This window comes from Nitrospirillum karajorum, from assembly GCF_036348415.1.
GTDB lineage: Bacteria > Pseudomonadota > Alphaproteobacteria > Azospirillales > Azospirillaceae > Nitrospirillum > Nitrospirillum amazonense_B.
Genome location: NZ_JAZBQB010000003.1, coordinates 1 through 111,988 on the forward strand (window position 1 = coordinate 1; position 111,988 = coordinate 111,988).

Sequence of the window (111,988 nt, forward strand, 5' to 3'; positions counted from 1 at the left end):
GTGTAGGCGCAAAGTTAAACTGTCAGACCAGAGCAAAGTAGAAGTGTCAGTCTCCTGGTTGGGTGGTGCCGGCTGGGAGGTTGGTGATGGGCTGGGTGGTGATGAGCGATCGGGAAGTTCGGCGGGTGGAGGTTCTTGGGGATGTGGTTGGCGGCCGTCTGACGGCGTCGTCCGCTGCGGTTGTTCTGGGCTTGAGCGAGCGGCAGGTATGGCGCTTGCTGCGGCGGTATCGGGATGGTGGCGGCGGCGCGTTGGTGCACCAGGCGCGCGGTCGCCCGTCGAACCATCGTCTGGATGGTGGGGTTCGGGAGCTGGCGCTGGAACTGGTGCAGCGGCATTACGGGGATTTTGGTCCGACGCTGGCGGCGGAGAAGCTGGCGGAGCGTCATGGGCTGGAGGTGTCGCGGGAGACGCTGCGGGGTTGGATGGCGTCGGCTGGGCTGTGGCGGTCACGAGCGCAGCGGCGGCAGTTCCACCGCCCTCGCCTGCGGCGGGAATGCCTGGGGGAGCTGATACAGATCGATGGCAGTGAGCACCGGTGGTTTGAGGACCGTGCTGGGCCGTGCAGCTTGCTTGTGTTCATCGATGACGCGACGGGTCGGCTGATGCAGTTGCGGTTTGTGGCGTCGGAGAGCGCGTTCAGCTACTTCGCGGCGTTGGAGGGGTACCTGGTTCGGCATGGTCGGCCGTTGGCGTTTTATTCCGACAAGCACACGGTTTTCCGGGTGGCGAAGACGGAGGCGCGGACAGGTCAGGGCCTGACGCAGTTCGGGCGGGCCATGGCGGAACTGGGGATTGAGGTTTTGTGCGCGAACTCCAGCCAGGCGAAGGGCCGGGTTGAGCGGGTGAACCGGACGCTGCAGGATCGGCTGGTGAAGGAGCTGCGGCTTGCCGGGATCAGCGATATGGCGGTTGGCAACGCTTTCCTGGAAGGGTTCATGGAACGCTTCAATGCCCAGTTTGCCGTGGTCCCTGCCCGGCCGGAGGATTTGCACCGGCCGCTGGGGGCTTTGGCTGAGCGGTTGGGGGACATCCTGTGCTGGCGGGAGCGGCGATATGTGGGGCGGCAGCTGACGCTGTCGTATGAGCGCCGGCGGGTGATGCTGGAAGAGACGGCGGTGACGCGGGGGTTGGTGGGGCAGTATGTGGACAGCTACGCCTTTGCCGACGGCCGGGTGGAGTTCCGCTGGCAGGGCGTTGCCCTGCCCTACACCGAGTTCGACAAGAGCCAGCGGGTGAGCCTGGGGGCGGTGGTTGAGAACAAGCGGCTGTCGGCGGTTCTGGCAGAGATTAAGACGATGCAGGACACCAGGCTTGCGCCCCAGGTGCAGACCCACAGCGAGCGCATCGGTTACGCCAAGACGGGGGGAAAGCCGGGTCGCAAGAGGGGCTCGACGTCGCTGCGTGTTGGGGGTGGCCGGTCCGCTGCGCCTTCGGCTCCGCTCCCCGCCCACCCCCAGCACTGACAGTTCTACTTTGCGGGACACCCTGACACTTCTATCCGGTTGAAACACTGTTTGTAGGCGGGTGGACTCAAAAACGAAGTGCGACTTTCCAACGTTCTCAGTGAGTTGGACAGGAGGTCGCAGATGGGGTCTCACTACTCTCACCTGGATTTGTCGGAACGTCGGCTGATTGAGGCCGGTCTTGCTGCCGGTCTCTCGGTTGCGGCCCTGGCCTCGACGCTGGGTCGGCACCGGTCGACGGTCTATCGGGAGATTGCGCGTCACTTCTACCACACGGCGGAGCGAGACCGCTGGGGCCATGGCTATCGTGGCTACTATTGCGTGGCGGCGCATCGGGCGGCGGGCCGTCGGCGGTATGGCTGTGCCAAGCTGGCCCGTAATCCGGCGCTTCTGGCCCACGTGCTGTCGAAGCTTCGTGCGGGCTGGTCGCCGGAACAGATCGCTGGGCGGCTGAAGGTGGAGCCGGAGGTTGTCGGCTGTGTTTCTCATGAGACCATCTACAGGTATGTTTACAGTGCCGAAGGCCGGCGCGACGGTCTGTTTGCCCTTCTAGCGATGGCCAGGCATCGCCGACGCCGACTGCGGGGCCGCAAGCCCCGCCAGGGTGCGATCCCGCCGGAACGTTGGATTACCGCCCGGCCTGCCAGCGTGGCGGATCGCAGTGAGTTCGGCCATTGGGAATGCGACCTGGTTCTGTTTGCCAGGGCATTCGGTGAAGCCAACGTGACCTCTTTGCAGGAGCGCCAGAGCCGCTATCTCATCCTGCAAGCCAATGAGGATCGCCGGGCTGGGCCGTTGGCGGCCAGTCTATCGGCTCTCCTGACGTCCCTGCCCGCGCCCGCCCGGCAAACCATCACCTTTGATCGCGGTACCGAGTTCATGGGCTATCGGGCTGTTCCTGCGGACTGTTACTTCTGCGATCCGCACAGTCCTTGGCAGAAGGGCGGCGTGGAGAACGCCAACGGCCGGGTCCGGCGACATCTGCCGCTCGACAGCGCGCCGGGGGATCGATCCCCCGGCGCGCTGTCGGCTCTGTGCGAGCGCCTCAATGCGACGCCTCGCCGATGCCTTAACTACCGAACGCCAGCGGAGGTCTTCCACGCCAAGCTCGCGGAACTTGGGGCGGTTGGTTAGGATGAAAAAGCCATGTCGCACTTCGACTTGAGCCCACCGCAAAGTTAAACTGTCAGTCCAGAGCAAAGTAGAAGTGTCAGTCTCCTGGTTGGGTGGTGCCGGCTGGGAGGTTGGTGATGGGCTGGATCGTGATGAGCGATCGGGACCTTCGTCCCGCCCACCCTTCGGTGGCCAACCTTCACGCGGCGCGGGCGGTCGGCATAGGGTGGACGATGAAGGCCCCACAGGCCCGCGCCCACATCAGCGGCGCCGGGTACCCGTCCCCGATGACGGGTGGTGTCGCGTCGCTGGGGCCATGCCCGGCCACCCCCGGATCTCCGGCGCCCAGCCATTGCAGGGACATGCGCCGCCACTGGTGGACGTCCCGCGACCAAGGTTTCCTGTCAGGCACTTCACCTAAATCCTTTTGCCAGGTTGCGCTATGATGGGGCGACAGAGGCTCAATGGCTGCTGACCGGGCGCGTATCCCAGGCGCTGCTGGTGCCCAAGCCGGTGGGCGTGCCCAAGCCGGTATCACCCGGGTCCATGCCCATGATGTCCGCCAGGCGGGCGCGACCGCGGTTGACGCGGCTTTTGATGGTGCCGAGCGCGCAGCCGCAAATTTCCGCCGCTTCCTCGTAGCTGGCGCCGGCGCCGCCCACCAGGACCAGCGCTTCCCGCTGTTCCACGGGCAGTTTCATCAGCGCCGCCTTCAACTCACGACTGGCGATGCCCCATTCTTGGGAGGGGCCTATGGTCAGACGCGCTGTATGCACGCCGTCCGGATCGCCCACCTCGCGCTGCTGGTGCTTGGCGACTGAATAATACCGATTCCGCAAAATGGTGAAGAGCCAGGCGCGCAGGTTGGTGCCCGGCGTGAACTGCTCGGCATGGGACCAAGCCCGGACGATTGCGTCCTGCACGAGATCGTCGGTGTCGGCGGCGTTGTTGGTCAATGACCGGGCGAAGGCCCGCATGGCGGGGATGAGTTTCACCAGGTCGTCACGGAAGGTGGGCGTCGTCTCAGCGGATGGCATGGATCACCCCTTTTTGTGAAAGCCCGCTGCGTTTCTGACGTCATCAAGAAATCGCAGGTGATTGTGGGCGATGTCGAGGTTCGTTACCCCCAAAATTCGTCCGTATCGTTGAGAGACTATAGGCAAACGCCGTCGATCGCGTCCCTCCGTATTTCGGGAAAAACGCTATGTTTATCGCTGTATTTATTCGGTCTATTTGGCGGATGATCTATTACGATCCGGTTATGCGGCAAACTGTCCAGCGCACCCTGGGCTGGTCTGTTCAAAGGAGAGGAATGGCAATTTTGCGGTAATGTGCCGCCCCTTCCCTACACCCAACGCCCCATCGCCTGCCCTGACCGGCCTAAACGGAAGGGGCATCATCCGCTCAGCCGCGTGGAACAAAGCCGCCGCTGGAGACTTTAAGGACGGTACGAAGGGCATAGGCCCGATGTCACAGGAAGGATGCCATGACTAAGCGGTTGAAGAGCATAGAATTTCAGCGTTATCCGGTCCTGGCCCCCGCCATGGCGACGCTTGGTCAGCGACCGGTGGCCTATGCCAACCGCTATGATGCCGCCCGCAATGACGTGGATGATCAGGTTCGGGAAATGTTCTGCGACATGGTGGCCGAGCCCCTGCCCGCTGACATCCAGGCCCTGCTGGCGCGATTGCAGGGGAAAGATAGACTGAACTGAGGCGCCTCTCGTGGCATCCCCATGGCCGCGCGCCCGTGCAGACGGCATCCCTTGGATGAAAAGGCCGGCGCCTGATCAGGCCCGGCCTTTTCACGTCGTCCCGATTACGTCTTCCGAAGGTTACGCGGCCTGTGCCCGGATCAGATAGTCTTCCAACTGAGTCAACGTCCCACTCCAGCCTTGGTGCAAGCTGTCCATGCCGGCGGCGAAGGTCGTTTGTTCCTCCGGTGTGGCGTCGATGGGGACCGCGGTGCAATCCAACCGGGTGCCGCCCGCGTCAACGACGAAGGTGGTGGTGCTGAGCAACGCCAGCGGCCACGTTGGGCTCATGGGATGGCGTATCGCTTGGCCATCCGGATCGGTGAAGGAGACGCTGAAGGACAGCACACCGGATGCCGCCACCGTGGGCGCCACGATGTCCCTGAAGGTCCACTTGCCCCACATGATGGCGCCCCCGGCTTCCTCCGGTGCTTTCATCCCGTAGAAAAAGGTCCCGTGCGGCCGCAGGTCCAGATCGCCGCGCACCCAGCGGAAGCCCCTGGGCCCCCACCACAGGCGCAAGCGCTCCGGTTCCGTATAAGCCGACCACAGCAGGCGGGGCGGCGCCGCGAAACGGCGGGACAGGCGGAATATGGGCGTCTCGGGCATGGTGCGCATCCCTGTTGGTCATGGGTGGATTTATAGCGGGTCGGGTTTGCCAGGCGCCGCTTGTCCTGGCGGAATGCTCAGCCGGCCTCGCCAGCGGTGGCCAAGGGGCATGCCTCGCCCGGCGCGCCCAAAGGATGGGCGAAGCTCCATATATGGCCATAAGGATCACGGATCTGGCCATAACGGGCGCCCCAGAAGGCGTCCATGGCCGGCATGGCCACGGCGGCGCCGGCGGTCACCGCCCTGTCCATGGCGGCATCGCAATTGGCGACCTCCAGGTGCAGGAACACGCTGGTGCCTTTCAGCGTCGTGGGTGGGGCGCCGGTCCCGCCCATCTCCGCCCGGTATTCCGGAAAATCGTCGCAGAGGAAGACACGGGCGCCATTCACGCGGATCTCCGCGTGCAGCAGGCGGTCACCGTCCTTTTCCGGCATGCGGAAGACCTCCTCCGCGCCCAGGCCCTGCACGTAAAACGCCAGCGCCGCCTTGGCGTCGCCGACCACCAGATGGGGAATGACGCCCTGCTGCGTGGGTTGGATGCTGTCTGACATGATCACCTGCTCCCGTTTCCTTGGGTCCCAATGGGGACGAGTGGCGGCCGCCATGGGCGGGCCATCCCAAGGACGATGATCCCCGGGTGATTCCGACAGGGGCCCGCGATTTTTCGCGATTTATTTTTGAACGGGCGCCGCCTCGCCCATTAGACGATCCAGATGCTGGCGGATGTGGGCGGCTTCGGCCGGGGTATGGGCCAGCGCGATGGCGCGGTCGAAGGCCACCCGCGCCTCCGCCGTCCGTCCCAATTGGCTCAGATAGGCGCCCTTGGCCCCGAAGAAGTGGAAATAGCCCCCCAGCCGATCGCCCAGCGGTTCGATCATGGCCAGCGCCGCCGCCGGCCCCCGCAGTTTGGCCGTGGCGACGGAACGGTTCAGCGTCACCACCGGCGACGGCTGGATATGCTCCAGCGTGGCGTACAGCAGGTCGATCTGCGACCAGTCCGTCTCGGCGGCGCTGGACGCGCGGGCATGCAGGGCGGCGATCGCGGCCTGCACCAGGTACGGGGTCGGCTGGCCGTGGCGCATGGCCTTGTCGATCAGGGCCAGGCCTTCCGCGATCATCGGGGCGCTCCAGCGGCGACGGTCCTGATCGTCCAGCAGGATGGCGTTACCCTGGGCGTCGAAACGGGCGGCGGCGCGGGACTGCTGCAACAGCATCAGCGCCAGCAGGCCCATGATCTCCGGCTCCGCCGGGAACAGGCGCAGCAGCAGGCGCGCCAGGCGGATCGCCTCATGCGCCAGGGGCGCGCGTCGTTCCGCCGTGTCACCGCCAGCGGAATAGCCCTCGTTGAACAGCAGGTAGAGCATGGCGGCAACGGTTCCCAGCCGCCGCGCCCGTTCCGGCGCGCCCGGCGTCTCGAACGGCACGCCCGACCGCGCGATGCGCGCCTTGGCCCGGGTGATGCGCTGTTCCATGGCGCTCTCCCCGACCAGGAAAGCGCGGGCGATGTCCGCCACGCTGAGGCCGGAGACGATGCGCAAGGCCACCGCGATCTGCTGGGTGGTCGGCAGGTCCGGCGCGCAGCAGATGAACAGCAGGCGCAGGATGTCGTCACGATAGCCGGCGTCGTCCAGGCGTTCGGCCAGGGCAGCTTCCGCATCCCCCGCGCCGTCGGCGGCGGTCATGACATCTTCCGCCGGCAAGGGCTGCTGGCGTGCCTGGCGACGGACACCGTCCAGCGCGGCGTTTCGGCCGACGAAGATCAGCCAGGCGGCGGGATCGCGGGGGGGCCGTTGCGTGGCCAAGCGGTCAGCGCCCGCAGCGAGGCCTCCTGAAACGCTTCCTCGGCCGTGTCCAGGTCACGGAAATAGCGCAGCAAGGCGCCCATGGCCTGGGGACGGGCCGCCGCCAGGGCTGTGTCGATCCAGGCCATGTCGAGGGGCCCGGTCATGACTCAGGCCCCAGCGGACGGCGCGGGATGATAAAGGCCGACGGGGCGGATTTCGTAGCAGCCGCCGGGGTTTGCGCGGCCCAGTTCACGCGCCGTGTCCAGGACCTGTTCCAGCGTCTCCCCCTCGACCAGGTAGAAGCCCAGCAGTTGTTCCTTGGTCTCGGCGAAGGGGCCGTCGATCACCAGCGGCGGGTCGCTGTCCTTGCGCAGCGTGGTGGCGGCCGTGGTGGGCAGCAGCCGGGCCACCGGGCCCAGCCGCCCTTCCCGCGCCAGCTTCTCGTGCACCAGTGCCAGCTTGGCCATCACGGCGTCATCCTCCTCCTTGGTCCAGGAGCCGACGACATCTTCGCGGTGGTAACACAGGATGGCATACAGCATGGGACGTTCCTCCGGCGAATGGGATGGGCCGGCTTGGCGCCGGTTCTTCCCAGGACGGTCCAGTAAGGCCGCTTCCGACAGAGCCGCCGGAAAAAACCTGGCGACTGTCGTGTGCTATTGGGCCCCTATTTGGCGAAGATGAGAGACTCGTCGCGGAAGGCTTTGAATTCCAAGGCATTCCTGCTCGGGTCATACAGGAACATGGTACCCTGTTCCCCCACTTGGCCCTTGAAGCGGATGTACGGTTCAATCACGAACGCCTGGCCGGCGTTCCGCAGGCGGTCGGCCAGCGCCGTCCAGTCATCCCAGGCCAGGATCAGGCCAAAATGCGGCACCGGTACGTCGTACCCATCGACCGGGTTTTGGTTCCGGTCGGCGCCCCGGTCGTGAACCAAATGCGCCACGATCTGATGGCCGTACAAGTCGAAATCCACCCAATCCGGTGAACTGCGCCCCTCGGGGCATCCCAACAGGTCGCCGTAAAAGGCACGGGCGGCCGTCAGATCGTGGACGGGGAAAGCCAGGTGAAAACGCGGGCGTTGTGTCATCCTCATCCGCTTTCTCAGGATATATTTTGTTTTATATCAGGCAATTGACTGAATTTCCTAAGGTAAGATATCACCTTAGAATAGTCCGCGCCACAGGCGCCATAGCCTTCGGCCCGCTAGGGCTACTGCAAATCTTATCACTGGCCGCCCAGCCTTCGCCACGCCCCGGTGGTGTAACCGCCTGGCAGGTCGTATACGACAGCGGCCTGGAAAACCGTTAGAACCTATCCCGTTCCCCGCCATGTTCCCGATCCCTCCGACCTTGGCCACCATGTCCGACGCCCCGCGCCCAACCTTGCTTTTTGTCGTGACGGAGGACTGGTACTTCCGCTCCCATCGGCTGCCCACCGCGCGGGCGGCGCGGGATGCCGGGTTCGACGTCGCGGTGGCCTGCCGCGTGGGCAAGGATGCCGCCGCCATCGCGGCGGAAGGGTTCCGCGTCATTCCCCTGCCCTGGCGGCGGGGCAGCTTCAATCCCCTACGCGCCCTGGGCGACATCCGCCGGCTGGCGCGGCTATACCGGCGGGAAAGGCCGACCATCATTCACCACATCGCGGTGAAGCCCACGGTGCTGGGTGGTTTCGCCCTTTTCCTGGGAGGGTTCCCCGACGACCTGCGGGACACCCGCGTGGTCGCCACGCTGGCGGGCCTGGGCCTGGGCCTTTCCGGCGCCGGTACCAAGGCGGCCCTGGGCCGGGGGCTGCTGCGCCTGGCCCTGAACGCCGCCGGCTGGCGGCGGCGCCATGCGCTGGTCGTGCAGAACGGCGACGATGCCGCCCTGCTGGCCGCTGGCTGGCCCCGCCCGCCATCCCCGCGCCTCATCCGCGGCTCCGGCGTCGATCTCACCCATTATGAGGAACTGGCCGAGCCGATCGGGCCGGTGACCTGCGCCCAGGTCTCACGCATGCTGACCTTGAAAGGCGTGGAGGACCTGGTGGCGGCCGTGCGCCAGGTCAGGGCCCAAGGGGTCGATTTGCGCCTGCTGCTGGCCGGTGCGCCTGATGCCGACAGTCCCGCCGCCATTCCCGAGGCCACGCTGCGGGCCTGGGGGGCGGAGCCCGGCATCGAATGGCTGGGCGCCGTCAGCGACGTGCGGACCGTCTGGGCTCGTGCCCATATCGCCGTTCTCGCCTCCCGCGGGGGGAAGGCGTGCCTAAGAGCCTGCTGGAGGCGGCGGCCTGTGGCCGCGCCATCGTGGCCACCGACGTGCCGGGCAGCCGTGAGGTGGCGGTGGAGAGCCGCAACGCCCTGCTGGCCCCGCCGCGCGATCCAGCGGCCCTGGCGGCCGCGTTGTCGCGCCTGGCGCAGGATGCGGCCCTGCGCCGCCGGCTTAGCCTGGTCAGCCGCGCCGTGGTGGACCCGGAATTTGGCGAGGCCGAGGTGGGGCGGCGCATGCGGGATCTCTATTTGGGCCTGGTGGCGCCGTTTCCGGCATCCGCCCCAGGCGGTGCGTGACGGAGGGCGGGCGATGCGGCCAGGACATTGGGGATGGGCTTTGGCGCTGGCGCTGCTGATCGCCAGCGGGCCGGCCCGCGCCGTCGAGCAGGAGGTGGCCATCAACGGTGGCCCCGGCCCGTTGGCGGGCACATTGGAACTGCCGGACATGGCGCCGCCGGGCCCCATTCCGGCGGTGCTGATGCTCCCCGGGTCCGGCCCCGTCGACCGCAACGGCAACGGCCCGTCATTGCGGACCGACGCCTTGCGCCAGTTGGCGCAAACCCTGGCTCTGAAGGGCATCGCCAGCCTGCGGATCGACAAGCGCGGCGTGGGCGCCAGCAAGGGCGCCCTGGTCCGGGAAGAGGATTTGCGGCTGGACACCTATGTGCAGGATGCCGGCCAATGGTTGGCTTTCCTGCGCGCCCAGCCGGGCATCGGCCCTGTCTTCCTGCTGGGGCACAGCGAGGGCGGGCTGACCGTCACCTTGCTGGCGCAGCGGGTGCCCGTGGCCGGATTGATCCTGGTGGCCACCCCCGGCCGTACGTTCGGTGATCTGCTGCGCCAGCAGTTGCCGCGTACGGACCTGCCGCTGGAGGTACAGAAAGCCGCGCTGGAGGCCATCACCCTGCTGGAACAGGGCCGGCCGGTGACCAAGGTACCGCCGCCGCTGATGAGCCTGTTCCGTCCCAGCGTTCAGCCCTACCTGATCTCCGAACTGACCCGCGACCCGGCCGCCGAGTTGGCCCGCACCACGGCGCCCGTACTGGTGCTGCAAGGGACCAACGACGTGCAGGTCGATATGTCCGACGCCGTCCGCCTGTCCCAAGCGCGCCAGGGCGTGCGTCTGGAACGGCTGGAGGCCGTGAACCACGTCCTGAAGAACGCCCCCTTGAACGACCGCGCCGGCAACCTGGCCACCTACACCGACCCTGGCCTGGCCATCAACCCCGGCATCACCGCCGCCATCGTCCGCTTCGTGCGGGAGAATGAGGCCGGCGGCGGGTGACTGGAATTAGGGACACCATCCCGCCTTGGCACAACGGCAGGACAAAAAGCCGCAGGCCTTGACAGCTTGTGCATCACTGCTACTTCGCCTTGGACATTGCGCCCTGGCCTCTCATCCGTGCCCGGGCTGTGAAACAAGCGCCATTTTCAAGGGAGGATGGTGATGGCCACTGTTACTTCATCTGAGCGCATTTTCGTATTTGATGAAAAAAACACATTGCGCATCTGGTTGGAAGAAAAGGTTGTTGGTCATGAGCTGTCTATGAGTGAAGCTGATAATTTATTGAGGGAATATGAGAATCAAGGAAAGCTGTGGACTGGACCATTTAAGGATTCTTTTGGCAGTGCTAAATTGATTTATAAATTAGCAAATGATGTAAAGTCCTGGAAGGGTGCGCGTGTTTTATTTATGCATGGTAAAAATGGAGATCTTGTCGTTATTAAGGGTTGGCCAGAAGGTCGAAGAATACTGACGGGAACTAGATAGCGTGTTGACAACCCAAAAATTGTTGAAATGCAGCTTGGAAAGCCGGGTATTCGGGCGGCGGCAAAAGAATCCGCGCGCTTTGGGATTTATCTCGTCGTCGCTGTTGATATAGCAGATTACATTATACGGGATAATGCCACTTTAGGGCAGCTATTGGGAAGTTTGACAGTTGATATCCCGTCTGTGTTGCTTGCAACAGCTGTCGGTACCGCAATAGCCACCTCAACTATTGGCGGTGCAACGGGGGCGGCAACAGGAGTGGCAGTATTTGTTACAAGTTTCGCTTGCGGTCCAATTCTCGTAGCGCTGGCAGTAGGGGTGATAGTGGCTGCTGCGCTTTTTGAAATTGACCAGTATTTTGGCATAAGTGATAAATTGGGAGATTTATATGATAGCGGGTTGCAGAAATTAAAGCTTGCCTATGAAGAATTGGGAGCAGAGGCTGAGCTGCGTTTCCATCAGCTATCTAACAGCCATATCGTTCAGGACCTATTTCAGGATGTGGACCAAATCGCCGCCAAACTTGGTCGCAAAGCGGACTGGGTGCGGTGGGAACTGGCGCACTGGTGATGTGGAAGTCGATTTTGCGAAGGCCTTGGGTTCAACGCGCCATATTTTTTCTTGGTTTCGCGCTACCTGGTGCTTGCATGTTATGGCTTGGGTTGTCGGCTTTGATTCCCCTGGTCCGTGATATAAGCAATAATGAGCGATTGATTGAATTACAGCTCATGCACATCAAGGAACTGTCGATATCTGTAACATGCCTCGCGTTTGCAGCACTTGCACTCTGCCCTACCCCAGATTTTGGGCCGCGTAGACGGGGACAGCCCCGGGTGACGAAGCAGGCAAAGCGCATTGACGCCGCGACGCTATGCATGGGATTGGCGATGCTGGGAATTATTTTAACCTTCACCTCGCCTCTCATCACCGCGATCACTGTGGAAGAAATCGTGACCAACCGCGGTTACGTCGCCTGTCCCGCTGTGCCGGGAGAACGTCATCCACCTATGCGCTGGACCCGAGGTCCGGTCGATAGCTGCCCCTCGCTGGACAAGAAGGCTGCGTCCAAGAACTGACGCATAAGCGCTTGTCAGCCCTCCAGCAGATCCGCCTTGAAGCGTCGGCTGGCGGTTACGGTCAGGCCGGTGGTCAGCGTGATGTCCAGGTCGCCGGAGGGGCGGCTGTCCATGCGCTGGATGGCCGCTCGGTTCAGTAGGCGGGAGCGGTGGACGCGCACGAACAGCTGGGGCGGCAACTCGGCCTGGATGTCGGCCAGGGACCGGCGCACCAGATGCACCCGCTCCGCCGTCATGACCTCCACATATTTGCCGGCGGCGCTGACCTGGAGGATCTCCTGCGGCGCCACGAACACCCGCCGGGTGCCGACCTTCAGTTCCAGGCGCGGCGGCGGCTCCACGGGCGGTGTGGGTGCCGGGAGGGGCGCCGCCCCCGCCGCCTGCTGTGCCTCCACCAAGGCGACCACCCGCGACAGGCGCACCAATTGGCGCCCCATGGTCAGGATGGCGGTGGCGACCAGGTAGGTTATGGTGTCCTTGCGGAGTTCATAGGGAAATTCGCGGGTCAGCGGCCCCACATGATAGGTCCAGCCCACGAGCCCATAGAGAATGGATCGAAGCCCCATCATGATGGTGACATGCACGGTGCTGTAGCCCAGCATCGTGACGATGTGCAGCCCTACGGTACGCCAGGGTGCACGGGCCCAAGCGGACCGATTGACGGCCAGATAGACCAGCGGCAGGGCGGCGAAGCCGCCGATGGCGCTGGAATACTCCCAACTGATCGGTTCCCAGACCGCGATGGGGTTGGCGCCGCCGCGCTCGTGCTCCGTGAGCACCGAGAAAATGTTCACCGTGGTGGGCAGGAGGTAGAAGGCCAGCCACACCAGCGCCCAGGTGCCCCGCGCCGACAGCCGCCACCCTGGTAGCATCACCGCTTGCGCCGCTGGTCCCACCGTTGGTGCCGTGGACATCGCCGTTCAATCCCCATCCGCGCCTTTTGTCCCGCCGCCGGTGCCCACCGGCCTTGGGGCGGGCTGCCGGGTGGATGCAGCGTAGCGCCAACGCTGGTCGCACGGCCAGCTTGATCATGAGGATGCGCCGCCGATGTCCGTTTCCGCCCCTGCCTCCCCCTCGACGCGCCGGTATGACCTGGACTGGATCCGGGTCATCACCTTCTTCCTGCTGATCCTCTATCACGTCGGCATGTTCTACGTGCCCTGGGATTGGCATGTGAAAAGCCCGCATCCGGTGCCCGCGCTGGAACCCGTCATGATGCTGACCAGCCCGTGGCGGCTGACCTTGTTGTTCCTGGTTTCAGGCGCCGCCACGCGTTTCTTGGCTGGCAAAATGGCTATCGCCGGCACGACGGACGTGCGGGCGCTGACCCGGGCCCGGGTGGCGCGGCTGCTGCCACCGCTGCTTCTGGCCATCTTTGTGATCGTCCCGCCGCAGAGCTTTTTCGAGATCGTGGAGAAGGTGCCGGACCAGGCCCTGCCCTACGCCGACTTTTACCTGAGGTACGTCACCGGCAGCGGCCATTGGTGCCGGGGGACCGACTGCCTGATGACGCCCACCTACAACCACATGTGGTTCGTGGCCTATCTTCTGGCCTACACCCTGGTGCTGTGCGCCCTGCTGGCCGTGGCGGGGCCGGCGCTGAAACGGCTGGAGCGCGGCGTTGAATGGGCCTTGGGCGGTTGGCGCCTGCTGGTGCTACCCATCCTGTTCCTGGGAGTGATCCGCTTTGCCCTGTTGAGCCGGTTCCCCATGACGCATTGGATCGTCAACGACTGGTACGACCATGCCTTGTCGTTCAGCGCCTTCCTGTTCGGCTTCCTCACGGCCCCCGTCGAAAGCCTGCGCCAGGGGTTCATGCGCCTGCGCTGGCCCGCGCTGGCAGTGGCGCTGCCGGCTTATGCCGCCTTCGCGACCTATGCCTGGATCTACCGCGCCGACGATGCCGTCCCGCCGGAGGCGTTGCGCGCCGTCATGCGCTTCGTCTATGCCACCGACCAGTGGGCGGCCATCGCCGCCGTGCTGGGCTTCGGCGCCCGCCACCTCACCCGGGACAGCGCCGCCCTGCGCTATCTGGTTCCGGCGGTCTTTCCCTTCTACCTGGTCCACCAGACGGTGACCGTCGTCCTGGGCCATTACGTGGCCAAGGCCGCGCTGCCCCACGGCGTGGAGGCGCCGCTGCTGATCCTGGGCACCTTCGCAGCCTGCTTCTGCGTCTATGAGGCGGTGCGGCGCGTGAACCCGTTGCGGCCCTGGTTCGGGCTGAAACCCCGACCGGCCGGGCAATTGGCGGAAAGGCCCCAACTGGCCTGATCGCCCCACGGCGCGGGCGTCAGGCCGTCAGGTTGGCGCGCGGCAGGCTGATGCCCAGGGCCAGGCCACCGTCCTGCCAGTCGAAGTTCAGGCGCCCGCCCAACTGCCCCGCCAAAAGCAACTGGCAGACCGTGAGGCCGAAGCCCTTACGCAGGGGCGGGCGGACATCGCGCAACCCCCATTCGCGCCAACTGAGGGACAGGGCTTCGTCATCGCTGTGCCAGGACAGGTCGATGTGGCCATCCGGATGGTTCAGGGCGCCGAAGCGGGCGGCGTTGCCGGCCAGTTCGTACAGCGCCAAGCCCATGGCCTGAGACGCCTGGGGCCCCAGCACCATTTGGGGACCGCTGCAGGTGACGCGGGAACCGCCCGGATCGAAAGGATCGAACGAAATATGGGTCAGGCTGTCCAGGTCGGTGCCCACCCACTGGCGGCTGGCCACCTGGCTGTGGATGGCGGCCAGCGCGGAAATGCGGCCCTCCACCAGGGCCACGAAATCATCGACCGTGTCGGCCCGCGTCAGGCGCAGGATGGACTGGACCACCGCCAGCGCGTTCTTGGCGCGGTGGTCGACCTCCTGCATCAGGAAGGAAATCTGCCGTTCCGAACGGCGGTGCTGGGAAATGTCGCGGGCGATCTTGGACGCCCCGATCAGGTTCCCCTCGTTGTCATGCAGGGGTGACACGCTCAGAGAGATCTCCAGCGTATGGCCATCCTTGTGGCGGCGCAGCGTCTCGAAATGACTGATCCGCTCCCCCTGCTTCAGCCGGGCCAGGATGCTGGGCATTTCCGCCTCCCGTCCGGGGGGCGCTAGCACGGTGACGCTGCGGCCGATCATCTCTTCGGCGGTGTAGCCGAACATCCGCTCCGCCGCCGCGTTCCAGCTTGTGACGATGCCGTCCAGCGTCTTGCTGATGATGGCGTCATCCGACGAGTCAACGATCGCTGCCAGAATGGCGTGCGAAGACAAGGCGTCCATCGGTCGGCAGTGCCTCCAAGCCAACACACAAACAAGGTTAACGCCGACCAATGCCGGTTGGGCCGGACTTGGGGCACCCATCTCCGCGGGCACTTCGTCTCAAGGTGTGAAACCTTGTAGAACAGCGCACCCCATCGACCATCGCAGTTTGGCCCAATGCACGGTCCCACTTCAAACGGACCTTAGACCTATACCTCCGGCGATTCATGGTGCGTGCCCGATAATCGCTTGGGCATACATCTATTCTAGAACAACTCTGATTTGTAACGCCGGCTGGCGGGAATGACGGCCCCGTTGCGCAGCGTGAGGTCCATGTCGCCGGAGGGGCGGCTGTCGATGCGCAGGATGGCGCCGCGGTTCACCAGATGGGAACGATGGACCCGCACGAACTCTGCAACGGGCAGGTCCGCCTGGAAATCCGCCAGGGTGCGACGGACCAGATGGACGGCCTCGGCGGTCACGACCTCGATGTAATTGCCGGCGGACCGGACCAGCAGGATTTCCGCCGGCGCCAGGTAGACCCGCCGTGACCCGACCTTCAATTCCACGCGCGCCGGTTCAGTCCCGGGAGGGCGTCCAGGCTCCGCCGCGTGGGCTGGCGGCGCCCCCGTCCCGGGGGAGCCAGCGGCGTTCGCCGCCGCCTCCAACAGGGCCAGGGAGCGCGACAGGCGGATCAGGTGGCGGACTCCGACCACGACCAGCACGATCAGCAAATAGGTCAGCAGAACCCGGCGAATCTCATAGGGCAGGTCGTCCCGCAGATCGTCCAGGCCGTACCCCTGGCCCAAGGCGCCATAGGCGGCCATGCGCACCACGGTCACGGCGGCCAGGTGCAGGGTACCGAAGGCCAGCGCCGTCGCCAGGAACTGGGCCACCCAGCGCACGGGCGCCTCCGTCCAGGCGGGGGCATGGTTGATGGACCAGCGGACCAGGGGCAGCACCAGTAGCAGCGCGATGCCGCTGGAGTATTCGCGCAGGAAGGGCTCCCATCCCGGGATGTCCTGGTTGGTACGTTCGTATTCCGTGAGCAAGGTGAAGGCGTTGATGGTCGTGGGAAGAAAGGCGAAACCCAGCCACACCAGCGCCCAGGCCTTCAGATTCGGCGTACTCCAGAAGGCCAGGAAACGATCCACCGCCCGTCTCATATTCTCAACCGTTCACCGTTCTCGCGCCACCATCCGTCCCCGCCAGCCCCTTAAAACCAGCCGTTCGTGTCAGGGAAATGGCCCGCCCTTTTTCCAAAGATCAGCGTAGGGCAGCGGTACAGGCGACCGCCACACGTCTTACGACCAGGGGCCGAAAGAACATGATGCCTTCCCGTGCGACGCCCACCGTCACCCGCCGTCCAGACCTGGACTGGATCCGGGTACTGGCGTTCTTCACGTTGATCGTGTTCCACGTCGGCATGTTCTACGGGCCTTGGGAATGGCATGTGAAAAGCCCGCGCGAGGTTCCGGGCATGGCATCGGTGCTGATGGCCACCAGTCCTTGGCGCCTCACCCTGCTCTTCCTCGTCTCCGGCGCCGCCACCCGCTTCATGGCCGACAAGATGACGGTGGCCGCCCTGACCAAGGCGAGGTTGGCCCGCCTGGTCCCTCCCCTGGTGTTCGCCGTCCTGGTCCTGGTGCCGCCACAGACCTACTACCAGGTGATCGAACAGGCGGTGACGCCGGTGGAGACCTACTATCCCGCCTTCTATCTGAAATACCTCAGTGGCACCGGCCACTGGTGCCGGGTCAATGACTGCCTGACGACGCCGACCTACAACCACATGTGGTTCGTCTCTTACCTGCTGGCCTACAGCCTGGCGCTCTCGGTCTTGCTGGCCATGGCGGGACAGCGCCTGCGCGCGGTGGGGGATATCCTGGAGGCCCGGTTGACCGGCTGGCGGCTGGTGGTCCTACCGTTCCTGGCGCTGTGCGCGCTGGACATGTTGCAACTGCGCTTTCCCGTCACCCATTGGCTGCTGCACGACTGGTACAACCACATCCTGTCGTTCACGGCCTTCCTGTTCGGTTTCCTCATCGCCAAATCCCTTCCCCTGCGGGATGGGTTCGTTCGCTGGCGCTGGTGGGGCCTGGCCCTGGCCCTTCCCGCCTATGCCGCCGTCGCCTATTACACCTGGGCCTATCCCTTCGGCGCGCCGCCGGCCCCCTGGGGCATCCGCGTGCCCATGCGTGTCGTGTACGCCGCGCAGCAGTGGGGGGCCATCGTCGCCGCGCTGGGCTTCGGCGCCCGTCACCTGAACCGGGATAGTCCTGTACTGCGGTATCTGGTCCAGGCGGTCTTCCCCTTCTACCTGGTCCACCAGACCATCACCGTGGTGGCGGGCCACAACCTGGCGCTCCTGGGCCTGAACCAGGGCTTGGAAGCCACGCTTCTGGTGGTCATCACCTTCGCGGGTTGCTTCGCCACGTATGAGATCGTCCGGCGCATCAACGTCCTGCGTCCCTGGTTCGGGCTCAAGCGGTTGACGCCGCGCCCTGAAACCACTGCGCAACCGCAAGAGCAGGCGCAGACGCAGGCTGCCGGGGCCTGAGCGGCGGCTGAGTACGTCTTTGGATATCCTATACCGAAGATGCATTGCATTTTCGGTAATTTTAGGAGTGTGTCACAAAGTATAAATCCAAATTTAACATGGCTGTGATTATCCGGCGGCCGCCGCGGTTTGTAAGGTGGCATGGCTCCGGGTGGCCCGTCCCCCGGGGTTCCCTTGCCTCTGTCAGGATGGCCGCCCCCCATGCGCCAGACGTCCCCCGCCCGCCTCGCCGCCGTCACTGCCCGCCTGCCCGCCCTCAAGACCGCCGTTGCCGCCCGTCTGGCGCCGCTGTTCAACAGCCCCGCCGGGGCCGGTGTCGCGCGCGTGGCCAGCCGCCTGGGGGGCCTATTGGCGCGCCTGGTGCCGCACCCCACGCGCTTGCGCTCCAAATTCATGGCCGTGGGCGGCACGCTGCTGTTCCTGGTCCTGCTGCAAAGCGCCATCGGCATCGGCATCGCCCGGCAGTCGCGCGCCATCCTGGAGGGAACGACGGCGCAGACGGACGGGGCCATGGCGGACCTGGGCCTGGCCGCCACCCTGAAGAACATGCAGGTGCAGGTGCTGCTGACGCAGACGCTGATGGGCACCCTGTCGGTGGCCGAGCCGGCGGAACTGAACAACTCCCTGCGGGCCATCGCCAGCACCTACGCCGCCGGCCTGGAAGAGGTGCGCCGCGTCGCCGCGCGGGAGCGCGCGAACGGCACCGCTGAGAACAACCCGCTGGGCGACGTGGCCACCAAGGTGCAGATGGCCAAAACGCAGTTCGATGGCCTGCAGGAAACCGCCATGGCCTTGAAGCCGCTGGCGGGCAAAAGCTCCGCCCCGGCGGATCAGTTGCTGAAGCTGTCCGCCCAGGTGGATGGCCTGAACGACCATCTGGACCGCATGGCGGAGGCCATGAAGCTGGTGGCCAAGGGCGACCAGGCCCAGGTGCGCGCAGGCAACCAGGCGGCGCTGGGGGTGATCGATGACCTGAACCACGGCATCCAGGCCAGCACAGCGCTGGGCTTGGTCCTGTGCGGGGTGGCGGTCCTGTTCCTGATGCGGGGCGTGCTGTCGCCGCTGCTGGCCGTGGCCGGTGCCACCCGCGAGCTGGCGGGCGGGCGTCTGGACGTGGTCCTGCCCACCGCCCGCAAGGACGAAATCGGGGAGATGGTGGACAGCCTGTCCGTCTTCCGTGACAACGCCCGCGCGGTGGAGCGCCTTAACGTGGAACGCGACCAGGAACGGGTGCGGGCCGAGGAAATGCGCCGTCGCGCCCTGGAAGACACCGCCCAGTCCTTCGAGACCAAGGCGGGCCGCATCCTGGGTTCGGTCACCGAGGCAGCCCACGGCCTGGTGGAAACGGCGCGCGCCGTGTCGCGGACCGCCGCCGGCGCCTCCACCGCCGCGAGCGCCGCGGAGACTGCTGCCCAGTCCGCCAACGGCACCATCCAGGGCGCCGTCAGCGCGGCGGAACAATTGCGCGCCACGACGGCCGACGTGTTGGAAAGCGTGGCCGAAGCCGCCAAGCTGGCCCGCACCACCGCCGACAGCACCAAAGGCACCAGCGAACTGATCGAGCGCCTGACCGTGGCCTCCCGCCGCATCACCGACGTGGTCGCCTTGATCCAGACCATCGCCGGCCAGACGAACCTGTTGGCGCTGAACGCCACCATCGAGGCGGCCCGCGCCGGTGAGGCCGGCCGCGGCTTCGCCGTGGTCGCCAGCGAGGTGAAGGGTTTGGCCGGCCAGACCGCTCAGGCCACCCAGGACATCCAGCAGGAAATCGCCGCCATGCAGGCCGCCATCGCCCAGGCGGTTGAGGCCTTCCGCGAGATTGTCGGGGCGGTGATGCGGATCGACCAGGTGAATGACGGGATCGCCCGCACCATCACCGAGCAGGCGCGCGCCACCCAGGCCATCGCCGCCACCATGACCGACGCCGCCCAGGGCGTCACCCGCGTCGGCGGCGATATCGGCACCGTGGCCCGTGCCGCCAATGACACGGGCCTGGCGACCAGCCAGGTGTTCACCGCCAGCAGCGACTTGTCCGTGCAGGCCAAGGAACTGCAGCGCGCCGTGGCCGATTTCCTCTCCGCCATCGTCGCCGCCTGATGAGGGCTGCTTGACCTGTGCGCTTGTCCGGGCGGCCGTCTTGGGTCGCCTGGACGGACGTCAATGAGGCGAGTCGCGACGGGGCGGGCCGAGGGTACCGCCCCGTTGTTCTTTTGGGGTGCATCGTTCTTTAAGGCCCGACGTTCTTTTTAGGCATGGCGCCGCGTCGATAAGGCGGACCTGCGCCCTTAAGCCGCGTGTCCGTGGCGCCATGATGCACCTTTATGGTGGCCCGGGCGTAAATAAGCCCGCAGCCAGCGCACAAGGGGATACCACTGCAGGACAGGGGTGTCGTCGAGGCTTCTATCCCCTACTTTGTAGTCTACCAGGGATAAAGGAATTCTCTTATTTACCGTATGTAAACTTGTTTACGATGTCATTATACAGACCGCTTCGGAACGGTATCCCTCGGGTGCTCGCGCGTCGCCTCCCCAACGGCTGACAGCGGAGCCTCGGTGGCGCCGTCCCGGATAACGGCAAAGGAGACGATCCCGTGCAGGGGGTGCCGTGTATCGGCCCTTGATGACGGTGGTCAATGAGGACAAGTCCCCGGATTGGCGATGGTTGCCATGACGCTGTCCGGGAAGGCGCCTCGCCCCCACGTGCGACAGGATTTTAGGAAATGACGACAGACAAGCCGAACACCGGCCGTAGCAAGACCCGCAAGCGCACCATGCTGGCTGCCGAAGAAGAGACGGGCACGAGCGTGGACAGTTATGTCGGTGGCCGGGTGCGCCTTCGCCGGACCCTGATCGGCATGAGCCAGGAAAAGCTGGGCGAGGCCATTGGCCTGACCTTCCAGCAGGTGCAGAAGTATGAGCGCGGCGCCAACCGCATCTCCGCTTCCATGCTGCACAAGATCGCCCAGGTCCTGGACGTTCCCATCAGCTTCTTCTTCGACGGCCTGGGTCCGCAGGGCGAGATCCCGGCACCGGCCATCGAGGCGGCGGTGGAGGGCGGCCGGCCGCCCAGCGAGCGGCGTGAAACCCTGGAACTGGTGCGTGCCTATTCCCGCATCACCGAAAGCTCGGTGCGTGACAGCATCATGGCCTTGGCCAAGTCCCTGGCCAACCATAACGGCTGACGCCCCCAAGGCCGTTAAGCCTATCCGTTTTGCGCTGCGGCATGGATGGGAACCATCCATATCGTGGTTTGATTAAAAGCCGGGCGTCGACGATCATTGTCGCCGTCCGGCTTTTTGTTTGGAGTCGCCCGCCATTTGGGTGCCTTTGCCCCGTAAGGGCGATCCGGGCACAAGGTCAGCCGGCTTTGTCCGTCCTGCAACGGATGCGTGGCGGACATGCGGGCATTAATCATCAATACTGCCTGTGCCTGTCGTTACAGGCGGCCCTTGTAAAACTTTCCTTAACCGCTGGGTCTGATAGTGATGACCATGGGGCACGACGATGCCGAACAGGGTCGCCACCAACCGCCTTTCAGCCAATACTCGTTCCGCCTGCGGTTTCATTAACGTTTTCATGTACCCGTTAATACGATGGGCTTGGAGATGACCGCACAGGGACGCCTTGGCACGCGAAGGCTCGGGGCATGCACGCTGGTTAAATCAAGGCTGCATCAAACGAGGGCGTGGAACCGACTTTCTGGTTGCGGCACCGCAGCAAAAAACTGGTATCGTTGCCTTGAGCCGGGATGGATGCCATGACAACTTTATCTCTCAAGAAGCCGCTGGGCTTTGAAACTAAACTGACTCTCGACGCGGCACAGCGCGGCACCGTTGGTGACCGCGGCGCAACAAAGCGTGTCGTCGTCCTGGAACGGACCCCGACGCCGGTGCGCAGCCGCCAAGGCGGCGGCGCCGATCGTGACACCGGTCGCTTTGATCGGGGGGACCGCCAGGCGGAACCCGATTTTGGTGAGCGCCGGCAGTCCCGTGGTGACGGTCCCTACCGCCCCGCCCATTACGATTATGAACGGCCGGACTCCGACTTCCGCCCCAATTACCGGGCGCTGGAAAGCCGGCACCAGGATAACCGGGACAGCCGCCCCCACGGGGGTGAGCAGCGCGGCCGTCCTGGCGGACGCCCCGTCCATGGTGGCGGGCGTGGCCGTGAGGACGACGCCAGCGATCGGCCCCACGTGTTGTGGCCGCCCCGCGTGGTGGTGAACGATTTCGATGGCGCCGCCATCACCCTGCCCCGTGTTGCCGGCACGCCGCTGGAACTGCCGGAGGACATGGCCCGGGTGCACGCCCAGCTGAGCCGCCGCTTCCCCGAGGCTTTCCCCGAGGATCCGGTGCCGCTGAGCCTGACCGTGGAAAAGGAAATGGCCCGCGCGTTGGGCGATGCCGACTTGGTGGCCACCGCCGAGTCCTTCCTGTTCGTCTACCGCGCCCACCCGGCCTACCTGGCGTCCGTGGTGCGCAACACCCGGCGGGTGACCCTGGACGGCGCCCGTGCGGAGCGTATCGAGCCGGAGGAACGTGAGCAGGCGCTTTGGACCCTGCGCGCCCTGGACACCACGTTCCAGTAAACGTCTTAACAGCATCCCGGCTCATCCAAAACGGCCGCCCCAAACTCCGGGGGCGGCCGTTTTTATTTATGCGATCGGAGGGCCGGGCCTACGGGGTCGGCGGTGGCGTGTCCTCCACGTCGGACAGGAAGCGTTCGCGCAGCAGTTCCCAATCCTGGCGGCCGAACTCCACCGCCGATTGGGCGACGGCCACCGCGCGGTCCAGGTCGGCCGCGACACACGCCTCATGCAGGGCCATGGCCAGATCCTGCAATCGGATCAGCCCGCAGGTGCCCGCGGTGGCCATCAGATCGTGCGATTCGGCCCTCAAAGCCTTCAGATCCCGGTTCCGCGCCGCCTCGGCCAAGGTTTCCACCCGTTGTTTGCCCAAGGCGAGGAAGCCGCTGACGATGCGGATGAAATCCGGCCGGGCCGCCATCGTGGCCAGTTCTCCCAGCCTATCCTCCGCCAGGATGCCGAACAGCGGTGGCACACTGGCCACCGGCTCCACCGGGGCCTCCTGCTGGGCGGGCTGGCCGCAGGCCCAATGCACCACCTTGCCGATGAAATGGCCTCGGTCGAAAGGCTTGGCGACATAGTCGTCCATCCCGGCGGCCAGGTATTCCTCGCGCATGCCTGCCATGGCGTTCGCGGTGATGGCGATGATGGGCATGCGGGCGCCCATGGCGCGCATGCGACGCGTGGCCTCGATGCCGTCCATGCGCGGCATCTGGATGTCCATCAGCACTAGGTCGAAGCGGCGGCAACGCACCGCCTCCAGCGCGTCGACACCGTCCTGGACAAGCACCGCCTCGAACCCCTCCTTGGCCAGCATCAGGCTGGCCACCTCCTGGTTCACCGGATTGTCCTCCACCAGTAGGACGCACCGCCCCACGCCCCGCCCCTGGGCGGGCACGGGCGGCGCGCTGCTGCCGCCCCAAACGGCCGGCGATGGCCGACGGGTGGGGAGAGGTGCGGTAAAACCCTCCTGAAAGGGTTGCTCGGCCGGTTCCAGGGGAACCGAGAACCAGAAGGTGCTGCCCACGCCCGGTTCGCTGGACACGCCGATGGTGCCGCCCATGAGCTGTACCAACTGCCGGCAAATGGCGAGGCCCAGGCCCGTGCCACCGAAGCGCCGGGTGATGGAGGTGTCGGCCTGGCTAAAGCTTTCAAACAGGCGGGACGCCTGCTCGGCGTTGATGCCTATGCCCGTGTCCTTGACCTCGCCCCGTAAGATCAGGGTTGGCCTGCCCCCGCCGGGGCGGGGCACGGGTGTCAGCACCAGGCTGACGGCCACCTCGCCGCTCAAGGTGAACTTGATGGCGTTGCCGATGAGGTTGACCAGGATCTGACGCAGGCGCGTGGGATCGCCCCGCACCAGCACCTGGCGGTCGCCCTCGTCGCGGTTGCCGTTGGCGATGCCGGGGTGGGTATCAGCCGTCTCCCCGCCCTCCACCAGCCCGGTTTTGAAGGCCAGGCCCTTTTCCCGGGCCCGGGGGGCCAGGATGGTGGCGACACCGTCCAGCAGGCCGCCCAGAGAGAAGTCGACGATCTCCAGTTCGACCTTTCCCGCCTCCAGCTTCGAGATGTCCAGAATGTCGTCGATGACGCCCAGCAGCGCCTCAGCGCTTTCGCGGATGGCCTGGGCGAAACCCCGCTGCTCCTCGTTCAGGGGGGTATCAAGCAGCAATTGCACCATGCCCATGACGCCGTTCATGGGGGTTCGGATCTCATGGCTCATGTTGGCCAGGAATTCCGATTTGCTCTGGCTGGCAGCCTGGGCCTGCACGCGGGCGCGGTCCAGGTCGCGGGCCAGCACCGCCAGGTCATGGGCTTGCCGTTCCAGCCGCTCCTGCTTCTCGGTCAGCATGGCGTTGGTGGCCTTCAGGTCCCGCGTGCGGCGGGCCACGTCACCCTCCAGCCCCTCCAGCAGGCTGACATTGTCGAAGCCCGCGGGGATCTTGGTGGCGAACAGCTCCAGCAGGTGCCGGTCCATGGCAGAAGGCGGTTCCTGCGCCTTGATCAGGACCACCGTCCGGCCGACTTCACGGCTGGGGATATGCAAGACGCTGATATCATCGACGAACAGCGACTGCTGTGTGTTGAGCGCCCGCTCGATCAGGCCCGCGCCGGGAATAGCCTCGTCGGGCGTGCCCGTAGTGGTATGGCCGCCCAGGTGGGCATAGATGCCGCTGGCCGCCAGTACGCTGAGGGCTTGCCCCTCGGGCGCGTGAACGCAGATCACGCCCTGGGGCCCGCAGCTGAGGAAGCTGCCCACCTGGGTCAGGACGCCGGTGGCGAAGTCGCGCATGGACCGGATTTGGAACAAGGTCGCGGCGCTGTCGATGATGCGCTCCAGCCCGCGCTTGTTCTCCTCCAGCGCCACGATGTGCCCGTAGGAGCGCAATGCCGTGATGATGGTGGTGGTGAGGCGCGCGGCGCTCAGGTCCGCCTTGGGGCGGTAGTCGTCGATGTCATAGTCGACGATGACCTGCTCCTCCGGTGCGACGCCCGGCTGGCCGGTACGCAGAATGATGCGCGTGGCCTCGTTGCCCAATTCGCGGCGAATACGGCGGGCCAGCACCAGGCCGGCATCGTCGGTTTCCATCACGACATCCAGCAGGACGACGGCGATGTCCGTCCCCTCGGCCAGGATCTTGAACCCATCCGCCGCCGAATGGGCCGACACGATTTCCACCCTGCGGTCGCGGAAGCGCAACCTGTTCAGGACCATGCGGGTCAGGGCGTGAACCTCGGCATCGTCATCGACAACCAGGATTTTCCAGGGCGGGAGGTTGGTGGGCTTTTGGAGCGCGGTCGCCCCCTCCCCCTCATCCCGCCAGATGGCCTCCTCGTCCATTCCCTGCATCGACCACGGTCCCCCTGGGGAGTAGGCCCATCTGCCGGCGGCTCCCCTATCCGCCGCCCCTGTATCGGTGGGGCGGGCTGTTGTTTCAGACTATCCCAGATACCCGGGTAGTGACACGCTTCTTAAGGTTTCATCAGCGTCGGGCGACAGTTTCCCCAAGTTGGGCCGTATATCTGCTTAGCCGGTTCTAGAACGGCGAAGATGAACCTGACGAGGCTTGTAAATCCATGTCCCGCTTCCGTACTCAACTCCTTTCGACCTTGGCGGTCGGCGTCTTTGCCGTCGGTGTCGCGGCTGGCGCTTTCGCCCAGGATTCTTCCCATCCGGTCCCGCCGCCCATGGCGCGTGAGCACCATCGCGGTGGTCCGTGGGAACATGTGGATGGCCGCCTGGCCTTCTTGAAGGCCGAACTGAAAATCACTGCCGCCCAGGAAGGGCAGTGGAAGAAGTTCGAAACCCTGGTCCGTGCCGATGCCGAGGAAATGAAGCAAAAGGCTGAGAAATTCGAGGCCGAGCACAAGGCGCGCTGGGAAAAGGTCGAGGCCGCCCGCAAGGCCGGCCAGCCGGTCGAGCCGCCCGCCCCGCCCTCGCTGACTGAGCGGCTGGACCGTGCCGACAAGATGGCGGCCGAGCATGCCAAGCACATCAGCGAGCTTAAGGCCGTGCTGACCCCGCTGTACGCCAGCTTCACGCCGGAACAGAAGGAAAAGGCCGACACCATGCTGGCCCGTGTGATCGGCCCGCACGGCCATCACCCCGGTGGCGGCCATCACGGCTTCGGCGGCGGCCGTTTCGGCGGCCCCGGACCCGGCTTTGGCGGTGACCAAGGCATGCATGGCGGCCCCGGCCGTCCCGGCCCGGATGGCGATGACGACGGCGACATGCCGCCGCCGCCCGCCCCGCAGGACGCCGACTGATCCTGTCCGGGATTAGGGACGCCTGAAAAGACGGCGGCGGATCGTTGGGGATCCGCCGCCGTTTCATTTTTCACGCTCCGTAGGCGCCGTGCGCGGCGTCCTGGGATTTACCGCCCGCTCCGGCACCAGCGATACAAGGAAGGCGACGGCGCCGGGCGCGGCCATCAGCAGGAACAGCCAATGGGCGGCCGCCTGGGCACCGGCCAAGCCGCCCGGATCGACCAGGCCGGCGCCGTTGGCGATGACGCCCGACAAGGCGGCGCCCAAAGCGCCCCCCAGCGATTGCACGGTGGCGATGGCGGCGGAGGCCTTGTCCTGCTCCGCATCCCCCGCCCACCTCAGCACGCCGGCCACCAGATGGGCCCAGCACAGCCCGACGCCACCCCCCATGGCCAGCATGGCCAGGACCGCCGGCGCCATGGCCATCCATCCGCCCCAGGCCGTCCGGTCGCCGAGAAGCGGGGCCAGCGCCAGCGTCGCGCCCGCCTCCAACGCGCACCCGGCACTGATGGCCAGGACCGCCCCCCGTCCCCGGAGCGTGCCGGTGAAAAAGGCCGTCAGCGTCCAACCCAGGGCCACCAGGGCGACCAGATATCCCGAGGTCAGCGGCGCCACGCCGTGGAGGGTCTGCAGGAAATATGGGATGTAGACATCGCTGGAGACGGTGATGATCAGCCCGAACATCACCAGGTACAGCCGGGCGATGGGCTGCCCCAGCCGGGTCGCGCCCTGCGGCAACAGGCGTGTGGCCGCACGCCGCTCCAGGCCCAGCATGGCGGCGAATAGCGCCAGCGAGCCCGCCAGCATCCCCGTCTTGAGGTCAGCGCGTCCGTCCGTCCCGGCCGCGCTGACCAGCAGCACAGCGGCCAGCAACAGGCTGATCTGGGCCAAGGGCGGGCGGGCATCCTGCCGCTCATCCGCCACCCGGGGCAGCAACCGCCCCGCACTGGCCGCCATCAGCAGGGCCGGCGGCACCAGGATGGAAAACGCGTAGCGCCAGTTCGCCCCGCCGGCGAAAAGGCCCCCCGCCGTGGGGCCCAGGAAGGTGGCGACGCCCCAGATGGCGGCATAGAGGGTGGACGCCTTGCGCCACAGCGGCTCCGGATAGACATGGCGAATGAAGGCATAGGCCAGGCCGGACAACATGCCGGCGCCCAGGCCCTGCACCGCCCGCCCCAGCAACACCACGGGCATCGCCGGGGCCGCCGCGCAGACCAGGCTGCCGGCGCTGAACACCAAGGCCCCCACGGTGTAGACGCCGCGCAGGCCCAGGGTCCGGGGACGTAGGGCGACGAATTGCGCGCCCAGGACCGCCGCCGCGACATACAGGGTGGTGAGCCAGGCGAACAGGTCCAGTCCGCCGATGTCCCGGACGATGGAAGGCGCCACCGTCGCGGTGACATAGGTTTCCACCGCGAACAGGGTGACACCACCACCCAGCATCAGGGTGGCCGGCAGCAAGCCGGGTGAGAAAAGCCGCCAGACGGAACCGGCGGTATCGCGGGACGATGCGGCCGGCGCGGGATCGGGGCGGGGAGTAGGCTCTGGGGCGGAAGACATGGCGGCGGCGTTCCTTGCGGGCTTGTCCTTGACCCGGCGGTGATTTTTTTCCAAGTTCATTATTGGAAAATACGCGCCGTGCCGATTAAAGCAAGTTTAAACTTGGAAATATCATGCCCCACGCTCCCCTCAACCGTGTCCTGCTGATGTTGAAGACGGAAGGGCCGCAGCCCACGGCCACCCTGGCCACCGCGCTGGGGATCACGGGTGAGGCGGCGCGCCAGCAACTGGCGCGTTTGGCGCAGGAGGGCGTGGTGGAAAGCGCCGGCGAGCCGGCGGTCGGCCGTGGTCGTCCCCGCCAGCGCTGGCACCTGACGGCGGCCGGGCACGCCCATTTCCCCGATGGCCATGCGGCATTGGCCACAGCGCTGCTGTCCACGCTGGTGGCACAGCTGGGACCGGCCGCGCTGGATACCGTCATTGCCGCGCGTGAGGCGGAAACCCTAGCCCGTTACAAGAACGAAATGATCGGCGCGCCGGACTTGGCCGACCGGATCCGGCGCCTGGCCGCCATCCGCACGGCGGAAGGCTACATGGCCGATAACTGGCGGGAGCCGGATGGCAGCTGGATGTTGGTGGAAAACCATTGCCCCATCTGCGCCGCGGCCAGCGCCTGCGCCGGCTTCTGCCGCTCAGAACTGGAAACCTTCCGCGCCGTGCTGGGCGCCCGGGTGGAACGGGTGGACCACATTCCCCAGGGCGCCCGCCGTTGCGCCTACCGCATCACCGGCGACTGACGCCGTCAGTGGCTCCCGGAGTTGTGGGTGCCGGGTTCACGGAAGGTGCCGCTGGCCTGCATGGCCAGCCACAGCACGCTGGCGTAGGCCGCCGTGGACTGGTCGATGGTGGCGCGATCCACCCGATCCAGCGTGTCGTCCGCCGTGTGGTGGATGTCGAAGTAGGTGGTCGCGTCCAGCGACAGTTCCGCCACCGGCATGCCGGCCTTGGCCATGGGGCCCAGGTCGGAGCTTTCGCCCTCCTCATCATCGCGCCCCTTGACGATGCGCAGGGGTTGCAGCGCCGTGGCGATGGTGGCCAGGGCGGTGGCGTTGTTCGCATTGGCCTTCATCTTGAATTGCCATACCGGACCGATGCCCAGGTCCGCCTCCGTTCCCAGGACATAGCGGTCGGCCTCGGCCGCATGCGCCTTGCCATAAGCGATGGCGCCGTAGGTGCCCTCCTCCTCCGCCGCGAACAGCACGACGCGCAGGGTGCGCTTGGGCTTTTCCGGCAGGCCCTTGATCAGCTTGGCCGACGCCAGCGCGATGGCGACACCGGCGCCATCGTCGATGGCGCCCGTGCCCAGGTCCCAGCTGTCCAGGTGTGCGCCGACCAGCACGATCTCGTCCGGCTTCTCCGTCCCCTTGAGGTCGCCCACCACGCTGTAGGTGGTGATGGGGTCCAGCGGCGCCACGTCCAGCACCAGCTTCATCTTCACCGACCCCTTGTTGTCGGATCCAGGGGCCAGCAGCCGGTCCAACTGGGCGGCATCGACGGTGGAGATGGCGCCGGCCGGGATCTTGGGTACGCCGTCCTCATACCGGGTCATGCCGGTGTGGGGCAAGCGGTGGGCATCGGTGCCGACGGAGCGGATGAGCACCGCCACGGCCCCCTTCTTGGCCGCCGCCGCCGGGCCCGCGATGCGCATGGCCACGGCCTCGCCATAGCCGCTGCCGTCCTGGGTGCGGGTCATGGGCAGGGCGATGTAGGCGATCTTGCCTGCCAGCGACCCGGCCGGCGCCGCCTGCAGCTCCGCCAGGTTGGCGAAGCGCACCACCTCGGCCTCGATGCCCTCCGGCCCCGTGCCCACGCTGGCGCCCAGCGCCGCCACGGCGATCGGCTGCGGCATGGGCGACAGGAGGCTGGCCCGTTCCAGGCCGCGCCGCCAGCCGGGCATGGGCACGGCCTCGGTATGGACGTTCTGCAGGCCCAGATCCTTCATGGCCTTGACCGCCCAGGCCACGGCCGCCGCGTCATTGGGCGTGCCGGGCAGACGCGGCCCCACCTGCGTGGTCAGCGACTCCACCACCTCATAGGCGCCACTGCCGGCCAAGGCCCGCTTCTGCAATTCCTTGACGCTGGAGAGCGCCGAGTCCGGAATGGCGGCCGGGCTTTCGACGGCCCACGCCGCCGGGGCCATCAATCCGGTGGCCATGCCCAGAGCCATCCCTGCCCCAACGGCCCTGTTCCTCATTCGCGTCACGCCCTTACCCATCACGCCCTGTCTCCCATCCATTGGACCGGCCTGGACGGCCCCCGCCATCGTTCCAAGGCCTTGCTGGGTGTGGAAACTGCCACGAGGAAGGGGCACCGCGCCATGGCGGAGTTGAGGGCTGGAACGGTTCCGGCAAGGGGCTCGCAGAAGGCGGAGGTCGTTACCCCGTGGGTTCCAGAACCGGTGGCGCCTCATTGGTCTGGAAGCTGCCCAGCGCGATGTGCACGCGCGTGCCCTCGCCCGGCAGGCTGTCCAGGCTCAGTTCGCCCCGCAGCGGGCCCGTCACCAGGTTATGGACGATGTGCAGGCCCAGGCCGGAGCCGCCCGACCCCTGCTTGGTGGTGAAGAAGGGTTCGAACGCCTGCGCCGCCAACTCCGCCGTCATGCCGCGCCCGTTGTCGGACACCGTCACGGTGGCGGTCCCCGCGGGGCCCACTCCGACCTGGATATGGATGGCCGGATGCGCCACCCCGTCAAAGGCATGGACCACGGCGTTCTGCACCAGGTTGGTCAGAACCTGGGCCAACTGGCCCGGCCGCGTGGGCACGATCAGGCCCTCCGGCCCGTCCACCGTCGCGGCGACGCCGTGTGCCTTCAACAGCGGCTCCAGGCTGAGCAGCGTTTCGCGCAGGTATTCCGTGAGGGGAACGGCGCGCACGCGCTCACTGGTCTGGTCCACCGACAGTTGCTTGAAGCTCTGCACCAGATCGGCGGCACGGCGCAGGTTGCGGTTCAGGATTTCGCACTCGGCGCGTGTTTGCACCAGGAAGTCGTCCAGGTCCCCCCGGCGCAGACGCTTGTCCGCCATGGCGCCGGCCAGGGCTTCGACCTCGCTCTGGAGCTGGGAGCCCAGCGTGACGGAGACGCCCAGCGGCGTGTTGATCTCATGCGCCACCACCGCGACCAGATTGCCCAGCGATGCCAGCTTTTCCTGCTGGACCAGGCGGGTCAGGGCGCTTTCCAGGTTGGCCAGGGTTTGGGCCGTCTCTTCCCGCGCCCGTTCCACATCGCGGAAGGCGGCGGCGTTGGTGATGGCCACCGCGGCGAAGGCGGCCATGGAGCGCAGGGCCTCCGCGTGCCGGGGCAATGCGGCGTCCGGCCGGCTGATGCGCACCTCCACCACGCCCAGACGCCGGTTGCCGACGCGCAAGGGCGCATGCATCAGCGTGTCGGCCGGCCCGCTGGAGGTGGAGGCCCCTTCCGCCGCCCGCTGGTAAAGCGCATCGTCCGGCGCCAGCGGTCCCAGGGGCGTCTCGGCCGTGCCGCCGGCGTAGACCAACGACAGGCGGGTCGCGTCCGGATCGTCGAACAACGCCACGCGCAGGGCGGCGGCGGGCATCAGCTCGTTCACATGGGCATGCAGGGCGCGGCAAATGGCCTCCCGCTCCAACGATGCCGACAGGTCCCGGCCGGCATCGCCCACCCGGCGCAGCGTCGCGGCGGAGGCGGCCAAGTCGGCCGTGCGGGCGTCCACCAATTCCTCCAGTTCCCGCTGGCGGCGGCGATGCCAGGCCAAGCGGGCCCAGAAGGCCATCGCCACGGCCCCCACCACGCTGGCCGCCGCCAGGATGCGGAACCACCATGTCTGATACCAGGCCGGCAGCACCGTGACCGGCAGGGACAGGGTTTCCGGGTTCCACCGGCCATCCTTGTTGCTGCCCCTGACCAGCAGCCGATAGTGGCCGGGCGACAGGTTGGTGTAGACGGCGCGGCGGCGCTGCGCGTCCTTTTCCAGCCAGGCGGTGTCGAAGCCCTCCAGCATGACGGCGTAGCGGTTACGGTCGGGGGCGGAAAAGTCCAGCGCGGTGAACTCCACCTCAAATCCCCTGTCACCGGGGCGCAGGACCAGGGGCACGCCCTCGATGGCGGCGGGCGGCACGCTCTGGGTTCCCACCCGCACATCGGTGACAGCCAGCGGCGGGGCGAACCGCCAGTCGGCGATGGCGTCCGGGGACACCACGGTCATGCCGCCGTCGCCGGCGAACAGCAGCTTGCCATCCGGCGTGACGGCGGAAGCATTTTCCCAATAGCGGCGGATCAAGGCGTTCTCGGCCGGCCCCAGCACACGGACGGCCAGGCTGCCGACGTCGATGCTGACCAGTTCGTCCGCCGTGGTGGCCCACACATGGTCGTGGCCGTCGTAGGTCAGGTTGTTGATCCGCAGGCCGGGCAAGCCGTTTTGCCGATCCAGGACGCGGAAGCGCGGCCGGCCGGCGGCGTCGCGCCCTTCCAGGATGGCGATGCCGCCTTGGGCGGTGCCCACCCACAGCCGACCCTGGCCATCCTCCGCCAGGCTGTTGATGTAGTCATGCGGCAGCGATCCGGGGTCGGTCGCGTCATGCGCCAGCCGTTCCACCGCGCCGGTGGCAGGATCCAGGCGATTGAGGCCATGTTCCGTGCCCGCCCAGACGGCGCCGGTATGGTCCACGGCCAAGGCGATGATGCGGTCATCCACCAGCGTGGCCGGGTTGGCGGGATCGCGGCGGTACAGGGTCTTCGCGCCGTCGGCGCTGATGCGCACCAAGCCCGCGAAGGTGCCGACCCAGGTCGTCGGGCCAGCCGTCACCACGCGGGAGATATAGGGATAGGGATTGATGGTGGGTAACGCCTCGCGCTCCACCGTTCCCGACGCTTCCGCCACGCGGTACAGCCCCCGGGGCGTGCCGGCCCACACGGTGGCGGGGGCGCTGGCGTCCGCATTCGCCAGGCGTGCCATGGCCAGGACGTCCAGTTGCGGCAGCGTGTGATCGGGGTTCGCGTTGGGACCCCCGGCCAGGATGCGGCGCGCCTGGCGCGTGGCGGGGTCGAACAGCAGGATGGCGCCATCGCCGCCCAGCCACAGCGTGCCCTGGGGCGTCACCGCCACGCTTTTGATGGTGGGCAGGTCGCCCAGGGGCGGCCGGCCGTTACCCGTGAACAGGGTGACCAGGGCGGCGTTGGTGGGGTTGTGCACATCCAGGCCCGAATCCCCACCCGTCCAGATCAGGCCGGACCGGTCCTTGAGGATGGCGCGCAGGGCGTTGCTGGACAGGGTGGCGGGGATGTCGGGCTCATGCCGGATGGTGTGGTAGACCCCTTGGGCCACGTCCACCTCGGCGATGCCATTGCCCAGCGTGGCCACCCACAGCACGCCCGGCCGCACCTCCACCGACCCGCGCATGGTCACGGCCGCCAGCGGCGGCTCGCTCTCACTCCGCGGGTGGATGACCGTCAAGGTCTGGTCATGGGTATCGTAAACGCCCAGGCCGCTGCGGTCGCCCCCCAGCCAAAGGCGGCCGTCCGCCCCCTCCTCGATCTGCCAGACACTGTCGGCCAGCAGGGCCTCGGCGGCCGGGGATGGGGTCGCCAGCGGCGGCGGAGCGAAGCGGTCGCCTCCGGCGGGCCGCATCACCAAGCCCCTGGCCGTGCCGGCCCACAGGTTTCCGGCGCGGTCCTGGTGGACGGTGAACACCGTGTTATGGGGTAATGCGTCGTCGCCGGGGGCCTTTTCCTTGGCGGCATCCCTGGCGGGGTCCTTGTCGGCGTGGCGGAACCGTGCCACCACCCGGCCATCGCTGGTGAGGTGGTCCATGCCGCCCCGCGTGGCCACCCAGATGCCGCCGCCGCCGTCGTCGCTGATGTCATAAACGGTGGCGGCGCTGACCCCGTTGGGGCCGGGCCCGATGGTGCGGAACCGCTCCGTCACCGGGTCGTAGAGGGCGAGGCCGCCGACATGGGTTCCAACCCAGAGCCGGCCCGCCGGGTCCACATGCAGGGCGCGGATGACACCGTCGGGCAGAGACCCCGGCACATCGGGATCCGGCTGGAAGACCCGCATGTGATAGCCGTCGAAACGGGCAAGGCCGTTGGTGGTGCCGATCCAGATGAAGCCGCGCTGATCCTGTGCCAAGGAAAAGATGGTGTCGCTGGGCAACCCGCGCGAGCGGTCGATGTGCTCAAACGCCGTCTGCCCCAGCGCTTGCCATTGGCCCGGCTCCGCCCACGCCTGGTCCCAGGGCAACCCCAAAGCACCCAGGGCGGCCAGCCATACCATGACGAAGAGGGACACTGCGCGCATCAGCACAACCACCTGGGTGACGGCAAACGCCGGAGTCACCGAGAGGGGTGGCCCGAACAATCCTGGATTTTATACAATCGATGCCGCTGCGCCACAAAATCAGTATCGCCCGGCGTCGTTCCCCCTGCGGCAAAGGGGCTGGGCGGCGTGGGGAATCCCGCCTATTGTGGCGTCAACAGTGGGCGCCCCCAGGGCGTCCCTTAAAAGCCGCGCGCCGCGACATGCGTCCCGACTCCGCCAAAGGCATACGCGATGAGTATAGAAAATACGGCCGTTAGCGCCGCCCCCGCCGCGACGCGGGTGTTGGTGGCGGAGGATAACCGGGTGAATCGGGAGCTGATTCTGGCCGTCCTGCGGCGCCTGGGATACGACGCGACGGGCGCCGCCGACGGGGCGGAGGCCATCGCCCTGTTCGACTCCGCCGTGCCCCCGTTCGAGCTGGTGCTGTTGGATTTGCATATGCCCGGCGTCGGCGGGGCAGAAGCGGCGCGCGAGCTGCACGGCCGCCCTGCCCCGGCGGGCCGCAGCCGGCCGGTCCCCCTGGTGCTGATGACGGCGGAAACCGACGTCATCGACCATCTGACCACGGGGCTGTTTGCGGGCTACGTCGCCAAGCCGCTGGTGTGGAACGATCTGGACACGCTGATCCGGCGCCTGGTGGCGATGGAGTAGTGAACAGGACCTCGACAGTGGTCCTGTCAGGGGAGGAAACCACGTTCCCGCAGCCATTGCTGGAACAGGTCAGGCCACGCCGACTCCCCCGGCACCCCTGTGGCCAAGCCCGCGCCATGTGGACCATGGTCAAACCAATAAACCGCCGCCGGAACCCCGGCCGCCTGTAAAGATCGTGCCAGCAGCCGGCTGTTTTCCGGGCTGACGCGCTGATCATCCAGGCCATCGAAGAGGAAGACGGGCGGCGCATGGGGGCCGACCAGATTTTGCGCTGAAAGCCGCCGCTCCAGGGCGGCGCGTTCCGCCCCCCGATATCCCGACAATAGATGACGGGCGCTGGCCGAGGCCGGAGCGTCCCCCGCATCCATGGTTATAACGGGATATCCAAGCCCAAGGACGGCAACGCCATCGTCCACGTCGTCGGTCGCATCCCGCCTGGACAACCCGAAATCGTCGCCGGGGCGGAAGGCGATCACGCTTGCCAAATGGCCGCCGGCGGAAAATCCGAAGATCCCGATGCGGCGCGGATCGATGCCGTAATGGGGGGCCCGCGCCCGCACCAGCCTCACGGCCCGACGTCCATCCCATAAGGGTACGGGATAGCGGTAGGTGCCATCGGCCTGAACCAGGCGATAGGACAAAACGAAGGTGGTGATATGCAGATGCCGGGCGAAATAGGCGGCGACGGGCTCCTGCTCGCGCGCGTTCGAGAGGCGGTCGTAACCACCCCCCGGAATCAAAACCAGGGCGGGCCCGATGTCCTGTCCAGGCGCCCGAAAGACCTTGAGGAACGGGATATCCCGACAAGCGTCATCCCCGCTCGCACCTGGAGCCGGCCCAGGCCATAAGCGAATGTCGTCCGGGTCGGCTGGGTCGAAACAGGGAGCCGCGCCAGCGGCAGAGCTACCCCCGATGGCGAAGCCCAGAACCAGCAGCGTGACCAACCGGATTCTGGTCCGTCCGATGTGCCGTGCCCTGCATGACAACGCTGTTTGCTCCGCCTGGTGATGCCCCGCCGCCGACAGGCGCTGCCGAGGGGCGGGACAAGATCATTAGAAAAATGGGCCCCGGAATGCTCCGGGGCCCAACCTCGCAAGTACCTCGATACCGGGAGCAACCGCGGCCGGCCTCAGGTCACCAGTTCCGGCACCTTTTCCTCCGGCTTTTCCCGCTGCGACGGGCGGCTTCCGCCGGCGGCGTAGTCGAAGGACAGGGCGTCGTCCTTGACGGTGACGCGGACGGCGCCACCCTTCACCAGCTTGCCGAACAGCAGTTCTTCCGCCAGCGGCTTCTTGATGTACTCCTGGATGGTCCGGCCCAAGGGGCGCGCGCCGTACAGCGGGTCGTACCCCTTCTTCGACAGCCAGTCGCGGGCCTCGTCCGTCAGTTCGATGGTGACGCCGCGGTCGCTCAGCTGCGCCTCCAGTTCCATGACGAACTTGTCCACCACCCGGCCGATGATTTCCGGCGACAGGCCGGAGAACGGGATGATGGCGTCCAGGCGGTTGCGGAATTCCGGGGTGAACAGGCGGTTGATCGCCTCCTCATCCTCGCCCAGCCGCTGCTCCCGGCCGAAGCCGAAGGCGGGCTTGGCCAGATCGGCCGCACCGGCGTTGGTGGTCATGATCAGGATGACGTTGCGGAAGTCGACCGTCTTGCCGTTGTGGTCGGTCAGCTTGCCGTGGTCCATCACCTGCAACAGGATGTTGTAGAGATCGGGGTGCGCCTTCTCGATCTCGTCCAGCAGCAACACGCAGTGCGGATGCTGGTCGATGGCGTCGGTCAGCAGGCCGCCCTGGTCGAAGCCGACATATCCCGGGGGCGCGCCGATCAGGCGGCTGACCGTGTGCCGCTCCATATATTCCGACATGTCGAAGCGGGTCAGCTCGATGCCCAGGGTGCGCGACAACTGACGCGCCACCTCGGTCTTGCCCACGCCGGTCGGGCCGGAGAACAGATAGTTGCCGATGGGCTTTTCCGGGTCGCGCAGGCCGGCGCGCGCCAGCTTGATGGCGCTGACCAGAGTGTCGATGGCCTTGTCCTGGCCGAACACCATGGTCTTCAGGTCCCGCTCCAGGTTCAGCAGCACCTCGCGGTCATCGCGGCTGACGCTCTTCGGCGGGATGCGGGCGATCTTGGCGACCACCGCCTCCACGTCCTTGACCTGGATGGTTTTCTTGCGCTTGGCCACGGGCAGCAGCATCTGCGCCGCCCCGACCTCGTCGATGATGTCGATGGCCTTGTCCGGCAGCTTGCGGTCGCCGATGTACTTGGCCGACAGCTCCACCGCCGAGCGGATGGCCTCACGCGTGTAGCGGACGTTGTGGTGCTTCTCGTAGTAGCTCTTGATCCCTTCCAGGATCTTCACGGCATCGTCCAGCGAGGGCTCGTTGACGTCGATCTTCTGGAAGCGGCGGACCAGGGCGCGGTCCTTCTCGAAGTAGCTGCGGTATTCCTTGTAGGTGGTCGAGCCGATGCAGCGCAGGGCGCCGCTGGCCAGGGCGGGCTTCAGCAGGTTGCTGGCGTCCATGGCCCCGCCCGAGGTGGCGCCGGCGCCGATCACCGTATGGATCTCATCGATGAACAGGACGGAGCCCTCGACTGCCTCCAACTCCGACAGCACGGACTTCAGCCGTTCCTCGAAGTCGCCGCGATAGCGGGTGCCCGCCAGCAGCGCGCCCATGTCCAGGGCGAAGATGGTGGCGTTCAGCAACACCTCCGGCACCTCGCCATGGACGATGCGGCGGGCCAAGCCCTCGGCGATGGCGGTCTTGCCCACGCCGGGGTCACCCACGTACAGCGGGTTGTTCTTGGAGCGGCGGCAGAGGATCTGGATGGTGCGGTCAACCTCCTGCCCGCGGCCGATCAAGGGATCGATCTTGCCGCTGAGCGCCTTCTTGTTGAGGTTGACGCAGTACGCTTCCAGTGCCTCGGTGCCCTTCTTGGGCGCCTTCTCGCCGGCGGTGGTCTCCTCCTCGGCGCCGCTGACGCGCTTGGCCTCGGAGCGGCCGGGCGACTTGGCGATGCCGTGGGAGATGTAGTTGACGGCGTCGAAGCGCGTCATCTCCTGCTCCTGCAGGAAATAGACGGCGTGGCTCTCCCGTTCGGAGAACAGGGCCACCAGCACATTGGCGCCCGTCACCTCTTCCCGGCCGGAGCTTTGGACGTGGATGGCGGCGCGCTGCAGCACCCGCTGGAAACCGGCGGTGGGCTTGGCGTCCTCCGACCGGCTGGAGATGAGGTTGCTCAGTTCGTTGTCCAGGTATTCACCCAGCTCGACCCGCAACTTTTCCACGGTCACGCCGCAGGCGCGCAGCACCGCCAGGGCATCCTGGTCCTCGGTGAGCGCCAGCAGAAGGTGTTCCAGGGTCGCGTACTCGTGCCGACGCTCATTGGCGTAAGCTAGGGCCCGGTGCAGCGTCTGCTCGAGATTACGCGAGAGCATGCCTACTAATCCTTCTCCAAGGTGCATTGCAGGGGATGCTGGTTCTGGCGCGCGAAATCCATCACCTGGGTTACTTTCGTTTCCGCCACCTCGTAGGTGAACACACCGCACACGCCCACGCCACGGCGATGGACATGCAGCATGATCCGCGTCGCCTCCTCCCGGTTCTTGGAGAAGAAACGCTCCAGGATGTGGACGACGAACTCCATCGGCGTGTAGTCGTCGTTCAGCATCAAGACCTTGTACATGGAGGGCTTTTTGGTCTTAGGCTTGGCCTTGACCACGACGCCGGTGTTGGTGCCGTCGCCGCCAGTGCCGCCCTCGCTTCCGTGACTGTCGAACTCCGTCATGGCCTTCCAGGTACGTGTCTCTCGGGGTGGTCATCCCAGGGATAATATGAGATCGCGGCGGGCCGTTGGAAGACCCCAGGTGACCTTAATCATGCCTGGCGTGCGATGAGCGCACGGGAATCATCCAAGCGCGTTGGGCGGCCGGACGCAAGGCGCGCCATCACACCAAAAAAATAAAACCCGGTGGGCGCGTGCCCACCGGGTTCATCAGCATCGGCTGGAACGGCCGGCCGCATGGCGCGGCCCAACCGCGATCACGCCGCCAGGCGCGGCTTGCCGAACTTGGTCACGACCGCGTTGACGCGGGCGGAGATGGGCTCGATCGCCTCGTTGGCCAGCTTCACCGACAGCTCGGAGGTCTTGGTGGCCTCGCTCACCAGGGTGTCGAAGCTGGTCTTGGCGAATTCGGACTGCAGGTCCACCGCCTCGCGCAGGGTCTTCACGGCCAGCAGCGCCTTGGTGGCCGCCACGCTGCTCTCCAGCGAGGACTGGGCGTAGGCGACGAAGGACTTGGACAGGTTTTCCAGGCCCTTGGCCAGGACGGTGGAGGACTGCACCAGGGCGTCCACCGTTTCCTTGTTGAAGCTGGTCAGCTCCTCATAGGCCTCGAAAGCCTTCTTGCTGGCCTTCTCCACCTGCTCCTTGGTGAGGGCGACGGCCTGCTCGTAATTCTTGGTCACGGCGTCCTGCGCGGCGGCCACGGTGGTCTCGGCGGCCTGCTTGGTGGCGGCGCCGGTTTCCACGGCGGCGTCGGCGACGACCTTCTTGGCCCGCGACGCGGTGGTGGTGACGGGGGTGGCAGTATTCGGGGTGGTCATGACAATGCTCCTTCCAATGATCGCGTATGATCCATCGGCCGCCCGATGCGGCCCGTGCCCGGGTCAGGCAAACCGGCGTCGGCCGGGCGGCGTGCCGCCGGCGAACGGCCCACCAGAGGCACCGTCATGTTGCGTCGCAGCACGATCCCATACCTGGACCCCGATACGCGCTTTGTCAACCAGTTTTTGTGCGGCGCAAAATTTCCGTAACACGACCGCTGGGCGACAACATGCCGGAGTAAGGTCCAGCAAAGGCTTGGATAAAGTATGCTTAATAAGCCAAGCAGTCCATGTGCGCTGCCTCGCACGGGGCTGTTATGCTGCGCTGCAGCACGACTTTCGGCGAAGCACATCCTCCATCCGGGGTAGCGCTGGGCCCGGAAGCGCGCGACGCGCATGTAAAGGCGGGCAATGATGCTCGGGGCCTTCTTTGCCCTTAACGATATTTTCAATACTGGACAGGGAATCATCATGCCTTTACTTTTGTCGTCATCATCGACATGGCATGGCGGAAGGGGCAGTTCACCGTGACCCATTGGAATCACTCGGTTCGGGGGAATCGCTCGTCCCTGACCCACCTTGCCTGGCGCTTGGCCGTCCTGGCCTTCGTGGCTTGCCTCGCCTTCGCCCCGGCACGCGCTTTCGCCAAGTACGCCGCCATTGTCGTGGATGCTGAAACCGGCCAGGTGCTGCACGCCGCCGGCGCGGATACCCAGAACTACCCGGCGTCCCTGACCAAGATGATGACGCTGTATCTGCTGTTCGACGCGCTGGATGCCGGCCGCGTCACGCTGGACACGCCGTTCAAGGTTTCCGCGCACGCCGCCGCCCAGGCGCCCAGCAAGCTGGGCCTGGACGCGGGCGACACCATCCGCGTGCGCGACGCCATCCTGGCCCTGGTGACCAAGTCGGCCAACGACGTGGCGGTGACGGTGGGGGAAAACCTGGGCGGCAGCGAGCCGCGCTTCGCCCAGATGATGACGGCCAAGGCCCGCGCCCTGGGCATGAGCCGCACCACCTTCCGCAACGCCTCCGGCCTGCCCAACACCGGCCAGGTGACGACGGCCCGCGACCTGGCCCGCCTGGCCCAAGCCCTGATCCACGACCACGCCAAGCAGTACACCTATTTTAAGACGGCCAGCTTCACCTACAACGGTGAAACCATGGCCAACCATAACCACCTCATGGCGCGCTATCCCGGTATGGACGGCATCAAGACCGGGTTCATCAACGCCTCCGGCTTCAACCTCGTGGGCTCCGCTGTGCAGGACGGCCGCCGGTTGATCGCCGTGGTCATGGGCGGCAGCAGCGCCGTGTGGCGGGACAACCGCATGGCCGACCTGCTGGATGAAGGCTTCGCCACCAAGCCCGGCCAGGTGCTGACGGCGGAGGCGCCCATCCGCGCGCCGCGTGATCGCGGGGCGTCGCAGGCGGGGGCGGTGCAATTGGCGAGTGCTGAAAGCCAGGACAGCGCCACATCCGAAGGCGATGAGGATGAGGCAGACGAGGCGCCCGCGCCCAAGGCCACCAAGGCCGTGCGTCTGGCCAGTGCCGCCGGCAAGGCCGCCAAGGCCGTGGGCAAGGCGGCGGAAAGCGTGGCCGACCACACCCTGTTGGCGGCCCCGGCGGAGGCGGCCCCCGCCGTCGCCACCGGCACCAAGGGCAAGAACATCCCGGCGGGCTGGAGCATCCAGGTGGGCGCCTATAACGACCGCGCCGCCACCCAGGCCGCCATCGCCCGCGCCACGCAGAAGTCGCGGGGCCTGCTGAACGCCGCCGTGCCCAACGTGGTGGAGGTGTCATCCGCCAAGTCCACCCTGTACCGCGCCCGTCTGGCAGGCTTGAGCGAGAAGACCGCGCGCGCCGCCTGTGCCCAGTTGAGCCGCCAGGGCCAGGGCTGCATCACCATCGCCCCCGGCGCCAACTGATCCCCGCTTCCATGGCGCCCCCCGGCCCGGCGGCGGGCGATGGCCCCGCCCCGCCCTCTCTTTTGGCTTTGGCTCGGCAGCGGCGGGAGCCGTGGTGGGCCTTCCTGGCCGGCATGGTGATCGTCGTCATCGGCAGCGTCCTGATCGCTGTGGTGCTGCTGAAACTGCCGCACTGGTCGCATGTGGACCGGGCGATGGAGCGCAGCGAGGGACTGCGCGCCATTGTCGAATTGCTGATGCTGCTGGGCAGCGTCGCCGCCGCGCTGCTGCCCCTTACCCTGGCGGTGCGCTGGCTGCACGGACGGCCCTTGCGCAGCCTGGTGTCGCCCGTCGCCGGCCTGGATGTGGGATTGGCGCTGCGCTCCGCCCTGCTGTGGGGCGGGCTGGTGCTGCTGACGGTCGTGGCCAGCGGCCTGATCGACGTCTGGAACGGCGAGCCGTTCGCCCCTGGCGGGCAGCCCTGGCCCCAGGTGCTGGCCTTCGCCGCCGCCACGGCGTGGATGGTGGTGCTGCAGGTCACAGCCGAGGAGGCGGTGTTCCGCGGCTATATCAGCCAGGGGCTCTACGCCGCCACGGGCAGCGCCTGGGTGACCGCCCTGCCCGTGGCGCTGCTGTTCGCTGCCCTACATACCCAGTCCTGGAGCAACGGGGTGTGGGACCAGCGCGCGCTCTATTTCATCATCTCGCTGCTGCTGTCGGCGATCACCGCCAAGGCCGGCCGGCTGGAGGCCGCCATCGGCATCCATCTGGGCCAGAACCTGGCCGCCATCTATGTCATGGGCGTCCTGGGCCCGCCCTTCCCCTCCCTGCTAGGCGTGGGCGCGCCGGAGGGCAAGCCGGCGGGCCTGGCGGAGGTGGGCACGGTACTGCTGACCATGGCCGTCGTTGTGGGCCTGTACTGGTATTTGGGCGTGCGTCGCGGCTGGGTGGTGCGACAGCCAGCGGCAGGATAATCCCTCCCTTTTCCGCCAAGGGCGACGCGACGGTTACCATATGGGTTCCTATCGAATGGCCGTCTCCACCTGGCCATCCCCCTCAACGTCTCTGCGGATACGCTCATCTTCGATGAGCACGAACGCGCTCCCAAGGACGAGGGCGTCAGGCTGATCCTGCAAGCGCTCGACGAGTTCACGCCCGAGGAACTCGCCACGGTCAAGAACGTCCTCCAGGGCCTCGTCCTTCAGCACCTGGCGCGCCGCTGGGGCCAACGCCTCTTAGCGGCGGACAAGGCCGGCGGCGGGAGGGCAGCATCTGGTTCTGCGGGGGGATCGGGGATGGCGGGGCGCATCACGCGGCGAGCAACTCAGCCGCTAAGGTAAGCTGCTGTTCTAAAACAGAGAATCCACATCGGTGTAGACTGGTGTGGATCGGTGTGGATTTAGCGGCGGTCGATAGGCGCGAGAACTCAGGCTAAGCGGCTGATTCTCAATGTAGAATGCGCGTTTTTAGGCCAGCGGCCGCAATCGGCCGCGCCAGGCGCCAAAACGCCGGCAAGAGCGCTAAAACGGCCGCAACCCCACTCCGCAGCGTCAAAAATGACAGGATTTAGGATTACACCTGTGCATCACTTATGCACGAAGGTTCAACGATGGGTGGATAAGTGGCTGATCTTTCTAGACTATTCGAGCATACTATGAAGCTCAGCCACGTCCCCACGATGCACATACCAAACCCTACAAGTCACGTTTAAGATTATCAGTAACAATGTCTGGATATGAGACCCTCAACCCTTCAGAGAATTCTGTCAAATTATAAATACAGTGACCAATATAAGGTATGTACTTTGAGAAATCTTCATCCGTCATATTATTCTTCATGAATTCAGAAATTAGCTCAAGATTACCAATCGCATTCACTAGAAATGCGTCCACTCTGGTAGCGACTACATCCTCCATTACGGCTTTCCTTTCAGAATCCGAGGTAGATTGGGTTCCCCGGGAATGGGACCAATAAGAGAACCCACCACGGCGGAGGCTGGCTGGGTGGAGGCGAATAGTTGTTCTGTGGTGAGAAAAATACGCCTTCCCATTCAGGATAGCTATTTTTACCCATGCATTGATTAACACAACTTTGAAATCTGACACCATAGTCACGAGTCGGCAATGCTAGCCGGCTGCATTGTTCAAGACACCAATTTATGTTCCCAGGGCCGTCGTCTCCCAAAGAGATAAGATGTGGCTTTGGCTTATAGTCACTTACAGTTATCTCAATAGGCGTGTTTTCATTTTTCTGTTCATTACTTTGCGCCTGCGCACTTTGTGGCGGGTCGTTATGGATGTAGGCATACCGGTTGAGCCCATCCTTGATCCCGGCGGGATCCATCTGCAGCCACCTGCCGATGCCGGGCACGTAGGTGCGGTTGGGCGTCACATACAGCCCGATCTCGTCATACCGCATGCCGGCGTAGCGGTAGGGCGAGCCCGTCTGCCCATCCTGGGCACTCTGGCCAGAGTACGCAGTGACGGCATGTTACATCCGGCTCAACCGTCGTAGCCGCACCTCCCCCTGGCTGGCACTAAAAAAAGCCGCGACCCCAGCGGATCGCGGCCCTTTCCCTACTCTATCATCAATCGGCTCAGAAGCCTTCGGGCGCCTGGATGCCGCTCTGGCTCAGCTGGTCGCGGATGCTGCCCTTCAGGCGTTCAAGGCCGGCTTCGCTGAAGGCCTCGGCGCGGGCCACCAGCACGTCCTGGGTGTTGGAGGCGCGCAGCAGCCACCAGCCGTCCTCGGTCTTCACGCGGACGCCGTCGATGTCGTTGACCTCGACACCCTTGCCCGCCAGGGCCTTGGCGCGGGCCACGATTTCCTCCACCGCCTTGAACTTGCGCTCCTCATCCACCTGGAAGCGCACTTCCGGGGTGTTGAACACGGGCGGCAGCACCGACTTCAGCTTGGCCAGGCTGCCTTCGCGGCTGACCAGGCCGGCCAGGCGCACACCGCAATAGGGCGCGTCGTCGAAGCCGTAGTACTTGTCGGCGAAGAAGATGTGGCCGCTCATCTCACCGGCCAGGGGCGAGCCCGTCTCGGCCATCTTGGCCTTCAGCAGGCTGTGGCCGGTCTTCCACATCAGCGGCTTGCCACCGTTCTTGGCGATGTCGTCGTACAGCGTCTGGCTGGACTTGACGTCGGCGATGATGGTGGCACCCGGGTGACTCTTCAGCACGTCGGCGGCGTAGATGGCCAACAGCTGGTCACCCCAGATGATGTCGCCATGCTCGTCCACGGCGCCGATGCGGTCGCCGTCACCGTCGAAGCCGATACCGATGTCCGCCTTGTGGGTGTGGACGGCGTGGATCAGGTCTTCTAGGTTCTCCGGCACGGTCGGGTCGGGGTGGTGGTTGGGGAAATTGCCGTCCACCTCCTCGAACAACAGGATGTGCTTGCCCGGCAGCTTGTCCGTCAGGCGGCGCAGGACGTGGCCCACCGCGCCGTTGCCGGCGTCCCACACGATGGTCAGGTCGCGGGTGCCGTCATAATCGGCCGCCAGGCGGTTGATGTAATCCTCGCTGACGTCCAGCTTGCGGGAGGAGCCGGCGCCGGTCACCAGGTCCTGGCCGTGGACCAGGCGGCCGATCTCCTGGATCTGCTCGCCATAGACCGGGCCCTTGCCCAGCATCATCTTGAAGCCGTTGTAGTCCGGCGGGTTGTGCGAGCCGGTGATCATCACGCCGGCGTCCAGTTCCAGGTGCCGCACGGTGAAGTATAGCATGGGCGTGGGGCCCAGGCCGATGCGGATGACCTCCAGGCCGGTGGACATCAGCCCCTCGACGCAAGCCTGCTCCAACTCCGGCGAGGACAGGCGGCCGTCGTAGCCGATGGCCACGCGGGTGCCGCCGGCGCGCACCACCAGGGTGCCAAAGCCCTGGCCGATGGCGCGGGCGTCGTCCGGGCCCAGGGTCTTGCCGATGACGCCGCGGATGTCGTACTCGCGCAGCACCGTGGGGTGGAACCGATGATTAGCGGTCATGACGTGCACCTGCTTCCTTGCTGCATTTGACCTTAGCGGCGCGCCGGCCGGCCAATGGACTGGTAGGTAAAACCGGCGGCCTTCATATCGTCAGGATTGTAGATATTGCGGAGATCGACAAGCACCGGCGCTTTCATCGACCGGCGCACCCGGTCGAAATCCAGCGCGCGGAACTCGTTCCATTCCGTCAGGATGGCCAGGATGTCGGAATCCTGGATGGCGGCATAGGCGTCGGCGCACCAGGCGACCCCCGGCAACAGGCGCTCGGCCTCATGCATGCCGGCCGGATCGTAGGCCTGCACGACGGCGCCCAGGCGTTGCAGTTCCGGAATGATGTCCAGGGACGGCGCGTCTCGCATGTCGTCCGTGTTGGGCTTGAAGGTGACGCCCAGGATGCCGACCCGCTTGCCCTCCACGCTGCCGCCGGCGGCGGCCACGATGCGGGCGGCCATGGCCTTCTTGCGCTTGTCGTTGATGTCGATGACCGTCTCGACGATGCGCAGGGGCGATCCCACGTCGGCGGCGGTACGGGCCAGGGCCAGCGTGTCCTTGGGGAAGCAGGAGCCGCCATAGCCGGGACCGGCGTGCAGGAACTTGCGGCCGATGCGGCCGTCCAGCCCGATGCCCTTGGCCACGTCGTGGACGTTGGCGCCCACCTTCTCGCACAGGTCGGCGACCTCGTTGATGAAGGTGATCTTGGTGGCGAGGAAGGTGTTGGCCGCGTACTTGATCAGCTCGGATGTCTCCAGGCTGGTCATGACGATGGGCGTCTCGATGAGGTATAGCGGCCGGTACAGGGCCTTCATCACCGCCTGGGCACGCTCCGACTCGGCGCCGATGACCACCCGGTCCGGACGCATGAAGTCGCCGATGGCCGCACCTTCGCGCAGGAACTCGGGGTTGGAGCAGACATCGAAGTCCAGACCCGGCCGCGCTTCGCCGATGATGCGCGCCACCTCGCGGCCCGTCCCCACCGGCACGGTCGACTTGGTGACGATGACCGTGTAGCGCGCGGGATCCAGGGCCAGGGCCACTTCCTTCGCCGCGGCATAGACATAGGACAGGTCCGCATGACCATCGCCCCGGCGCGAAGGCGTCCCGACGGCGATGAACACGGCGTCGACGTCCCTGACGGCGCTGGCGAGGTCGGTGGTGAAGCTGAGCCGGCCGGCCTTGGCGTTCTTGGCCACCAGGTCATCGAGGCCGGGTTCGAAGATGGGGATCTCGCCGCGGTTCAAGCGCTCGATCTTGCTGGCGTCCTTGTCGACGCAGACCGTGGTCACGCCGAACTCGGAAAAACAGGCGCCAGAGACCAAGCCGACATAGCCCGTTCCGATCACCGCGATGCGCATACCGATCCCCTATCGTCACGTCGTCCCGTTTCCCGGCACCCCGCTTGGGCCCCCATCGGGTGCCCTGTCAGCGAGGTTTCGGGAACTGGGGTGGCGCCAGCGTTCATCTGACGACCACCCCGTCATTTAAGGCGACACGCCTGTGCCGCGCATGTGACCTTTTAGGGTCTTTCACCGCCTATTTAAAGCGCGTGGACATGCCCTGGGCGTGCGCTCAGAGCATTTCCTTCAAGGCGGCGCGCACCTTGTCGGCCATGTCGGGTCGGGCCAGGGCGTAGGCGGCGTTGGCCAGGACGAAGCCCAGCTTGTCGCCGCAGTCGAAGCGTTTGCCCTCGAAGCGGAAGCCGTGGAAAGGCTGGTTGCCGATCAGCTTGGCCATGGCGTCGGTCAGTTGGATCTCGCCGCCGGCCCCCTTCTCGAAGCGCTCCAGGTGATGGAAGATTTCCGGCTGCAGGATATAGCGGCCCTGAATTGACAGGGTGGACGGGGCCTGCGCCGGCTCCGGCTTTTCCACCAGCCCCTTGACCTCGGCCAGACGGCCGTCGTCCCTGCCGATGTCCAGGATGCCGTATTTGTTGGTCTGCTCGCGCGGGACCTCGAACACGGACAGCAGATTGCCGCCGACCTGGTTGTAGGCGTCCATCATCTGGACCAGGCAGGGACGGTTGCCCAGTACCTGCTCATCGGGCAGCAGCACGGCGAAAGGCTCGTCACCGATGAACTCACGGGCGCACCAGACGGCATGGCCCAGGCCCAGCGGCTCCGACTGGCGGACATAGGCGATCTTGCCGCTGTCGATCTGGATGCTCTCGACCACCTTCAGCAGGTCGAGCTTGCCGCGGTTCTTGAGCGTCTGGTTCAGTTCGTAGTTCAGGTCGAAATGATCTTCCAGCGGGGTCTTGCCCCGGCTGGTGACGAAGCAGAACATTTCGATGCCGGCGGCCTTCGCCTCATCAACCGCGTGCTGGATCAACGGCTTGTCGGCCAGCGGCAGCATTTCCTTCGGGATCGCCTTGGTCGCGGGAAGAAACCGCGTGCCCAGACCCGCGACCGGAAACACCGCTTTGCGTATGCGCTTGACCATAACCGACCCCTGGAGTTCAAGCCCCGGATTATCGGGGATTATTGGAATTGGTGGGTGGGCCGCCCGATTCCGGATCGGCCCGTCCGTGCCGCCCTTCTGCCATACCGGCAAGCGGGCGTGCAATCAAGCTGACGAGACTTTCTGACGCTTTCGTGGCAAGAAAAACCGCCATCACGGGCGGCGGCGGCCTATGCCGATGCCTATATCCATGGTCAGGCACGGCGCCCGTTCGTTGGATGACATCCTGTCCAAACGGTAACTTTTGCCTCAATCGCGCCTAATTCCGTTGCTTAAATCAGGTGACGCAAGTCAAATCAGCGTGACAGCCCCGGCCGGAATTTGTAGTAGTTTAGCCTAAAGTTGGCCCTCCAATATTCCCGAACCGGGTCTGTTCATCCCAAGGCGGCTGTTTCTGCCCAACAGGCATGGGCTAACGCCGCCGAAGGCATGCTTAACGCACGCAGACACGATATTCGTCTAGGACACCATATTCGTCTGGGTTCGCTGGCAACCTTGGTTCCCTACTACCTCTGAACGAGAGTCGGACATGAACATCCTGATCGGTGATGACCACCTGCTGTTTCGCGAAGGCCTTTGCCGGCTGCTGACCCAGCTCAGCGCCGATGCCACCTTCACCGAGGCTGGCACATTCAACGAGGCGCTGGAATACGCCCAGGGCGAGCAGGAATTCGATCTCATCCTTCTGGACCTGCAGATGCCTAACTGGCCGGGCTTCGCCGGCATCCAGGAGATTTGCGAGATCCAGGCCGGCACGCCGGTGGTCATCGTCTCCGCCTCGGAAAGCCAGGCCGACGTGCGCGCGGCGCTGGACGCCGGCGCCTCGGGCTACATTCCCAAGTCCTCCAGCGTGAAGATCATGTTGAGCGCGCTGAACCTGGTGTTCTCCGGCGGCATCTACGTCCCGCCGGCGGCCATCCATGGGGAAAGCGCCAGCTCGTCCAACAGCGGTGGCTCCTCCTCCACCGGCGGCGCCTCGGGCGGCAACACCCCGGCGCTGACCCAGCGCCAGCGCGATGTGCTGCGTTGCCTGCGCGAGGGCAAGTCCAACAAGCAGATCGCCTATGAGCTGGGCCTGTCGGAAGGCACGGTGAAGATCCACGTCACCGCCGTGATGCGCTCCCTGGGCGTGCGCAACCGCACCCAGGCCGTCATTGCGTCCGCCGACATTCTGCCCTAAGACCCCGGCGGGATCACGGTCCCGCCTTTCGACCTGTTCAGAAGTACCGAAGCGACATGACCGGTCATCCGGATGAAACCAACGCCCCGGCGAGCACGGCTCCCGGGGCGCCTTCTTTTGACGGCGCGGCGCCCCCCGCCGACATCGGCGCCGCCTATCTGGCGGCCGAGGGCTTTCTGGAGCCCCTGCTGGAAGAACTGGACAATTCGTCGGCCATCGTGCACGGCCGCCTGGTGATCACCCAGGCGCCGCCGCGCTCGGCCGCCTGGTCGCTCAACACCTGGTTGAGCCCCCGGCGCATCGCCATTTCCTCGATCAAGGACGGCGCCCGCGCCCTGCGCGCCATTCAGCGCAACTGGGCGGTGTATGAACATGGCCACCACCGGCGGTCGCGGCTGATCCAGGAGCAGCTGCCCCACGTTTCGGCCAAGCCGCTGGTCTTTCCCTCGCCGGCCCCCACCGCGCCCCTGGGCGCTTGGACCCTGCTGGACGAACACACCGTCCTGGCCTCGCCCACCTGCAGCAGCGCCTTCGCCAATGGCGAGGTGGCGTTCGTGGAGGACAAGGCCACCCCACCCAACCGCGCCTACCTCAAACTGTGGGAGGCGCTGACGCTGGCGGGGCGCATGCCGGGCCCGGGGGATCGCTGCCTGGACCTGGGCGCCTGCCCCGGCGGCTGGACCTGGGTGCTGCAATCTTTGGGGGCGGAGGTCACGGCCATCGACAAGGCGCCGCTGGATCCGCGCATCGCCAGCCTGCCCCGCGTCACCGTGCGGCGGGAGAGCGCCTTCGGCCTGGAACCGGCCACGATAGGGCCGGTCGATTGGCTGTGCAGCGATGTCATTTGCTATCCGGAACGACTGCTGCGCCTGGTCCGGCAGTGGAAGGATGGCGGACATGCGCGCAACTTCATCTGCACGCTGAAGTTTCAGGGCGAGACGGACCATGCCAGCGCCCGCGCCTTCGCCGCCATCCCCGGATCCCGCCTACTGCATCTCTCGCACAACAAGCATGAGTTGACCTGGATTTACCTGGCGCCAGAGGCATCAGCGTCTTAGTGGCTTTGGCTGTGACGCAGCCCCTTGCGCCGGCCCGGCTCTAAGCGCAAAAACGACGCGGGGCGGTCCTGTCGCATGGGGGATCGGTCTTATCTGGATCACGCCAGAGGCTGGTTTTCGCCAGGCCCCGCCACCGCGTCGCGTCCTGAACACCGGGGCGCTCTAAGATGGGTGACGAATGCGCCGGGTGTTCTCTTGGATCGCGTGGCCAGGGCTCCTCGCCCTGTGCATTGCCGGATATGCCTATGGGAACGCGCTGGGTCATCCCATCCTCGCTTACAATATCACCTATTTCGGCATGGCCGGCGTCCTGCTCGTCCTGGAACGGCTGATGCCTTACGAGACGGTCTGGTCCCAAAGCGACGGCCAGATGCGGCAGGATCTCAGCCACACCGCGCTGAACAAGGGTATCGGCCAATTCCTGGCCAGCATCGCCGCCGTGCTGGGGGCCAGCCAGGTGGCGCCAGCCGCGGCGGGGGGCCTGTGGCCGGCCCATTGGCCGCTGGCGGCGCAGGTGGTGCTGGGCCTGGTGGTGGCGGAATTCGGCCTCTATTGGGCGCATCGGCTGTGCCATGAGATCCCGTGGCTGTGGCCCTACCATGCCGTCCATCACAGCGTCACCCGCCTGTGGGTGGTGAACACCGGCCGATTCCACTTCGTGGACAGCCTGCTCAGCAGCGGATTCGCCCTGGCGCTGGGCATGCTGGTGGGCGCGCCCAAGGACGTCATCGTCTGGGTGCTGGTCATCACCACCTATATCGGCTTCCTGACCCACTGCAACGTGGACATGGACTGTCGCGGGCTGAACTGGCTGTTCAACACGCCGGACCTGCACCGCTGGCATCACAGCCGCATCCCGGCCGAAGGCAACACCAATTACGGCGAAAACCTGCTGCTGTGGGACGTGATCTTCCGCACCCGGTATCTGCCGCGGGACCGCCGTCCCCCGTGGACATCGGCACCGCCGATTCCGTCCCCCGACCTTCCTGGGCCAGTTGGCCTATCCGTTCCGCCGTCGCTTGTCGCCGGTGCAAGCCGTATCGCCCGTGCTCGACGTGCCGGCGGAAGCTGGCGGGGACTGACGTCAGACGGCCTGTCCGGCGACCCAGCCGGACGACCAGGCCCATTGGAAGTTATAACCGCCCAGCCAGCCGGTGACGTCCACCGCCTCCCCCACGAAGTACAGGCCCGGTACGGCCTTGGCCTCCATGGTCTTGGACGACAGGTCGTTGGTGTCGACGCCCCCCACCGTCACCTCCGCCGTGCGGTATCCTTCCGTGCCGGCGGGAACCACACTCCACCGCTTCAGTCGGGCCGCCACCTCCACCAGGGCCTTGTCGGCCAGGTCGCGCAAGGGGCGGCTTTCGACCTCGCCGGTCCCGCCATCGCCGCACAGCCGTTCGGCGAAACGGCGCGGCAGCACATCGCCCAGGATGGTCTTCAGCTCGGCATTGGGGCGCGCGCGCTTGGCTGCCTTCAGATGTTCCGCCAAATCCAGGTCGGGCGTCAGGTCCACGGTGATGGGCTGGCCCGGTTGCCAATAGCTGGACACCTGCAGGATGCTGGGGCCGGACAGGCCGCGATGGGTGATCAGCAGCGCCTCCCGGAACGCCGCCGCCTTGGCGCCGCCGGTGCCGACCACGGCATCCAGCGCCACCCCGGACAGGCCCTGGGTGCGGGCCAGATCCCGCGGCGTGAAGGTGAAGGGCACCAGTCCCGGCCGGGGCGTCACGATGGAGAGTCCCCAGCGCTTGGCCAGGCGGTAGGCGAAGTCCGTGGCGCCCATCTTGGGAATGGACAGGCCGCCTGTCGCCACCACCAGGTTGGGCGCGCACATCTGGCCCTGCGCCGTTTCCAGGACGAACCCATCCCCGGTCCGCTCCACCTCCCCCACCGCGCAACCGAGGCGCAATTCGACCCGGGCATCAGCCGCCTCGGCCAACAGCATGGTCAGGATGTCCCGGGCGGAGGAGTCGCAGAACAACTGGCCCAGCTTCTTCTCATGCCAGGCGATACCGTGGCGCTCCACCAGATCCAGGAAATCGCGGGGCGTGTAGCGGCGCAGCGCCGAAATACAGAAATGCGGGTTGGAGGAGAGATAGCGTTGGGGCTGCGCATCCACGTTGGTGAAGTTGCAGCGCCCGCCGCCGGAAATGAGGATCTTGCGTCCCGCCTCCGGGGCGTGGTCGACCACGACCACCCGCCGCCCCCGTTTGCCGGCAGCGATGGCGGTGAAAAGGCCGGCGGCACCGGCGCCGATGACGATGACGTCGGGGGTGTTGGGGGCTGTCATGGGGGGCTTAGTCGAAATCCACGGTGCCGCGCAGACGCTTCACACCGCTGCGGGTGGCCTTGGCCTCCAGCCGCCGTTTCTGGGACCCCAGCGTGGGCCGGGTCGGGCGGCGGGCCGCCTGGCGCACCGTCGCCTCGCGGATCAGCTCGAACAGGCGTTCACGCGCGTCCTCGCGATTACGCTCCTGGGTGCGGTGGCGTTGCGCGGTGATGACGATGACGCCGTCCCCCGTCCAGCGGCGGCCGGCCAGGGTCTTCAGCTTGTCCTTCACCCATTGCGGCAGGTTGGGCGAGGCCGCGGCGTCGAACCGCAGTTGCACGGCCGTTTCCACCTTGTTGACGTTCTGCCCGCCGGGACCGCCGGCGCGCAGGAAACTCTCCTGCAACTCCGTCTCGGCCAACCGGATTCCGGGCGCGACCAGCACGGTCGGGCCTTGGAACGGCGGGGGCGAGGACGGCGGCAGCATGGAATGGAACCAGGTGTGGAAGCGCAGCCATAATCCTAGACGGCGGGCTTCCCCTTGTCTAACGGCGGGCCCGAATGGCTGAAACGCCGCCCGTCAGGGCGTGTCGACATCCCACATGGCCACCGGCCATTCCTCCGACAGACGGCGGCGGCCCGGGCCGGGCGTGGCCAAGGTGCGCAGGGCGTCGAAGTCCTTCAGCACGGCGACACCTTCTTCCAGCGCCACGCCATGTCGGCGCAGGTCGGCAAAGGTCCAGGCCACATCCTCCGGTGCGGCGGACAGGGCCGCGGCCAGGGCGGCGAGGTCAACCTCCAGCCGGCCGCCGGCCCGGCGCTCGGCATGCTCCCGCAACAGATGGGCCGCCAGGCGTTGGGGCAGCGAGAGTTCTCGCAGGGCCGTGACCGTCTCGACCAACACCCGTTCGCGCGCCGCCTGCCCGGCCATCAGTGACAGCGCCAGGTCGGCGCCCACCCCCAGGCGCGTGCGCAGGGCCGCCACCGGCAATGCCAGAAGACGGGCCGGGGTCAGCGCGCGAACACTGACCGGCGCGGGGGCGCCAGTAAGCGCTTCCGCCAACAGGAAGGTGGTTTCGGGGCCGTGGCGCTGCCCCACCTCGGCATTGCCCGCCACCAGGGCCACCGTGCCGGACAGCAGTACCTGGATAACGTCCAAGGGCACGCCCTGTCTGACGGCCAGGTCGCCAGGCGCCCGCTCCTCGATGCGGCAGGCAGCCGCCAGGGCGGACAGCATGTCCGGCGCCAGGCGGGCGAAAGCCGGCAGCGCCGCCAGATCGCCGGCGATTCCCAGAGCGCCACCACCGATGGCGCCGGCGCCCGTCGTCATATCCATCGTCATCCAACCCAACCCCATCTTGCCCGCCAACCGCCCCGCGGGCGGGCGCCACCTTATGCCCTAGGGCACACCCCAAATAGTCGAGCCTTTGCCCTAAGCCTTTTGGATACGGACCGTTCGCAAACGCAAAACCTTCATCGGTCCTGCCGCCGGTAGCGGCGCCGCTCCCGTGCCAGGGCCATGGACCTTGCGGCGTGTCGCCAGGCGGCGGACAACACCGGGACGGCGACGGCCCGGACGCCCCGCGCGACCGCCACGACCGCACGCCAGGCGGGCAGCGCCTTCAGCCGGTCGATCCAACCCACGATCCAACCATGGACCCGGGCGAACCAGCGGATGGTCAACAGCTTGTGCCGGCTGCGCTGGAACAGGCGTTCCACCGTCAGCAGCTTCACGATCTCGGCCGCCACGATCAGCAGGATGCCCAGGCGGGTTTTGCCCTGGGCGATCAGCAGCGCGCCCAAGGGTTTCGCCGGCTCCAGCACGATCAACGGCACCAGGAACAGGACCAAGGTCGTGCGCGGCCCCAATCGGTCAATAAACCGCCCCAGGGCCTGAAATGCCGACCAGCGGCCCATGCGCGTGGCGAAGGGACGCACTAGGGGTAGGAAGCAGACATCGACCAGGACATAGGCCAAGGCTGCCAGCACCGCCAAGGGCGTCACCAGACGGCGAATCCATAGGCGGGTCTGGGAACTGGGGCGCCAACCCAAAGCACGGCGCACACGGCCGTGCCGTGTTGGGCCGGCCGACTTCTGATCCGCCATCCTCTCCGTCCTTCCTATGGACCAACCACCGCTCTTCCCCTGACCCAACCCGGGGGCTGAGCGAAGGGGCCTGGGCGGGCCCACAACCTTGCGGGGACGGTGACGAGCCCCAGTCCCGCGCGCAAGGTCCACTTGGTGGCATTTTTGTGGACCCGTCCTCGCATATACGCGCGGGGGCCAAAAGGAAAAGGCGCCTTCCCAAGGGAAGACGCCTTTCCGGCAAAACCATCCAAACGGCTGGATATCAGCGCTTGGAGAACTGGAAGCTACGACGGGCCTTGGCCTTACCGTACTTCTTACGCTCGACCACGCGCGGGTCGCGGGTCAGCAGGCCGGCAACCTTCAGCGGCGGGCGCAGGGCCGGCTCGAAGTAGGTCAGGGCCTTGGAGATGCCGTGGCGCAGCGCGCCGGCCTGGCCGGACAGGCCACCACCGGACACGGTGCACACCACATCGTACTGCTCAACGCGGCCGACGATCTGGAACGGCTGGTTGATCATCATGCGCAGCACGGGGCGGGCGAAGTAGACGGTGATGTCACGGCCGTTGACCGTGACCTGGCCCTTGCCCGGCTTAATCCAGACGCGGGCGACCGCGTCCTTGCGCTTGCCGGTGGCGTAGGAACGGCCCTGAGCGTCGATCTTCGGCTGAGCCGGCTCGGCGGCCTCGGTCGTCACGACGGCGGCGCCCTGCTTCAGGTCGGCCAGGCTGTTGATGGTCTGAGCCATGGATTAGGCCCCCTTGTTCTTGGGATTCAGGGCGCCGACGTCCAGCACCTCGGGGTTCTGCGCTTCGTGAGGATGCGTCGGACCCTTGTAAACGCGCAGGTTACCCATCTGACGACGGCCCAGCGGACCGCGGGTGATCATGCGCTCGACGGCCTTCTCAATGACCCGCTCCGGGTACTTGCCGTCCAGGATCTGGCCCAGGCTGCGCTGCTTGATGCCGCCAGCGTAACCGGTGTGCCAGTAGAAGATCTCGTCGCTGCGCTTGTTGCCGGTCAGCTTCACCTTCTCCGCATTGATGACGATGACGTTGTCACCGCAATCCATGTGGGGGGTGTAGGTCGGCTTGTGCTTGCCGCGCAGGCGCATGGAAATGATGCTGGCCAGTCGGCCCAGCACGAGGCCGTCGGCGTCGATGAGAAGCCACTTCTTCTCGATCTCAGACGGCTTGAGAGACAAGGTTTTCATCCGCGCACTCACTCAAAATGAGGTCCGGGCCAAAATGGGCCCCAGGGCACCGCTCCTGGGACCGGCACCGAAGTGGGCGGTTTTTATGTCGGTGACGGCCGGGTGTCAACGGTAAAAAGGGGCCGGCCATCAAATGCTTAGCGATAAGGTATTATGATACCTTATTTTCAAACCCCTTGATTCCATTACGTTTTTTCAATCGCGAATTTTGCCGTCGTTTCCGTTTTCCCAATGAATCCAGCACATTGCCCGGGTGGCCGCGCCGGGTCGCTTATCGCGGGCGTTGCCCCCGCCTCAGCCCCGCGGAATCGCATAGGTGCCCGTCGCGTGCGCCACGGGGTCATCCTCCCCCTCTGAATAGAGGGTGACCTCGCCATAGGCCAGGCTGCGCCCCATGCGGACGATGCGGGCATGGGCCACCAGCGGCCGGGCCGGCGGGCGGCGCAGGAAGGTGATGGTCATGTTGCTGGTGACGGCCAGCACGATGTGCCCCGCCCTGCTGAGGACCGCGCCGTAGAGCGCCACATCGGCCAGGGCGAACATGGTGGGGCCGGAGACTGTGCCGCCGGGGCGCAGGAAATCCTCCGACACCGGCATGGTCAGGGTGATGCTGCCGTGCCCCATCTCCCGGGTGCGGATGCCGGCGCGGTGCGCCTGCGGCAAGCCCGTTTCCAGCAGGCGGTCGAAATCCGCCGGCGTGAACACTGCGGCCTTGCCCATGGCGGCCAGCATGTCCCCCGTGGACGTGTCCCCATTAGGCGCCTGCACGTCATCCGTCATTTCAATTCCCCTCCCCGTGTCCCATGTATGGTTCTCGCCCCACCGGGCGCCGTCGCTTCCCATCCCTTGCCCATCCCTTTCAAGGATCCAGGACCATGAGCGAGACGATCACCGATGACACGCTGCGCGACGTGTTCCTGAAGACCAGGACCGTGGCCATTGTCGGCATATCCCCCGATCCGGCCAAGCCGTCGCACTATGTTCCGGCCTTCATGCAGCGCGACTACGGCTACAAGATCATCCCGGTGCATCCGGCGCACGTCGGCACCACGATCCTGGGTGAACCCGTGGTCGCCAGCCTGGCCGAGTTGCCCGAGGGCGTCGACTTCGTGGAAATCTTCCGCGCCGCGCCGGCCATCGCGCCGTTCGTGGTGGAAGCGGCACAGCGCGGCATCCCCTTCATCTGGATGCCGCTGGGCGTCAGCCATGAGGACTCGGCCGCCCAGGCGCGGTCGCTGGGGGCCACGGTCATCATGGACCGCTGCCCCAAGATCGACCTGCCGCGCCTGTTCCCCAACGGTTTGCCGGCAAGACCCTAGATCACGCGGCCGGCGGGGGCGGCGCGGCCGAGGCGGCGATCCATTCCAGGAAACCCGGGTTGCCCGACACCACCGGCAGCGCCACGATGCAGGGCGTATCGTAGCTGTGCAGTTCCTTGACCCGCTTGGTCAGGGCCTCGAACCGGTCGGCGCGGGTCTTGGCGATGAAGGCAACCTCCGCCGCCGTCTCAACGCCGTCTTTCCAGCGGTAAATGGATTGCGTCGCCCCCAGGATGTTGACGCAAGCGGCAAGCCGCTCCTCCACCAACACCCGTCCAATGGTCTGCGCCTCCTCCGTCGAGGCCGCTGTCATATAGACCAGGAACGCCGCCATCACGCACCTCTCACTTTGAAAATGTCCGCCCGATACGTGCCCGCCCCCTGACGCCTGGGGCCGTTTGACGTCCGGCGCTGCCAGCGTAAGATACAAGAGTGCCCGGCGCCACCGTGCAATCGGTGCAGCCTATGGGCGTGGCGCCGCATCGTGGGACAGGCGGCGATGACGGGGGCGAGGCATGGCGCACGACAAGGAAGCTGTTCCTGAGACGGCCACGGCGGCCTTCCCCGCGTCTGTGGTCCCTACCCCGGTGCAAAAGCGCTGGCTGCGGCGCGGCCTGGACCAGGCCGGCGGCAAGCTGCCCCTGTTCTGGCCGGACGGCAGCAAGGTCACCCCCGCCACGGTCAAGGCCTGCCTGGATGCCGGTTGGGCCACCCCCTGGTTCAGCAACCCGCTGAAACCCGATTGGCTGGTGTGCCGTCTGACCGACGCGGGGCGAGCGGTGTGCGGCAAGCCGGCCCCCCGGAAAAAGAGGGAAGCGGAAAAGGTGCGGGATGTGACGTAGCCCAGAAATGGAAACGGCGCCTGGTCCATTACGGAACCGGCGCCGTCTTCATGTTCGAGAGATGGTCGGAGCGACAGGATTCGAACCTGCGACCCCCAGACCCCCAGTCTGATGCGCTACCAGGCTGCGCTACGCTCCGACCTCTCGAGTGAACCGCGGTACGCTGCGGTTCGGGCGCGGACTATATCCACGAGGTCACCCCAATGCAACGCTGTTGGAGGCCCTAACGTCAAAAAAATGAATTTTTCTATATAATGATTATTTTTCAAAAGGTTATAGATACGCACGACGCTCGAACGAACGCGCGGGACCACCAAAAGACGCCCTCGTCGCCTGGTCGATCATCTTTTCCGGGTTGGGGGAAGGCCCCGCATCGCCGTCGGCCCCGCGTGGTCGGGGCGGTACGGCGGGACGGCCTGGGCAAGAGGTTAAAGGACCCGCCGCAGCAGGTCGCGAATCTCTTCCAGGTCGCTCAGCACCTGGCCCAGCGCATCCCGCTTGGCCAAAGGCAGACCCTTCTCACCGGCGGGGCGACGGGTCTCCGGGGCGCGGGGCGCCAAGGGTTCTGGCTCCGGCGGGGTGCGCGCCCATTCCGGATCGGCCTCGGGATCGTGATCGAACAGGCCGACGATGCGAAGCTTGTCCTCCGGCTGCGTGCGGACTGGCGGCTGGGGCGCGGGCGGCGGGGATGGCGCCTCCGTCCAGCCGTCGTCACCGGAGTCCGCGCCTTCATCCGCGTCGGCCGCCGGGCCATGGGACGGCAGCGGACGCCCACCGGGAGTGCGCAGCAGGCGTTGCACCCCCTTGATGGTGTAGCCTTCCTTATAAAGCAGCACCTGGATTCGGCGCAGCATCTCCACATCGTCGGGGCGGTAATAGCGACGACCGCCGCCGCGCTTCAGTGGGCGGATGTGAGGGAATTTGGTTTCCCAAAACCGCAGCACGTGCTGCGGCACGTCCAACTCGGCCGACACTTCGCTGATGGTGCGGAAGGCGGTGGGGGATTTGGCGCCGCTGCGGCCACCACGCTCGGGGGCGCTCCCGGCGGTCACTTCCCCGTGCGTCTCTCCTTCCGGCACGTCCGCCTCACCCATCTCATCCCCACCCTCAGGCAGGGCATCGGTCACGGCGACAGCGTCGCTGGACTCGGGGCCGCCATCGGCGGGCACCGTGGGTTCAGGCGCGGGCGTGCCGGACATGGCTTATTGCTCGTTGGCCGACAGGACTTCGTTGATGCGATTCTTCAGCACATGGCTGGCCCGGAACACCAGGACGCGGCGGGGCAGAATCGGCACTTCCTCACCCGTCTTGGGGTTGCGGCCGATGCGCTCCCCCTTGGACCGGACGGAGAAGCTGCCAAAGGAAGAAATCTTGACCATTTCCCCGCGCCCCAAGGCGGCGGCGATCTCATCCAACACGCTTTCCACCAAAACGGAAGACTCATTTCGCGACAGCCCCACCTCCTGGTAGATGGCCTCGCTCAAATGAGCGCGCGTGACGGTGTGATCTCCCATGGGTGCCCTCCCTCGACCAGTGGCCCCTTTGCCAACTGCGGGAACGGTAATGCCAGCGGGTAAAGTCGTCAATTCCAAAGGTTTGCCAAAGTCTTGTCAGATTTGGCTAGACCATCCGTCAAGGTGCGGCGGTATTGCGGAGCACCCAAAAATGGTGCGATGCGAAAGCAGCGACGCCATCGCCTCAAATAATGAAGGGGCCCCTGTCCAGAGGCCCCGTCGCATACCAAGGTAGGTTGATTGACTTAGAAGCGCACCAGGGCGGCGCCCCAGGTGAAGCCGCCGCCCATGGCTTCCAGCAAGACCAACTCGCCCCGCTTGATGCGGCCATCGGTCACGGCCTCGCACAACGCCAGCGGGATGGAGGCGGCGGAGGTGTTGCCATGGTGGTCCACGGTCAGCACCACCTGGTTGGCATCCATCTTCAGCTTGCGGGCGGTGTTCTCGATGATGCGGCGGTTGGCCTGATGGGGCACCAGCCAGTCCAGGTCTTCGGGCGCCAGGCCATTGGCATCCAGCGCCTCGCCCACCACCTCGGCCAAATTGGCCACGGCGTGCTTGAACACCTCCTGCCCCGCCATGCGCACGTGGCCCACGGTCTGGGTGGAGGATGGGCCGCCGTCTACATAGAGCAGATCGTGGTGCCGGCCGTCGGAGTGGAGGTGGGTGGACAGGATGCCGCGATCCCGCGCCGTGCCCTCGCCCTCCTGGGCGCGCAGCACGACGGCGCCGGCGCCGTCGCCGAACAGCACGCAGGTGCCGCGGTCGTTCCAGTCAAGAATGCGGGAGAAGGTTTCGGCGCCGATGACCAGCACGGTCCGCGCCTGGCCGGCCCGGATGAAGTTGTCCGCCACCGACAGGGCGTAGATGAAGCCGGAGCAGACGGCCTGCACGTCGAAGGCGGCGCCGCGGGTCATCCCCAATGCCGCCTGCACCTTGGCGGCGGTGGCGGGAAAGGTCTGGTCGGGCGTCGCCGTGGCCAGCACGATCAGGTCGAGATCATCGACCGGGACATTGCCATGGGCCAGCGCCGCCTTGGCGGCGGCCAGCGCCAGGTCGGAAGTCTTCTCCCCCTCCGCCGCGATATGGCGGCTGCGGATGCCCGTGCGCTGGGTGATCCACTCGTCCGATGTGTCGACCATCTTGGCCAGATCGTCGTTGGTCAGGACGCGGGCCGGCAAGTAAGAGCCGCAGCCCACGATGACGGAGCGCATTACCATGGGTCAACCAGCCGTGAGGTGATGGACCGTCACTGGGCGACGGCCTGGGGATCGGTACCGGAAGCGGCCGCCGCGGCCTGCAGGCTTTCCTGCAGCAGGGCCAACTCCTTGCGGATTTTCTCGTTGAAGCCATGCTGGACAAGGTCCACCGCCACGCAGATGGCGTTGGCGAAGCCCAGCCCATCGGTGCCGCCGTGGCTTTTCACGCAGACACCCTGAAGCCCTAGGAACATGGCGCCGTTGTAGCGGCGCGGATCGGTGCGCTGGCGTAGCTTGTTGAAGGCGCCCCGCGCCAGCAGATAGCCCAGCTTGGCCAGCAGGGACGATTGGAAGGTGCGCCGCAGGAACTCGCCAATCAGCTTGGCGGCGCCCTCGGTGGCCTTCAGCGCGACATTGCCGGTGAAGCCATCGGTCACCACCACGTCCACCGTGCCGGCGGAGATGTCGGTTCCCTCCACGAAGCCGTGGAAGTTGCGGGCCAGGGGCGTGGCGCGCAGGGCCGTCGCGGCGGCGCGGATGGACTCGTGGCCCTTCTGCTCTTCCGAACCGACGTTCAGCAAACCGATGGTCGGTTCCAGCAGGCCCAACACCGTCTGGGCGAACACCGTGCCCAGCACGGCGAACTGCACCAGGTTGTCGGCGTCGCATTCGAGGTTGGCACCCAGGTCCAGCATCACGCAGTCGCCCCGCATCGTGGGCAACATGGACGCGATCGCCGGCCTGTCAATGCCAGGCAGCGTCTTCAGCACGAACTTGGCCATGGCCATCAGAGCGCCGGTGTTGCCGGCGGAGACGACACACGCCGCCTCGCCGGCGGCCACGGCATCGATGGCCAGGCGCATGCTGGAGCCGCGACCAGAACGAAGGGCCACGGACGGCTTCGCGTCCATGGCCACAACGTCAGCGGTATGGCGCACCTGGGAAATCGCCTTCAGCGCCGGACGGGAATCGAGCAGCGCGCTGATGCGCTGCTCATCACCGACGAACAGGAAGTCGACATTGGGGCAGCGTTCGCGTGCGATATCCGCACCGTCCACCACCATGTCCGGGGCATGATCGCCGCCCATCGCGTCAAGGGCAATTCGCAGGCGTGTGCTCACCGGACAGCGACCTCCTCAAGCACCGGGGCGAACCGGATCAGGCGGCAGCGGTAGCAGTGTCGACGACGACCTCGCGGCCGTCGTAGTGGCCGCAAGAGCCACACACGTGGTGCGGGCGGGTCAGCTCACCGCAGTTGCTGCACTCGTGATGCGCACCGGCGCTGATGGCGTGGTGCGAGCGGCGCATGTTGCGGCGAGACTGGGAGGTCTTTTTCTTAGGAACGGCCATGATCGTCTACTCTCTACTCGATTAAGACGACCACTCACGTGCCGTCTTGCTAATCATCGTCAGACCCCATGCTTTAGCGAAATCGCCGTCCTTTTCCCACCCCCAATTTACTGGGGACGGGCTTGCGGAAAACGACACGGGGCCAAACGACAAGGAACCCGGCCCAGCCCTGGACCGGATGAAACAGGGCGATTTGATTACTTGAAATCCCGGCAAAGGGCAAGCGCCAAAGACCAAATTAAGTCTTGGGGCGCAGCTTCGCAAGGGCGGCAAAGGGGTTGGGCTTGGTCTCCGCCCCCTCGACGGCCGGAGTCGCGGCTTTGGTGGCCGGCGACTCCGGCCCCTCCATGTCCTGCGTCTCCCCGTCCGCCCCCTCCATATCCGGGGGCGGTTCATTGGGCGCGTCGGGAAACTCGCCCTCGCCCTCCCAATCCTCGACATGCACGAACCGCTCGGCGTCCGCCTTGCGTGGGTAAGGCTCCAGGGCCAGGGAAAGATGCTGGGCCACCAGCTCACCGATGTCGATGCGTCCATTCTCAATGGGCTCGGGCGGGTCGGCCTCGTCATCCAGCCCCAGGTTCTCCAGGTCCTCCTCGTCCTTGGGTACCAGGTGGGCCGGGGCGAACAGGGCCTGGAAGCTGTCGCGCACGCTGGCCGCCAAGGGCTCCAACGTCACCACGCAGCTCTGCACCACCTCGGCCTCCAGCTCGCCGGTGACGCGCACCATCTGGCCGCCCCGGATGCGGCGCAGGCGCACGAGCGCCGTCAGGCTATCCAGCGACACCAGCTCCAGGCGCTTGGCCAGGGCGGCGCGTTCCGCCGGGGTGGCGGTGATCTTCTCCACGCTCTCGCGGGCGGACACCTTGTCGGCGATGACGGGGCGGGAAAACTCAGGGGTCATGTCAGCCATGACGGCAACTCCAAACGCTCAATATCAAAGAAAAAGGGAACGGGCGCTCACAGGATCGGCGGGGCGGCGAACACCGGCCCCCGCGCCAGGACATCGGCCAGGGGCATGGCGCCCAGCCGGTCGGCGGAGGCCCGGACGTAGGCCGCGACCGCGGCCACCTCCGGCCCGTCCGGCAGGGTGGAGCCGAAAAGGTTGCGGTCCAGCGCGGCCTCCAGCGCCGGCACCGGTTCCTTCAGGCCCAACTCGTAGGCGTCGGCGCGGCCATAGAAATGCGTGCCCAGGTCCTTCACCTTCTTGCCCACGACCATTTCGCTGGCGCCCAACTCGCGCAGGCTGAAGTCCAGATCGGTGAACATGTGGTCGAACAGTGCCTGGTTCAGGGCCGCGAAATCCGGCCCCTCGGCCGCCAGCCGGCGCATCACCAGCCAAGCATGCAGGGCCATCACCTCGAACCGCCCCTCCACGGTATCGGGAACGCCGCGCCCCTCGCCCGCCGACGCGGTGTAAAAGGCGGGATGGCGTGCCTGCTCGACGATGCCGGCGTACAGGCGCAGGACCGCCGCTTGGTGGCGGTTACGGCCGAACAGGGACTTCAGCAAGGCAATCACGGCGCGGTACCCGGCTTTCGTTGACAGGACAAAGCGGCTGGTGCGATTGTCACCGGCCAGATGGGGGGTGGTCATCCACCGGTCAAGCGTGACGCGGGACGTCGCGCCGGATGGGGATGACAGGAAACCCGGGCCGGTTGGTGCTCCGCGCCGGATTATCGCATCCCCCTGCGACGGACGGGCGATGCCTCAATCGTGGAATGGGGCCGACCCGCGATCAACGCTCTTGGGATTAACGTCTTAGACCATGCCGAACAAGACCCTTAAGTTGCTGTCCCCCGTTGGCCTGCTTGGCCTGGGCCTTGTCGGGATCGGGCTGACGGCCTGCACGCCCACCATCAACAACCGCGGCAACCTGGTGGAAAATCGCCGCTTGGCCGATGTCCACCCTGGGACCAGCACCAAGGAAGACGTGCAGAAGGCCCTGGGCTCGCCCAGCACCACCAGCACGGTCGATGCCAACGTCTGGTACTACATCGGCGCCATCACCGAGAACGAAGCCTTCTTCGATCCCGATATCGTTCAGCAGCGGGTGCTGCAGGTCAGCTTCAACGACCAGGGCGTCGTCAATTCCATTGGCGACATCGACCTGAACCAGCAGCAGGACATCAGCCCCGAGGATCGGGAAACCCCGACGGCGGGCCATGAGGTCACCTTCCTGGAGCAGTTGATGGGTAACCTCAACCGCGAGAAGAAGAAGGACGACAAGAAGAAGAAGGGCGGCGGCTGAGCCTCCACCCTCCACGACGGAATCAAAACCCCGGCGCGACATCGTCCCGCCGGGGTTTTTATTTGCGCGAATCGCCCGAATCTGTGCCGTGAGTAACTCAGCCGTGGGCCAGGATGGCCAGCAGCAGCAAGGCCACGATGTTCGTGATCTTGATCATGGGGTTCACGGCCGGGCCCGCCGTGTCCTTGTAGGGGTCGCCCACCGTGTCGCCGGTCACGGCCGCCTTGTGCGCGTCCGACCCCTTGCCACCGTGGTGCCCCTCCTCGATATACTTCTTGGCGTTGTCCCAGGCGCCGCCGCCCGAGGTCATGGAGATGGCGACGAACAGGCCGGTGACGATGACACCCAGCAGCATGGCGCCCACGGCTGAGAACGCCGCGCCCTTCCCCGCGATGGCGTTGATGATGAAATACAGCACCACCGGCGCCAGCACCGGCAGCAGCGAGGGAATCACCATCTCCTTGATGGCGGCCCGGGTCAGCAGGTCGACGGCCCGGCCGTAATCCGGCTTCGACGTGCCGGCCATGATGCCGGTGTTTTCCCGGAACTGGCGTCGCACCTCCTCCACCACCGAACCGGCGGCGCGGCCCACCGCCGTCATGCCCATGGCGCCGAACAGGAAGGGCAACAGCCCCCCCAGGATCAGCCCCACCACGACGAAGGGGTTGTCCAGGCCGAAGTCCAGTTTGCCCGACAGGTCCGCGAAATAGGGATAGTCGTCAGGCTTGCTCATGAAATAGTGCAGGTCCTCGTTATAGGCGGCGAACAGCACCAGGGCACCCAGGCCGGCGGAGCCGATGGCATAGCCTTTGGTCACCGCCTTGGTGGTGTTGCCCACGGCGTCCAGCGCGTCGGTGGTCACCCGCACGTCGCCGGGCAGGTCCGCCATTTCCGCGATGCCGCCGCCGTTGTCGGTGACGGGGCCATAGGCGTCCAGCGCCACGATCATGCCGGCCAGCGCCAGCATGCTGGTGACGGCGATGGCGATGCCCATCAGACCCGCCATCAGATGGGTCACCAGGATGGCCGCGCAGATGACGATGGCCGGCAGGGCCGTCGACTCCATGGAAATGGCCAGGCCCTGGATGACGTTGGTGCCGTGGCCGGTGGTGGAGCTTTGCGCCACCGACTTCACCGGACGGTAGTTCGTGCCGGTATAGTACTCGGTGATCCAGACGATCAGCGCCGTGACCAGCAGGCCGACAACGGCGCAGCAATAGAGGGTCTGGCCGGTGAAGTCCTTGCCGTTGACGGAGAAGGCGGTGGCCAGGTGGTCGGGCAGCACCCAATAGGTGACGGCCCAGATGCCGACCAGGGACAGGACGCCGGTGGCGATCAGCCCCTTGTACAGCGCGCCCATGATGTTGCCGCTGGCCCCCAATCGCACGAAATAGGTGCCGATGATGGAGGTGACGATGCAGACCCCACCGATGGCCAGCGGATACAGCATCAAGGGCGCCAGCAGGTCCGTGCCGGCGAAGAAGATGGAGGCCAGCACCATGGTCGCCACCGTGGTGACGGCATAGGTCTCGAACAGGTCGGCGGCCATGCCGGCGCAGTCGCCCACGTTGTCGCCGACATTGTCGGCGATCACGGCGGGATTGCGCGGATCATCCTCGGGAATGCCGGCCTCGACCTTGCCCACCAGGTCGGCGCCGACATCCGCCCCCTTGGTGAAGATGCCGCCGCCCAGGCGCGCGAAGATGGAGATGAGGGAGGCGCCGAAGCCCAGCGCCACCAGGGCGTCGACCAGGGGCCGCCCGGTGATCCCCAGTTGGGAAAGCAGTCCGAAATAGCCCGACACGCCCAGCAGGGCCAAGCCGGCGACCAGCATGCCGGTGACCGCGCCGGAGCGGAAGGCGATGGACAGGCCCGCCGCCAGGCCGTGGCGCGACGCCTCCGCCGTACGCACGTTGGCGCGTACCGAGACGTTCATGCCGATGTAGCCGGCCGCCCCCGAGAGCACCGCTCCCACGACGAAGCCCAAGGCGACGTACCATTTCAGGGTGACGTACAGCAGGATGGCGAGGACGACGCCCACCACGGCGATGGTGCGGTACTGGCGGTTCAGGTAAGCACCCGCCCCCACCTGGATGGCGGCGGCGATTTCCAGCATGCGGGCGTTGCCCGGGCTGGATGCGAGAACGGATCTGGCGGTGAAAAGACCATAGAGCACGGCCAAGGCGCCGCACCCCCATACGAAGGGAAGCACTCCTGTCATGGCGTTTCCTTTTCCCAGACTGGTTTCCCAGAGCGGCCGCCGCCCCAATTCTGAACGTTGGGTGTCAGTCGCCGCTTAGCCTTGAAAAAGTGACATGGAAACAGGGCTTAAGCAATCGTCTGTAGGAAATGTCCTAAAGAGACAGGAAGTAAAACCGCGTATCCACCGCCATGCGGGGAAAGGTTGGGGGTAACTCATCAGGGGTAATCGGGGAGAAACCGCTTTTCTCGTAAAAGCGATGGGCGGCCAAGAACTTAGCGGTCGTGCCCAAATACAGGGAGGTGAGGCCCACTTCCCGGGCGTGGGACAGCAAAGCCGCCAGCAACCGCGCCGCCGCCCGGTGGGGCTGCCCCCGGTGGCTGGGGGCCACGAACATCTTGCGCAACGCGGCGGCGCCGCCGCCGATGTCCTTCAGAGCGATGCTGCCGACGATGGCCTCCCCCTCCACCGCCACCCAGAACTGGCCGGCGCCCGTCAGGTAAAAGCCTGGAATGTCGCGCAGATCCGGCTGGTCCTCATAGCTTATGGGGATGCCGAACTCCTCCTGCTGGATGGGGACGATCAGTGCGGCGATGCCCGACTCGTCACCGGCGCGGTAGGGGCGGATCTCCATGCGTGGGTCCCCCGTCGGCCATCAATAGGCGGGGTGCTGGTTCACGGCCTGGATCAGCACGTCGTCCACCACGCCCTCGCCCATCACCTTGGTGGTCGCGTCGATCAGCCAGCGGCGCACCTGCACCACGTCGATGACCTGCCCGGCCTTGATCTGCTGCTGTCCCAACTTTCCGTACAATGCCTCGATATAGGCGTTCTGCAGGCGATAGCGCTGCTCCTTGACCTTTTCCTTGGCCTCGTCGGACGGCACCTGGATCTGCACCTGCAGCAGCAGGTTCTGCTCGATCTGCTTGTCGCCCATGATGGGCAGGACGAAGGGGCCGATGTCCACGAACTGCGGTGGCCCCACGGGCTTCTTTTTCTCCTCCTCCACCTTGGGCTGGGCGTCCTTGTGCACAAGGAAGATATAGCCGCCCACGCCGGCGCCGATCAGCGCCAGCAAAGCCACCAAGAGGAAAAGGATTTTCTTCATCGACAGGACATCCAGTGAAAAGATCAGGGGGCGAGTGTTCGCCCTCGCGCCATCCTAGCGCCTGGACGTTAAAAAACCGTGCCGCGCCAATGGCAAGGCAGCCCCACCCCCACCATAGACCAGGATCAGAAGTGCTGCCAGCCGGCGACGCGGGGGGTGATGTCCCGGCCCATGACGTCCACAAGCCGGGCGGGGCCCGTGCCATCCGTCCACCCGCCCCCGGCGGGCAGCGGACGCAGGGTGCCGATCTCGGCGACGGTCATCTTGGCCTTGGCCGCCGCCGCCATGACAGGCGCGCGCGCGGCGGGCGGCGCGGTGAACACCACCTCGTAATCTTCACCGCCCGTGACCAGGTCGGCGATGGTGCAGGCATGGGCGGCCAGCATGCGCCGCGCGGGGGGTGACAGGGGAACACGCTCCGCCTCGATCATGGCCACCAGGCCGCTTTCGCGCACGATATGCCCCAGGTCGGCCAGCAGGCCGTCCGACACGTCGGCCGACGACGTGGCGCCGGCGCGCAGCACCGGGCCCAATCCCAGGCGCGGCCGGGGACGATAGAAGCGATCAAGCAGGAACTGGCGATCCTCCTCCGGCACCGGCCCCTTGCGCTGACGCGCCAAGGCCAAGCCCAGGGTGGCGTCGCCGATGGTGCCGGTGACGAACACCAGGTCGCCCGGCCCCGCCCCCCGGCGGCGCACAGCCGTGCCGGCGTCGATCAGGCCCAGGGCGCTGATGGCCAGGGTGATGGGACCGTCGGTGACGGTGCTGTCCCCGCCCAGCAGGTGGATGCCGAATTCGGCCTGGTCCGCCGCCAAGCCGCTGGCGAATCCGGCCAGCCACGCCTCCGGCAGGGTGCGGGGCAGGCTGGTGACCAGACTGTAGGCCAGGGGCTCCGCCCCCTTGGCCGCCAGGTCGGACAGGTTGGTACGCAACAGCTTGCCCGCCACCAGAACCGGCGCGTCGTCGGGAAAGAAATGGACGCCGGCCACCATGGCATCCGTCGTCACCACCAGTTCCTTGCCAGGCGGCACGGTGACGTAGGCGGCATCGTCACGCAGCCCCTGCGCGCCGGGAAACCCTTGGGCCAGGGGGCGGAAATAGCGGGCAATGCGATCGAACTCGCCCAGCGGCGCGGCCATCTCCGGCGGCACGGCCGGTGCCGCCGTCGGGGTGCCGGGATCAGAACCTGGATCCACCATCCGCGGGATCACCCCTTCAAAAACGCCCGGTTTCAAACGCCCCTCGGTGCGGAGCGGCAGCCGGAACCCGATCAGGCCGGGGCGTTGCCGCCCGCGCGGGCGGCCATCTCATCCGGCCGGACGATGCGGGCGACCCGATCCAGAACGCCATTGATCATGCCGGGTTCCCGGCCGGCGAAGAAGCCGTGGGCCACGTCGATGTAGTCGTTGATGACGATACGGGCGGCCGTGTCGCCGCCGGAGAGCAGCTCCCACGCGCCGGCGCGCAGGATGGCGCGCAGCAGCAGCTCCAGCCGGTCCAGGTGCTGGCGGTCCAGCGCCTGGGCCAGCACCGGGTCGATTTCATGCTGACGCGAGGTGGCGCCGCGCACGATGGCCGCGAACAATTCCCCATCGGCCGAGACGTACCGGTCGCCGTCCAACTCCTGCCCCAGGCGGTAGTTGGCGTATTCGGTGATGATCACCTCGGGCGAGCTTTCGGTCAGCTCGATCTGGTACAGCGCCTGGACGGCGTTCAGGCGGGCGGCGCTGCGCCGCGCCTTGGCCGAACCGGCGCGCTTGGGCACAGGGGGCTTCACTTCCGGCGTGGGCGCGGGGGGGGTGACCTTTTTACGGGGAGCCATGATGTCGGAAACGCTTTTCGCCAGAAAGGAAGGGGAAATGGAAAGTAGGGAAAGATGCGGCAGCCGGGCTCTTCGGCCAACCGAAAAATCATCCGGCATAGCCGGCCTGCCCGCAAAGCGGTCACCAATACGCCACACCCGTCAGGCTGCGACCGCTGCCGCTCACGGCCTGAGGGCGCACGACCTAACGCGTGTTGAGGCGAAACTGGCGCTTCAGCTCGATCATGTCCAGGCAGGCGCGCGCCGCCTCCCCACCCCGGTTTTTCTGTGTCACCGACGCGCGGGCCCACGCCTGTTCCCGATTCTCCACGGTCAGCACGCCATAGCCCAAGGCCAGGGTGTGGCGCAGCACCAGATCGTTCAGGCCCCGGGCGCATTCGGCCGCCACGGTGTCGTAGTGCGTGGTCTCACCGCGGATGAGGCAGCCCAGCGCCACATAGCCGTCGAAGCGGCGGCGGCCGGAATAGAAGTCCATGGACTTCACCGCGTACTGCAGCGCCGCCGGTAGTTCGAAGGCGCCGGGCACCTGGAAGTGCTCGTAGGTCGCCCCCGCCTTGGTGATCTCGGCCACGGCCCCACGCACCAGCTCCTCGCCGATGTCCTCATGGAACCGGGCCTCGACGACCATCAGGTGGGGGGCTTCGGCCAAAGACCGGCTCCTCAGAGGGCGGGGGGACGCGGCGGAATGGCGCGCTGGCTGAGGATGGTCAAGCCATACCCATCCACGCCCACCAGGGTCTTGGGATTGTTGGTCAGCAGGTGCAGTTCCTTGACCCCCAGGTCCAGCAGGATCTGCGCGCCCACGCCATAGTCGCGCAGCTGGCCGCCATCGGGCGTGCCGGCGCCATCCAGCGCCCGCAGCCGATCCACCAGCGAGAAGGGCTGCGCGTCGCGGATGACGACGATGACGCCCCGCCCCTCGCGCGCCACGGTGCTCATGGCGATGTCCAGGTCACCGGCCCCCTGGCGCCGCACGTCGCCCAGCAGGTCGTGCACCACCTCCAGCGCGTGCATGCGGGCCAGCACCGGCCGGCCGTCGTTCACGTCACCCATGACCAGGGCCAGATGCTCCGCCCCGGTGATCCGGTTCTTGTAGACATGGATGGTGAAGTGGCCGCCATGGCGGCTCTCGATGGCGGTGGTGTAGACACGCTCCACCAGCGTCTCGGTGCGGCGGCGATAGGCGATCAGGTCGGCGATGGTGCCGATCTTCAGGCCATGCTCGGCGGCGAAGGGCAGCAGGTCCGGCAGGCGGGCCATGGTGCCATCGTCCTTCATGATCTCGCAGATCACGCCGGCCGGCAGCTTGCCCGCCAGGCGGGCGATGTCCACCGCCGCCTCGGTATGGCCGGCGCGAACCAGCACGCCACCGTCACGGGCCACCAGCGGGAAGATATGGCCGGGAGAGGCGATATCCTGGGGGCCGCTGTTGGGATCGATGGCGACGGCGATGGTGCGGGCGCGGTCGGGGGCGGAAATGCCGGTGGTGACCCCTTCCCGCGCCTCGATCGACACGGTGAACGCGGTCTGATGGCGGGAGGCGTTGTCCCGCGACATCAGCGGCAGGTTGAGGCGGTTGATCTGGGCCTGGTCCATGGACAGGCAGATCAGGCCACGGCCATGCCGGGCCATGAAGTTCACCGCCGCCGCGTCGCAGCACTCCGCAGGGATGACCAGATCACCCTCGTTCTCGCGGTCCTCGTCATCCACCAGGATGAACATGCGGCCGGCGCGGGCCTCCTCGATCAATTCCTCGGGGCTGGACAGGGCCACGGAAACCGGCGTGTTGCTCATTATTTCGTTTCCACCAGACGGGCGACGTAACGCGCCAGCATGTCGACTTCCAGGTTCACCACGCCACCAGCCTTCAGATACTGGAAGGTCGTCTTTTCCTGGGTATGGGGGATGATGTTGATACCGAAGCGCGTGCCCTCGACCGAGTTCACGGTCAGCGACACGCCATCCAGGGCGACGGAGCCCTTGGCGGCGATGAAGCGCGCCAGATGCGGCGGCGCGTCGAACCACCAGCGCTGGCTGTCCCCGTCCTGCTGAACGTCGGCGATGTCGATGACACCGTCGACATGGCCATAGACCAGATGGCCGCCCAGTTCATCACCCAGGCGCAGGGACCGCTCCAGGTTCACGGGCGTGCCGGCCTGCCAGCTGCCGGTGGTGGTCTTGGAATGGGTCTCAGCGGAGACGTCCACCTTGAACCAGCCCCGGCCGCCGCCCTGGTCGCCCCCTTGGCCCGTCTCCACCACCGTCAGGCAGACGCCGTTGCAGGCGATGGAGGCACCAATGGCGATCGTCTCCAGGTCGAACCCGGTGGCGATGGTGAAACGGGTATCGCCACGCCGTTCTACAGCGGTGACCTGCCCGACATCCGTGATGAGTCCAGTAAACATGGCGACAAACTAGGCCCGGCCGCCGCGGCTGGCGAGTGGAAAATGCGGACGTTTCCCGCGCGTGACCGCAGGCCGGTCACCCGATGCGGCGATAGCTCTCCGCCTTGTCATCGCCGGCGGCGCGCACATCCACGCAGGTGAAGCGCGGGGCACCATCCAGCCGTTCCAGGCCGAAGCCCTGCGCCGCCGCCAGGCCGTCGCCACCGATGACCTTGGCCGCGCGATACCATTCCAGCCGGTCGACCAGATCCTCCTTGAACAGGGAGGCCGCAAGCTGCGCGCCCCCCTCCACCAGCACCCGGGTCAGGCCGCGCCCGCCCAGCGCCGCCAGCACGGCGCGCAAGGGCATGACGCCGCCGGCATCCGGTTCGATCTCGATGACCTCAACGCCACAGTCCTGATAAGCGCGGCGGCGGTGGGCGTCGCCCCCGGCCAGGGTAGCCACCCAGACCGGCACGCGCCGGGCGTCGCGCACCAGCCGGCTGGTCAGCGGCAGGCGCAGCCGGCTGTCGACCACGATGCGGACGGGGGAGCGGTCCTCCAGCCCCGGCAAGCGGCAGGTCAGTTCGGGATCGTCGGCCAAGGCGGTGCCGATGCCCACCATGATGGCGTCATGGGTGGCGCGCAGTCCATGGCCCCAGGAGCGCGCGACAGGGCCGGTGATCCATTGGCTTTCATGCGCCTTGGTGGCGATGCGCCCGTCCAGCGTGGTGGCCAGCTTCAGCGTCACCATGGGGCGCCCCTCGGTCACGCGCCGCAAGAACCCTTCCGTCACCAGACCGGCCTCCTCCTCCAGCAAGCCCAGGTCCACGGTGATTCCCGCTGCGCGCAGGCGGGCGATTCCCCGGCCGGAGACGCGGGGGTCGGGGTCGCCGATGGCGACGACCACCCGGGCCACACCGGCGGCCACCAGGGCGTCGGCGCAGGGCGGCGTCTTGCCGACATGGCTGCAGGGTTCCAGGGTGACGTAGGCCGTGGCGCCCTCGGCGGCGCCGGCGGCCTGGGCCAGGGCCACCGTCTCGGCGTGCGGCCGGCCACCGGGCTGGGTCCAGCCCCGGCCGACGACATAGCCATCGCGGACGATGACGCAGCCCACGGCGGGGTTGGGCCAACAGCGCCCCAGTCCACGCGATGCCAAGGACAGGGCGGCGCGCATGTGCGCGACATCGTCGGCGGTGAAATGGGCATGGGTCATGCGGCCTCTCCTCAAATGCTCAGGATGGGCCGTCAGGCGGGGCCCGTTCAAGCCCCGCCTGATGTCTGTTACATCCGCCCTCAGGCGCCGGGCGCCGCCATCCGGCGGCTTGGCTGATCCTCGATTTCCGGTCCGCTGGTGCTTCCCGAAAATCTACGGCGGACGCGGTCGCGTCCTACGGTGTACGGTGGCACGAGACGATGCTCGTGCCAGCCGCCGTCAGGCCTCAGGATCGGTCTTAAGATGGCCGACGAACTCGTTGAAATCGGCCACTTCGCGGAAGTCCTTATAGACCGAGGCATAGCGGATGTAGGCGATCTGGTCCAACTGGGCCAGCGTGTCCATCACCATGCTGCCGATCTGCTTCGACGGGATTTCCGTCTCGCCGGACGACTCAAGCTGACGAACGATGGAATTGACCACCCGGTCGATGCGGTCGGCGTCCACCGGACGCTTGCGCAAAGCGACCCGCATCGACCGCAAGACCTTCTCGCGGTCGAAGGGTTCACGCTGCCCGGTCGCCTTCACCACGGTCAGCTCGCGCAGCTGCACGCGCTCGAACGTCGTGAACCGCGCGCCGCAGGAGGGGCAGAAGCGGCGGCGGCGGATGGCGGAGTTATCCTCGGTAGGCCGGGAATCCTTCACCTGGGTATCGTCGTTACCACAAAACGGGCAGCGCATTACTCCTGTTCCCCCTCCTTATGAGGCCGTTCAACCAGCCTTGTTTCGGTCAATCGGGTGTCAGTAAATCGGAAAGCGCCGGCAAAGCGCCTGAACCTTTTCCCGCACCCGCGTCTCGGCGGCGGAGTTGTCGCCGTTGGACTGGGCCAGCGCGTCCAGCACCTCGATGATCATCTCGCCGACCTGGCGGAACTCCTCGGTGCCGAAGCCGCGCGTGGTCGCGGCGGGGGTGCCCAGGCGGACACCGGAGGTCACCATCGGCTTTTCCGGGTCGAAGGGCACGCCGTTCTTGTTGCAGGTCATGCCGGCATGTTCCAGGCTGACCTCGGCGTCGCGGCCGGTCAGCTTCTTGGGACGCAGGTCGACCAGGACGATGTGGCTGTCGGTGCCGCCGGACACGATGTCCAGGCCACCCTTGATCAGCACGTCGGCCAGCACCTGGGCGTTGGCCTTCACCTGGGCGGCGTATTCCTTGAACTCCGGCTTCAGCGCCTCACCGAAGGCCACGGCCTTGGCGGCGATGACGTGCATCAGCGGGCCGCCCTGCAGGCCCGGGAACACGGCCGAATTGATCTTCTTGCCCAGGTCCAGGTCGTTGGACAGGATCATGCCGCCACGCGGACCGCGCAGGGTCTTGTGCGTGGTGGTGGTGACGATGTGGGCGTGCGGCAGCGGGCTGGGATAGACACCGGCGGCGACCAGACCCGCATAGTGGGCCATGTCCACCATCAGATAGGCGCCGATCTCATCCGCGATGGCGCGGAAGCGGGCGAAGTCGATCTCACGCGGGTAGGCGGAGGCGCCGGCGATGATCAGCTTGGGCTTGTGCTCGCGGGCCTTGGCCTCCATCGCGTCGTAGTCGATGCGGTGGTCATCGGGACGTACGCCATAGCTGACGACGTTGAACCACTTGCCTGACTGGTTGGCGGCGGAGCCGTGGGTCAGATGGCCGCCATGGGTCAGGTCCATACCCATGAAGGTGTCGCCCGGCTTCAGCAGGGCCAGGAACACCGCCTGGTTGGCCTGGGCGCCGGAATGCGGCTGGACGTTGGCATAGGCGCAGCCGAACAGGGCCTTGGCGCGGTCGATGGCCAGTTGTTCGGCCACGTCGACATACTCGCAACCGCCGTAGTAACGCTTGGACGGATAGCCTTCGGCGTACTTGTTGGTCAGGACGGAGCCCTGGGCCTCCAGCACGGCGCGGGAGACGATGTTCTCCGACGCGATCAGCTCGATCTGGTCCTGCTGGCGATGCAGCTCCTCACCGAGGACGCGGGCGAGATCGGGATCGGCCGCCGCGAGCGTATCGCTGAAAAAGCCGGCGCTTTGAGTAAAAGCCATTGTGACAACCCTCTATGATGCGGGATCCGCGTCGTCTGGACCCGCGCCGGGGCGCCGGTCCCGGAAAAAGCGCCTTCAGCCCAGCATGGCAACGCGCCGGGCGTGACGTCCCCCTTCATACGGCGTGGACAGGAAAGCCAAGGTGCAATCGCGCGCCACTTCCGCCCCGACGATGCGGGCGCCCAGCACCAGGACATTGGCGTCGTTGTGCTGGCGGCACAGGCGGGCGGTGGTGATGTCGTGGCACAGCGCCGCCCGCACGTGGCGGTGCCTGTTGGCGGCGATGCTGATGCCGATGCCGGTGCCGCAGATCAGCACACCGGCCTCGGCCCGGCCATCGGCCAGGGCGGCGGCGACGGCATCGGCGAAATTGGGATAGTCGACGCTGGCGGGACCGTTGGTGCCCAGGTCCAGGACGGCCACACCCTGCTCTTCCAGCAGCGTTTTCAGCGCGGCCTTCAACTCGGTGCCGGCATGATCGGAAGCGATGGCGAACGTCTTGGCGGTCATGGGGCCCAACCCGTTTTTTGCGAACACGCGACCAGGGGCGCGCCCGCACGGCCCGCCCCTTCGGCGCCATCCCCCCGGACTCGATGGCCCGCGACAGGCGGCGCCACAAGAAGTGGGGGCTAAAAATCGTGTGGACACTACCAGATGCGCCCTGCCGGCACCAGTTCCGGGATCCGCTGGCGGCGCAGCCAGGATATGCCCGCCACGCCGACCTGCAACCACGCCGCGACCACAGGTGAGCCTTGAATGACCGGCTGCCGAGCTTCGCTGTTGGCAACGTGCAGTAGAGCCACCTTGGCCCGCAATAGCCCGCCAATGCAGCAACTCAACCGTGAAGCCCACAATCCGTCTAAAATTGTCGACATGTGACGCACGTCACAATCAAGGGCATGGGCGCCAACTATCCCCTTCCAAGACAACACGACCCAACACTTGGCGAAGGCTAGAAAGACCAGCCCCACATCGACAGGATAACTCGAATTAACATTGACATGACATTATGACTGTGCGAGGGGTACACGCACTTCGTTCCAATGTGTCAAGGCAGTTGAAATGATTGAACAACAGGACGGCGATCTGCGCGCGTCTCAACTTCTCCGGATGACGTCGGAAATCGTTTCTGCCTATGTTGGCAAAAATGCCCTTCCGGCTCAGCAGATCCCCGAGATCATCAGCACGGTCTATAGCTCGCTCGCCGGCCTCGACACGCCGCAAGTCGAAGCCCAGCCCGAGCCGCAGCGTCCCGCCGTGCCCGTGCGCAAGTCGGTCACCCCGGAATACATCGTTTGCTTGGAAGATGGTAAGAAGCTGAAGATGCTGAAGCGGCATCTGCGCTCCACCTACAACATGACCCCCGACGAATACCGCGCCAAGTGGGGTCTGCCGGCCGACTATCCGATGGTGGCCCCGAACTATGCCGCCCAGCGGTCGGAGTTCGCGAAGAAGATCGGTCTGGGCAAGGCCCCGTCCGACCAGCCCCGCCGTCGCGCCTCCTAAGGTCCCGGTTCCGCGGCCCAGCCATCTTTGGCTGGGTCCGATGGATCAATATAAAAGCCGCCGTGCCCAAAGGGTCGGCGGCTTTTATATTGGGAATCAGGCGAGGATGCCGCGCGGTTTGCTGCGTCTTTTGGCCAGGACATACTTCAGCTTGGCGATGGCGACCCGCGCCAGCTGCGCGCGGGGCAAGCTGGCAGGGCCTTGAATCGACACCTCGACGCCCGTCTGGGCGTCGATGGCCGTGGCCTTCACGATCTGGCCGATCCGGTGGTATTCGACATAGACTTCGCCGTCCCCGGCCATCACCCGCCATCCACCTGATGGTAAACGCTGCCTTTAGGCAGCCGAACTGGCCGGATAGTTGGTGTAGTCGAGGGCGGAAGTCCAGAAGCGCTCAAGCTTGCGCATCAGGTCATTGGCCTTGGTCAATTCATCGGCGGAGAGCCCGGCCTCCCCCAAAGCGCCGACCTGGCGTTCGAACAGGGTGTTGATCTTGTCCCGCAAGGCGATGCCCTTGCCGGAAAGACGCACGCGCACGGAACGGCGGTCATGGGCCGAACGCTCCTGCGTCAGATACCCATTCTCATGCATCTTCTTGACGTTATAAGAGACATTCGACCCGAGGTAGTAGCCCCGGGCGGTCAGCTCACCCACCGTCAGCTCATCTTCGCCGATATTATACAGGATCAGGCTCTGGACATTGTTGATGTCCTGCACGCCCTGCCGGTCCAGCTCGACCTTGAGCACTTCCAGAAAGTGCCGATGCAGCCTTTCGATCAACAGGATGCTGTCGTAATAAGGTTGCTTCAAAGCCCTCTCCTTCACACGGAACCGGCGACATAAAGTGTTCGACGGCAAATAAATCAACGGGAATCATTACGGACACGTAGATTCCATTGCACGCGCAAGACTTTAACGCATCGCCTGCGGGCAATCGACCCGATAATGTAAGAAAATCTCAGAATCTGTCACCGCGACCGGGGAAGACCTACCCCGAACGGATAGTTTACTCAACCATTTGTCGAGATATTTCTTATGTATGGATACGTTGAGGTGTCGGCTCCCCCACCTATCGCTTAGGCGTACGTCAATCGGTAAAGGTGAGATCCCCGGACGCGGGCGCCTGGAAGTGGCGTTCCACCTCAGACTCGGAAACATGGTTAAGAGTGGCCGGCCGCCATTTCGGTTGCCGATCCTTGTCCACCAGCTGGGCCCGGATGCCCTCGTAAAAATCATGGCCGGCCATCACGGCCTGCGTCATGCGGTATTCCATGACCAGCACGTCCTCAATCTCCATCGCCACGCCCCGGCGCAATTGCGCCAGCGTCACCTTCAGGCTGGTGGGGGACATCTGGGACAAGGTCTTCACCGTCGCCGAGGCCCAGGCGGCATCGAATCCCTGCGTCTCATCGCAAAGGCAGGCCAGGATCTCCTCCACGGTGCCCGCGTTGAAGCTGCGGTCGATGGATGGCGTGTGCGCCGCCAGCGGCGCCTCGCCGGGAAAGACGGCATGGCGGGCGAGGATCGCGTCCACCGTGGCCCCGGGATGGTCGCCATAGCTGGCGGCGGCCAGTTCCTCCACCAACGCCTCCACCTGGGCGGAGGGCACATGGTGCGTGGCGATGCCGGTATAGGCGGCATCGGCGGCGCCCAGCCGGGCGCCTGTCAAGGCCAGGTAGGTGCCCAACTCGCCAGGCAGGCGGGACAGGAAGTAGCCGCCCCCCACGTCGGGGAACAGACCGATTCCCGTCTCCGGCATGGCCAGCAGCGTCTTCTCCGTCGTGACCCGGTGGCTGCCATGCACCGACAGCCCCACGCCACCGCCCATGGTGATGCCGTCCAGCACGGCGACGTAGGGCTTGGGATAGCGCTTGATGCGCCGGTTCAGCCGGTATTCCTCGCCGAAGAAGTCGCGGGCGACGGCGCCGTCCCCCTCCCCGCGCTGTAGGGCCTTGCCGCTGTCCCAGACCGCGCGGACGTCGCCGCCGGCGCAAAAGGCGCGATCGCCCGCCCCCTGGATGACCACCGCCTTGACGGCCGGGTCCTTGGCCCAGGCGGCCAGCTGCGGATCGATGACGCGGATCATGTCCAGGGTCAGGGCGTTCAGCGCCTTGGGCCGGTTCAGCAGCACATGGCCGATGGCGCCCCGCACCGTGCAGATGACATGAGGCTGGTCCACGGTCTCGTTCATTCCCTCGTCCCCTGACGTTTTTATAAGGCAGGCGTTCATATGCCCGCGTGGGATCACCCCTGCGGGCGTCGGCTGATTGGCGGCGATCATAGGGAGGTGCGCCGGCCAACGCCAGTCCGACGGGCGCATCTTTCCTGGCAGGGCAGTGCCTACCGGCAGGGCAGCCTTTCCTAGCAGGTCAGCGTTGACCGGGGCGGGCGCGCCGCACCGTTCCCGGCCTTGAGAGCTGGAAGGCCGGGGCGTAGCATTCCCGGCACCGGATCCATATTCCACGTCATTCCCAAACGTCCCAAGGACTTGGAGCCCTTCCATGGTTGATCATGCCTCTCTGCCTCGCCGTTTCGGCGGCGATCCTCGCCAGCGGCCGCGCCGCAATCGCGTTGACGCCTGGACGCGCCGGCTGGTGGCGGAAACCCGGTTGTCGGTCGACGACCTGATCTGGCCGGTCTTCGTGGTCGAGGGTGAGAATTGCCGTGAGCCCGTGACCTCCATGCCCGGGGTGGAGCGGCTCAGCATCGACCTGTTGTTGCCGGCGGTGGCCGAGGCGCGCGACCTGGGCATCCCCTGCGTGGCGCTGTTTCCCTGCCTGCCGGCGGACCAGAAGGACCCCATGGGCAGCGAGGCGACCAACCCCGACAACCTGATGTGCCGCGCCTTGCGCGCCATCAAGCGCGAAGTGCCGGATATCGGCACCCTGGGCGACGTGGCGCTGGACCCCTACACCAGCCATGGCCATGACGGCATCGTCACCGACGGCCGCATCCTGAACGACGAGACCGTGGCCGTGCTGGTGCAGCAGTCGCTGGTGCAGGCGGCGGCGGGCTGCGACATCATCGCCCCGTCCGACATGATGGACGGCCGCGTCGGCGCCATCCGCGACGCCCTGGACGAGAGCGGACACGAGTTGACCCGCATCTGCGCCTATGCCGCCAAGTACGCCTCCGCCTTCTATGGCCCCTTCCGCGACGCGGTGAAGACCGGCGGCCTGCTGAAGGGCGACAAGCGCACCTATCAGATGGACTCGGCCAACACCAACGAGGCCCTGCGCGAGGTGCAGTTGGACCTGGAGGAAGGCGCCGACATGGTGATGGTGAAGCCTGGACTGCCCTACCTGGACATCGTGCACCGGGTGAAGGCGGAATTCGGCGTGCCCACCTTCGCCTATCAGGTCAGTGGTGAGTTCGCCATGATGAAGGCCGCCGCCCAGAACGGCTGGATGGATTACGAGAAGTCGCTGCTGGAAACCCTGTTGGCCTTCCGGCGCGCGGGCGCCGACGCCATCCTGACCTATGGCGCCGTCGACGCCGCCCGCCTGCTGCGGGCTGGGCACTGATAGGGGAAGGGCGCGGACCGGAACATCGCCGGTGCGCGCCCTCACCTCACGCGGGATCGTGGCAGACGGCCTCGATGTTATGGCCGTCCGGGTCCAGGATGAAGGCCCCGTAGTAATTGGGATGATAATGCGGGCGCAGGCCGGGCGCGCCGTTGTCCCGCCCACCGGCGGCCAGGGCTGCGGCATGGAAGGCGTCGACCGTCTTGCGGTCTTCCGCGGCGAAGCAGATGTGCAGGGCGCCGCCCTGCAACCGGCGCCCGGTACCGATCCAGAAGTAGGGCTTGCCCTCGCTGCCATAGCCGGCATGGGCGCCGGCGCCGGTCATCTCCTCGGTGATGTTCATCAGCCGGCTGATGCCCAAGGGGGCCAGGGCGTGATCATAAAAGGCGGTGGAGGTCGCGAAATCGGCGACGGAAATGCCAATGTGGTCCAGCACGGGAATGACCCTCCCCAATGTTTATTATGGCGCCCCTATCATGCCAGCGTTTCCAGAAAACGCACCAGGCATCGATCGAGCCATCCACCACCTAAAATAGCGCCATCATTCTCCCGCGCCCCATGGAATCCGACGTGCCCCCCTTTGGTCACGATCAGAGGCAGCAGTGCCGGATGAGCCGCCCAGTCGAAGTCCAGATAGGGCTCCGGCGCGATCCACGGATCGTCCAGCGCATGGATCACCAGGGTCGGTCGGGTGATGGCGGACATGAAGCGCCGGGCGCTGTTGACGCGGTAATACTCCTCCGCGTCCCGCCAGCCGTTGGCCGGCGCCACGTAATCGTTGTCGAACCCATAGATGGTGCGGGCGCGGCGCACGGCCGCCTGGCGGCTGGCCTCCGCACTTCCGGGCTCGGCCGGCGTAGCCAGCGTCTCCGCCTTCATCTGGCGCAACAGCCACAGGTGGTAGGGACGGTTGCGCGGTTTCAGGAACCGATGGGAGGTGGCGGACAGGTCGATGGGGGCGGACACCGCCACGGCGGCGCGCACCACGGGCGGGAGCGCTTCCCCCTCCCCCATCAGCTTCAGTACCATGTTCCCGGCCAGGGAATAGCCCACCACCACGACACCCGCCGCCGTCACGTCCGGCAGGTCCCGCGCCAGATGGGCAAGGACGGCGCGAACATCGGCGGTGCGGCCGGCATGATAGCGCTGGCGGGTGCGGCCGACGAAGGGACCGGCGCCACGCAGGTTCAGCCGTAGGACGGCGTGGCCACGGGACAGGACGGCGCCGGCGGCGGCGCGGATGTAGGGGCTGTCCTCCGACCCGGCCAGCCCATGGATCAGCAGCACCAGGGGGCGATCCGTCGCCGGGTCGGGCGGTCGGTGCAGCGTTCCGGCCAAGCGGTCGCCGCTGTCGTCGTCCATGGGGAAGACCAACGCCTGCCCTGCCGGCAAGGGATGCCAGGGGCGGCGCAGGGTGTTGCGCAATGTCTGGAGATCCGGCCCCCACCAGGGCGGGCGGGGCCGGAATGGCGGGTAGCCGGGGAGTAACGGCGGGAGAGGCACCTCAGCGCAGGAAATCGCGCACGGCCGCCCGTTGCGCCGGGTCCATCAGCGCCGGGGCATGGCCGGCGTCCGCCACCTCATACAGCGTGGCCTTGGGCCCGCGCTCGGTCATCGCCTGGGCGATCTCCGCCGTCAGCAGGTCGGATTGCAGGCCGCGAATTGCCAGAACGGGGCAGCGGATCATGCCCCACACCGGCCACAGGTCGACATCGGTGATGGGCTGCGTCTGGAAGGCGCGGGCGATTCCAGTGTCGTAGGCCAGACCCAAGGTGCCGTCAGCCCGCGTCCAGTAGCCATGGTCCGCCAAAAGCCGCCACTGGGCGTCCGTCAAATCGCCGAAGGGGGCGTAGACCAGGCTGAGATAGCGCTGCACCTCCTCCACGGAATGGAAGGTCGGGCTGGTGCCGACATAAGTGGCGATGCGTTCCAGCGCCGCCTTGGGCACCAGGGGCCCGACATCGTTCACCACCAGGCGGGTGACGGGGCTGTCGCCCTGCGCCGCCAGGATCATGCCGATCAGGCCGCCCATGGAGGTGCCGACCCAGTCCAGCGACTCCACGTCCAGGCGGGCGATCAGCGCGGCCATGTCGGCGAGGTACTGCGGGTAACCATAGAGATCCGGGTTGGCCAGCGTGCCGCTCTTGCCCCGGCCGACGACGTCCGGGCAAATCACCCGGGCACCCAGGCTGTCGGCCAGGTCCGCCGCCAGCAGATCGAAGTCACGGCCGTTGCGGGTCAGGCCATGGCAGCAGACGATGGTGCGGGTGGCGCGTCCGGTGTCTGGACACCACTGCGTGTAGGCCAGGCGGTGGAAGCCTAGGGCGGAGAGACCCCGAAGGGTATGTTCGGTCATGGTCGCCATGGTTAAAGCGATACCATGGGGCCCGGTGCCAGGAAAGCCCGCCCTTGGGGAAAGCCCACCCTTGGCCAGCCCCGGCGTCGTGACCATATGGCGGCCGCGACCATTTGTTCCGCATGCGGCGCCCGCCCTGGCGGGGCGGCGGTGCCGGTCATTGTCGGGAGCGGCCATTTAGGATTTGTCGCGCCGGCCCCGGCCCCGGTTAGACTGCGGGTCCATGTGTTTGGGCATAAGGGGATAGCGGCTTGGCCAGCGCGGGGGGCGACGAGAAGGCGCCCATCATCATCAAGAAGGTGAACAAGGGCGGCGACGGGCACCACGGCGGCGCCTGGAAGGTGGCCTATGCCGACTTCGTCACCGCCATGATGGCCTTCTTCCTGCTGCTGTGGCTGTTGAGCGTGACCACGGCGGAGCAGAAGCTGGGCTTGGCCGACTATTTCAGCCCCGCGACCCCCTCCAAGCAGGAGAGCGGCGCCGGCGGCGTGCTAGGCGGCAAGACCATCACGGTCAACGGCGCCGCCATGAACAACAGTTCCCCCACCTCCGTGGCGGTGCCCTTGCCCTCCCGTCCCCAGGCGGCCAACGCCTTCCAGTCGGTCGAGGATGCGACGGACGAGGCCCAGGGCAAGCCCGACGGCAAGGACGACAAGACCAGCGGCACCACCGACAACACTGGCGGGCGCAGCGACGGCAGCAAGTCGGGCGACGGCCGGCTGGACATGGACCAGAACGGCGACGGCAAGGTCGATGAGCAGGAGCTGAAGCAGGCCTTGGCGCAGCACGAGGACCAGCAGTTCAAGGAAATCGAGAAGGAGGTCCGTCAGGCCATCCAGCAGGTGCCGGAACTGAAGGATTTGCAGCAGAACGTCATCATGCAGCGCACGCCGGAAGGGGAGCGGCTGAACCTGGTGGACCAGGACGGTTATTCCATGTTCCCGTCGGGCAGCGCCAAGATGAACGCCCAAACGGCGCAGCTGCTGTCCTTGGTGGCGCAGGCCGTGGCCAAGCTGCCCAACAAGGTGTCCATCACCGGGCACACCGACAACACCCCGTTCGCCAATGGCTCCGGCTCCTATGGCAATTGGGAACTGTCGTCCGACCGCGCCAACGCCACCCGCCGCGCGCTCGCCGCCGCCGGCGTGGCGGAGGACCGCATCGCCTCCGTGGTCGGGCTGTCCGACCGCGACCCGCTGTTCCCCGATGACCCCAAGTCGCCGCGCAACCGGCGCATCAGTATCACCGTGCTGCGCGAGCATCCGCTCAGCGACATCGCCACCAAGTCCGGCGCCGCGAGGACGCCGGACGGTATGCCGACAACCCCAGCCGGCACCCCGGTCCCGCCGCCACCGCCCTCGATCAGCAGCCGTCCCGGCGGCGGCGGGCGGTGAGGTGAAGCAGCGAAAGAGCGTTTACCCCGAAAGGGAATGCCTCTGGCATGGCCCTACATCTCCCGGTAAAGTTTATCGGTAAGCGTCATCAGGTATTGTTGTTCAGTTGGCCTGCAGCTGTTCCTGTTTTCCCGTGGCACCAGTCGTCCAAGAAAGGCGCGGATGTCGGTCATCCCACCCCATTCCCGGCCGTTGCAGCAGTTCTACCGCTCCGGTCCCATGCCCTGCCCCTACCTCCCGGGGCGTATGGAGCGCAAGCTGTTCACCCGCTTGGTGGGACAGCAGGCCAGCGGCGTGAACTCCGCCCTGTCACGCGCCGGCTTCCGCCGCAGCCATGACATCGTCTACCGCCCCGTCTGCGCCGGGTGCGCCGCCTGCGTCCCGGTGCGCATTCCCGTGGCGGGCTTCAGCCCCAACCGCACCATGCGCCGCATCCTCCGCGCCAACGCCGATCTGGTGCCAGGGGTCCAGCCCGCCAGCGCCACGGCGGAACAGTTCCAGGTTTTCGCCAGCTATCAGGCGGCCCGCCACAGCGATAGCGACATGAGCCGCATGGGCATGACCGACTACGCCGCCATGATCGAGGAGGGCCAGGTGGACAGCCGCCTGTACACCCTGCGCGATGCTGGTGGGGCCCTGATGGGCGCCATCCTGACGGACCGGCTGGATGACGGCTTTTCCGCCGTCTACAGCTTCTACAATCCCGACCTGCCGGACCGCAGCCTGGGCACCCGGCTGATCCTGTCACTGGTGGAGCAAGCGCGGCAGGAGGGATTGCCCCACGTCTATCTTGGCTATTGGATCGAGGGCAGCCGCAAGATGGACTATAAGCGCCGCTTCCAGCCGCTGGAGGCTTTGGGCCGTGACGGCTGGGTCCCCTTGGGGCCGGCTACCTGAGTAGTTTCTGCCGCTGGCCGCAAATCCCTTTGTCGGAAACCCGTTGCAAAATGCAAATGCGGCCTTTCATTCGGCAAGGCGCTCCTCATCACGGGCGAGTCGCCGCCGCGAAAACGGCATTAAATTAACGGCATATTTATTGCTGTGTTGCGAAGTGCTTCACAGCGTCCGTCGTGGTGGCGGACGCGTCGTCGTCACTGGAAAAAGGGGTGCGGTCGGTCCATGCGTGCGGTCAGCGGTTTCATCCGCCCTGCCTTCCTGGCTGTGGTTCTGGCGTTGCTGGCGATAAAGCCGGCGATGGCGCTGAACATCGCCGTGAAGGGGGTTGTGGAATCCAACTGCTTCGTTTCCGTGTCGGTGGGTGACGCCACCCTGTCCGCCGATGGCGGTGGCAACGTCATGCTGGGCGACCTGGGGGAGCACTGCAACGAGTCCTCCGGCTACACGGTGGTGCTGTCGTCCAATAACGGCGGCGCCCTGGTCGATGCCAACGGCAACAAGATCCCCTACACCATTTCCTATGACCAGGTGGATGGCCGTCCCTTGAGCGAGCCGCAGGTCATCAACCGCCTGGACCCGCAGACGGAGATGCGGACCGGCAGCATCCTGCTGACGTTGCCCCGCCAGGTCGTCCACCAGGGCGGCTTTTACAGCGATACCCTGACCATCACGGTGCGCGCCCGCTGACCGGGCGACGCCCGGCCAGGATAGGCAGCACCAGCAGGCCGAGGCCGTCCACCGCGGCGTGCACCGCGATGGGGATGAGCAAACTGTCAGCTGCTGCATAAATCAGGGACAGGGCCACGCCTGACAAGGCCGTGGCAGTGACGCCCCGCCAGCCCAGATAGAGATGCGATAGGCCGAACAGCAGGGCGGCCCCGGCGATTCCCAGCCCGGCGTCGCCCGAAGCCAGGGTGATCAGCAAGGGCAACAGCAGGCGGAAGGCCGCCTCCTCCGTGATGCCGGCGTTCATGGCCAGAACGATGGCCCATAGCCGTTCCCCACCGTCACGCGGCAGCAGGTATTCGACATCGCCGAAGATGGAGGGCAATCGCCGATTCTGGCTCCGCCCGTGGCGCCGGTCCCGAGCGGCGCCGGCGATGGCGGTGATGGCGACCATGCCGGCCAACAGCGAGGCCGCCACCCAGGTGGGCCAGGCGAGGCTTCCGGCCTGCGTCGCAATCTTGCCCGGCAGCACGATTTCCGTTGGCGGCGTGACCAGGTCAGGCAGTCGACCGAGCAGCGCCAGGGCAGCCAGCGTGCCTCCACCGAACAGGACCAGGCTGCTGCCCACCCATCGGCGGAAGAAGGCCCTGCGCCCCGCGCCGCTTTCTCTTTGCGCCTTGAACGCCGCGAATGCCCTGACATGCCAAGGCGTCCAGACCGCCAGCAGCGCCAGCGCCATGACCAGCAGGAAACTGACCATTCCCGGCTCTCCCCGACGGCGTGCATCCCTAGGGGCCCCAGGGGCGCTCCGGCCCATCAATCGTCCGGTTCGCCTCTTGTTCCATCCCCGGCGCCCTCCTCGTCCGCCGCCCCCCATCAGGCAGGGTTGCGTCCGGCATCGCTTTGCCGCACAGTATCTCAAAATGGTACCGTTAACATAAAAATGTTAGCGCTAACGGGAGGGACAACCATGCGGGCCATCTGGTTTGCCGCCGCCTTGGCTATTCAGCCTTGGCTCACCCAATCCTGCCTTGCCGCGGCCCCACCGACCGCGTCACCCGGGCTGACCGTCAGCCCCGATGAGACGTTGGAGATGCAGGGCCTCAGCGTCATCGTCGACCAGATGCATTTCCATCCGGTGTTCCGCGATGAGAAGAACGCCGGCATCCAGATCATCCTGCATGGGGAGCGCATCGCCACCGATGGTGCCGTACGCCTGAACCCCACGCCGGAACAGTGGGACCCCGTCCCCGCCTTCGTGAAGCGCGAGCGCGGCCCCGGGCCCGACCAGTTGACGGTGTACAGCAGCTTCCCAGAGCAGGGCTTCAGCTATCGCCTGGCCATCACACCGGAGGGCACGGGCTTTCGCGTGGCGGTGAACCTGGACCAGCCGCTGCCGGCGGCATATGTCGGCAAGGCGGCCTTCAGCCTGGATTTCCTGCCCACCAGCTATTTCGGCAAGACCTACGCGCTGGGAAGCGGCAACGGGGGTGACGCGACGGGCCTGTTTCCGCGCAACCCCAGCGGTCCCATGGCCAAGGATGGCTCGGGCGATCCGCTGCCCCTGGCGGCGGGCGGCTCCACCATCGTGCTGTCGCCGGAAGATCCGGTGACCCGTGTGGCCATCACCTCCGACACGGCGCCGCTGTCGCTCTATGACGCCCGCAACCGCGCGCAGAATGGCTGGTTCGTGGTGCGCGCCCTGATCCCGGCGGGCAAGACCACGGACGCCATCGTCTGGCACGTCCATCCCAACGTCATCAAGAACTGGGTGCGCGATCCCGTCGTCGCCTTCAACCAGGCCGGTTACACGCCCGACCGCGCCAAGGTCGCGACCGTGGAGCTGGACCCGCACATGAAGGCGCCCAAGGATATCCAGCTGGTCCGCCTGGGCGCCGATGGCAGCCGGACCGTGGCGCTGAAGGGCACCCTCAAGCCGTGGGGTCGGTGGCTGCGCTATGACTACGCCACCTTCGACTTCTCCTCGGTGCGCACGCCCGGCATCTACGCCATCTCCTACGCCGGGCATCTGTTCAACCCCTTCCGCATCGCGCCTGACGCCTATGACCGCATCTGGCAACCCTCGCTCGACACCTATCTGGCGGAGCAGATGGACCATATGGCGGTGAAGGAGCAGTACCGCACCTGGCAGGGCCTGTCGCACATGGATGACGCCCGCCAGGCGGCGCCCAACATCACCCATTTCGATGGCTACAAGATGGGTCCGCACCTCGACTCGCCCTTCAAGCCGGGCGAGCATATTCCCGGCCTGAACGTGGGCGGTTGGCAGGACGCCGGCGACTACGACATCCAGACCTCCGACAACGCCTGGGTGGTGCGCGACCTGGTGTGGGGGCGTGAGCTGTTCGGCCTGGAGTGGGACGAGGACACGATCGACGAGGCCGCGCACCAGGTGGAGATCCGCAAGCCGGACGGCGTGCCCGACGTGCTGCAGCAGATCCGCCACGGCACCCTGCAATTGCTGGCCCAGTACAAGGTGTTCGGCCATGCCATTGTCGGCATCATCGACCCCACCTTGAAACAGTACACGCACCTGGGCGACGCCGGTTCGCAGACCGACCGGCTGATCTACGACCCCAAGCTGGGCCCTAACGAGAGCAACGGCGTCTATTCAGGCGTGCCCGACGACCGCTGGGCCTTCACCTCCGACGTGCCGGCGGACGATTACCACCTGGCCGGCGCCCTGGCCGGCGCGTCGCGCGTGCTGGGCGGCATCGACCCCGACCTGGCCGCCCAGGCCCTGGCCGCGGCCAAGGTGCTGTGGGCCAACCAGCAGGACCCGGGCGACCGCATGGACCGGCCGGAACGGGGCGATTGGAACACCGCCGACATCCTCGACATGGCCGCCTTTTCCGCGACGGTGGACCTGGTGATCACGACCAAGGGCGCCGATCCGCTGTACACCACCAAGCTCAAGTCCCTGCTGCCCGCCATCAAGCGCCACTTCGCCTGGCTGGGGGGGCCGCCACGCTGGCCCTGCCCTACATGGACGCCGACTATCGCGCCCAACTGACCCAGGCGGTGATCGAGGCCAAGGCCACCATCGATGCGGAGGCCGCCAAGACACCCTTCGGCGTGCCCGTGGCCATGGGCACCTGGGCCGGCAGCAGCCAAGTGGCCGGGTTCGGCACCACCATGTACCTGCTGCACAAGGCCTTCCCCGGCATCATCGGCACCCAATACACCCTGGACGCCCTGGACTATGTCCTGGGCCGCCATCCCGCGACCAACCTGTCCCTGGTGTCGACGGTGGGCACCGAGTCCAAGATGATCGCCTACACCCACAACCGGGCGGATTACTCCACCGTGCCCGGCGCCATGGTGCCCGGCGTCCTGGTCATCAAGCCGGACTTTCCTGAGCAGAAGGTCGCCTGGCCCTTCCTGTGGTTCGAGAACGAATCCACGGTGGCCACCACCACCGCCTACATCCTGGCGGCCAACGCCGGGATCATGGCGGCCAAGGGACAGTGACGCCTTATCGCCTCGCCCAAAAGGAACAACGCCGGAGTGATCCCCACTCCGGCGTTGTTCCTTTGATTTGACTGGGTGATTTGATTGGGCGGATCAGAAGCGGTTGTTACGCGGGAAGCCGTTGGGCGGCAGCTTGCCTTGGGTGCCGCGCGCGCCGCGCCAGGGCGACAGGTCGGTTTCCACCCGGGTGCGGTCGCCGGCCCCGCCCATCTTCCACGACAGGCCCTTGGCGCCGTCGAACACGCAGATGTCGGACAGGCTGGCGTCCTTGTACTTCTGCAGGGCCACGCCCTTGCCGCGCACCATGACCGGCAGTTCGTCCAGGGCGAAGACCAGCAGTTTGCGGTTATTGCCGATGACGGCGATGGTGTCGCCCTCCACCGGCACGCAGGCCAGCGCCGTGGCGCCATCGCCCACGTTCAGCACCTGCTTGCCAGCGCGGGTCTGCGCCACCACCTCATCCGCGTCCACTTGGAAACCCCGGCCGTCGCTGGACGCCACCAGCAGGCGCTTGCCCGGACGGTAGGGCAGCACGGTGACGATGTCGGCGTCGCCCAAATCCACCATCAGGCGCACGGGCTCGCCAAAGCCGCGGCCGCGCGGCAGCCGGTCCACGCCGATGGTGTGGAACTTGCCGGTGCTGGAGAACACCAGCAGCTTGTCCGTCGTCTCGGCATGCAGGACGAAGCGCTCGGCATCGCCCTCCTTGTACTTGGCCTCCGCCGTCTCGGTGGGCGGCAGGTGGCCCTTCACGGCGCGGATCCAGCCCTTCTCCGACAGGAAGACGGTGACCGACTCCCGCTCGATCATGGCCTCCACCGGCACCACCACGTCGGTGGGGGCGTCGCCTACATTGGTGCGGCGGGCGCCCAGCTCGGTCGCCTGGCCGAAGCGCTTCTTGGTGGCCGCCACCTCGGCGGCGATGGCGGACCAGCGCTTGCCATCGTCATCCAGCAGGGACAGCAGTTCCGCCCGCTCGGCCGTCAGGCTGTCATGCTCCTTGCGGATCTCCATCTCTTCCAGCTTGCGTAAAGACCGCAGGCGCATATTGAGGATGGCTTCCGCCTGCACGTCGGTCAGGCCGAAGGCGCGCATCAGCTCGGCCTTGGGCTCATCCTCCTCACGGATGATGCGGATGACCTCGTCCAGGTTCAGGTAGGCGATGAGGTAACCGCCCAGCACTTCCAGCCTGTGGTCGATCTTGGCCAGACGGTGGCGGGACCGGCGCACCAGGACCACGTTGCGATGGTCCAGATAGGCCCGCAGCACCTCGTGCAGGGTCATGACGCGCGGCACCTGATCGGCGTCCAGCACGTTCATGTTCAGCGGGATGCGCACCTCAAGATCGGTGTTGCGGAACAGTTGTTCCATCAGCACCGCCGGGTCGACGTTGCGGCTCTTGGGCACCAGCACAAGCCGCACATCCTCTGCCGACTCGTCGCGCACGTCCTCCAACAGGGGCAGCTTACGCTCCATGAGGAGTTCGGCGATCTTCTCCACCAGGCGGGACTTCTGCACCTGGTAGGGGATCTGGGTGACGACGATCTGCCAGGTGCCTTGGGCCAGCTTTTCGCTTTCCCACTTGGCGCGCAGGCGGAAGCCGCCGCGGCCGGTGCGGTAGGCTTCGCGCACGGCATCGCGGCTTTCCACCAGCACGCCGCCGGTGGGGAAGTCGGGACCGGGCATCAGGGTGACCAGCTCATCCACCGTCACCGGCCGGCGGCGGTCTTCCGGCACCAGCAGTTCGCGGTCGATGATCAGGCTGAGGGCGTCGCAGATCTCGCCGGCGTTGTGCGGCGGGATGCTGGTGGCCATGCCCACGGCGATGCCGGCCGAGCCATTGGCCAGCAGGTTGGGGAAGGCCGACGGCAGCACCACCGGCTCCTCGCCATCGCCGTCGTAGGTGGCGCGGAAATCGACCGCGTCCTCGTCGATGCCGTCCAGCAGGGCCTTGGCCACCTCGGTCAGGCGGGCCTCGGTGTATCGCATGGCGGCGGCGTTATCGCCGTCGATGTTGCCGAAGTTGCCCTGGCCCTGGACCAGGGGATAGCGGGCGGCGAAGTCCTGGGCCAGACGTACGAGCGCGTCATAGACCGAGGCGTCACCATGGGGGTGGAACTTGCCGATGACGTCGCCCACCACGCGGGCCGACTTTTTGGGCGGGGTGGTGGGTTCCAGCTTCAGCTGGCTCATGGCGAACAGCAGGCGGCGGTGCACCGGCTTCAGCCCGTCGCGCACATCGGGCAGCGACCGCGACACGATGGTCGACAGGGCGTAGGACAGGTAACGCTCGCCCAGCGCATCGGCCAGGGGCTTATCGAGAATCTCGGTGGCATCGGTCATGGTGCGGCGACACTACCAGATATGGTGGGCCGATTGCCAGACATGGTGCAGCCGTAGGAAGATCACGTTTCCTGCGGCTCAGCGGCGGGCAAGCCCCCCGGAAGATTGTTCGCACGCAAGTAACGCTCCACCAGGCGCTGGCGGGCCGGCGGCACCTCGGCGTGGCGCTGGGCGAAGACGTGGCGCTCCAGGAAATGGCCGGTCAGGCGCAGGCCGGCCGCCACGTCCTCCTCCCCGCCGCCCTGGAAGCCCAGTCCGATGAGGAAGCCCGGCAAGGGCAGCAACTTGTCGCGATAAGGTTCCCCCGCCGACAAGGAAACCGCGCGGCCGGTGCGGGGGCTGACATAGGCCAGCTGGTCGTTCGGCGTCCCCACGGGCTGGCCAGTACTGGCGCACTGCGTCAGGTCCAGGCCGAAGCCCACCTCCTCCAGCAGGCCGACCTCCCATCGCACGTAGATTGCGGGCCAAATATCGAGGTCCAGCGCCTGGAACAGCGCCAGGGTGGCATCGTACAGGCCGGGATGGGCCTCCCGCTCCGCCAGAACGGCGTCCATCAGGGCGGCGGCGGCCACGATGGCCGCCAGGCGCAGGGGGTCGTCCAGGTACAGCCCGGCGGGGGAGCGCACGGGCTCCACCGTCCAGGTGCCCAGTTGGTCAGCCGTGCGGGCGCGCCAGCGAACGGCGACCTGGGCGCCGGGTTCCAGCACGCCACGATACCGCTGGGACTGGCCGCCATGCAGCACGCCGGCGTGCCGTCCATGCTCACGCGTCAACGCCACTACCAGCGCGGCGGTGTCGCCGAACGGGCGGGATGAAAGCACGATGGCGTCGTCAGTCCATTCCATGCAGGCGTTTTAGCAGATCGCGCGCCCAGGGGGATATGCCAATGCTCCCGCCGCCCGCATCAGACCAACGGTGTCACCGCAGCACTTTTTAGTATAATCTCTATTGATAACTTTGGAACCGAGCGCCGGCGTGCACAGCCCATCTATTGGAAATCGTTGGACTATAAAGGTGGGTTCACTGCGCGGTCGGGTCGTGGTGCGCGGTGCCACGCCGGTGATGACATGAGTCCGGGAAAGCCAGCCCCCGCCAAAGGCGCAACCACGCCAAGCCCGGCGCCGACGCCCCCGGCCCTGGACCATGATGAACGGCTGACGCTGGAGCGCTACCGCCTGGCGGCGGCGGCCAGCAATGAGGGCTTGTACGACTGGGACCTGCGCACCGACCAAGTCTATTACGCCGACTCCTGGAAGGCGCTGCTGGGTTATGCCGAGCATGAGATCGGCACCTCCCCCGACGAATGGCTGAGCCGGGTCGACCCGGACGACCTGATCTGGCTGCAGGCCACCTTGGACGCCCAAGCCAGCGCCGGGGGCAAGCCCTTCCAGATCGAATACCGCATGACCCACCGCAACGGCCATGTGCTGTGGATGATGTGTCGCGGCATCGTCGTGCTGGATGACGAGGGGGAGCCCATCCGCATTGTCGGCGCCCACCGCGACATCACCGACCGCAAGAACGCCGAGGAACAGCTGCGCCTGAGCGAGGAGCGCTACGCCCTCGCCGCCCAGGGCGCCAACGATGGCTTGTGGGACTGGCATGTGGCGCCGGACGAGCTGTACTGTTCCTCCCGCTGGACGGCCATGCTGGGTATCGGTGGCGGTGCGCGGACCAGCAGCATGGAGGATTGGTACGCCCAGATCGACGGGGAGGATCGCCCCCGCCTGCGGGCGGCGATGGAAACCCATATCGCCGGCGGCAGCGCCCACCTGGAGGAGGAGGTGCGCACCCGCCACGCCGGTGGCGGCGAGCTGTGGGTGCTGATCCGGGGCGTGGCCATCCGCGATGAAAGTGGCGAGGCCATCCGCATGGCCGGCTCCATGACCGACATCACGGCGCGCAAGCGGGCGGAGCAGCAGCTGCTGTTCGACGCCTTCCATGACGGCCTGACCCGCCTGCCCAACCGCATGCTGCTGCTGGACCGCATCGGCCAGGCGCTGGGGCGCCGCCGCCGGCCGGAGGAGGCGCAGTTCGCGGTCATGATCTTCGACATCGACCATTTCAAGACGGTGAACGACAGCCTGGGCCCCCTGGTGGGGGACGAGGTGCTGTGCGCCGTGGGCCAGCGCCTGGACGAGGCCCGGCGGGCCGGTGACACGGTGGCGCGCCTGTCGGCCGACGAATACGGCGTGTTGATGGACGGCGTGCTGGACGTGAAGGCGGCGGTGGACGCGGCGGAACGCCTGGCCGCCGCCGTGGCCAAGCCGCTGGCCCTGCCCAACGGGGATGAGGTGGTGATGAGCGTGACCGCCGGCATCGCCCTGTCGGGGTCGGGCTACACCTCGGCCGCCGACATGCTGCGGGACGCCGGCCTGGCCATGTTCCGGGCAAAGACCAGCGCCCGCGGCCGGGTGGAGATGTTCGATGACACGCTGCGCGAACGGGCCCTGACCCGCCTGCGCCTGGAATCGGACCTGCGCCACGCCGTGGAGGATCACGAGTTCCGCCTGTTCTACCAACCCATCGTGCGGTTGCGCGATGGCACCATTGCGGGGTTCGAGGCGCTGATGCGCTGGTTCCATCCCCAGCGCGGCCTGATCCCGCCCAGCGACTTCGTCCACCTGGCGGAGGAAACGGGCCTCATCCTGAAGATGGGGCGCTGGGCCCTGGCCGAGGGCACGCGCCAGCTGGCGGAATGGCAAGGCCGATTTAGCCCCGACCTGTTCATGAGCGTCAACGTGTCCGGCCGCCAGTTGATGGAGGACGACCTGGTGGCGGCGGTGACCGAGACGCTGGCGGCCCATCGCATCACCCCGGGCACGCTGAAGCTGGAAATCACGGAAAGCCTGCTGCTGGATGACCCCGGCCGCTGCCTGGGCATCATGGAGGCGCTGAAGAGCAAAGGCGTGAAGCTGTCGCTCGACGACTTCGGCACCGGCTTCTCCTCGCTCAGCTACCTGCACCGCTATCCCATCGGCACGCTGAAGATCGACCGCAGCTTCGTGCGCGCCGCCGGCGAAAGCGACCGCCGCAGCGCCATCGCCCGCATCATCACCCTGCTGGCCCAGGCGCTGGACCTGGAGGTGATCGCCGAGGGCATCGAAAAGGAATCCGAGGCCGAGTTCCTGCGCGGCCTGCACTGCCAATACGGCCAGGGCTATCACTTCGCCCCGCCCCTGCCCAAGGAGGCGGTGGAAGACATGATGGACGGCCGGCGCCGGGAACGGGAGGCGTTGGCCGGGGTGTCGGCCCTGAAGGGCCTGCCCCCCAAGGGGCGGTGAGCTTACCCCGGGGCAGGCGTCGCTAATTTTGCAGCCGCCGCCGGATGTCCTGGTAGGCGGCGGCGATCAGCGCTGTGAGCGCCGCCGCGTCATGCTCCTGGCCCCAGCGCAGCTTAACATGGCGCATGCGCTTGCCCGTCCCCAGCAACAGGCCAGCGGGGTCATCCAGGTCGGCACCGTGGAAGAAGCCCACGCTGGCATGCGCCGTGTAGGCACCGACATAGGCGAAGGCCGCATCATTCACGCAGGCCGTTGGCTGGCGATCATGGATCAACTCACGCACGTCCGGGCCACAACCGCGCAAGGCCTCGAACCAGGGTTGGACTATAAGGCGCAAAGGATCGCCCTGGGCGAACCAGGCATCGACCTCGGGATCGCGCCGCACGGCGCCTGGTAATCGGAAGAGGACGTCCATGGATGCGAGTGTGCGCAGGCCGGCCGGAAATGTCGAGGCGATGGCGCCATCGGCCACCACGGCAGGGGCATTGCCTACAAACCATACTTGTTGATAATTATTAACTTAAATAAGTAAGGGAGATGGGGATGGAAAAGGTGGGGAAAATGGACCGGCGAACGCTGTTGCAGGTGGCGGCGACAGCCGGGGTCGCCCAGACCGCCATGGCGGAAGCCGCCAATGCTGCGTCCCCGGCGGCGCCCCCAACCCCGCTCAGCACCGTGCCCCTGCAGTTGCCTGCCACCGAGTTCACCTATGAGGCCGTGGTCGAGCTGGACCCGATGGTGCCCTTGGGCAAATCGCCGCTGGGGGAGCGCCGCATCATCCCCATTACCGGCGGGGTGTTCCAGGGGCCGCGCATCCGGGGAACCGTGCTGGCGGGTGGTGCCGACCGGCAGTTGAGCCGGCCCGACGGCGTGCTGCTGCTGAACGCCCTCTATGAACTGAAGACCGACGACGGCGCCATCATCACCGTGAACAACCGGGCGGTCATCGACGCGCCGCCGGGCCAGGCGCCCTACGCCTACTCCGTCCTGGACTTCACCGCGCCCGAGGGCCCCCACGCCTGGCTGAACCGCGGCATCTTCGTCGGCACCGTCCACGGCCTGCCGCCGGAGCGGCACGCCGTGTTGATCCGGGTTTACAAGGTGGTGTGAACGGCGTGGGGCGCCGGCCTGCCCGGATCGTCCCCGCCCAAATCCTTCCCACCCAAATCTTCCAGGATGGGGCAGTCCGGCCGGTCATCGCCGGCGCAGCAATGGGCCAGATGGCGCAGGGTGTCGGCCATGGCCTGCATCTCGCGGATGCGGCTGTCCAAATCATCCAGGTGGCGCTGGGCGATGGCCTTGACCTCGCGGCTGGACCGGTCGCGGTCGCGCCACAGCGACAGCAACTGGCCGATTTCCGCCATGTCGAATCCCAGGCCCCGGGCGCGCCGGACGAAGCGCAGCTCGTTCACTTCGCGGGCATCGTATTCGCGGTAGTTGCCTTCGGACCGGCCGGACGGGCGGACCAGGCCAACCTCGTCGTAATAGCGGATCATCTTGACGCTGACGCCCGAGGCCTTGGCGGCTTGGCCGATGTTCATGATCCCCTCCCTCAGGACGGACGGAAGCGCCGCAGGCGCAGGGCGTTGGTCAGGACGCTGACGCTGGACAGCGCCATGGCGCCGGCCGCCACCATGGGCGACAGCAGCCAGCCGGTGAGCGGATAGAGCAACCCGGCGGCCAGGGGGATCAGCACCACGTTGTAGCCGAAGGCCCAGGCCAGGTTCTGGCGGATGTTGCCCAGCACGGCGCGGCTGAGGGCGATGGCCGTTGCCACGCCCCTCAGGTCGCCCCGCACGAGCACCACGTCCGCCGCCTCGATGGCGATGTCGGTGCCGGCGCCCATGGCCAGGCCGACGTCGGCGGTGGCCAAGGCCGGAGCGTCGTTCACGCCGTCGCCGGCGAAGGCGATGCGGCCGTGCTGCCGTTGCAGGTCCTTCACCGCCGCCACCTTACCCTCCGGCAGCACCTCCGCCGCCACCTCGTCGATGCCCAGCGTCCGGGCCACGGCCTCTGCCGTGCGCCGGTTGTCGCCCGTGACCATGATGACCTTGAGGCCGGCGTCGTGCAGCGTCCGCACGGCGTCCGCCGCCTCCGGCTTCACCGGGTCGGCCACCGCCAGGATGGCGGCGAGCGTTCCATCAATGGCGGCGTAAAGCGGGCTGCGGCCGTCGGCGGCCAGCTTTGCCGCCGCACCGGCCAGGGGGGCGACGGCCACGCCCAGGCGGGTCATGTAGCGATCGGCACCTACGGCGACGATATGGTCCTCCACCCGGGCTTGCGCGCCGAACCCCGCCTCCGCCTGGAAGCCAACCGCCCCGGACGGCGCCAGGCCACGCGCCCGCGCCGCCGCCACGACGGCCTGGGCGATGGGGTGTTCAGACAGCACCTCCACCGCCGCCACCAGGCGCAACACCTCATGCTCGTCGAGGCCCTCCTCGACCATCAGGTCCGTCAAGGTCGGCTGCCCCAGGGTCAGGGTCCCGGTCTTGTCGAAGGCCACGGCGCGCACGTCGCGCAAGCCCTGCAGGGCATCCCCCTGGCGGAACAGGATGCCCAGTTCCGCCGCCTTGCCGGTGCCCACCATGATGGAGGTGGGGGTGGCCAGCCCCATGGCGCAGGGGCAGGCGATGATCAGCACCGCCACGGCGTTGACCAGGGCGTAGCTGAGCTGGGGCTGCGGCCCCAGGAAATACCAGGCGGCGAAGGTCAGCAGGGCGGCCACCATGACCGCCGGCACGAACCAGGCCGTCACCCGGTCCACCGCCGCCTGGATGGGCAGCTTGGCGCCCTGGGCCGTTTCCACCATGCGCACGATCTGGGACAGCAACGTGGCTGCCCCCACCTTCTCCGCCCGGAACCGGAAGGAACCCGTCTTGTTGACCGTGCCGCCGACGACGGCGGCGCCAGGCCCCTTCTCCACCGGCAGCGGCTCGCCGGTGATCATGCTTTCGTCCACGAAAGAGGACCCGTCCAGCACCGCGCCATCCACCGGCACGCGGTCGCCGGGACGTACCAGCACCACGTCCCCCACCGCCACCTGGGCGATGGGCACCTCGACCGTCTGGCCGTCGCGCTCCACCCGCGCCGTCTTGGCCTGCAGGGTCAGCAGACGCTTGATGGCCTCGGATGTACGGCCCTTGGCCCTGGCCTCGAACAGGCGGCCCACCAGGATCAGGGTGACGATGACGGCCGCCGCCTCGAAATAGACGTTGTCGGTGCCGGCGGGCAGCAGGTCGGGCGCGACCAGGGGCGCCACCGTGGCCACGGCGGAATAGAGGAAGGCCGCGCCCGCCCCAAGCACCACCAGGGAATTCATGTCCGGCGTGGCCCGGATGAGGTTGGGCACACCCTTGGCGAAGAAGCGGCCCCCCGGCACGGCCAATACGAAGGCCGCCAGCACCAGGCTGACCCAGCGCCAGGGCTGCTCCCCCACCGTCACCGCCAGCCAGTGGTGGACGCCTGGTATGGCGTGGCGGGCCATCTCCACCGCGAACAGGGGCAGGGTCGCTACGGCGGCCATGGCCACGGCCCGGCGCAGGGCACTGATCTCCGCCGTGCGGGCCGCCTTTTCCCGGTCCGCCTGGCGGGTCGTGTCCTCCTGGTCCACCAGGCGGGCGTCATAGCCGATCCGGGTGACGGCCGCCGTCGCTGCGGCGCTGTCGGCGCCGTCGACCAGCGTCACGGCAGCCCGCTCCGTCGCCAGGTTCACGGTGGCGGCCACGACGCCGGGCGCCAAGCGCAGCGCCTTTTCCACCCGCGCCACGCAGCCGGCGCAGGTCATGCCACCGATGGCGAGATCCACGGTGTGGGTGCCGGTGTCGTAACCGGCCTTGGCGATCGCCTCGACTACATCGGGCAGCTTTCCTCCTTCGCTCAACGCCACATGGGCGCGGCCGGTGGCCAGGTTCACGGCCGCGCCGGCCACGCCCGGAACGGCGGAGATGGCCTTCTCCACACGGCGGACGCAGCCGGCGCAGGTCATGCCACCGATGGTGATATCGACGGCGCGGGGGGATGGGACGGTGGAGGCCGCATGGGACATTTCTGTCTCCTCAAAACGCGATGCCGGTAGTGATAGACCCTCCCATCATGGGAAGGTCAAGGGATCTCGTCACACCCTTGAAGGCGTCGCACGCTTCCGTTAACCATAATTTCAGCAAGGCGTCCTAGGAAACGGGCAATTATCTAAAATGTTCTATAAAATTTTCTGAAATAATACTCAGCCCTCTGGCAGTGCAGGGGATGTTGATTCAGGCGAACTATTCCGCCCCAGCGCAGCCATTGATGGACACCACCAACTTTCGACTATATTTTTGCGGAAATTTCCGTATAAAATATACCAAGGGATAGGTTTTGGTCGGCGGCATGAGCTGCGACCTCGTGGCTCACATCCCGGCATTGTCCTCCGAAAGCTTGTAAGACCCGGTCAGCGGCCGATGGGGATCGGCGACCAAGTCCTGCGCCAGCGCTCAACGTAAGGTACGATGAATGAAACGCACCAAGCGTTACCTTGGTTTCGCCTTCGCCAACGCCGACCTTCTGCTTGAGGTGGATGCGCAGGGAATCATTCATTTCGCGACGGGCGCGTGCCTGGCGCTGATGGGCGTGACGGATGCCGACCTTTTGGAGCAGCCCTTGTTCGGGCATCTGGTTCCCGCCGACCAGGCGCTGGTGCGGCGCATCCTGGTAACCTTGGGGGAGAATGACCGCGCGCCGCCACGGCTGATCCGCCTGCGCCACCGGGACGGCGGCACCCTGCCCTGCACCATGGCCGCCTACCGCATGCAGGACTCCCCCCTGCTGAACATCACCCTGAGCCAGATCGGCAGTCATGAGCCGCCCCTGGCCCCACCAGCGGCGGGCGATGTCGATCCTCAAACGCAGCTGCTCGCCCCCAGCGCCTTCACCAAGGCGGCCATGAGCACCCTCGCATCGGTGGATGGCGGGGCTCTGGCGTCCTTGACGCTGGTGCAGATGAACAACCTGCGGGAAATACGCGCCCATCTGACGCAGGACCAGGACCGTCAGCTGATGGTCGAGATCGGCGCCGTACTGCGGCAGTACGGTGGACCGGAGGCCGTCGCCGGGCGACTGGCGGAGGACCGTTTCGGCGTCATGACGCCCACCGACCTGGCCGACCTCATCACCCGTGACATCGCCCAGCTGGCCCAGGATCTGGGCCTGGACCAGCCACTGGAGGTCGACGCCCATACGATGGACGCCAGGGAGCGGGCGCTGAGCCAGGCCGACCGGGGCCGGCTCATGCTGTATGCGCTGCGCCGCTTCGCGGAGGACGGCATCAAGGGCATGGAGGCGCTGACCTCCTCATCCTCCCTGGTGGCCGAATTCGCCCGCGACGCCATGGGGCGGCTGGCCAGGCTGCGCGGCACCCTGCGGGACAGCCGCCTGGCCCTGTCCTTCGAGCCCATCCATGACCTGGACAGCGGCCGCGTGCATCACTTCGAGGTGCTGTGCCGCATCAACGGGGAACGGCCGGGGCCCTGCATCACCTTCGCGGAGGAGGTGGGCATCATCAACGACCTGGACATGGCCGTCTGCACCATGGCGATGCGGGAGCTGGAGACGGCGGAGCCCGACATTTCGCTGGCGGTGAACCTGTCGGCCGCCTCCGTCGCCTCCGACCTGTTCATGCAGGCGCTGTTGGCCCAGCTATCGATGCGCCCGAAGCTGGCCGGCCGCCTGCTGTTCGAAATCACGGAAACCGGCCGCCTGGACGACCTGCCGCGCGCCCGTGCCGTCCTGAACGGCCTGCGCCAGCGCGGCTTTCCGGTCTGCCTGGACGATTTCGGCGCCGGCATGGCCTCCTTCACCTACGTGCGCGCGCTGGAGTTCGACTATCTGAAGCTCGACGGTTCCTTCGTCAGCCGCATGTGTGAAAGCCAGCGCGAGGAATCCATCGTCGTCAGCATGCTGGCGCTGTGCCGGGGCCTGAAGGTGGCCGCCATCGCGGAGCATGTGGAAACCGCCGAACAGGTGCTGCGCCTGCGCACCCTGGGCTGCGCCATGGGCCAGGGCTGGTTCTTTTCCAAGGGCATGTCCCGCCCCAAGCGCCGCGACATGGACCTGACGTCCCTCAGCCGCCCCTCGCGCTGGACGCCAACGGTACATGACTACACCCGCTAACCCCCCGGAAATTCCGGGGGGATAATAAAATCTCCCATCAGCGGCACGAGCCAGTGATACGCGCCCGTTCGCGCCCGCGACGGCGGGCGCCGGAGATTTCTGGGGAGCCGAAGGCGGACTGGAAATCGAGGACGAGCCAAGGCCACAGATGTGGCCGCCCGGCGATTGAGGGCTGGCATTTGACCGGTTACGATCAAATGCCGAACAATCAAGCGTTGAAGTCCAAACCCCACTGGCTGTAGCTGTCCGGCTTCTCCGCCCAATCCTCGCGCACCTTCACGAACAGCATGACGTGCACGCGGCGGTCCAGGATCTCTTCCAGCTCCACCCGCGCGGCGGCGCCGATGGACTTGATCTTGCTGCCGCCCTTGCCCAGCACGATGGCCTTCTGGTTGGGGCGCTGGACGTAGACGATCTGGGAGATCTTGACGGAGCCATCCTCAAACTCCTCCCACGCCTCGGTTTCCACGGCCACGGCATAGGGCAGTTCCTGGTGCAATTGCAGGAACAGCTTCTCCCGTGTGATTTCCGCCGCCAGCAGGCGCTGCGGCATGTCGGACAACTGATCCTCTGGATACAGCCAGGGGCTTTCCGGCAGGCGGGCGGCCAGCTTGTCCAGGAAGTCCGTCAGGCCGTCGCCGGTCAGGGCGGAGATCATGAAGATGTCGGTGAACACGCCCGTCTCATTGAAGCGGGCCGCCAGCTCCAGCAGCCGCTCATACGGGATCAGGTCGATCTTGTTCAGGATCAAGATGGCCTTGCGCTTGCTCTCCTTCAGGCGCTCGACAATGCCGTTGGTGTCGTCATCCACACGGCGCGAGGCGTCGACCAGCACCGCCACCAAATCCGCATCCTCCGCCCCGCTCCAGGCGGCGGCGACCATGGCGCGCTCCAGCCGCTTCTTGGGCGTGAAGATGCCGGGCAGGTCGACGAACAGGATCTGGGCGCGGCCGTGCATGCCGATGCCCAGAACGCGGGACCGGGTGGTCTGCACCTTGGGGCTGACGATGGACACCTTGCTGCCCACCGCCGCGTTCAGCAGCGTGGACTTGCCGGCGTTGGGGGCGCCCACCAGGGCGACGAAACCGCAGCGCATGGGGGCCAAGGGCGCGCCCTCCTCCCCCTCGTCGTCTTCGTCGTCCTCGAAATCGTCCTCGTCCTCAAACTCGTCACCGTCGACCTCGTCGGCCTGGTGGTCCTCTTCGCCCGCGTGCTGATCCTCATGCGCGGCGCCGGCCACGCTGTCCTCATCGGGGGGAAGGCCATCCTGGCCGTGTTCGACGTCGCTCATTACTCTCAAATCCTCAAAAAGAACGGTGGGCCCGAACGCCCTTGCGCCCGCCCACCGCGACAGGCCCGTTTCATGACACAGGCGGCCCTCCAGCGCCAGCGGCGGCGCGGCATCCAAGGATTGCGCGAACGCGCGCCCACACGGCAGCGCCTTGGAGATTTAACGCCTTGGAAATTTAACAGGGGCCAAGCCTGGACGCACGGTATAGCTCGATCCCACCGGTTTCGCCGGTGATGGTATCAGTCTATCAGGAGCCCGCTTCCATGTCCCTGCCGCACCGCCCGGCTATGCGCCATTTGGCCCTTCGCGCCCTGTTGGCCACGGCTATCGCCCTGCCCGCCCTGGCCCTTCCAGCCCTGGCCGATGCCCGCGACCTGGATATCGAGGCGCACCGCGGCGGCCGCGCCCTGTGGCCGGAAAACACGCTGCAATCCTTCGCCCACGCCCTGTCGCTGGGCGTGACCACCTTGGAGATGGATATGAACATCACCAAGGACGGTGCCGTCATCATCTCGCACGAACGGCACCTGAACCCGGACCTGGCCAAGGGGCCGGACGGCGCCTACCTCACCGCCCCCACCCCGTCCTTCTTCAGCCTGACGCTGGACCAGATCAAGAAGTACGACGTGGGCCAGCTGCGCCCCGGCAGCGCCTACGGCAGCCACTTCCCCGACCAGCGCCCCATCCCCGGCACGCCCATCCCCACCTTGAAGGAGGTCATCGACCTGGTGAAGCGGTCGGGCAACACGACCGTGAAGATGAACATCGAGACCAAGATCGACCCCACCCATCCCGAGGACAGCCCGTCGCCGGAGGTCTTCGTGGACACGGTGCTGGCCGTGCTCAAGGCCGAGAAGTTCGAGGACCGGGTGATGATCCAGTCCTTCGACTGGCGCACCCTGCAACTGGTACAGCAGAAGGCCCCCACCATCCCCACCGTCTACCTGACGGAGCAGGACCCGCGGGAACCGTCGGTCAGCCTGACCGCCAAGCTGCCCTGGACCGCCGGCTTCGACCCCATCGACCATGGCGGCAGCGTGCCCAAGGCGGTGAAGGCCGCCGGCGGCAAGGTCTGGTCGCCGCTGTATACCGACATCGACGCCGCCCTGGTTCAGGAGGCGCATGGCCTGGGCCTGACCGTCATCCCCTGGACGGTGAACAAGCCGGAAGACATGGCCAAGCTGATCGACATGGGCGTGGACGGCATCATCTCCGACCAGCCGGTGCTGCTGCGTGAGGCGGCCGCCGCCAAGGGCATCGCCCTGCCCAAGGCCTTCCCGGTCGAGGCCGTGCCGGGCAAGAAGCATTAAGGTTCCCTCAAACGGCGGGCGCGGGCATCCGCCCGCTTGCCTTGTCCTCGATTTCCAGTCCGCTGCCGCTCCCCAGAAATCTCCGGGGACCTGCGGTCGCCGGCCTGGCCCACTCAGAGACCGCGACGAAGCGCCCCGGCCGGGCTTTCCCGCCGGGGCGTTTTCTTTTCCGGCCCCTCTTGTCGGCCACCTATCGTTCGCTATATCGTACGATATGTTTTCCGATCATACGACATCCCATCCCCCTTGCCTGGCCATGGGCGGGCGCGGCGGGTGGCATCATTGGAAGCACGGTGGCGGCTTCGGTGGAGGCGGCGGCTTCTGGGGCGGCGGTGGCGGCGTGCCCGGGGGGCGCAAGCTGTCCTCCGCCGATCTGGAACTGCTGCTCCTGGCCCTGCTGGAGCGCAAGCCCGCCCACGGCTATGAGCTGATCCGTGCGGTGGAGGAGCATTCCGGCGGCTTCTACACCCCCAGCCCCGGCGTCATTTACCCGGCCCTGACCTTCCTGGCGGAAATCGGCCGCGCCACGGCGGAGCCGGACGGCAACCGCAAGCTCTACCGCATCACCGACAGCGGTCGAACCCACTTGGAGGGGCATCGAGGCACCGCCATCGGCATCTTGGAGGCATTGCGCCGCATCGGCATGCGCATGGAGCAAGTGCGCGAGGCGTTCGCCGGTGTCACCGATGCCGACCCCGAAGCCTCTGAAGAATTGCATCAGGCCCGCCACGCCCTGAAGTCGGCGCTCTATGGCAAGCGCGGCTGCGACGCCGCCGAGGCCCGGCGCCTGGCGGCCATCCTGCGACGCGCCATAGCGGAAATCCTGGGCGACAATACGCCCCCACCCGGCACCAAAGACGACAAGACGGAACCAAAGTGACACCATGACCGACACGCCGACGATCCCTGACACGCGCCACCAGATCGGCCGCATGCGCTTCGACACGCGCCGACGCACCCTGACCGTGACCAGCGTGGCGCACCTGACGCCCAGAATGCTGCGCGTCACCCTGACCTCGCCCGATCTGGCGGACTTCGACAGCCGGGGCGCCGACGACCACATCAAGCTGTTCTTCACCGGCGCCGATGGCGAAATGGTGATGCGCGACTACACCCCCCGCGCCTTCAGCCGGGAGGACCGCACCCTGACCCTGGATTTCGCCCTGCATGACGCCGGTCCGGCCACGGCCTGGGCCCAATCCGCCAAGGTGGGCGACACGCTGGAGATCGGCGGCCCGCGCGGCTCCATGATCGTGCCGGATGATTTCGACTGGTACCTGCTGATCGCCGATGAGACGGGCCTGCCCGCCATCGGCCGGCGGCTGGAGGCACTGCGCGCGGGCGTGCCGGTCCACACCGTCGTCGCCATCGACACCGACGCCGAACGGCAGACGATGGAGACCAAGGCGCGCTGGATCGCCCATTGGGTCACCCGCGACCGCGATGGCGCGGACGACGCGGCCAGCCTGCGCCGCGTGGTGGAGGGCATCCAGTTGCCGCCCGGTGACGGCTATGTCTGGATCGCCGCCGAGGCCGCCGTGGCCAAGAGCCTACGCGCCTTCGTCCTGGAAAATCTCAAGCATCCGGCGGCCTGGATGCGGGCGTCCGGCTATTGGCTGCGCGGCGAGGCCGGCGCACACGAGAACTTGTGAGGGTGACCTTCAGAAGCCGATGACCGCGTTTTCCGCCGGTAACTGGCCATGGCGCGGCTGGGGTGCCTGGCTTGGCGTCCAGGCACCGCCCGCGTCGGCGGCGGCCGTATCAGCCACCAAACCCAGCAGGGCAAAGGCGTCGAAGACGAACGGCAGGCCGTCGGTCGCCGCGATATGCCCGCGATCCCCCACCTGGAAATGCAGATGGGGGGCGTCGGATTGACCGGAATCGCCCAGCCGACCCAGCACCTGCCCCTGGTGCACGGCTTGCCCCGGCCGCACAGGGATGCTGCCGGGGATAAGGTGGGCATAGGCGGCGTACGCGCCCCCCTTCAGGCGCAGGATCACCTGGTTGCCGGCAATCGTGTCCAGCGTGACCTTCTGCGCCGGAGGCTGGCCGGGCACGTTGTCCGGAAGCCCATCGCGCATGCTCTCGACGACGCCATCGGCCACGGCCAACACCGCCTGGCCATAGCCGGGCCAGGACTCGTTGCGCGCTTGGTCTCCGCTGAACTCCCGCCCGTCCCCGGTCAGCTTCATGAAGTCGATTGCGTAGCGCTCCGGCACGCGCGCCTGGCCATCCACCACCATGAGGGTGGTCCGGTGGATGGAGGTGGCGGAGAGGCCGTTGAAAGCCACCCACCCCGTGCCGGCGACAGGGGCCGAGACGACGAGCGGTTGGCTCCCATCCACCGGCACGGCGACCGCCGTGTTCAGCGTTGTGTCGGGCAGGCCGGGCTTGAACGGGGCGATGGTGAGCGCGAGTTGGAGGTCCGCCACCTGCGTATCGCCGTCGAGAGGCAGGTCGAACAGGGCGGTGGCGAAGGTATTGCCCTGTATGACCGTCACCGGGGGCTGGCCTTCCCCCACCGGCCGGCCTGGCCGCGATAACAGATCCGCCAGGGCCGTGCCCTCGATTCGTGCCAGAGCGGCGGGCTGGGCCACCGTGCCCAGGCGCACGGCCGACAGCGTCAAGGGCACCGGGGAAAAATTGCTAATCAGTGCCTCGAACACCAGGTGGCGGCCATCCGTAGCCGGCACCACACTGGCCGGCCGCAAGATCCGAATGTCCAAGGGGGTGATGGAATGGACATCCGGCTCCGCCCCCGCGCCGAAGGCAGCGGCCAGCAAACCGCTCAACGCAAGAAACTGGGCGAAACGGCGGCGGGCCATGGCGGCTCCTGACAGGTTGAACAACCGCAGGATGCCGCACAAAGCCCCGCCGTCAATGGCCCGTTGGCCTTAGCCCAGCCGCTTCAGCATTTCCAGCGCCGCGGCCTTTTCCGCCGCGCGCTTGGATGGGCCACTGGCGGCCTCGCTGCCCTTGCCCTGCACAGCGACGCGCACGGTGAAGACCGGTTCATGGTCCAGGCCGGTGCGGGACACCTGCTCATAAACCGGCAGGGGCAGGCCACGGGCCAGGGCCCATTCCTGCAGGGCGGTCTTGGGTTCCACCGGCGGCAGTTCGGCGGCGTCGATACGGCCCGCCCAATGCGTGCGGATGAAGGCGGCGGCCACATCCAGGCCCCCGTCCAGGTACAGGGCGCCGATCACCGCCTCGCAGGCGTCCGCCAGGATGGCCGGCTTGGCGCGACCGCCGGCGTCGGATTCGCCGGGGGCCAGGCGCAGGTAGAGTCCCAAGTTCAGGTTCTCCGCCACGCCGGCCAGGGCCTCGGCCCGCACCAGGGCGGTATGGCGCTTGGCCAGGCCGCCCTCGTTCTCCTCGGGAAAACGCTCCAGCAGCCACTGGGCGATGACCAGGCCCAGCACACGGTCGCCCAGGAACTCCAGCCGCTCATAATGGCCAGTGGCGGCCCGCGGGCCGCGGCCAATGCCGGCCACGCTGGGATGGGTCACCGCCTCCAGCAAGTGGCTGACCTCGGTGAAGGTGTGCCCCAGGGCTTTGGCCAGGGTCGCGATGTCGGCACCGCCGGTGTCCAGCGGGCCAGCGGAGGCGGCCATGGCGTCAATGCGCCTTGTTGAAGATCTGGCCGAAGCGGATGGACGTCGGCCACTTCCAGAACTCCCAGAAGTGCACACCCTCCTCCAGCGAGAAGAACTTGAACTGCGCCTTGCCCACCACGTTCTCCAAGGGGACGTAGCCGACGACGTTCAGGACACGGCTGTCCTGGCTGTTATCGCGGTTGTCGCCCATGCAGAAGATGTGGCCCTCGGGCACGGTGTAGACCGGCGTGTTGTCCAGCCCGCCATCGTCACCCATGATCTCGATGATGGTGTGCTTGACGCCGTTGGGCAGGGTTTCGATGTAACGCGGCACGGCGCTCTGGCGGCCGAACGGCGTCTCCATGGTGTAGTCCTCGATCCGCTCGCGCTTCACCGGCTCGCCATTGATGTGCAGGATGCCGTCGATCATCTGGATGCGGTCGCCGGGCAGGCCGATGACGCGCTTGATATAGTCCTGGCTGGTGTCGGTCGGCAGGCGAAAGACCACCACGTCGCCACGTTCCGGCACGCTGCCGAAGATGCGGCCGTGGAACAGCGGCGGGGCCAGCGGCAGGGAGAAGCGGCTGTAGCCGTAGCTGAACTTCGACACGAAGACGTAGTCGCCGATGAGCAGCGTCGGGATCATGGAGCCCGAGGGGATGTTGAACGGCTCGAACGCCACGGTCCGCACGCCCAGCGCGATGATCAGGGCGTAGATGACGGTCCGCACCACGTCGCCCCAGCTTTCCGCCTGGGGCTGGGGGGCCGCGCGGCTGACGCGATCATTCTGCTGGCTCATGGAACGAAACAACCTCGTAAGAGTGGGTGGCACCGATCTAGCGGGCCCACCGGGATTTTCAAGCGATACCGTTGGCGCCACCACCGGCCGGGGCCGGGGTCGCCGTAATGATGACGAAGGCCTCCGCCAGGGGCGGCTCATCCGTCAGCGTCAAAAAAATTTGCGCCACCATGCCCGGTGGCGTCATCGCCCGCAACCGCTCAAGGGCGCCACCCGTGAGACATAGTGTCGGCTGGCCGCTGGGCAGGTTGATGACGCCCATGTCCTTGTGAAAGACGCCCTCGCGGAAGCCGGTGCCCAATGCCTTGGAACAGGCCTCTTTCGCGGCGAAGCGCTTGGCGTAGCTGGCGGCGCGGCCATTGGACTTGGCGCGGCGGTCGGACTTCGCCTGCTCAACATCGGTGAACACCCGCTCGACGAAGCGCTGGCCGAAACGGGCCAGCGTCTTCTCGATACGGGTGATGTCGATCAGGTCGTTGCCGATGCCCAGGATCAGGGCCCCAGGCTGGAAAGCGGCGCCCATCATCAGGAGGCCCGCGCCCCGTCCATCAGGGCGCGCATCTGGCGGATGGCGGCCTCCAGCCCCACGAACACGGCCTCGCCCACCAGGAAATGGCCGATGTTCAACTCGCGCACCTGCGGCAGGGCCGCCACCGGCACGACATTGTCGAAACGCAGGCCGTGGCCGGCGTGGCATTCCAGCCCGATCGCGGCGGCGTGGGCCGCCGCCTCGGCCAAGCGCGCCAGTTCGCTCTCGACGGTGGCGGCGTCCTCGGCATCGGCATAGCGGCCGGTGTGCAGTTCCACCACCGGCGCGCCGATACGGCGGGCGGCGTCCAACTGCGCCCGCTCCGGCGCGATGAACAGCGATACCCGCACGCCGGCGTCGTTCAGGCGGCCGATGATGGGCGCCAGATGGTCAAAGCCGCCGACCACGTCCAGGCCGCCCTCGGTCGTGCGCTCCTGCCGGCGTTCCGGGACCAGGCAGGCGGCATGGGGACGGTGGCGAAGAGCGATGGCCAGCATCTCTTCCGTCGCCGCCATCTCCAGGTTCAGGGGTAGCGAAATCTCCGACATCAGGCGGTCGATGTCGCTGTCCCGGATGTGGCGCCGGTCCTCGCGCAGATGGGCGGTGATGCCGTCGGCGCCGGCGTCGGCGGCCAGGTGGGCGGCGCGCAGCACGTCGGGATGGGCGCCGCCCCGCGCGTTGCGGATGGTGGCGACATGGTCGATGTTGACGCCCAGGCGCAAGCGCTGGCTCTGGGGTTCAGACGTCATATCAGTCTCCGGCCGGCCGGGGCTCATGGCCCAGGACCGGATGTTGGTGGCTGGCGGCGATACGATGATGCTTGTAGCGCGCGATCAAGGGCCGCAGCACCAGAAAAACCAGGGGCCAGGTCAGGGCGGCGGACAGGAAGCCGCCCACCGTCATGGGGGCCACGACCTGCCAGGCGCTGTGGCGCAAGACGTGCCAGGACAGTTCCATGGGCCCGTGGCCGGGGTGCATGTGCAGCACGAAGCATCCCAGGCGGTAGGTGGCCAGCCAAATGAAGGGCCACGTCACCGGGTTGCCGAACAGGGTGCCCAGCAGCGAGGCGGCGATGGACCCGCGCAACAGCCAGGCCAGCGCGATGGACAGGGGGAAATGGACGCCCATGAACGGCGTCATCGCCATGGCCACACCGCTGGCGAAACCGGCGGAGATGCCATAGGGCGTCCCCGGCACGCGGCCGACGCGGTGCATCCAATAGCGTCCGGCGCGGCGCCAACCCATCTTCGGCCAGAAGGTTTCCTTCACGGCTTCAGCGAACGGCCTTTTTTCACGTCGGCGGAACATAAGCCTGCTGCCTCTGGGATAAGGTAGTCGCGGCCCGACACGGGCCCCGGACAAACTTGCACTGTTTTAGACCTGGGCATGGCGTCACGCCAGCGCTGTATGCCTTTCGTCTAAGCCGTTCCGCCCAAGTCGGCAACGGCGCCTCCCCAAACCCGCGCGTCAGCGCCCCCGCGCCCGGTCGACGGAATTGATGACCGGCGTGGCCCGTAACGCGGCGATGATATTGGTCAGATGCTTCACGTCATGCACGTCGATATCGATCAACATCTCGAAAAAGTCGGTCGTGCGGTGGGTGATCTTGAGGTTGGTGATGTTGCCGGCGTTCTTGCCGATGACCGTGGACACGGTGCCCAGGCTGCCCGGCTCATTGGCCACCACCACCGTGATGCGGCCGACCTTCTCGTCGGCCCCGTCCATCTCGTTGTCCCACGAGACGTCGATCCACCGCTCCGGACTGTCGTGGAAACTTTCCAGCGTCTCGCAATCGATGGTGTGGATGGTGACGCCCTTGCCGGTCGTGACGATACCGACGATGCGGTCGCCCGGCAGGGGGTGACAGCAGCGGGCGTAATGCACCGCCATGCCCGGGATCAGACCCTTGATGGGCAGCGGGCTGTCCTTGCCCTTGGGCTTGGTGGTCTTGCCGCGCGTCAGCTGGACGATCTTCTCGTCCGGCGTGACCTGCTGCACCGCCTTGTGCCCGGGGAAGACGGCATTGAACACGTCGCGGGCGCCGGCCAAGCCGGCACCGATGGCGGCAATCAGGTCATCGACCGCCTGGTACTGGAAGATCTTGAGGACGCCATCCAGCGCCTTGTCGGAATAGTCGTAGCCTTCCTGCCGGAAGATCTTCTGCACCATGGCCCGGCCCAGCTCGATATGCTGGGCGCGCTGCTGGGTGCGGATGTAGCGGCGGATGCGGGCGCGGGCCTTGCCGGTGACGACGAAGTTTTCCCAGTCGGGCGACGGCGTCTGCGCCTTGCTGGTGACGACCTCCACCTGGTCGCCGTTCTGCAATTGGCTGCGCAGCGGCTGGATGCGGCCGTTGATCTTGGCGCCGACGCAGGTGTCACCGATCTGGCTGTGCACGGCGTAGGCGAAGTCGACCGGCGTGGCGCCGCGCGGCAGGGCGATCAGGTCGCCCTTGGGCGTGAAGCAGAACACCTGGTCCTGGAACAGCTCCAGTTTGGTGTGCTCCAGGAACTCCTCCGGCCGGACCGCATGCTCCAGGATGTCCAGCAGTTCCCGCAGCCAGCGGTATTGCCGGCCCTCGGTCTTGGGCTGGCTGCCGTCCTGCTTGTAGGCCCAGTGGGCGGCCACGCCCAACTCGGACACTTCGTGCATTTCGGTGGTGCGGATTTGCACCTCGATGCGCTGGCGCTCCGGGCCGATGACGGTGGTGTGCAGCGAGCGGTAGCCGTTGGGCTTGGGTGTGGAGACGTAGTCCTTGAAGCGCCCAGGCACCACCGGATAATGGGCGTGGATGACGCCAAGGGCCTGGTAGCACTGCTCGATGGACTCGACGGTGACGCGGAAGGCCATGACGTCGGACAACTGCTCGAACGTCACGTTCTTGCGCTGCATCTTGCGCCAGATGGAATAGGGCGCCTTGCGCCGGCCCGACACGGTGGCCTTGGGCAGGCCGCCCTCATGCAGGGTATCCACCAGCTCATGGATGATGCGATCGACGCGACCGGCGCCCTGCTCTTCCAGGTCTTGCAGGCGCTTGGTGATGCTGTCGTAGGCGTCCGGGTTCAATTCCTTGAACGCCAGTTCCTCTAGCTGGTCCTTCCAGCGCTGGATGCCGATGCGCTCGGCCAGCGGCGCGTAGATTTCCAGCGTCTCGCGGGCGATGCGCTTACGCTTCTCCGGCTTCGACAGATAATGCAGCGTCTGCATGTTGTGCAGACGATCGGCCAGCTTCACCAGCAGGACGCGGATGTCTTCCGACATCGCCAGCACCAGCTTGCGGAAGTTCTCCGCCTGCTTGGACTGGTCGCTTTCCAGATTCTGCAGCTCGATGCGCGACAGCTTGGTCACGCCATCCACCAGACGCGCGATCTCCGGCCCGAACAGGCGCTGCACCTCGTCCAAGGTGGTCAGCGTGTCCTCGACCGTGTCGTGCAGCAGCGCCGTGATGATGGAAGCGCTATCCAGCTTGAGCTGGGTCAGCAGCCCCGCCACCTCGAGGGGGTGGGAGAAGTAGGGATCGCCGGAAGCGCGCTTCTGCGACCCGTGCGCCTTCATGGAGAAGACATAGGCGCGGTTGAGCCTGTCCTCGTCCGCATTCGGATCGTAGGAGCGGACACGCTCGACCAACTCATATTGACGCATCATGGGCGCCCCGCCCGGCCCCAGGCCTGGTCGGCGCAAACGGACACAAGCGCCAGCCTGCGTCCGTTCAGGGCGTTATCCATGGAAAAACAGGGTAAGGGGACGGGACGCCTAGCCACGACCTGCCCCATCACCGGCTCAGAGGCCCTCGTCGTCGCCGAGGTCGTCACCCTGCACCTGATCCTCGACGGCATCGCCTTCACCGCCCAGATCGTCATCCTCGCCGGCGGCGCCCTGCACGGCCCAGGCCTGCTCACCGGCCATCAGCTCGATGATCTCTTCTTCAGGCTCATCCTGCTCCTGGACGCGCTGATGCCCCTTGATCAGGGAATTCTTCAGGCTGTCCAGCACCACCGTCTCGTCCGCGATCTCGCGCAGGGCGACGACCGGGTTCTTGTCGTTGTCGCGATCGACCGACAGCGGCGCGCCGGCCGCAACGTCCCGCGCCCGCTGGGCCGCCATCATCACCAGCTCGAACCGGTTCGGAACCTTCAGGACGCAATCTTCAACGGTAACGCGGGCCATGCCTTGCTCACTCCAACAACGAAACGGGTGCCGGAAAAACCGGCACCAGACACCATCTCATAGTTATACGGGCCCGGTTTCCCGGTTGCAAGGAAGCCGACGAGCACCAGATCGCATTCCTGCTTTACCGCGCCCGTCATGGCCGCCCCGTCGGGCGGGCCCCTTACGCCCCGATGCGCTCGGTGACCTGGCCGGGCGGCAGGGCCGCCACCAGGGCCGCCACATCCA

107 protein-coding genes, 1 tRNA gene and 4 pseudogenes (1 of these 112 cut by a window edge) are annotated in these 111,988 nt (G+C 66.6%); 38 read left to right on the top strand and 74 right to left on the bottom strand.

Annotation, left to right across the window (positions count from 1 at the left end; translation table 11 throughout):
- Nucleotides 1–86: 86 nt before the first annotated feature.
- A complete protein-coding gene (locus UCD39_RS13655; protein WP_442943531.1) occupies nt 87–1,466 on the top strand; it encodes an ISNCY family transposase in 1,380 nt (459 codons plus the stop codon).
- Nucleotides 1,467–1,589: 123 nt separating this feature from the next.
- Nucleotides 1,590–2,600 carry an IS30 family transposase gene (locus UCD39_RS13660; RefSeq protein ID WP_330496551.1) on the top strand — a complete coding sequence of 337 codons (1,011 nt, stop codon included), beginning with the start codon at nt 1,590–1,592 and terminating at the stop codon, nt 2,598–2,600.
- Nucleotides 2,601–2,778: 178 nt separating this feature from the next.
- On the opposite strand, the gene UCD39_RS13665 is transcribed toward UCD39_RS13660, so the two are convergent.
- Both UCD39_RS13665 and UCD39_RS13670 read right to left on the bottom strand, forming a co-directional pair.
- Nucleotides 2,779–2,991, bottom strand: a complete 213-nt coding sequence (locus tag UCD39_RS13665; RefSeq protein ID WP_330496552.1) for a hypothetical protein — start codon at nt 2,989–2,991, stop codon at nt 2,779–2,781.
- 49 nt (nt 2,992–3,040) lie between these two features.
- Nucleotides 3,041–3,616 carry a sigma-70 family RNA polymerase sigma factor gene (locus UCD39_RS13670; RefSeq protein WP_330496553.1) on the bottom strand — a complete coding sequence of 192 codons (576 nt, stop codon included), beginning with the start codon at nt 3,614–3,616 and terminating at the stop codon, nt 3,041–3,043.
- 449 nt (nt 3,617–4,065) lie between these two features.
- On the opposite strand from UCD39_RS13670, the gene UCD39_RS13675 reads away from it, so the two are divergent.
- Entirely contained in the window at nt 4,066–4,293 is a 228-nt protein-coding gene (locus UCD39_RS13675; protein WP_330496554.1) for a hypothetical protein, read from the top strand.
- Nucleotides 4,294–4,413: 120 nt separating this feature from the next.
- Here the strand turns inward: UCD39_RS13675 and UCD39_RS13680 are convergent, their stop codons facing one another.
- From UCD39_RS13680 to UCD39_RS13705, 6 genes are all read right to left on the bottom strand, one after another.
- Complete coding sequence (locus UCD39_RS13680; RefSeq protein ID WP_330496555.1) at nt 4,414–4,941, bottom strand: SRPBCC family protein; 528 nt, start codon at nt 4,939–4,941, stop codon at nt 4,414–4,416.
- A gap of 77 nt (nt 4,942–5,018) precedes the next feature.
- On the bottom strand, nt 5,019–5,492 hold the full coding sequence (locus tag UCD39_RS13685; RefSeq protein WP_330496556.1) for a VOC family protein: 474 nt from the start codon (nt 5,490–5,492) through the stop codon (nt 5,019–5,021).
- 120 nt (nt 5,493–5,612) lie between these two features.
- Nucleotides 5,613–6,743 (bottom strand): RNA polymerase sigma factor, encoded by a 1,131-nt coding sequence (locus tag UCD39_RS13690; protein ID WP_330496557.1) that lies wholly within the window; start codon nt 6,741–6,743, stop codon nt 5,613–5,615.
- Complete coding sequence (locus tag UCD39_RS13695) at nt 6,701–6,889, bottom strand: hypothetical protein (protein WP_330496558.1); 189 nt, start codon at nt 6,887–6,889, stop codon at nt 6,701–6,703. The genes UCD39_RS13690 and UCD39_RS13695 overlap by 43 nt, the downstream gene beginning before the upstream one ends.
- A 3-nt stretch (nt 6,890–6,892) precedes the next feature.
- Nucleotides 6,893–7,267 (bottom strand): YciI family protein, encoded by a 375-nt coding sequence (locus UCD39_RS13700; RefSeq protein WP_145730218.1) that lies wholly within the window; start codon nt 7,265–7,267, stop codon nt 6,893–6,895.
- A 125-nt stretch (nt 7,268–7,392) separates the two neighbouring features.
- Nucleotides 7,393–7,821, bottom strand: coding sequence for a VOC family protein (locus UCD39_RS13705; RefSeq protein ID WP_330496559.1), 429 nt, complete (start codon nt 7,819–7,821; stop codon nt 7,393–7,395).
- 265 nt (nt 7,822–8,086) lie between these two features.
- On the opposite strand from UCD39_RS13705, the pseudogene UCD39_RS13710 reads away from it, so the two are divergent.
- The 6 genes and pseudogenes from UCD39_RS13710 to UCD39_RS13735 form a co-directional block, all read left to right on the top strand.
- Nucleotides 8,087–8,884 (top strand): annotated as a pseudogene (locus UCD39_RS13710) (glycosyltransferase); the annotation flags it as partial.
- Nucleotides 8,884–9,090 (top strand): annotated as a pseudogene (locus UCD39_RS28530) (glycosyltransferase); the annotation flags it as partial. The pseudogenes UCD39_RS13710 and UCD39_RS28530, both read left to right, overlap by 1 nt.
- Nucleotides 9,035–10,258 (top strand): alpha/beta hydrolase, encoded by a 1,224-nt coding sequence (locus tag UCD39_RS13720; protein WP_442943700.1) that lies wholly within the window; start codon nt 9,035–9,037, stop codon nt 10,256–10,258. The pseudogene UCD39_RS28530 and the gene UCD39_RS13720, both read left to right, overlap by 56 nt.
- A 162-nt stretch (nt 10,259–10,420) precedes the next feature.
- Nucleotides 10,421–10,744, top strand: coding sequence for a hypothetical protein (locus UCD39_RS13725; RefSeq protein ID WP_330496560.1), 324 nt, complete (start codon nt 10,421–10,423; stop codon nt 10,742–10,744).
- 27 nt (nt 10,745–10,771) lie between these two features.
- On the top strand, nt 10,772–11,314 hold the full coding sequence (locus UCD39_RS13730; RefSeq protein ID WP_330496561.1) for a hypothetical protein: 543 nt from the start codon (nt 10,772–10,774) through the stop codon (nt 11,312–11,314).
- A gap of 263 nt (nt 11,315–11,577) precedes the next feature.
- Nucleotides 11,578–11,820 (top strand): hypothetical protein, encoded by a 243-nt coding sequence (locus UCD39_RS13735; RefSeq protein WP_330496562.1) that lies wholly within the window; start codon nt 11,578–11,580, stop codon nt 11,818–11,820.
- A 14-nt stretch (nt 11,821–11,834) separates the two neighbouring features.
- On the opposite strand, the gene UCD39_RS13740 is transcribed toward UCD39_RS13735, so the two are convergent.
- Nucleotides 11,835–12,734 (bottom strand): LytTR family DNA-binding domain-containing protein, encoded by a 900-nt coding sequence (locus UCD39_RS13740; protein ID WP_330496563.1) that lies wholly within the window; start codon nt 12,732–12,734, stop codon nt 11,835–11,837.
- 133 nt (nt 12,735–12,867) lie between these two features.
- Here UCD39_RS13740 and UCD39_RS13745 point away from each other — a divergent pair, with 133 nt between their 5' ends.
- Nucleotides 12,868–14,091, top strand: a complete 1,224-nt coding sequence (locus tag UCD39_RS13745; protein WP_330496564.1) for an acyltransferase family protein — start codon at nt 12,868–12,870, stop codon at nt 14,089–14,091.
- Between the two features lie 19 nt (nt 14,092–14,110).
- Here the strand turns inward: UCD39_RS13745 and UCD39_RS13750 are convergent, their stop codons facing one another.
- Both UCD39_RS13750 and UCD39_RS13755 read right to left on the bottom strand, forming a co-directional pair.
- Nucleotides 14,111–15,070: a PAS domain S-box protein gene (locus UCD39_RS13750; RefSeq protein WP_330496565.1), complete on the bottom strand. Its 960-nt coding sequence runs from the start codon at nt 15,068–15,070 to the stop codon at nt 14,111–14,113.
- 245 nt (nt 15,071–15,315) lie between these two features.
- Nucleotides 15,316–16,203 (bottom strand): LytR/AlgR family response regulator transcription factor, encoded by an 888-nt coding sequence (locus tag UCD39_RS13755; protein WP_330496566.1) that lies wholly within the window; start codon nt 16,201–16,203, stop codon nt 15,316–15,318.
- 173 nt (nt 16,204–16,376) lie between these two features.
- Here UCD39_RS13755 and UCD39_RS13760 point away from each other — a divergent pair, with 173 nt between their 5' ends.
- The 4 genes from UCD39_RS13760 to UCD39_RS13775 all read left to right on the top strand — a co-directional run bounded on the left by UCD39_RS13760 (nt 16,377) and on the right by UCD39_RS13775 (nt 22,196).
- Nucleotides 16,377–17,609 (top strand): acyltransferase family protein, encoded by a 1,233-nt coding sequence (locus tag UCD39_RS13760; RefSeq protein ID WP_330496567.1) that lies wholly within the window; start codon nt 16,377–16,379, stop codon nt 17,607–17,609.
- A gap of 201 nt (nt 17,610–17,810) precedes the next feature.
- The gene (locus tag UCD39_RS13765) at nt 17,811–19,706 is read left to right on the top strand and encodes a methyl-accepting chemotaxis protein (protein WP_330496568.1); all 1,896 of its coding nucleotides are present in this window, start codon (nt 17,811–17,813) and stop codon (nt 19,704–19,706) included.
- 673 nt (nt 19,707–20,379) lie between these two features.
- On the top strand, nt 20,380–20,790 hold the full coding sequence (locus UCD39_RS13770; RefSeq protein WP_246130201.1) for a helix-turn-helix domain-containing protein: 411 nt from the start codon (nt 20,380–20,382) through the stop codon (nt 20,788–20,790).
- A 575-nt stretch (nt 20,791–21,365) separates the two neighbouring features.
- Nucleotides 21,366–22,196: a ProQ/FINO family protein gene (locus UCD39_RS13775; RefSeq protein WP_186455641.1), complete on the top strand. Its 831-nt coding sequence runs from the start codon at nt 21,366–21,368 to the stop codon at nt 22,194–22,196.
- 88 nt (nt 22,197–22,284) lie between these two features.
- On the opposite strand, the gene UCD39_RS13780 is transcribed toward UCD39_RS13775, so the two are convergent.
- Nucleotides 22,285–25,044, bottom strand: coding sequence for a DUF3369 domain-containing protein (locus UCD39_RS13780; protein WP_330496569.1), 2,760 nt, complete (start codon nt 25,042–25,044; stop codon nt 22,285–22,287).
- A gap of 338 nt (nt 25,045–25,382) precedes the next feature.
- Here UCD39_RS13780 and UCD39_RS13785 point away from each other — a divergent pair, with 338 nt between their 5' ends.
- Nucleotides 25,383–25,961 carry a Spy/CpxP family protein refolding chaperone gene (locus tag UCD39_RS13785; protein WP_330496570.1) on the top strand — a complete coding sequence of 193 codons (579 nt, stop codon included), beginning with the start codon at nt 25,383–25,385 and terminating at the stop codon, nt 25,959–25,961.
- Nucleotides 25,962–26,024: 63 nt separating this feature from the next.
- On the opposite strand, the gene UCD39_RS13790 is transcribed toward UCD39_RS13785, so the two are convergent.
- Nucleotides 26,025–27,521, bottom strand: a complete 1,497-nt coding sequence (locus UCD39_RS13790; protein ID WP_330496571.1) for an MFS transporter — start codon at nt 27,519–27,521, stop codon at nt 26,025–26,027.
- 113 nt (nt 27,522–27,634) lie between these two features.
- Here UCD39_RS13790 and UCD39_RS13795 point away from each other — a divergent pair, with 113 nt between their 5' ends.
- On the top strand, nt 27,635–28,258 hold the full coding sequence (locus tag UCD39_RS13795; protein ID WP_330496572.1) for a helix-turn-helix transcriptional regulator: 624 nt from the start codon (nt 27,635–27,637) through the stop codon (nt 28,256–28,258).
- Nucleotides 28,259–28,263: 5 nt separating this feature from the next.
- On the opposite strand, the gene UCD39_RS13800 is transcribed toward UCD39_RS13795, so the two are convergent.
- Nucleotides 28,264–29,676, bottom strand: coding sequence for a M20/M25/M40 family metallo-hydrolase (locus UCD39_RS13800; RefSeq protein WP_330496573.1), 1,413 nt, complete (start codon nt 29,674–29,676; stop codon nt 28,264–28,266).
- Nucleotides 29,677–29,896: 220 nt separating this feature from the next.
- Complete coding sequence (locus UCD39_RS13805) at nt 29,897–33,793, bottom strand: sensor histidine kinase (RefSeq protein ID WP_330496574.1); 3,897 nt, start codon at nt 33,791–33,793, stop codon at nt 29,897–29,899.
- Between the two features lie 252 nt (nt 33,794–34,045).
- On the opposite strand from UCD39_RS13805, the gene UCD39_RS13810 reads away from it, so the two are divergent.
- Nucleotides 34,046–34,465: a response regulator gene (locus UCD39_RS13810; protein ID WP_330496575.1), complete on the top strand. Its 420-nt coding sequence runs from the start codon at nt 34,046–34,048 to the stop codon at nt 34,463–34,465.
- A gap of 26 nt (nt 34,466–34,491) precedes the next feature.
- Here the strand turns inward: UCD39_RS13810 and UCD39_RS13815 are convergent, their stop codons facing one another.
- The 4 genes from UCD39_RS13815 to UCD39_RS13830 all read right to left on the bottom strand — a co-directional run bounded on the left by UCD39_RS13815 (nt 34,492) and on the right by UCD39_RS13830 (nt 39,078).
- On the bottom strand, nt 34,492–35,409 hold the full coding sequence (locus UCD39_RS13815) for an alpha/beta hydrolase (protein WP_330496576.1): 918 nt from the start codon (nt 35,407–35,409) through the stop codon (nt 34,492–34,494).
- A 185-nt stretch (nt 35,410–35,594) separates the two neighbouring features.
- Nucleotides 35,595–37,910, bottom strand: coding sequence for an ATP-dependent Clp protease ATP-binding subunit ClpA (gene clpA / locus UCD39_RS13820; protein ID WP_330496577.1), 2,316 nt, complete (start codon nt 37,908–37,910; stop codon nt 35,595–35,597).
- 5 nt (nt 37,911–37,915) lie between these two features.
- Nucleotides 37,916–38,260: an ATP-dependent Clp protease adapter ClpS gene (clpS, locus tag UCD39_RS13825; protein ID WP_145730241.1), complete on the bottom strand. Its 345-nt coding sequence runs from the start codon at nt 38,258–38,260 to the stop codon at nt 37,916–37,918.
- 254 nt (nt 38,261–38,514) lie between these two features.
- Complete coding sequence (locus tag UCD39_RS13830; RefSeq protein ID WP_330496578.1) at nt 38,515–39,078, bottom strand: phasin family protein; 564 nt, start codon at nt 39,076–39,078, stop codon at nt 38,515–38,517.
- Nucleotides 39,079–39,605: 527 nt separating this feature from the next.
- Between UCD39_RS13830 and UCD39_RS13835 the strand changes: the two genes are divergently transcribed.
- Nucleotides 39,606–41,006 (top strand): D-alanyl-D-alanine carboxypeptidase family protein, encoded by a 1,401-nt coding sequence (locus UCD39_RS13835; protein ID WP_330496579.1) that lies wholly within the window; start codon nt 39,606–39,608, stop codon nt 41,004–41,006.
- Between the two features lie 11 nt (nt 41,007–41,017).
- Nucleotides 41,018–41,959, top strand: a complete 942-nt coding sequence (locus UCD39_RS13840) for a CPBP family intramembrane glutamic endopeptidase (protein ID WP_330496580.1) — start codon at nt 41,018–41,020, stop codon at nt 41,957–41,959.
- A 48-nt stretch (nt 41,960–42,007) separates the two neighbouring features.
- On the opposite strand, the gene UCD39_RS13845 is transcribed toward UCD39_RS13840, so the two are convergent.
- From UCD39_RS13845 to galU, 5 genes and pseudogenes are all read right to left on the bottom strand, one after another.
- The gene (locus UCD39_RS13845; protein ID WP_330496581.1) at nt 42,008–42,193 is read right to left on the bottom strand and encodes a hypothetical protein; all 186 of its coding nucleotides are present in this window, start codon (nt 42,191–42,193) and stop codon (nt 42,008–42,010) included.
- A gap of 721 nt (nt 42,194–42,914) precedes the next feature.
- Nucleotides 42,915–43,442, bottom strand: a pseudogene (locus tag UCD39_RS28535) (RHS repeat-associated core domain-containing protein); the annotation flags it as partial.
- Between the two features lie 139 nt (nt 43,443–43,581).
- The gene (gene pgmG, locus UCD39_RS13850; protein ID WP_330496582.1) at nt 43,582–44,973 is read right to left on the bottom strand and encodes a phosphoglucomutase/phosphomannomutase PgmG; all 1,392 of its coding nucleotides are present in this window, start codon (nt 44,971–44,973) and stop codon (nt 43,582–43,584) included.
- A 32-nt stretch (nt 44,974–45,005) separates the two neighbouring features.
- Complete coding sequence (locus UCD39_RS13855; RefSeq protein ID WP_330496583.1) at nt 45,006–46,325, bottom strand: UDP-glucose dehydrogenase family protein; 1,320 nt, start codon at nt 46,323–46,325, stop codon at nt 45,006–45,008.
- 214 nt (nt 46,326–46,539) lie between these two features.
- Nucleotides 46,540–47,409: a UTP--glucose-1-phosphate uridylyltransferase GalU gene (galU, locus tag UCD39_RS13860; RefSeq protein WP_330496584.1), complete on the bottom strand. Its 870-nt coding sequence runs from the start codon at nt 47,407–47,409 to the stop codon at nt 46,540–46,542.
- Nucleotides 47,410–47,956: 547 nt separating this feature from the next.
- On the opposite strand from galU, the gene UCD39_RS13865 reads away from it, so the two are divergent.
- From UCD39_RS13865 to UCD39_RS28540, 3 genes and pseudogenes are all read left to right on the top strand, one after another.
- On the top strand, nt 47,957–48,607 hold the full coding sequence (locus tag UCD39_RS13865; RefSeq protein WP_330496585.1) for a response regulator: 651 nt from the start codon (nt 47,957–47,959) through the stop codon (nt 48,605–48,607).
- A gap of 56 nt (nt 48,608–48,663) precedes the next feature.
- Nucleotides 48,664–49,665 carry an SAM-dependent methyltransferase gene (locus tag UCD39_RS13870; protein ID WP_330496586.1) on the top strand — a complete coding sequence of 334 codons (1,002 nt, stop codon included), beginning with the start codon at nt 48,664–48,666 and terminating at the stop codon, nt 49,663–49,665.
- Between the two features lie 370 nt (nt 49,666–50,035).
- Nucleotides 50,036–50,524 (top strand): annotated as a pseudogene (locus UCD39_RS28540) (sterol desaturase family protein); the annotation flags it as partial.
- Nucleotides 50,525–50,749: 225 nt separating this feature from the next.
- Here the strand turns inward: UCD39_RS28540 and UCD39_RS13880 are convergent.
- The 7 genes from UCD39_RS13880 to UCD39_RS13910 form a co-directional block, all read right to left on the bottom strand.
- Nucleotides 50,750–51,958 (bottom strand): BaiN/RdsA family NAD(P)/FAD-dependent oxidoreductase, encoded by a 1,209-nt coding sequence (locus UCD39_RS13880; protein WP_330496588.1) that lies wholly within the window; start codon nt 51,956–51,958, stop codon nt 50,750–50,752.
- A 7-nt stretch (nt 51,959–51,965) separates the two neighbouring features.
- Entirely contained in the window at nt 51,966–52,424 is a 459-nt protein-coding gene (arfB, locus tag UCD39_RS13885) for an alternative ribosome rescue aminoacyl-tRNA hydrolase ArfB (RefSeq protein ID WP_330496589.1), read from the bottom strand.
- Between the two features lie 93 nt (nt 52,425–52,517).
- Nucleotides 52,518–53,279: a Crp/Fnr family transcriptional regulator gene (locus UCD39_RS13890; protein WP_330496590.1), complete on the bottom strand. Its 762-nt coding sequence runs from the start codon at nt 53,277–53,279 to the stop codon at nt 52,518–52,520.
- 131 nt (nt 53,280–53,410) lie between these two features.
- Entirely contained in the window at nt 53,411–54,043 is a 633-nt protein-coding gene (locus UCD39_RS13895; protein WP_330496591.1) for a hypothetical protein, read from the bottom strand.
- A gap of 244 nt (nt 54,044–54,287) precedes the next feature.
- On the bottom strand, nt 54,288–54,770 hold the full coding sequence (gene rpsI / locus UCD39_RS13900) for a 30S ribosomal protein S9 (RefSeq protein ID WP_050898408.1): 483 nt from the start codon (nt 54,768–54,770) through the stop codon (nt 54,288–54,290).
- Nucleotides 54,771–54,773: 3 nt separating this feature from the next.
- Complete coding sequence (gene rplM, locus UCD39_RS13905; protein ID WP_004273148.1) at nt 54,774–55,235, bottom strand: 50S ribosomal protein L13; 462 nt, start codon at nt 55,233–55,235, stop codon at nt 54,774–54,776.
- A 294-nt stretch (nt 55,236–55,529) separates the two neighbouring features.
- Nucleotides 55,530–56,015, bottom strand: coding sequence for a PaaI family thioesterase (locus UCD39_RS13910; RefSeq protein ID WP_330496592.1), 486 nt, complete (start codon nt 56,013–56,015; stop codon nt 55,530–55,532).
- 95 nt (nt 56,016–56,110) lie between these two features.
- Here UCD39_RS13910 and UCD39_RS13915 point away from each other — a divergent pair, with 95 nt between their 5' ends.
- A complete protein-coding gene (locus UCD39_RS13915; RefSeq protein ID WP_330496593.1) occupies nt 56,111–56,554 on the top strand; it encodes a CoA-binding protein in 444 nt (147 codons plus the stop codon).
- A gap of 1 nt (nt 56,555) precedes the next feature.
- On the opposite strand, the gene cutA is transcribed toward UCD39_RS13915, so the two are convergent.
- Complete coding sequence (gene cutA, locus UCD39_RS13920) at nt 56,556–56,888, bottom strand: divalent-cation tolerance protein CutA (protein ID WP_186455643.1); 333 nt, start codon at nt 56,886–56,888, stop codon at nt 56,556–56,558.
- A 181-nt stretch (nt 56,889–57,069) separates the two neighbouring features.
- Between cutA and UCD39_RS13925 the strand changes: the two genes are divergently transcribed.
- A complete protein-coding gene (locus UCD39_RS13925) occupies nt 57,070–57,396 on the top strand; it encodes a hypothetical protein (protein WP_330496594.1) in 327 nt (108 codons plus the stop codon).
- Nucleotides 57,397–57,458: 62 nt separating this feature from the next.
- Here UCD39_RS13925 and UCD39_RS13930 read toward each other — a convergent pair.
- The 8 genes from UCD39_RS13930 to UCD39_RS13965 form a co-directional block, all read right to left on the bottom strand.
- A tRNA-Pro gene (locus UCD39_RS13930) sits at nt 57,459–57,535 on the bottom strand.
- A 289-nt stretch (nt 57,536–57,824) separates the two neighbouring features.
- Nucleotides 57,825–58,595 carry a MerR family transcriptional regulator gene (locus UCD39_RS13935; protein ID WP_330496595.1) on the bottom strand — a complete coding sequence of 257 codons (771 nt, stop codon included), beginning with the start codon at nt 58,593–58,595 and terminating at the stop codon, nt 57,825–57,827.
- 3 nt (nt 58,596–58,598) lie between these two features.
- Complete coding sequence (locus tag UCD39_RS13940; protein ID WP_145730278.1) at nt 58,599–58,910, bottom strand: integration host factor subunit alpha; 312 nt, start codon at nt 58,908–58,910, stop codon at nt 58,599–58,601.
- Between the two features lie 245 nt (nt 58,911–59,155).
- Nucleotides 59,156–60,130, bottom strand: a complete 975-nt coding sequence (locus UCD39_RS13945; protein WP_330496596.1) for a beta-ketoacyl-ACP synthase III — start codon at nt 60,128–60,130, stop codon at nt 59,156–59,158.
- A 29-nt stretch (nt 60,131–60,159) separates the two neighbouring features.
- Nucleotides 60,160–61,230: a phosphate acyltransferase PlsX gene (gene plsX / locus UCD39_RS13950; RefSeq protein WP_330496597.1), complete on the bottom strand. Its 1,071-nt coding sequence runs from the start codon at nt 61,228–61,230 to the stop codon at nt 60,160–60,162.
- Between the two features lie 37 nt (nt 61,231–61,267).
- On the bottom strand, nt 61,268–61,459 hold the full coding sequence (gene rpmF, locus UCD39_RS13955; RefSeq protein WP_081486680.1) for a 50S ribosomal protein L32: 192 nt from the start codon (nt 61,457–61,459) through the stop codon (nt 61,268–61,270).
- A gap of 238 nt (nt 61,460–61,697) precedes the next feature.
- Entirely contained in the window at nt 61,698–62,369 is a 672-nt protein-coding gene (locus UCD39_RS13960; RefSeq protein ID WP_330496598.1) for a YceD family protein, read from the bottom strand.
- Between the two features lie 47 nt (nt 62,370–62,416).
- A complete protein-coding gene (locus tag UCD39_RS13965) occupies nt 62,417–63,052 on the bottom strand; it encodes a ubiquinol-cytochrome C chaperone family protein (protein WP_330496599.1) in 636 nt (211 codons plus the stop codon).
- A gap of 172 nt (nt 63,053–63,224) precedes the next feature.
- Here UCD39_RS13965 and UCD39_RS13970 point away from each other — a divergent pair, with 172 nt between their 5' ends.
- The gene (locus UCD39_RS13970; RefSeq protein ID WP_330496600.1) at nt 63,225–63,707 is read left to right on the top strand and encodes an outer membrane protein assembly factor BamE; all 483 of its coding nucleotides are present in this window, start codon (nt 63,225–63,227) and stop codon (nt 63,705–63,707) included.
- 97 nt (nt 63,708–63,804) lie between these two features.
- Here UCD39_RS13970 and UCD39_RS13975 read toward each other — a convergent pair whose 3' ends face one another.
- The 12 genes from UCD39_RS13975 to rpiB form a co-directional block, all read right to left on the bottom strand.
- On the bottom strand, nt 63,805–65,928 hold the full coding sequence (locus tag UCD39_RS13975; RefSeq protein ID WP_330496601.1) for a sodium-translocating pyrophosphatase: 2,124 nt from the start codon (nt 65,926–65,928) through the stop codon (nt 63,805–63,807).
- A 133-nt stretch (nt 65,929–66,061) separates the two neighbouring features.
- A complete protein-coding gene (locus UCD39_RS13980) occupies nt 66,062–66,541 on the bottom strand; it encodes a GNAT family N-acetyltransferase (RefSeq protein WP_330496602.1) in 480 nt (159 codons plus the stop codon).
- A gap of 21 nt (nt 66,542–66,562) precedes the next feature.
- Complete coding sequence (locus UCD39_RS13985; protein WP_322483457.1) at nt 66,563–67,015, bottom strand: flagellar basal body-associated FliL family protein; 453 nt, start codon at nt 67,013–67,015, stop codon at nt 66,563–66,565.
- Nucleotides 67,016–67,140: 125 nt separating this feature from the next.
- The gene (thiL, locus tag UCD39_RS13990; protein ID WP_330496603.1) at nt 67,141–68,214 is read right to left on the bottom strand and encodes a thiamine-phosphate kinase; all 1,074 of its coding nucleotides are present in this window, start codon (nt 68,212–68,214) and stop codon (nt 67,141–67,143) included.
- A 71-nt stretch (nt 68,215–68,285) separates the two neighbouring features.
- Nucleotides 68,286–68,837 carry a transcription antitermination factor NusB gene (gene nusB, locus UCD39_RS13995; protein WP_246130191.1) on the bottom strand — a complete coding sequence of 184 codons (552 nt, stop codon included), beginning with the start codon at nt 68,835–68,837 and terminating at the stop codon, nt 68,286–68,288.
- A 184-nt stretch (nt 68,838–69,021) separates the two neighbouring features.
- Nucleotides 69,022–69,486 carry a 6,7-dimethyl-8-ribityllumazine synthase gene (ribH, locus tag UCD39_RS14000; RefSeq protein ID WP_330496604.1) on the bottom strand — a complete coding sequence of 155 codons (465 nt, stop codon included), beginning with the start codon at nt 69,484–69,486 and terminating at the stop codon, nt 69,022–69,024.
- Nucleotides 69,487–69,497: 11 nt separating this feature from the next.
- Nucleotides 69,498–70,631 (bottom strand): 3,4-dihydroxy-2-butanone-4-phosphate synthase, encoded by a 1,134-nt coding sequence (ribB, locus tag UCD39_RS14005; protein ID WP_330496605.1) that lies wholly within the window; start codon nt 70,629–70,631, stop codon nt 69,498–69,500.
- Complete coding sequence (locus UCD39_RS14010) at nt 70,631–71,242, bottom strand: riboflavin synthase (protein WP_330496606.1); 612 nt, start codon at nt 71,240–71,242, stop codon at nt 70,631–70,633. The genes ribB and UCD39_RS14010 overlap by 1 nt, the downstream gene beginning before the upstream one ends.
- A 76-nt stretch (nt 71,243–71,318) precedes the next feature.
- Nucleotides 71,319–72,437 carry a bifunctional diaminohydroxyphosphoribosylaminopyrimidine deaminase/5-amino-6-(5-phosphoribosylamino)uracil reductase RibD gene (ribD, locus tag UCD39_RS14015; RefSeq protein ID WP_330496607.1) on the bottom strand — a complete coding sequence of 373 codons (1,119 nt, stop codon included), beginning with the start codon at nt 72,435–72,437 and terminating at the stop codon, nt 71,319–71,321.
- Nucleotides 72,438–72,656: 219 nt separating this feature from the next.
- A complete protein-coding gene (nrdR, locus tag UCD39_RS14020; protein WP_145730306.1) occupies nt 72,657–73,118 on the bottom strand; it encodes a transcriptional regulator NrdR in 462 nt (153 codons plus the stop codon).
- A gap of 60 nt (nt 73,119–73,178) precedes the next feature.
- Complete coding sequence (gene glyA / locus UCD39_RS14025) at nt 73,179–74,459, bottom strand: serine hydroxymethyltransferase (RefSeq protein WP_330496608.1); 1,281 nt, start codon at nt 74,457–74,459, stop codon at nt 73,179–73,181.
- Between the two features lie 75 nt (nt 74,460–74,534).
- Nucleotides 74,535–74,969: a ribose 5-phosphate isomerase B gene (gene rpiB, locus UCD39_RS14030; RefSeq protein ID WP_145730310.1), complete on the bottom strand. Its 435-nt coding sequence runs from the start codon at nt 74,967–74,969 to the stop codon at nt 74,535–74,537.
- A gap of 552 nt (nt 74,970–75,521) precedes the next feature.
- On the opposite strand from rpiB, the gene UCD39_RS14035 reads away from it, so the two are divergent.
- Nucleotides 75,522–75,965, top strand: a complete 444-nt coding sequence (locus UCD39_RS14035; protein WP_145730312.1) for a Ros/MucR family transcriptional regulator — start codon at nt 75,522–75,524, stop codon at nt 75,963–75,965.
- Between the two features lie 96 nt (nt 75,966–76,061).
- Here UCD39_RS14035 and UCD39_RS14040 read toward each other — a convergent pair whose 3' ends face one another.
- From UCD39_RS14040 to UCD39_RS14050, 3 genes are all read right to left on the bottom strand, one after another.
- On the bottom strand, nt 76,062–76,268 hold the full coding sequence (locus UCD39_RS14040) for a DUF6898 family protein (RefSeq protein WP_145730314.1): 207 nt from the start codon (nt 76,266–76,268) through the stop codon (nt 76,062–76,064).
- Nucleotides 76,269–76,301: 33 nt separating this feature from the next.
- Nucleotides 76,302–76,775: a MarR family winged helix-turn-helix transcriptional regulator gene (locus UCD39_RS14045; RefSeq protein ID WP_145730316.1), complete on the bottom strand. Its 474-nt coding sequence runs from the start codon at nt 76,773–76,775 to the stop codon at nt 76,302–76,304.
- A 277-nt stretch (nt 76,776–77,052) separates the two neighbouring features.
- Nucleotides 77,053–78,156, bottom strand: a complete 1,104-nt coding sequence (locus UCD39_RS14050; protein WP_330496609.1) for an enoyl-CoA hydratase/isomerase family protein — start codon at nt 78,154–78,156, stop codon at nt 77,053–77,055.
- A 310-nt stretch (nt 78,157–78,466) separates the two neighbouring features.
- Between UCD39_RS14050 and hemB the strand changes: the two genes are divergently transcribed.
- Nucleotides 78,467–79,489, top strand: a complete 1,023-nt coding sequence (gene hemB / locus UCD39_RS14055) for a porphobilinogen synthase (protein WP_330496610.1) — start codon at nt 78,467–78,469, stop codon at nt 79,487–79,489.
- Nucleotides 79,490–79,535: 46 nt separating this feature from the next.
- On the opposite strand, the gene UCD39_RS14060 is transcribed toward hemB, so the two are convergent.
- The 3 genes from UCD39_RS14060 to UCD39_RS14070 form a co-directional block, all read right to left on the bottom strand.
- Nucleotides 79,536–79,925, bottom strand: a complete 390-nt coding sequence (locus UCD39_RS14060) for a VOC family protein (RefSeq protein ID WP_145730322.1) — start codon at nt 79,923–79,925, stop codon at nt 79,536–79,538.
- Between the two features lie 38 nt (nt 79,926–79,963).
- Entirely contained in the window at nt 79,964–80,914 is a 951-nt protein-coding gene (locus UCD39_RS14065; RefSeq protein ID WP_330496611.1) for a YheT family hydrolase, read from the bottom strand.
- 79 nt (nt 80,915–80,993) lie between these two features.
- Nucleotides 80,994–81,845, bottom strand: a complete 852-nt coding sequence (locus UCD39_RS14070) for an alpha/beta fold hydrolase (RefSeq protein ID WP_330496612.1) — start codon at nt 81,843–81,845, stop codon at nt 80,994–80,996.
- 251 nt (nt 81,846–82,096) lie between these two features.
- Between UCD39_RS14070 and UCD39_RS14075 the strand changes: the two genes are divergently transcribed.
- From UCD39_RS14075 to UCD39_RS14085, 3 genes are all read left to right on the top strand, one after another.
- Nucleotides 82,097–83,239, top strand: coding sequence for a flagellar motor protein MotB (locus UCD39_RS14075; RefSeq protein ID WP_330496613.1), 1,143 nt, complete (start codon nt 82,097–82,099; stop codon nt 83,237–83,239).
- Nucleotides 83,240–83,401: 162 nt separating this feature from the next.
- Complete coding sequence (locus UCD39_RS14080) at nt 83,402–84,136, top strand: arginyltransferase (RefSeq protein WP_145730330.1); 735 nt, start codon at nt 83,402–83,404, stop codon at nt 84,134–84,136.
- 222 nt (nt 84,137–84,358) lie between these two features.
- On the top strand, nt 84,359–84,823 hold the full coding sequence (locus UCD39_RS14085) for a hypothetical protein (RefSeq protein ID WP_330496614.1): 465 nt from the start codon (nt 84,359–84,361) through the stop codon (nt 84,821–84,823).
- Here UCD39_RS14085 and UCD39_RS14090 read toward each other — a convergent pair.
- A complete protein-coding gene (locus tag UCD39_RS14090) occupies nt 84,804–85,562 on the bottom strand; it encodes a CPBP family intramembrane glutamic endopeptidase (RefSeq protein ID WP_330496615.1) in 759 nt (252 codons plus the stop codon). The genes UCD39_RS14085 and UCD39_RS14090 overlap by 20 nt on opposite strands.
- A gap of 210 nt (nt 85,563–85,772) precedes the next feature.
- Between UCD39_RS14090 and UCD39_RS14095 the strand changes: the two genes are divergently transcribed.
- Nucleotides 85,773–87,836 (top strand): glycoside hydrolase family 9 protein, encoded by a 2,064-nt coding sequence (locus UCD39_RS14095; protein ID WP_330496616.1) that lies wholly within the window; start codon nt 85,773–85,775, stop codon nt 87,834–87,836.
- Nucleotides 87,809–88,294, top strand: a complete 486-nt coding sequence (locus tag UCD39_RS14100; protein ID WP_330496617.1) for a hypothetical protein — start codon at nt 87,809–87,811, stop codon at nt 88,292–88,294. Before UCD39_RS14095 ends, UCD39_RS14100 begins: the two co-directional genes overlap by 28 nt.
- Before the next feature lie 93 nt (nt 88,295–88,387).
- On the opposite strand, the gene parC is transcribed toward UCD39_RS14100, so the two are convergent.
- Together parC and recO are read right to left on the bottom strand one after the other, a co-directional pair.
- On the bottom strand, nt 88,388–90,637 hold the full coding sequence (gene parC / locus UCD39_RS14105; protein WP_330496618.1) for a DNA topoisomerase IV subunit A: 2,250 nt from the start codon (nt 90,635–90,637) through the stop codon (nt 88,388–88,390).
- A 62-nt stretch (nt 90,638–90,699) separates the two neighbouring features.
- Entirely contained in the window at nt 90,700–91,482 is a 783-nt protein-coding gene (gene recO, locus UCD39_RS14110; RefSeq protein ID WP_330496619.1) for a DNA repair protein RecO, read from the bottom strand.
- A gap of 222 nt (nt 91,483–91,704) precedes the next feature.
- Between recO and UCD39_RS14115 the strand changes: the two genes are divergently transcribed.
- The gene (locus tag UCD39_RS14115; protein ID WP_330496620.1) at nt 91,705–93,921 is read left to right on the top strand and encodes a putative bifunctional diguanylate cyclase/phosphodiesterase; all 2,217 of its coding nucleotides are present in this window, start codon (nt 91,705–91,707) and stop codon (nt 93,919–93,921) included.
- A gap of 22 nt (nt 93,922–93,943) precedes the next feature.
- Here the strand turns inward: UCD39_RS14115 and UCD39_RS14120 are convergent, their stop codons facing one another.
- Entirely contained in the window at nt 93,944–94,336 is a 393-nt protein-coding gene (locus UCD39_RS14120) for a DUF1801 domain-containing protein (RefSeq protein WP_330496621.1), read from the bottom strand.
- A 146-nt stretch (nt 94,337–94,482) separates the two neighbouring features.
- Here UCD39_RS14120 and UCD39_RS14125 point away from each other — a divergent pair, with 146 nt between their 5' ends.
- Nucleotides 94,483–95,031 (top strand): DUF3237 domain-containing protein, encoded by a 549-nt coding sequence (locus tag UCD39_RS14125; protein ID WP_330496622.1) that lies wholly within the window; start codon nt 94,483–94,485, stop codon nt 95,029–95,031.
- Here UCD39_RS14125 and cueR read toward each other — a convergent pair.
- Nucleotides 95,016–95,462 (bottom strand): Cu(I)-responsive transcriptional regulator, encoded by a 447-nt coding sequence (gene cueR, locus UCD39_RS14130; RefSeq protein WP_330496623.1) that lies wholly within the window; start codon nt 95,460–95,462, stop codon nt 95,016–95,018. The two genes, UCD39_RS14125 and cueR, sit on opposite strands and share 16 nt — an antisense overlap.
- Nucleotides 95,463–95,473: 11 nt before the next feature.
- On the bottom strand, nt 95,474–97,966 hold the full coding sequence (locus tag UCD39_RS14135) for a heavy metal translocating P-type ATPase (RefSeq protein WP_330496624.1): 2,493 nt from the start codon (nt 97,964–97,966) through the stop codon (nt 95,474–95,476).
- A 446-nt stretch (nt 97,967–98,412) separates the two neighbouring features.
- On the opposite strand from UCD39_RS14135, the gene UCD39_RS14140 reads away from it, so the two are divergent.
- Complete coding sequence (locus UCD39_RS14140) at nt 98,413–100,068, top strand: EAL domain-containing protein (RefSeq protein WP_330496625.1); 1,656 nt, start codon at nt 98,413–98,415, stop codon at nt 100,066–100,068.
- A gap of 208 nt (nt 100,069–100,276) precedes the next feature.
- On the opposite strand, the gene era is transcribed toward UCD39_RS14140, so the two are convergent.
- On the bottom strand, nt 100,277–101,164 hold the full coding sequence (era, locus tag UCD39_RS14145) for a GTPase Era (protein ID WP_246130203.1): 888 nt from the start codon (nt 101,162–101,164) through the stop codon (nt 100,277–100,279).
- Between the two features lie 458 nt (nt 101,165–101,622).
- Between era and UCD39_RS14150 the strand changes: the two genes are divergently transcribed.
- From UCD39_RS14150 to UCD39_RS14160, 3 genes are all read left to right on the top strand, one after another.
- Entirely contained in the window at nt 101,623–102,669 is a 1,047-nt protein-coding gene (locus tag UCD39_RS14150; RefSeq protein WP_330496626.1) for a glycerophosphodiester phosphodiesterase, read from the top strand.
- Between the two features lie 214 nt (nt 102,670–102,883).
- Nucleotides 102,884–103,549 (top strand): PadR family transcriptional regulator, encoded by a 666-nt coding sequence (locus UCD39_RS14155; protein ID WP_330496627.1) that lies wholly within the window; start codon nt 102,884–102,886, stop codon nt 103,547–103,549.
- A 4-nt stretch (nt 103,550–103,553) separates the two neighbouring features.
- A complete protein-coding gene (locus tag UCD39_RS14160; protein ID WP_330496628.1) occupies nt 103,554–104,321 on the top strand; it encodes a siderophore-interacting protein in 768 nt (255 codons plus the stop codon).
- Nucleotides 104,322–104,330: 9 nt separating this feature from the next.
- Here UCD39_RS14160 and UCD39_RS14165 read toward each other — a convergent pair whose 3' ends face one another.
- The 9 genes from UCD39_RS14165 to folK all read right to left on the bottom strand — a co-directional run.
- A complete protein-coding gene (locus tag UCD39_RS14165) occupies nt 104,331–105,494 on the bottom strand; it encodes a M23 family metallopeptidase (protein WP_330496629.1) in 1,164 nt (387 codons plus the stop codon).
- A gap of 69 nt (nt 105,495–105,563) precedes the next feature.
- On the bottom strand, nt 105,564–106,283 hold the full coding sequence (gene rnc / locus UCD39_RS14170) for a ribonuclease III (protein ID WP_330496630.1): 720 nt from the start codon (nt 106,281–106,283) through the stop codon (nt 105,564–105,566).
- A gap of 4 nt (nt 106,284–106,287) precedes the next feature.
- Nucleotides 106,288–107,064 carry a signal peptidase I gene (lepB, locus tag UCD39_RS14175; RefSeq protein WP_145730362.1) on the bottom strand — a complete coding sequence of 259 codons (777 nt, stop codon included), beginning with the start codon at nt 107,062–107,064 and terminating at the stop codon, nt 106,288–106,290.
- 58 nt (nt 107,065–107,122) lie between these two features.
- Entirely contained in the window at nt 107,123–107,590 is a 468-nt protein-coding gene (gene acpS, locus UCD39_RS14180) for a holo-ACP synthase (RefSeq protein ID WP_442943646.1), read from the bottom strand.
- On the bottom strand, nt 107,590–108,342 hold the full coding sequence (locus tag UCD39_RS14185) for a pyridoxine 5'-phosphate synthase (protein ID WP_330496631.1): 753 nt from the start codon (nt 108,340–108,342) through the stop codon (nt 107,590–107,592). The genes acpS and UCD39_RS14185 overlap by 1 nt, the downstream gene beginning before the upstream one ends.
- Nucleotide 108,343: 1 nt before the next feature.
- Nucleotides 108,344–108,901 (bottom strand): DUF2062 domain-containing protein, encoded by a 558-nt coding sequence (locus tag UCD39_RS14190; protein ID WP_330496632.1) that lies wholly within the window; start codon nt 108,899–108,901, stop codon nt 108,344–108,346.
- Nucleotides 108,902–109,060: 159 nt separating this feature from the next.
- On the bottom strand, nt 109,061–111,238 hold the full coding sequence (locus UCD39_RS14195; RefSeq protein ID WP_330496633.1) for a RelA/SpoT family protein: 2,178 nt from the start codon (nt 111,236–111,238) through the stop codon (nt 109,061–109,063).
- A gap of 135 nt (nt 111,239–111,373) precedes the next feature.
- Nucleotides 111,374–111,760, bottom strand: coding sequence for a DNA-directed RNA polymerase subunit omega (gene rpoZ / locus UCD39_RS28545; RefSeq protein WP_442943647.1), 387 nt, complete (start codon nt 111,758–111,760; stop codon nt 111,374–111,376).
- A gap of 163 nt (nt 111,761–111,923) precedes the next feature.
- On the bottom strand, nt 111,924–111,988 hold the end of the coding sequence (folK, locus tag UCD39_RS14205) for a 2-amino-4-hydroxy-6-hydroxymethyldihydropteridine diphosphokinase (RefSeq protein ID WP_330496634.1). 427 nt of this gene lie beyond the right edge of the window; only the last 65 of its 492 coding nucleotides appear in the window; the start codon falls outside the window, past its right edge — the gene reads right to left on this strand; it ends in the stop codon at nt 111,924–111,926.

Coding starts and splice junctions, on each gene's coding strand:
- UCD39_RS13655 (WP_442943531.1), top strand. CDS start 87: ATGGGCTGGGTGGTGATGAGCGATCGGGAAGTTCGGCGGGTGGAGGTT.
- UCD39_RS13660 (WP_330496551.1), top strand. CDS start 1,590: ATGGGGTCTCACTACTCTCACCTGGATTTGTCGGAACGTCGGCTGATT.
- UCD39_RS13670 (WP_330496553.1), bottom strand. CDS start 3,616: ATGCCATCCGCTGAGACGACGCCCACCTTCCGTGACGACCTGGTGAAA.
- UCD39_RS13675 (WP_330496554.1), top strand. CDS start 4,066: ATGACTAAGCGGTTGAAGAGCATAGAATTTCAGCGTTATCCGGTCCTG.
- UCD39_RS13680 (WP_330496555.1), bottom strand. CDS start 4,941: ATGCCCGAGACGCCCATATTCCGCCTGTCCCGCCGTTTCGCGGCGCCG.
- UCD39_RS13685 (WP_330496556.1), bottom strand. CDS start 5,492: ATGTCAGACAGCATCCAACCCACGCAGCAGGGCGTCATTCCCCATCTG.
- UCD39_RS13695 (WP_330496558.1), bottom strand. CDS start 6,889: ATGACCGGGCCCCTCGACATGGCCTGGATCGACACAGCCCTGGCGGCG.
- UCD39_RS13700 (WP_145730218.1), bottom strand. CDS start 7,267: ATGCTGTATGCCATCCTGTGTTACCACCGCGAAGATGTCGTCGGCTCC.
- UCD39_RS13705 (WP_330496559.1), bottom strand. CDS start 7,821: ATGAGGATGACACAACGCCCGCGTTTTCACCTGGCTTTCCCCGTCCAC.
- UCD39_RS13725 (WP_330496560.1), top strand. CDS start 10,421: ATGGCCACTGTTACTTCATCTGAGCGCATTTTCGTATTTGATGAAAAA.
- UCD39_RS13730 (WP_330496561.1), top strand. CDS start 10,772: ATGCAGCTTGGAAAGCCGGGTATTCGGGCGGCGGCAAAAGAATCCGCG.
- UCD39_RS13740 (WP_330496563.1), bottom strand. CDS start 12,734: ATGTCCACGGCACCAACGGTGGGACCAGCGGCGCAAGCGGTGATGCTA.
- UCD39_RS13745 (WP_330496564.1), top strand. CDS start 12,868: ATGTCCGTTTCCGCCCCTGCCTCCCCCTCGACGCGCCGGTATGACCTG.
- UCD39_RS13750 (WP_330496565.1), bottom strand. CDS start 15,070: ATGGACGCCTTGTCTTCGCACGCCATTCTGGCAGCGATCGTTGACTCG.
- UCD39_RS13760 (WP_330496567.1), top strand. CDS start 16,377: ATGATGCCTTCCCGTGCGACGCCCACCGTCACCCGCCGTCCAGACCTG.
- UCD39_RS13765 (WP_330496568.1), top strand. CDS start 17,811: ATGCGCCAGACGTCCCCCGCCCGCCTCGCCGCCGTCACTGCCCGCCTG.
- UCD39_RS13770 (WP_246130201.1), top strand. CDS start 20,380: ATGCTGGCTGCCGAAGAAGAGACGGGCACGAGCGTGGACAGTTATGTC.
- UCD39_RS13775 (WP_186455641.1), top strand. CDS start 21,366: ATGACAACTTTATCTCTCAAGAAGCCGCTGGGCTTTGAAACTAAACTG.
- UCD39_RS13780 (WP_330496569.1), bottom strand. CDS start 25,044: ATGCAGGGAATGGACGAGGAGGCCATCTGGCGGGATGAGGGGGAGGGG.
- UCD39_RS13785 (WP_330496570.1), top strand. CDS start 25,383: ATGGCGCGTGAGCACCATCGCGGTGGTCCGTGGGAACATGTGGATGGC.
- UCD39_RS13790 (WP_330496571.1), bottom strand. CDS start 27,521: ATGTCTTCCGCCCCAGAGCCTACTCCCCGCCCCGATCCCGCGCCGGCC.
- UCD39_RS13795 (WP_330496572.1), top strand. CDS start 27,635: ATGCCCCACGCTCCCCTCAACCGTGTCCTGCTGATGTTGAAGACGGAA.
- UCD39_RS13800 (WP_330496573.1), bottom strand. CDS start 29,676: ATGGCCACCGGATTGATGGCCCCGGCGGCGTGGGCCGTCGAAAGCCCG.
- UCD39_RS13805 (WP_330496574.1), bottom strand. CDS start 33,793: ATGCGCGCAGTGTCCCTCTTCGTCATGGTATGGCTGGCCGCCCTGGGT.
- UCD39_RS13810 (WP_330496575.1), top strand. CDS start 34,046: ATGAGTATAGAAAATACGGCCGTTAGCGCCGCCCCCGCCGCGACGCGG.
- clpA (WP_330496577.1), bottom strand. CDS start 37,910: ATGCTCTCGCGTAATCTCGAGCAGACGCTGCACCGGGCCCTAGCTTAC.
- clpS (WP_145730241.1), bottom strand. CDS start 38,260: ATGACGGAGTTCGACAGTCACGGAAGCGAGGGCGGCACTGGCGGCGAC.
- UCD39_RS13830 (WP_330496578.1), bottom strand. CDS start 39,078: ATGACCACCCCGAATACTGCCACCCCCGTCACCACCACCGCGTCGCGG.
- UCD39_RS13840 (WP_330496580.1), top strand. CDS start 41,018: ATGGCGCCCCCCGGCCCGGCGGCGGGCGATGGCCCCGCCCCGCCCTCT.
- pgmG (WP_330496582.1), bottom strand. CDS start 44,973: ATGACCGCTAATCATCGGTTCCACCCCACGGTGCTGCGCGAGTACGAC.
- UCD39_RS13855 (WP_330496583.1), bottom strand. CDS start 46,325: ATGCGCATCGCGGTGATCGGAACGGGCTATGTCGGCTTGGTCTCTGGC.
- galU (WP_330496584.1), bottom strand. CDS start 47,409: ATGGTCAAGCGCATACGCAAAGCGGTGTTTCCGGTCGCGGGTCTGGGC.
- UCD39_RS13865 (WP_330496585.1), top strand. CDS start 47,957: ATGAACATCCTGATCGGTGATGACCACCTGCTGTTTCGCGAAGGCCTT.
- UCD39_RS13870 (WP_330496586.1), top strand. CDS start 48,664: ATGACCGGTCATCCGGATGAAACCAACGCCCCGGCGAGCACGGCTCCC.
- UCD39_RS13880 (WP_330496588.1), bottom strand. CDS start 51,958: ATGACAGCCCCCAACACCCCCGACGTCATCGTCATCGGCGCCGGTGCC.
- arfB (WP_330496589.1), bottom strand. CDS start 52,424: ATGCTGCCGCCGTCCTCGCCCCCGCCGTTCCAAGGCCCGACCGTGCTG.
- UCD39_RS13890 (WP_330496590.1), bottom strand. CDS start 53,279: ATGACGATGGATATGACGACGGGCGCCGGCGCCATCGGTGGTGGCGCT.
- UCD39_RS13895 (WP_330496591.1), bottom strand. CDS start 54,043: ATGGCGGATCAGAAGTCGGCCGGCCCAACACGGCACGGCCGTGTGCGC.
- rpsI (WP_050898408.1), bottom strand. CDS start 54,770: ATGGCTCAGACCATCAACAGCCTGGCCGACCTGAAGCAGGGCGCCGCC.
- rplM (WP_004273148.1), bottom strand. CDS start 55,235: ATGAAAACCTTGTCTCTCAAGCCGTCTGAGATCGAGAAGAAGTGGCTT.
- UCD39_RS13910 (WP_330496592.1), bottom strand. CDS start 56,015: ATGACGGATGACGTGCAGGCGCCTAATGGGGACACGTCCACGGGGGAC.
- UCD39_RS13915 (WP_330496593.1), top strand. CDS start 56,111: ATGAGCGAGACGATCACCGATGACACGCTGCGCGACGTGTTCCTGAAG.
- cutA (WP_186455643.1), bottom strand. CDS start 56,888: ATGGCGGCGTTCCTGGTCTATATGACAGCGGCCTCGACGGAGGAGGCG.
- UCD39_RS13925 (WP_330496594.1), top strand. CDS start 57,070: ATGGCGCACGACAAGGAAGCTGTTCCTGAGACGGCCACGGCGGCCTTC.
- UCD39_RS13935 (WP_330496595.1), bottom strand. CDS start 58,595: ATGTCCGGCACGCCCGCGCCTGAACCCACGGTGCCCGCCGATGGCGGC.
- UCD39_RS13940 (WP_145730278.1), bottom strand. CDS start 58,910: ATGGGAGATCACACCGTCACGCGCGCTCATTTGAGCGAGGCCATCTAC.
- UCD39_RS13945 (WP_330496596.1), bottom strand. CDS start 60,130: ATGGTAATGCGCTCCGTCATCGTGGGCTGCGGCTCTTACTTGCCGGCC.
- rpmF (WP_081486680.1), bottom strand. CDS start 61,459: ATGGCCGTTCCTAAGAAAAAGACCTCCCAGTCTCGCCGCAACATGCGC.
- UCD39_RS13960 (WP_330496598.1), bottom strand. CDS start 62,369: ATGGCTGACATGACCCCTGAGTTTTCCCGCCCCGTCATCGCCGACAAG.
- UCD39_RS13965 (WP_330496599.1), bottom strand. CDS start 63,052: ATGACCACCCCCCATCTGGCCGGTGACAATCGCACCAGCCGCTTTGTC.
- UCD39_RS13970 (WP_330496600.1), top strand. CDS start 63,225: ATGCCGAACAAGACCCTTAAGTTGCTGTCCCCCGTTGGCCTGCTTGGC.
- UCD39_RS13975 (WP_330496601.1), bottom strand. CDS start 65,928: ATGACAGGAGTGCTTCCCTTCGTATGGGGGTGCGGCGCCTTGGCCGTG.
- UCD39_RS13980 (WP_330496602.1), bottom strand. CDS start 66,541: ATGGAGATCCGCCCCTACCGCGCCGGTGACGAGTCGGGCATCGCCGCA.
- UCD39_RS13985 (WP_322483457.1), bottom strand. CDS start 67,015: ATGAAGAAAATCCTTTTCCTCTTGGTGGCTTTGCTGGCGCTGATCGGC.
- thiL (WP_330496603.1), bottom strand. CDS start 68,214: ATGGTGGATCCAGGTTCTGATCCCGGCACCCCGACGGCGGCACCGGCC.
- nusB (WP_246130191.1), bottom strand. CDS start 68,837: ATGGCTCCCCGTAAAAAGGTCACCCCCCCCGCGCCCACGCCGGAAGTG.
- ribB (WP_330496605.1), bottom strand. CDS start 70,631: ATGAGCAACACGCCGGTTTCCGTGGCCCTGTCCAGCCCCGAGGAATTG.
- UCD39_RS14010 (WP_330496606.1), bottom strand. CDS start 71,242: ATGTTTACTGGACTCATCACGGATGTCGGGCAGGTCACCGCTGTAGAA.
- ribD (WP_330496607.1), bottom strand. CDS start 72,437: ATGACCCATGCCCATTTCACCGCCGACGATGTCGCGCACATGCGCGCC.
- nrdR (WP_145730306.1), bottom strand. CDS start 73,118: ATGCGCTGCCCGTTTTGTGGTAACGACGATACCCAGGTGAAGGATTCC.
- glyA (WP_330496608.1), bottom strand. CDS start 74,459: ATGGCTTTTACTCAAAGCGCCGGCTTTTTCAGCGATACGCTCGCGGCG.
- rpiB (WP_145730310.1), bottom strand. CDS start 74,969: ATGACCGCCAAGACGTTCGCCATCGCTTCCGATCATGCCGGCACCGAG.
- UCD39_RS14035 (WP_145730312.1), top strand. CDS start 75,522: ATGATTGAACAACAGGACGGCGATCTGCGCGCGTCTCAACTTCTCCGG.
- UCD39_RS14040 (WP_145730314.1), bottom strand. CDS start 76,268: ATGGCCGGGGACGGCGAAGTCTATGTCGAATACCACCGGATCGGCCAG.
- UCD39_RS14050 (WP_330496609.1), bottom strand. CDS start 78,156: ATGAACGAGACCGTGGACCAGCCTCATGTCATCTGCACGGTGCGGGGC.
- hemB (WP_330496610.1), top strand. CDS start 78,467: ATGGTTGATCATGCCTCTCTGCCTCGCCGTTTCGGCGGCGATCCTCGC.
- UCD39_RS14070 (WP_330496612.1), bottom strand. CDS start 81,845: ATGACCGAACATACCCTTCGGGGTCTCTCCGCCCTAGGCTTCCACCGC.
- UCD39_RS14080 (WP_145730330.1), top strand. CDS start 83,402: ATGTCGGTCATCCCACCCCATTCCCGGCCGTTGCAGCAGTTCTACCGC.
- UCD39_RS14085 (WP_330496614.1), top strand. CDS start 84,359: ATGCGTGCGGTCAGCGGTTTCATCCGCCCTGCCTTCCTGGCTGTGGTT.
- UCD39_RS14090 (WP_330496615.1), bottom strand. CDS start 85,562: ATGGTCAGTTTCCTGCTGGTCATGGCGCTGGCGCTGCTGGCGGTCTGG.
- UCD39_RS14095 (WP_330496616.1), top strand. CDS start 85,773: ATGCGGGCCATCTGGTTTGCCGCCGCCTTGGCTATTCAGCCTTGGCTC.
- UCD39_RS14100 (WP_330496617.1), top strand. CDS start 87,809: ATGGACGCCGACTATCGCGCCCAACTGACCCAGGCGGTGATCGAGGCC.
- parC (WP_330496618.1), bottom strand. CDS start 90,637: ATGACCGATGCCACCGAGATTCTCGATAAGCCCCTGGCCGATGCGCTG.
- recO (WP_330496619.1), bottom strand. CDS start 91,482: ATGGAATGGACTGACGACGCCATCGTGCTTTCATCCCGCCCGTTCGGC.
- UCD39_RS14115 (WP_330496620.1), top strand. CDS start 91,705: ATGAGTCCGGGAAAGCCAGCCCCCGCCAAAGGCGCAACCACGCCAAGC.
- UCD39_RS14120 (WP_330496621.1), bottom strand. CDS start 94,336: ATGGACGTCCTCTTCCGATTACCAGGCGCCGTGCGGCGCGATCCCGAG.
- UCD39_RS14125 (WP_330496622.1), top strand. CDS start 94,483: ATGGACCGGCGAACGCTGTTGCAGGTGGCGGCGACAGCCGGGGTCGCC.
- cueR (WP_330496623.1), bottom strand. CDS start 95,462: ATGAACATCGGCCAAGCCGCCAAGGCCTCGGGCGTCAGCGTCAAGATG.
- UCD39_RS14135 (WP_330496624.1), bottom strand. CDS start 97,966: ATGTCCCATGCGGCCTCCACCGTCCCATCCCCCCGCGCCGTCGATATC.
- UCD39_RS14140 (WP_330496625.1), top strand. CDS start 98,413: ATGAAACGCACCAAGCGTTACCTTGGTTTCGCCTTCGCCAACGCCGAC.
- era (WP_246130203.1), bottom strand. CDS start 101,164: ATGCGCTGCGGTTTCGTCGCCCTGGTGGGCGCCCCCAACGCCGGCAAG.
- UCD39_RS14150 (WP_330496626.1), top strand. CDS start 101,623: ATGTCCCTGCCGCACCGCCCGGCTATGCGCCATTTGGCCCTTCGCGCC.
- UCD39_RS14155 (WP_330496627.1), top strand. CDS start 102,884: ATGTTTTCCGATCATACGACATCCCATCCCCCTTGCCTGGCCATGGGC.
- UCD39_RS14160 (WP_330496628.1), top strand. CDS start 103,554: ATGACCGACACGCCGACGATCCCTGACACGCGCCACCAGATCGGCCGC.
- UCD39_RS14165 (WP_330496629.1), bottom strand. CDS start 105,494: ATGGCCCGCCGCCGTTTCGCCCAGTTTCTTGCGTTGAGCGGTTTGCTG.
- rnc (WP_330496630.1), bottom strand. CDS start 106,283: ATGGCCGCCTCCGCTGGCCCGCTGGACACCGGCGGTGCCGACATCGCG.
- lepB (WP_145730362.1), bottom strand. CDS start 107,064: ATGAGCCAGCAGAATGATCGCGTCAGCCGCGCGGCCCCCCAGCCCCAG.
- acpS (WP_442943646.1), bottom strand. CDS start 107,590: ATGATGGGCGCCGCTTTCCAGCCTGGGGCCCTGATCCTGGGCATCGGC.
- UCD39_RS14185 (WP_330496631.1), bottom strand. CDS start 108,342: ATGACGTCTGAACCCCAGAGCCAGCGCTTGCGCCTGGGCGTCAACATC.
- UCD39_RS14190 (WP_330496632.1), bottom strand. CDS start 108,901: ATGTTCCGCCGACGTGAAAAAAGGCCGTTCGCTGAAGCCGTGAAGGAA.
- UCD39_RS14195 (WP_330496633.1), bottom strand. CDS start 111,238: ATGATGCGTCAATATGAGTTGGTCGAGCGTGTCCGCTCCTACGATCCG.
- rpoZ (WP_442943647.1), bottom strand. CDS start 111,760: ATGGCCCGCGTTACCGTTGAAGATTGCGTCCTGAAGGTTCCGAACCGG.